Source organism: Caulobacter endophyticus (assembly GCF_003116815.1).
GTDB lineage: Bacteria > Pseudomonadota > Alphaproteobacteria > Caulobacterales > Caulobacteraceae > Caulobacter > Caulobacter endophyticus.
This window is the reverse complement of sequence record NZ_QDKQ01000060.1, coordinates 1-87,831: the sequence shown is the minus strand read 5'-3', so window position 1 is coordinate 87,831 and position 87,831 is coordinate 1. Positions and strand designations below refer to the sequence as shown.

The 87,831-nt window shown below is 69.5% G+C and carries 84 protein-coding genes, 1 pseudogene and 1 riboswitch; of the genes and pseudogenes, 42 read left to right on the top strand and 43 right to left on the bottom strand.

What is annotated here, in order from left to right; all coding sequences use genetic code 11:
• Positions 1-86: pseudogene (locus tag DDF67_RS26420) on the bottom strand (hypothetical protein); the annotation flags it as partial.
• Between DDF67_RS26420 and DDF67_RS18110 the strand changes: the two are divergent.
• Complete coding sequence (locus DDF67_RS18110) at positions 49-1,476, top strand: ammonium transporter (RefSeq protein ID WP_408608623.1); 1,428 nt, start codon at positions 49-51, stop codon at positions 1,474-1,476. The pseudogene DDF67_RS26420 and the gene DDF67_RS18110 overlap by 38 nt on opposite strands.
• Before the next feature lie 99 nt (positions 1,477-1,575).
• Here the strand turns inward: DDF67_RS18110 and DDF67_RS18105 are convergent, their stop codons facing one another.
• From DDF67_RS18105 to DDF67_RS18090, 4 genes are all read right to left on the bottom strand, one after another.
• Positions 1,576-2,223, bottom strand: a complete 648-nt coding sequence (locus tag DDF67_RS18105) for a peptidylprolyl isomerase (RefSeq protein WP_109102238.1) — start codon at positions 2,221-2,223, stop codon at positions 1,576-1,578.
• A 116-nt stretch (positions 2,224-2,339) separates the two neighbouring features.
• Positions 2,340-3,221, bottom strand: coding sequence for a 4-(cytidine 5'-diphospho)-2-C-methyl-D-erythritol kinase (locus DDF67_RS18100; protein WP_109102237.1), 882 nt, complete (start codon positions 3,219-3,221; stop codon positions 2,340-2,342).
• A 35-nt stretch (positions 3,222-3,256) separates the two neighbouring features.
• Positions 3,257-4,996 (bottom strand): tetratricopeptide repeat protein, encoded by a 1,740-nt coding sequence (locus tag DDF67_RS18095; protein ID WP_109102236.1) that lies wholly within the window; start codon positions 4,994-4,996, stop codon positions 3,257-3,259.
• Between the two features lie 181 nt (positions 4,997-5,177).
• A complete protein-coding gene (locus DDF67_RS18090; RefSeq protein ID WP_109102235.1) occupies positions 5,178-6,851 on the bottom strand; it encodes an electron transfer flavoprotein-ubiquinone oxidoreductase in 1,674 nt (557 codons plus the stop codon).
• Between the two features lie 166 nt (positions 6,852-7,017).
• Here DDF67_RS18090 and DDF67_RS18085 point away from each other — a divergent pair, with 166 nt between their 5' ends.
• Both DDF67_RS18085 and DDF67_RS18080 read left to right on the top strand, forming a co-directional pair.
• A complete protein-coding gene (locus tag DDF67_RS18085) occupies positions 7,018-7,839 on the top strand; it encodes a uracil-DNA glycosylase (protein ID WP_109102234.1) in 822 nt (273 codons plus the stop codon).
• 176 nt (positions 7,840-8,015) lie between these two features.
• Positions 8,016-9,470: a lytic transglycosylase domain-containing protein gene (locus tag DDF67_RS18080; RefSeq protein WP_233247693.1), complete on the top strand. Its 1,455-nt coding sequence runs from the start codon at positions 8,016-8,018 to the stop codon at positions 9,468-9,470.
• A gap of 36 nt (positions 9,471-9,506) precedes the next feature.
• Here the strand turns inward: DDF67_RS18080 and DDF67_RS18075 are convergent, their stop codons facing one another.
• Together DDF67_RS18075 and DDF67_RS18070 are read right to left on the bottom strand one after the other, a co-directional pair.
• Positions 9,507-11,273: a chloride channel protein gene (locus tag DDF67_RS18075; protein WP_109102232.1), complete on the bottom strand. Its 1,767-nt coding sequence runs from the start codon at positions 11,271-11,273 to the stop codon at positions 9,507-9,509.
• A gap of 162 nt (positions 11,274-11,435) precedes the next feature.
• A complete protein-coding gene (locus DDF67_RS18070; RefSeq protein WP_109102231.1) occupies positions 11,436-11,915 on the bottom strand; it encodes a glycosyltransferase family protein in 480 nt (159 codons plus the stop codon).
• A gap of 81 nt (positions 11,916-11,996) precedes the next feature.
• On the opposite strand from DDF67_RS18070, the gene DDF67_RS18065 reads away from it, so the two are divergent.
• The 3 genes from DDF67_RS18065 to DDF67_RS18055 all read left to right on the top strand — a co-directional run bounded on the left by DDF67_RS18065 (position 11,997) and on the right by DDF67_RS18055 (position 14,625).
• Positions 11,997-13,100, top strand: coding sequence for a PA0069 family radical SAM protein (locus tag DDF67_RS18065; RefSeq protein WP_109102249.1), 1,104 nt, complete (start codon positions 11,997-11,999; stop codon positions 13,098-13,100).
• Positions 13,101-13,334: 234 nt separating this feature from the next.
• Positions 13,335-13,751, top strand: a complete 417-nt coding sequence (locus DDF67_RS18060) for a GFA family protein (protein ID WP_109102248.1) — start codon at positions 13,335-13,337, stop codon at positions 13,749-13,751.
• 91 nt (positions 13,752-13,842) lie between these two features.
• Entirely contained in the window at positions 13,843-14,625 is a 783-nt protein-coding gene (locus DDF67_RS18055; RefSeq protein ID WP_109102230.1) for a VOC family protein, read from the top strand.
• Positions 14,626-14,744: 119 nt separating this feature from the next.
• Here the strand turns inward: DDF67_RS18055 and DDF67_RS18050 are convergent, their stop codons facing one another.
• Together DDF67_RS18050 and DDF67_RS18045 are read right to left on the bottom strand one after the other, a co-directional pair.
• A complete protein-coding gene (locus DDF67_RS18050; protein ID WP_109102229.1) occupies positions 14,745-15,872 on the bottom strand; it encodes a class I SAM-dependent methyltransferase in 1,128 nt (375 codons plus the stop codon).
• A 7-nt stretch (positions 15,873-15,879) separates the two neighbouring features.
• Entirely contained in the window at positions 15,880-17,109 is a 1,230-nt protein-coding gene (locus DDF67_RS18045) for a class I SAM-dependent RNA methyltransferase (RefSeq protein ID WP_109102228.1), read from the bottom strand.
• Positions 17,110-17,382: 273 nt separating this feature from the next.
• On the opposite strand from DDF67_RS18045, the gene DDF67_RS18040 reads away from it, so the two are divergent.
• On the top strand, positions 17,383-17,994 hold the full coding sequence (locus tag DDF67_RS18040) for a hypothetical protein (protein WP_109102227.1): 612 nt from the start codon (positions 17,383-17,385) through the stop codon (positions 17,992-17,994).
• Positions 17,995-18,072: 78 nt separating this feature from the next.
• Here the strand turns inward: DDF67_RS18040 and DDF67_RS18035 are convergent, their stop codons facing one another.
• Genes DDF67_RS18035 through DDF67_RS18025 form a run of 3 tightly spaced genes read right to left on the bottom strand, consistent with a single transcriptional unit; the run spans position 18,073 to position 21,108 of the window.
• Positions 18,073-19,695 carry a hypothetical protein gene (locus DDF67_RS18035; protein WP_146198053.1) on the bottom strand — a complete coding sequence of 541 codons (1,623 nt, stop codon included), beginning with the start codon at positions 19,693-19,695 and terminating at the stop codon, positions 18,073-18,075.
• A gap of 51 nt (positions 19,696-19,746) precedes the next feature.
• On the bottom strand, positions 19,747-20,439 hold the full coding sequence (locus tag DDF67_RS18030; RefSeq protein WP_199229270.1) for an isochorismatase family protein: 693 nt from the start codon (positions 20,437-20,439) through the stop codon (positions 19,747-19,749).
• Positions 20,440-20,451: 12 nt separating this feature from the next.
• Entirely contained in the window at positions 20,452-21,108 is a 657-nt protein-coding gene (locus DDF67_RS18025) for a hypothetical protein (protein ID WP_109102225.1), read from the bottom strand.
• A gap of 182 nt (positions 21,109-21,290) precedes the next feature.
• Here DDF67_RS18025 and DDF67_RS18020 point away from each other — a divergent pair, with 182 nt between their 5' ends.
• A complete protein-coding gene (locus tag DDF67_RS18020) occupies positions 21,291-21,884 on the top strand; it encodes a CAP domain-containing protein (protein WP_109102224.1) in 594 nt (197 codons plus the stop codon).
• Here the strand turns inward: DDF67_RS18020 and DDF67_RS18015 are convergent.
• On the bottom strand, positions 21,881-23,119 hold the full coding sequence (locus DDF67_RS18015; RefSeq protein ID WP_233247692.1) for a CaiB/BaiF CoA transferase family protein: 1,239 nt from the start codon (positions 23,117-23,119) through the stop codon (positions 21,881-21,883). The two genes, DDF67_RS18020 and DDF67_RS18015, sit on opposite strands and share 4 nt — an antisense overlap.
• A 90-nt stretch (positions 23,120-23,209) precedes the next feature.
• On the opposite strand from DDF67_RS18015, the gene DDF67_RS18010 reads away from it, so the two are divergent.
• From DDF67_RS18010 to DDF67_RS17995, 4 genes are all read left to right on the top strand, one after another.
• On the top strand, positions 23,210-24,496 hold the full coding sequence (locus DDF67_RS18010) for an MFS transporter (protein WP_109102222.1): 1,287 nt from the start codon (positions 23,210-23,212) through the stop codon (positions 24,494-24,496).
• Positions 24,497-24,591: 95 nt separating this feature from the next.
• Positions 24,592-25,818 (top strand): class I SAM-dependent methyltransferase, encoded by a 1,227-nt coding sequence (locus DDF67_RS18005; protein ID WP_109102221.1) that lies wholly within the window; start codon positions 24,592-24,594, stop codon positions 25,816-25,818.
• On the top strand, positions 25,815-26,171 hold the full coding sequence (locus tag DDF67_RS18000) for a hypothetical protein (protein ID WP_109102220.1): 357 nt from the start codon (positions 25,815-25,817) through the stop codon (positions 26,169-26,171). Before DDF67_RS18005 ends, DDF67_RS18000 begins: the two co-directional genes overlap by 4 nt.
• Positions 26,172-26,198: 27 nt before the next feature.
• Positions 26,199-27,074 (top strand): VOC family protein, encoded by an 876-nt coding sequence (locus DDF67_RS17995; protein ID WP_109102219.1) that lies wholly within the window; start codon positions 26,199-26,201, stop codon positions 27,072-27,074.
• A 176-nt stretch (positions 27,075-27,250) separates the two neighbouring features.
• On the opposite strand, the gene DDF67_RS17990 is transcribed toward DDF67_RS17995, so the two are convergent.
• The gene (locus DDF67_RS17990) at positions 27,251-29,092 is read right to left on the bottom strand and encodes an alpha/beta fold hydrolase (protein ID WP_158278071.1); all 1,842 of its coding nucleotides are present in this window, start codon (positions 29,090-29,092) and stop codon (positions 27,251-27,253) included.
• Positions 29,093-29,257: 165 nt separating this feature from the next.
• On the opposite strand from DDF67_RS17990, the gene DDF67_RS17985 reads away from it, so the two are divergent.
• The gene (locus DDF67_RS17985; RefSeq protein WP_109102217.1) at positions 29,258-29,974 is read left to right on the top strand and encodes an SDR family oxidoreductase; all 717 of its coding nucleotides are present in this window, start codon (positions 29,258-29,260) and stop codon (positions 29,972-29,974) included.
• Between the two features lie 72 nt (positions 29,975-30,046).
• On the opposite strand, the gene DDF67_RS17980 is transcribed toward DDF67_RS17985, so the two are convergent.
• From DDF67_RS17980 to DDF67_RS17965, 4 genes are all read right to left on the bottom strand, one after another.
• Positions 30,047-30,433, bottom strand: a complete 387-nt coding sequence (locus DDF67_RS17980) for a response regulator (RefSeq protein WP_109102216.1) — start codon at positions 30,431-30,433, stop codon at positions 30,047-30,049.
• A gap of 92 nt (positions 30,434-30,525) precedes the next feature.
• The gene (locus tag DDF67_RS17975) at positions 30,526-31,152 is read right to left on the bottom strand and encodes a glutathione S-transferase family protein (RefSeq protein ID WP_158278070.1); all 627 of its coding nucleotides are present in this window, start codon (positions 31,150-31,152) and stop codon (positions 30,526-30,528) included.
• Between the two features lie 10 nt (positions 31,153-31,162).
• A complete protein-coding gene (locus DDF67_RS17970) occupies positions 31,163-32,362 on the bottom strand; it encodes an FAD-dependent oxidoreductase (protein WP_109102214.1) in 1,200 nt (399 codons plus the stop codon).
• 71 nt (positions 32,363-32,433) lie between these two features.
• Positions 32,434-32,724, bottom strand: coding sequence for a DUF1330 domain-containing protein (locus tag DDF67_RS17965; RefSeq protein ID WP_058350252.1), 291 nt, complete (start codon positions 32,722-32,724; stop codon positions 32,434-32,436).
• 183 nt (positions 32,725-32,907) lie between these two features.
• Between DDF67_RS17965 and DDF67_RS17960 the strand changes: the two genes are divergently transcribed.
• From DDF67_RS17960 to DDF67_RS17925, 8 genes are all read left to right on the top strand, one after another.
• Positions 32,908-33,654 carry a maleate cis-trans isomerase family protein gene (locus DDF67_RS17960; protein ID WP_109102213.1) on the top strand — a complete coding sequence of 249 codons (747 nt, stop codon included), beginning with the start codon at positions 32,908-32,910 and terminating at the stop codon, positions 33,652-33,654.
• 25 nt (positions 33,655-33,679) lie between these two features.
• A complete protein-coding gene (locus DDF67_RS17955) occupies positions 33,680-34,609 on the top strand; it encodes a polysaccharide deacetylase family protein (protein ID WP_109102212.1) in 930 nt (309 codons plus the stop codon).
• Positions 34,606-35,472, top strand: coding sequence for an isocitrate lyase/PEP mutase family protein (locus DDF67_RS17950; protein ID WP_109102211.1), 867 nt, complete (start codon positions 34,606-34,608; stop codon positions 35,470-35,472). The genes DDF67_RS17955 and DDF67_RS17950 overlap by 4 nt, the downstream gene beginning before the upstream one ends.
• A 42-nt stretch (positions 35,473-35,514) precedes the next feature.
• Positions 35,515-36,684 (top strand): FAD-dependent monooxygenase, encoded by a 1,170-nt coding sequence (locus DDF67_RS17945; RefSeq protein ID WP_109102210.1) that lies wholly within the window; start codon positions 35,515-35,517, stop codon positions 36,682-36,684.
• 30 nt (positions 36,685-36,714) lie between these two features.
• Positions 36,715-36,924: a hypothetical protein gene (locus DDF67_RS26415; RefSeq protein WP_109102209.1), complete on the top strand. Its 210-nt coding sequence runs from the start codon at positions 36,715-36,717 to the stop codon at positions 36,922-36,924.
• 68 nt (positions 36,925-36,992) lie between these two features.
• The gene (locus DDF67_RS17935) at positions 36,993-38,216 is read left to right on the top strand and encodes a class I SAM-dependent methyltransferase (RefSeq protein ID WP_199229269.1); all 1,224 of its coding nucleotides are present in this window, start codon (positions 36,993-36,995) and stop codon (positions 38,214-38,216) included.
• 20 nt (positions 38,217-38,236) lie between these two features.
• The gene (locus DDF67_RS17930; RefSeq protein WP_109102208.1) at positions 38,237-38,608 is read left to right on the top strand and encodes a hypothetical protein; all 372 of its coding nucleotides are present in this window, start codon (positions 38,237-38,239) and stop codon (positions 38,606-38,608) included.
• A gap of 27 nt (positions 38,609-38,635) precedes the next feature.
• Positions 38,636-40,219, top strand: a complete 1,584-nt coding sequence (locus DDF67_RS17925) for an FAD-binding oxidoreductase (RefSeq protein ID WP_109102207.1) — start codon at positions 38,636-38,638, stop codon at positions 40,217-40,219.
• 208 nt (positions 40,220-40,427) lie between these two features.
• On the opposite strand, the gene DDF67_RS17920 is transcribed toward DDF67_RS17925, so the two are convergent.
• From DDF67_RS17920 to DDF67_RS17905, 4 genes are all read right to left on the bottom strand, one after another.
• A complete protein-coding gene (locus DDF67_RS17920; RefSeq protein ID WP_109102206.1) occupies positions 40,428-40,736 on the bottom strand; it encodes a hypothetical protein in 309 nt (102 codons plus the stop codon).
• Positions 40,737-40,760: 24 nt separating this feature from the next.
• Positions 40,761-41,807, bottom strand: a complete 1,047-nt coding sequence (locus DDF67_RS17915; protein ID WP_109102205.1) for a class I SAM-dependent methyltransferase — start codon at positions 41,805-41,807, stop codon at positions 40,761-40,763.
• A gap of 90 nt (positions 41,808-41,897) precedes the next feature.
• Positions 41,898-42,722: an alpha/beta hydrolase gene (locus DDF67_RS17910; RefSeq protein ID WP_146198052.1), complete on the bottom strand. Its 825-nt coding sequence runs from the start codon at positions 42,720-42,722 to the stop codon at positions 41,898-41,900.
• On the bottom strand, positions 42,695-44,209 hold the full coding sequence (locus DDF67_RS17905; RefSeq protein ID WP_109102203.1) for an aldehyde dehydrogenase family protein: 1,515 nt from the start codon (positions 44,207-44,209) through the stop codon (positions 42,695-42,697). The genes DDF67_RS17910 and DDF67_RS17905 overlap by 28 nt, the downstream gene beginning before the upstream one ends.
• Before the next feature lie 183 nt (positions 44,210-44,392).
• Between DDF67_RS17905 and DDF67_RS17900 the strand changes: the two genes are divergently transcribed.
• A complete protein-coding gene (locus tag DDF67_RS17900; protein WP_158278069.1) occupies positions 44,393-45,466 on the top strand; it encodes a serine hydrolase domain-containing protein in 1,074 nt (357 codons plus the stop codon).
• An 816-nt stretch (positions 45,467-46,282) separates the two neighbouring features.
• Here DDF67_RS17900 and DDF67_RS17895 read toward each other — a convergent pair.
• The gene (locus tag DDF67_RS17895) at positions 46,283-47,800 is read right to left on the bottom strand and encodes an aldehyde dehydrogenase family protein (RefSeq protein WP_109102201.1); all 1,518 of its coding nucleotides are present in this window, start codon (positions 47,798-47,800) and stop codon (positions 46,283-46,285) included.
• A 179-nt stretch (positions 47,801-47,979) separates the two neighbouring features.
• On the opposite strand from DDF67_RS17895, the gene DDF67_RS17890 reads away from it, so the two are divergent.
• Positions 47,980-49,230, top strand: coding sequence for an MFS transporter (locus tag DDF67_RS17890; RefSeq protein WP_109102200.1), 1,251 nt, complete (start codon positions 47,980-47,982; stop codon positions 49,228-49,230).
• Between the two features lie 17 nt (positions 49,231-49,247).
• Here DDF67_RS17890 and DDF67_RS17885 read toward each other — a convergent pair whose 3' ends face one another.
• A complete protein-coding gene (locus DDF67_RS17885) occupies positions 49,248-50,042 on the bottom strand; it encodes an IclR family transcriptional regulator domain-containing protein (protein WP_109102199.1) in 795 nt (264 codons plus the stop codon).
• Positions 50,043-50,271: 229 nt separating this feature from the next.
• On the opposite strand from DDF67_RS17885, the gene DDF67_RS17880 reads away from it, so the two are divergent.
• Positions 50,272-51,405: a serine hydrolase domain-containing protein gene (locus DDF67_RS17880; RefSeq protein ID WP_109102198.1), complete on the top strand. Its 1,134-nt coding sequence runs from the start codon at positions 50,272-50,274 to the stop codon at positions 51,403-51,405.
• On the opposite strand, the gene DDF67_RS25585 is transcribed toward DDF67_RS17880, so the two are convergent.
• Positions 51,402-51,554, bottom strand: a complete 153-nt coding sequence (locus tag DDF67_RS25585; protein WP_154112613.1) for a hypothetical protein — start codon at positions 51,552-51,554, stop codon at positions 51,402-51,404. The two genes, DDF67_RS17880 and DDF67_RS25585, sit on opposite strands and share 4 nt — an antisense overlap.
• Positions 51,555-51,692: 138 nt before the next feature.
• On the opposite strand from DDF67_RS25585, the gene arsC reads away from it, so the two are divergent.
• The 3 genes from arsC to DDF67_RS17865 all read left to right on the top strand — a co-directional run bounded on the left by arsC (position 51,693) and on the right by DDF67_RS17865 (position 55,748).
• Positions 51,693-52,076 (top strand): arsenate reductase (glutaredoxin), encoded by a 384-nt coding sequence (arsC, locus tag DDF67_RS17875; protein WP_109102197.1) that lies wholly within the window; start codon positions 51,693-51,695, stop codon positions 52,074-52,076.
• Positions 52,077-52,254: 178 nt separating this feature from the next.
• Positions 52,255-53,295: a substrate-binding domain-containing protein gene (locus DDF67_RS17870; protein ID WP_109102245.1), complete on the top strand. Its 1,041-nt coding sequence runs from the start codon at positions 52,255-52,257 to the stop codon at positions 53,293-53,295.
• 320 nt (positions 53,296-53,615) lie between these two features.
• A complete protein-coding gene (locus tag DDF67_RS17865) occupies positions 53,616-55,748 on the top strand; it encodes a DEAD/DEAH box helicase (protein ID WP_109102244.1) in 2,133 nt (710 codons plus the stop codon).
• A gap of 66 nt (positions 55,749-55,814) precedes the next feature.
• On the opposite strand, the gene DDF67_RS17860 is transcribed toward DDF67_RS17865, so the two are convergent.
• A complete protein-coding gene (locus DDF67_RS17860; RefSeq protein WP_109102196.1) occupies positions 55,815-56,993 on the bottom strand; it encodes a BaiN/RdsA family NAD(P)/FAD-dependent oxidoreductase in 1,179 nt (392 codons plus the stop codon).
• Between the two features lie 67 nt (positions 56,994-57,060).
• Complete coding sequence (locus DDF67_RS17855; RefSeq protein WP_109102195.1) at positions 57,061-58,881, bottom strand: methyl-accepting chemotaxis protein; 1,821 nt, start codon at positions 58,879-58,881, stop codon at positions 57,061-57,063.
• 154 nt (positions 58,882-59,035) lie between these two features.
• On the opposite strand from DDF67_RS17855, the gene DDF67_RS17850 reads away from it, so the two are divergent.
• Positions 59,036-60,358: an Hsp70 family protein gene (locus DDF67_RS17850; RefSeq protein WP_109102194.1), complete on the top strand. Its 1,323-nt coding sequence runs from the start codon at positions 59,036-59,038 to the stop codon at positions 60,356-60,358.
• Positions 60,359-60,588: 230 nt separating this feature from the next.
• Here DDF67_RS17850 and DDF67_RS17845 read toward each other — a convergent pair whose 3' ends face one another.
• From DDF67_RS17845 to DDF67_RS17800, 11 genes are all read right to left on the bottom strand, one after another.
• Positions 60,589-62,034: an efflux transporter outer membrane subunit gene (locus DDF67_RS17845; RefSeq protein WP_233247694.1), complete on the bottom strand. Its 1,446-nt coding sequence runs from the start codon at positions 62,032-62,034 to the stop codon at positions 60,589-60,591.
• Between the two features lie 2 nt (positions 62,035-62,036).
• Positions 62,037-62,963 carry an efflux RND transporter periplasmic adaptor subunit gene (locus DDF67_RS17840; protein ID WP_109102192.1) on the bottom strand — a complete coding sequence of 309 codons (927 nt, stop codon included), beginning with the start codon at positions 62,961-62,963 and terminating at the stop codon, positions 62,037-62,039.
• Positions 62,964-62,970: 7 nt separating this feature from the next.
• Complete coding sequence (locus DDF67_RS17835; RefSeq protein ID WP_109102191.1) at positions 62,971-63,171, bottom strand: DUF1656 domain-containing protein; 201 nt, start codon at positions 63,169-63,171, stop codon at positions 62,971-62,973.
• Positions 63,168-65,177, bottom strand: coding sequence for an FUSC family protein (locus DDF67_RS17830; RefSeq protein WP_109102190.1), 2,010 nt, complete (start codon positions 65,175-65,177; stop codon positions 63,168-63,170). The genes DDF67_RS17835 and DDF67_RS17830 overlap by 4 nt, the downstream gene beginning before the upstream one ends.
• Positions 65,178-65,184: 7 nt before the next feature.
• Positions 65,185-65,553: a MarR family winged helix-turn-helix transcriptional regulator gene (locus DDF67_RS17825; RefSeq protein ID WP_408608624.1), complete on the bottom strand. Its 369-nt coding sequence runs from the start codon at positions 65,551-65,553 to the stop codon at positions 65,185-65,187.
• A gap of 341 nt (positions 65,554-65,894) precedes the next feature.
• Complete coding sequence (gene ppdK, locus DDF67_RS17820) at positions 65,895-68,579, bottom strand: pyruvate, phosphate dikinase (protein WP_109102188.1); 2,685 nt, start codon at positions 68,577-68,579, stop codon at positions 65,895-65,897.
• Between the two features lie 348 nt (positions 68,580-68,927).
• Entirely contained in the window at positions 68,928-69,110 is a 183-nt protein-coding gene (locus DDF67_RS17815; RefSeq protein WP_109102243.1) for a DUF3606 domain-containing protein, read from the bottom strand.
• On the bottom strand, positions 69,110-69,280 hold the full coding sequence (locus DDF67_RS25790; protein WP_199229268.1) for a hypothetical protein: 171 nt from the start codon (positions 69,278-69,280) through the stop codon (positions 69,110-69,112). The genes DDF67_RS17815 and DDF67_RS25790 overlap by 1 nt, the downstream gene beginning before the upstream one ends.
• A gap of 180 nt (positions 69,281-69,460) precedes the next feature.
• A complete protein-coding gene (locus tag DDF67_RS17810) occupies positions 69,461-70,621 on the bottom strand; it encodes a glutathionylspermidine synthase family protein (RefSeq protein ID WP_109102187.1) in 1,161 nt (386 codons plus the stop codon).
• 9 nt (positions 70,622-70,630) lie between these two features.
• Positions 70,631-71,365 carry a PspA/IM30 family protein gene (locus DDF67_RS17805; RefSeq protein WP_109102186.1) on the bottom strand — a complete coding sequence of 245 codons (735 nt, stop codon included), beginning with the start codon at positions 71,363-71,365 and terminating at the stop codon, positions 70,631-70,633.
• Between the two features lie 31 nt (positions 71,366-71,396).
• Positions 71,397-71,837 (bottom strand): YjfI family protein, encoded by a 441-nt coding sequence (locus DDF67_RS17800; RefSeq protein WP_058347287.1) that lies wholly within the window; start codon positions 71,835-71,837, stop codon positions 71,397-71,399.
• A gap of 144 nt (positions 71,838-71,981) precedes the next feature.
• Between DDF67_RS17800 and DDF67_RS17795 the strand changes: the two genes are divergently transcribed.
• Genes DDF67_RS17795 through DDF67_RS25580 form a run of 4 tightly spaced genes read left to right on the top strand, consistent with a single transcriptional unit; the run spans position 71,982 to position 73,912 of the window.
• Positions 71,982-72,620 carry a DUF2491 family protein gene (locus DDF67_RS17795; RefSeq protein ID WP_109102185.1) on the top strand — a complete coding sequence of 213 codons (639 nt, stop codon included), beginning with the start codon at positions 71,982-71,984 and terminating at the stop codon, positions 72,618-72,620.
• A gap of 25 nt (positions 72,621-72,645) precedes the next feature.
• Entirely contained in the window at positions 72,646-73,059 is a 414-nt protein-coding gene (locus DDF67_RS17790; RefSeq protein ID WP_109102184.1) for a DUF350 domain-containing protein, read from the top strand.
• A gap of 8 nt (positions 73,060-73,067) precedes the next feature.
• Positions 73,068-73,712 (top strand): DUF1190 domain-containing protein, encoded by a 645-nt coding sequence (locus DDF67_RS17785; protein WP_109102183.1) that lies wholly within the window; start codon positions 73,068-73,070, stop codon positions 73,710-73,712.
• A gap of 59 nt (positions 73,713-73,771) precedes the next feature.
• Complete coding sequence (locus DDF67_RS25580; protein ID WP_158278068.1) at positions 73,772-73,912, top strand: hypothetical protein; 141 nt, start codon at positions 73,772-73,774, stop codon at positions 73,910-73,912.
• Here DDF67_RS25580 and DDF67_RS17780 read toward each other — a convergent pair.
• Both DDF67_RS17780 and cobU read right to left on the bottom strand, forming a co-directional pair.
• Positions 73,897-74,253 (bottom strand): response regulator, encoded by a 357-nt coding sequence (locus DDF67_RS17780; protein ID WP_109102182.1) that lies wholly within the window; start codon positions 74,251-74,253, stop codon positions 73,897-73,899. The two genes, DDF67_RS25580 and DDF67_RS17780, sit on opposite strands and share 16 nt — an antisense overlap.
• Positions 74,254-74,373: 120 nt before the next feature.
• Positions 74,374-74,889, bottom strand: a complete 516-nt coding sequence (gene cobU, locus DDF67_RS17775; protein WP_109102181.1) for a bifunctional adenosylcobinamide kinase/adenosylcobinamide-phosphate guanylyltransferase — start codon at positions 74,887-74,889, stop codon at positions 74,374-74,376.
• A 40-nt stretch (positions 74,890-74,929) separates the two neighbouring features.
• A riboswitch (cobalamin riboswitch) is annotated at positions 74,930-75,130 on the top strand.
• Positions 75,131-75,240: 110 nt separating this feature from the next.
• Here cobU and DDF67_RS17770 point away from each other — a divergent pair.
• From DDF67_RS17770 to DDF67_RS17725, 10 genes are read left to right on the top strand one after another with little or no spacing between them, the layout of a single operon-like run.
• Positions 75,241-77,151: a TonB-dependent receptor plug domain-containing protein gene (locus DDF67_RS17770; RefSeq protein ID WP_109102180.1), complete on the top strand. Its 1,911-nt coding sequence runs from the start codon at positions 75,241-75,243 to the stop codon at positions 77,149-77,151.
• Positions 77,151-78,137: a threonine-phosphate decarboxylase CobD gene (cobD, locus tag DDF67_RS17765; RefSeq protein ID WP_109102179.1), complete on the top strand. Its 987-nt coding sequence runs from the start codon at positions 77,151-77,153 to the stop codon at positions 78,135-78,137. The genes DDF67_RS17770 and cobD overlap by 1 nt, the downstream gene beginning before the upstream one ends.
• Positions 78,134-78,742 (top strand): cob(I)yrinic acid a,c-diamide adenosyltransferase, encoded by a 609-nt coding sequence (gene cobO / locus DDF67_RS17760; RefSeq protein WP_109102178.1) that lies wholly within the window; start codon positions 78,134-78,136, stop codon positions 78,740-78,742. Before cobD ends, cobO begins: the two co-directional genes overlap by 4 nt.
• Before the next feature lie 47 nt (positions 78,743-78,789).
• A complete protein-coding gene (locus tag DDF67_RS17755) occupies positions 78,790-79,608 on the top strand; it encodes an ABC transporter substrate-binding protein (protein WP_109102242.1) in 819 nt (272 codons plus the stop codon).
• Entirely contained in the window at positions 79,605-80,591 is a 987-nt protein-coding gene (locus DDF67_RS17750) for a FecCD family ABC transporter permease (protein WP_109102177.1), read from the top strand. Before DDF67_RS17755 ends, DDF67_RS17750 begins: the two co-directional genes overlap by 4 nt.
• Positions 80,588-81,385, top strand: coding sequence for an ABC transporter ATP-binding protein (locus DDF67_RS17745; RefSeq protein ID WP_109102176.1), 798 nt, complete (start codon positions 80,588-80,590; stop codon positions 81,383-81,385). Before DDF67_RS17750 ends, DDF67_RS17745 begins: the two co-directional genes overlap by 4 nt.
• A complete protein-coding gene (gene cbiB, locus DDF67_RS17740; RefSeq protein WP_109102241.1) occupies positions 81,378-82,334 on the top strand; it encodes an adenosylcobinamide-phosphate synthase CbiB in 957 nt (318 codons plus the stop codon). Before DDF67_RS17745 ends, cbiB begins: the two co-directional genes overlap by 8 nt.
• Positions 82,331-83,356, top strand: a complete 1,026-nt coding sequence (gene cobT, locus DDF67_RS17735; protein WP_199229267.1) for a nicotinate-nucleotide--dimethylbenzimidazole phosphoribosyltransferase — start codon at positions 82,331-82,333, stop codon at positions 83,354-83,356. Before cbiB ends, cobT begins: the two co-directional genes overlap by 4 nt.
• Positions 83,353-84,111, top strand: a complete 759-nt coding sequence (cobS, locus tag DDF67_RS17730) for an adenosylcobinamide-GDP ribazoletransferase (RefSeq protein WP_233247691.1) — start codon at positions 83,353-83,355, stop codon at positions 84,109-84,111. Before cobT ends, cobS begins: the two co-directional genes overlap by 4 nt.
• Complete coding sequence (locus DDF67_RS17725; RefSeq protein ID WP_109102175.1) at positions 84,108-84,611, top strand: tyrosine phosphatase family protein; 504 nt, start codon at positions 84,108-84,110, stop codon at positions 84,609-84,611. Before cobS ends, DDF67_RS17725 begins: the two co-directional genes overlap by 4 nt.
• Here DDF67_RS17725 and DDF67_RS17720 read toward each other — a convergent pair.
• From DDF67_RS17720 to DDF67_RS17710, 3 genes are all read right to left on the bottom strand, one after another.
• Complete coding sequence (locus tag DDF67_RS17720; RefSeq protein ID WP_109102174.1) at positions 84,605-85,600, bottom strand: Csu type fimbrial protein; 996 nt, start codon at positions 85,598-85,600, stop codon at positions 84,605-84,607. The genes DDF67_RS17725 and DDF67_RS17720 overlap by 7 nt on opposite strands.
• Positions 85,575-87,353: a fimbria/pilus outer membrane usher protein gene (locus DDF67_RS17715; RefSeq protein ID WP_109102173.1), complete on the bottom strand. Its 1,779-nt coding sequence runs from the start codon at positions 87,351-87,353 to the stop codon at positions 85,575-85,577. Before DDF67_RS17715 ends, DDF67_RS17720 begins: the two co-directional genes overlap by 26 nt.
• A gap of 125 nt (positions 87,354-87,478) precedes the next feature.
• Positions 87,479-87,831 (bottom strand): integrase core domain-containing protein (locus tag DDF67_RS17710; RefSeq protein WP_146198051.1); only part of this gene is annotated, 353 nt, incomplete at its 5' end.

The window sequence follows — 87,831 nt, the reverse complement described above, 5'->3', positions numbered from 1 at the left end:
TCCTTGCCGCCGACGCCGTCGAGGACGCGGGCGATCAGGGCCGTGCCATTGACGTCTTCCGGACCGGAGGCCGCGCCCGCGCCTGCCGCCGCGGCTCCGGCCGCTGCTCCCGCCGAAGCCGCCGCTCCCGCCATCGTCGACAAGCAGGACAAGGGCGACAACGCCTGGATGCTGACCTCGACCCTGCTGGTCCTGCTGATGATCCTGCCGGGCCTGGCCCTGTTCTATGGCGGCCTGGTCCGCTCCAAGAACATGCTGTCGGTCATGATGCAGGTCTCGACCGTCGCGCTGATCAGCTTCGTCACCTGGGTGCTGTGGGGCTACAGCCTCGCCTTCACCGACGGCGGCAGCTGGGACAGCTTCGTCGGCGGCCTGGGTCGCCTGTTCCTGAAGGACGTGACCACCTCGACGAACGCCGCGACCTTCTCGACCGGCGTCGTGATCCCGGAACTGACCTTCGTGGCCTTCCAGTCGACCTTCGCCGCCATCACCGCGGCCCTGGTGGTCGGCTCGCTGGTCGAGCGCATGAAGTTCGCCGCCATCGTCGCCTTCGCCTTCCTGTGGCCGCTGCTGTCCTACTATCCGATGGCCCACATGGTCTGGTGGTGGCCGGGCCCTGACGCCATCGCCCTGAACCCGACCGCGCCCGTCAAGGCCGGCCTGATCTGGAGCTTCGGCGCCCTCGACTTCGCCGGCGGCACCGTGGTGCACATCAACGCCGGTATCGCCGCCCTGGTCGGCGCCATCATCCTCGGCAAGCGCCAAGGCTACGGCAAGGAGCCGATGCCCCCGCACTCGCTGACCCTGACCCTCGTGGGCGCCGGCCTACTGTGGGTGGGCTGGTTCGGTTTCAACGCCGGCTCCAACCTCGAATCCAACGCCTACGCCTCGCTGGCCATGGTCAACACCTTCGTGGCCACCGCCGCCGCCGGCCTGTCGTGGATCCTGGTCGAGTGGGTCACCCGCAAGAAGCCGTCGGCCCTGGGCCTGGCTTCGGGCATCGTGGCCGGCCTCGTGGCCATCACCCCGGCCGCCGGCTTCTCGGGCCCGATGGGCGCGGTGATCCTGGGCCTGGTGGTCTCGCCGATCTGCATCGTCTTCTGCTCGACCATCAAGAACGCGCTGAAGTACGACGACAGCCTGGACGCCTTCGGCATCCACGGGATCGGCGGCATCGTCGGCGCCATCGGCACCGGCCTGGTCGTCAACCCCGCCTGGGGCGGCGCCGGCGTCGTCGACTACACCTCGTGCGCCAAGGACGGCGACATCTCGACCTGCGACACGGCCACCTACGACCTGGTCACCCAGGTGATCGCCCAGCTGAAGGGCGTGGGCGTCACGATCATCTGGTCGGCCATCGCTTCGGCCATCGTCTTCTTCATCATCAAGCTGGTGATCGGCCTGCGCGCCTCGCCTGACGCCGAAGAAGAAGGCCTGGACATCTCCGAGCACGGGGAACGCGCCTACCACAGCTGAGCCTTCGGGCTCGGCCGGTAGACGGTCCGAAAAGAAGGGCGCGGAAGCTTCGGCCTCCGCGCCCTTTTCTTTGTACGGTCAGTGCGTGATCCTCGCCCGCTACGGAACCCGCCTTGCCGAGATGATCTTCAGCGGCGGGTCGATGATCTGGCCCTTCATCACCGGGTTGATCGCCTTGCCGGGGGTCGGCAGGGCCAGGATCTTCTGGGCCACGTCCATGCCCTCCACCACCGTGCCGAAAGCCGCAAAGCCCTGGTTGTCGCCGGCCGCCTCGGGATTGGCGTCCAGCCCCGGGGCGTCGCCGATCAGGATGAAGAAGTCCGAGGTCGCCGTGCCCGGCGCATTGCGGGCGATCGAGACCGCGCCCGACACGTGCCTGAGGCCGGTCTTGGTGGTCGGTTCGTGGGCGATCGGCGGCAGCACGCGCTTGGGATCGCCCTGCACCCCGCCCTGGATCAGGCCGTACTCCGGCGCGCCCGGCGCGCGCGAGGCCCGGAAGAACGTCGCGCCATCATAGCGCTTCTGGTCGACATAGCGCAGGAAGTTGGCCGTGGTGATCGGCGCTTCCTTGGTGTGCAGCGCGATGACGATCCTGCCCAGCGGCGTCTCGACGGCGACGCGGACCGGGGGCTTGGGCGCAGGCTGCGGCGGCGCGGCGGGCTGGGCCGCGGGAGCCGCTTCCTGGGCGTGCGCCGAAGTGGCGGCGGCCGCTGCGGCTGCGGCGGCGAGGAACAGGCGACGGTCCATATGATGCTCCTTGGCTCGGTCTGGATGTTGGCCCGAAATCCTTGCCATTCGACAAGAGCGGTTGTTCAGGTCCTGCGTCCTTCGAGGCCCGCCTCGCGGGCGCCTCAGGATAACGCCTAGAACGGCCCGCCCAGGCGGCAGCGACGCACCCACCAGTCGGGCCGCATGGTCTCGACGCGCTCGGCCAGGCCCTCGGCCTCGATGTCGCCGGCGCAAAGCGCGAAACAGGTCGCGCCCGAGCCCGACATTCGCGCCAGCAGCGCCTCGGGCTCGCCCGCCAGCAGCTCCAGCACCTGCCCGATGCGCGGCTCCAGCGCCACGGCCGGCGCCTGCAGGTCGTTGCGGGTGACCGCCGCCAGCCAGGCGCAGACCTCCTCGACGCTCTCGAAGGCCTCGGGCGTCGGCGGCGGCGCCTCGCCGCGCGGATCGACGGCGGCGTCATAGGCGCGATAGACCGCGCCGGTCGGCGACGGAACCAACGGGTTGACCAGCACCGCGTGCAACTGCGGCAGCACGGGAGCCGGCGAAAGCCGCTCTCCCCTGCCCTGCGCCATCACCGGCGCGCCCCACAGACACGGCACGCCGTCGGCGCCCAGCGCCCCGGCCACGGCTTCCAGCTCGGCGTCGGACAGCTCATAGCCCAGCGCCTCGCGCAGCAGCCGCAAGGTCGCGCCCGCGTCACTGGAGCCCCCGCCCAGGCCCGCCGCGATCGGCAGCGCCTTGTCGAGGATCAGCCGCACCGGCGGCGCAGGGCCGCCCATGGCCGCGTGCAGGCCCTTGGCCGCACGGACCACCAAGTTGCCGTCGTCGATGGGAATATCGCCGCCGAAACGGCCGGTGGTCTCGAAGCTCGGCGCGTCGGCCGGCTGGATCGAGACGGTGTCGCCCACATCGGCGAACACCATCAGGCTCGACAGCGGATGATAGCCCTCGGCGTCGGGACCGCCGACATGCAGAAACAGGTTGACCTTGGCCGGGGCGAAGGCGGAACGGCGCATCGAAGGAATACCTGGAAAGCTTGAGCGGCCTAGACCTACAGCGCGTTGGCGCCGTTGGCCACGGCCGGCGCCTTGGCGGGGCCCTTGGAACCCAGGCCGTCCTTCAGCTTGGCCTCGGCGGCGGCCTTCTGCTCGTCGGTCGGCTCGAGGCTCAGCACCCGGCGCCACTGGAACTGGGCCTCGGTCTTGCGGCCCAGGCGCCAGTAGACGTCGCCAAGGTGATCGTTGATGTCCGGGTCGCCAGGCTCGAACTCGATGGCCTGCTCCAGCATCTCGACCGCGGCCTTGTCGTCGCCAAGGCGGTGATAGGCCCAACCTAGCGAGTCGAGCATGGCCCCCGACTGGGGATTGGCCTTCACGGCCTTCTGCACCATGGCCAGGGCTTCGGGCAGGCGCTCGTTGCGGTCGATCCAGGAGTAGCCGAGATAGTTCAGCAGCTCGGGCTCGTTCGGATTGAGGTCCAGCGCCTGCTGCAGGTCGCGCTCGGCGTCGGGCCAGCGACCGGCGCGCTCCAGCGACACGCCTCGCATGTAGAGCAGACGCCAGTCAGGCTTGTCCTTCTCGGCGGCGATCAGCGGGTCGATCACGGCCACGGCGTCGGCCCAACGGTCGTTGGCGCGCAGCAGGTCGGCATAGACGAGCTGCGCCGAGCGGCCGGCCTCGGGCGCCTTGGCGGCGGCTTCGGCCACGGCGATGGCCTCGTCCTTGTCGCCGGCGTTCTGCAGCGTCCAGGCGATCTTGCCCTGGGCCGAGGCGTAGCGGGCCGAGCCGGTCGGTATCTTGGCGTAGGCCGCCCGGGCGCCCTCGACGTCGCCGCCCTGGTCGAGCAGGTCGCCGACCATCAGCAGCGCGTCCTCGCGCTTGGGATCAAGGTGCAGGGCCAGGCGCAGGTAGGCCAGGGCGAACTGGCTCTGGCGCTCGCTGGTGAACACCGCCGCGCAGGCGACCAGGGCGTTGGCCGCGCCCTGGCGGCCGGTGACCAGCGCCGGCGGGCTCTTGCGGGCGACGGCGCGCGCTCGCGCGTCCTGCAGGGCCAGGTCGTTGGGACTCTCGGCCAGGATGGAATCGTAGAGGGCGACGGCCTCGTCGCGACGCTTGCGGCGCTCCAGGAACGCCCCGTAGTCGAGGGCGAACATCGGCCGGACGGCCGCGACCTCCATCAGCGCCTTGTAGTCGGCTTCGGCCTCGGCGGGCTTGCCGGCCCGTTCCAGGATCTCGGCGCGGCCAAGCTGTCCGAAATACTGCACCAGGCGGTCGTTGCGCAGCTCGGGCAGGGTCTGGGCCTTGGCCGCGTCGCCGGCGGCCTGGGCGACCCACGGCGTCAGCAGGGCCACGGCCGGGCGGTGCGGAAAGCCCAGGGCCGGATCGGCCAGCAGGGCTTGGGCGTCCTTGGCCTTGCCGCGCGCCAGGGCGTCGACGGCCACGGTCAGCATGCCCAGGCGGCGCACGCCCTCGGTCCCCCCCTCGGCGCGCGGCGCCAGTTCGGCGGCGCGAGCGACCTCGCCGGCCAGCAGCGAGGCGGTGAAGGCCCGCTCGCCCAGCAGGCCCGGGTCCTCGCCCAGATTGCGGGCCGCCTGGAAGTAGGCGGCGGCCTGTTCGCTGCGTCCATCCTCAAGCGCGGCCTGGCCGGCGAGAAACTGGCCGTAGGCCGAGCGGCCGTTCCACGGCGAAGTGCTCCAGCCTTCCTGCGCCCCGCGCAGCGCGGGTTCGGATGTGGCGCAGGCGGCCAGCACGGCGGTGGAGGCCAGGGACAGGAGGACTCGGAGACGCATCATGCCGCCACCCTCTTAGGTTTCAGGGTTTCGGGCAAGTTCAGATCCTCCCCCCGAAGGGGGAGGTGTCGGCGAAGCCGACGGAGGGGGACGTGACTGCTGAAGAAACACCCTCCCGAAGGCCGAAGGAACTTCCCCCTCCGGCCCTCCGGGCCACCTCCCCCTTCAGGGGGAGGATCTCCGCTTACATGTTCGGATAGTTCGGGCCGCCGCCGCCTTCGGGCGTGGTCCAGACGATGTTCTGCGACGGATCCTTGATGTCGCAGGTTTTGCAGTGGACGCAGTTCTGGGCGTTGATCTGGAACTTCGGATTGGCCCCCTGCTCGTCGTACAGCACCTCGTAGACGCCGGCCGGGCAGTAGAGGCGCGCCGGTTCGCCATACTTGGGCAGGTTGACGTCGATCGGAACGCTCGGGTCCTTCAGCTTCAGGTGCGCCGGCTGGTCTTCCTCGTGGTTGGTGGCCGACAGGAAGACGCTCGACAGCTTGTCGAAGCTGATCACGCCGTCGGGCTTGGGATAGACGATCGGCTTGTAGTCCTTGGCCAGGCCCGTAGAGGCCGCGTCGGTCTTGTCATGCTTCAGCGTGCCGAAGAACGAGAAGCCGCCGAAGAGGTGCGCGCACCACATGTCGAACATGCCGGCCGCGCCGCCGAGCGCGGTGCCCAGCTTGCCTAGCAGCGGCTTGGCGTTGCGGACGACCTTCAGCTCCTTGGCGACCCAGGACGTCTCGAAGGCGGCCTCGTACTCGACCAGCGCGTCGCCCTCGCGGCCGGCGGCGATGGCCTTGAAGGCCTCCTCGGCGGCCAGCATGCCGGTCTTCATGGCATTGTGGCTGCCCTTGATGCGCGGCACGTTCACGAAGCCGGCCGAGCAGCCGATCAGCACGCCGCCGGGGAACGACAGCTTCGGGATCGACTGGTAGCCGCCCTCGGTGATGGCCCGCGCGCCATAGGCGATGCGTTTCCCACCTTCCAGATACGGACGCACAGAGGGGTGCTGCTTGAAGCGCTGGAACTCGTCGAAGGGCGACAGCCAGGGGTTCTTGTAGTTCAGGTGCACCACGTAGCCGATGGACACGTAGTTGTCCCCGAAGTGGTACATGAAGCTGCCGCCGCCCGTCTGGTTGTCCAGCGGCCAGCCGGTGGTGTGCTGGGCCAGGCCCGGCTGGTGCTTGTCGGCCGGGATCTGCCACAGCTCCTTGAGGCCGATGCCGTACTTCTGCGGCGACTTGCCGGCGTCGAGCTCGAACTTGGCGATCAGCTGCTTGGCCAGCGAGCCGCGCACGCCCTCGGCGATGAACACGTACTTGCCGTGCAGCTCCATGCCCGGCTGGTAGTCGGGCTTCTCATGGCCGTCCTTGGCGATGCCGACGACGCCGACAACCACCCCCTTCAGCGAGCCGTCCTCGCGCCAGACCATGTCCGAGGCGGCGAAGCCCGGATAGATCTCGACGCCCAGCTCCTCGGCCTGGGCCGCCAGCCAGCGGGTGACGTTGCCCAGCGAGGCGATGTAGCAGCCGTGGTTGTGCATGAACGGCGGCATGGCGAACATCGGCAGGCCAAGCTCGCCCTGCGGACCCAGCAGCAGGAACTTGTCCTTGGTGACCGGCGTCTCGAGCGGCGCGCCCTTTTCCTTCCAGTCGGGGATCAGCTCGTTCAGCGCCTTGGGATCGATGACCGCGCCCGAAAGAATATGAGCGCCGACCTCCGAGCCCTTCTCGACCAGGGCCACGCTGACTTCGGTTCCGGCCTTTTCGGCCATCTGCTTGAGACGGATGGCCGCCGACAGACCCGCCGGGCCGCCCCCGACGATGACGACGTCGTATTCCATCGACTCGCGTTCGAGGACTTCGCTCATGGCTTCTCCCGCCCCAGGCTCTGCGCGGAGCCTGCCTTCTTCCTGTTTGAGTCGGACTTTATCCGAACGTGACGCCACGGCGGTCAAGGAAAACCCTAGAGTTTTTGTTGCACCGCAGCGCGGACATTCCGGTGACGCAGATCATTATACTCGCTAGAGAAACCCCATGAGCCTCGCCGTCGATCCGCGCGCCGTCGAAAGCCTGCTGGCCTTCTGGGCCGATGCGGGCGTCGAGGCCTGCTACGCCGACGAGCCGATCGACCGCCTGGCCGAGGGCGCGGCCCTGCTTAGGGCCCGCAGCCAGCCCCAGCCGGTGGTGGTCGCAGCTCCCTCTCCCCGTCCCGGCGCGTTCGGCGGCGTCGACATCGGCGCGGCCGCCGCCCAGGCCAGGGAACTGGCCGCCGCCTGCAACGACCTCGAAAGCTTGGCCGCCGCCATCGCCGCCTTCGACGGCTGCCCGCTCAAGACGCAAGGCGCCAAGCAGGCGGTGTTCTCGCGCGGTCCGGGCGATGCGCCGGTGATGGTCATCGGCGAAGGCCCCGGCGCCGAGGAAGACGCGCGCGGCGAGCCTTTCGTGGGCCGCGCCGGCCAGCTTCTGGACCGCATGCTCAAGGCCGCCGGCCTGCAGGAGCGCGCCTTCATCACCAACACCGTCTTCTGGCGCCCGCCGGGCAATCGCACGCCCACGCCCCAGGAACAGGCCGTCTGCGCCCCGTTCGTCGAGCGAGCCATCATGCTCATCAAGCCGAAGCTGATCCTGCTGGTCGGCGGCGCCTCGGCAAAGAGCATGTTGAAGCGCGAGGAAGGCATTCTTTCGCTGCGCGGACGCTGGTTCGAATGGCGCTCGGAGGACGGCGCGATCGAGGTTCCGGCCTTGCCCAGCCTGCATCCGGCGTTCCTGCTGCGCCAGCCGGCGGCCAAGAAGAAGGCCTGGCAGGACCTCTTGATGCTGGCCGAAAGGCTTGATCGACCCGAACGCCCCCATTAAACAAGCCGCTGACCAGTCGGAACGGGGACGCGCGCCGCCTTTTCAAAGGCTTGCGCGGATACGATTTGCAGCTTTTCGCTCGCCCTCTGGCCGTTGTTTCGGCCCTCGCGCTTTGCCTGAACCTCGCTGCGCCCGCAGCAAGGGCCGCGGGGCTTGAACCGCTGTCCGACAGCGACATGCGCTACTATCAGGCCGCCTTCGGAGCCGCCGAGCGCGGCGATTTCGACGCCGCCGAAGCCGCCTTCGCCAATACCCGCAACCGCAGCCTGATCGGCAAGCTGTCGCTGGTGCGCCTGATGCACCCGACGGCCTACACCGCCAGCTACGACGACCTTACCGGCTGGCTGAAGCTCTATGGCGACGAGGCCGGCGCCGATCGCGTCTACGCCCTGGCCATGAAGCGCAAGCCGGCGCGCGTGGCCGCGCCCAAGGCTCCCGAACTGTTCGTCGACGTCGCCCAGGGCGGCCGTTCGGCAGGCCCCGCCGACAAGGGCCGCGCCGCTCGCGAAGCCTATTATTCCGGCGACGTGAAGGGCGCGCTGAAGCTGGCCAAGGCCTCGGGCGAGCGCTGGATCGCGGGCCTGGCCTCGTTCCGCCTCGAATCCTACACCGAGGCCCGCGGCTATTTCGAACAGGTCGCCCACGACCAGAGCCAGGACGACTGGCTGCGCGCCGCCGGCGCCTTCTGGGCCGCCCGCTCGGCCGGCATGGCCGGCGACAACGACGGCGTCCGCGCGCTGCTGGGCCAGGCCGCCCAGGCCCCGCAGACCTTCTACGGCATGATCGCCGCCCGCCAGCTGTCGATGGCGGGCCTCGCCGTCGCCAACGATCCGGACGATCCGATCGCCGCCCTGATCACCCGCGTCTCCTACAGCGGTCCCGACCCTGCCTCGCTGAACAAGCTGCTGGCCGGCGACATCCGCGCCCGCCGCGCCGCCTCGCTGGCGCAGCTTGGCCGCTGGAACGAGGCCGGCGCGGAACTGCGGGCCGGCCTCTCCCTGGCCGCCGACGACAAGGCCCGCGCCGACTGGAGCGCCCTGACCCTGGCGCTCAACGCCCGCGCCCCGTTCAACGCCGGCCGCCCGGTCAAGAAGATCGGCGGCGAGGACTACCCCCTGCCCGAGCTGGAGCCCAAGGGCGGCTTCACGCTCAATAAGGCCCTGGTCTACGCCCTGGTGCGCCAGGAAAGCCGCTTCGACCCGATGGCCGTTTCCGGCGCCGGGGCCGTGGGCCTGATGCAACTGATGCCCGTCGCCGCCGCCCGCGCCGCCGGCGACGACAAGCTGCTGGCCGACAACACCCCGCTGTTCGACCCGGCCTTCAACCTGCGTGTCGGCCAGGACTACTTCACCTGGCTGATGGACCGTGGCCTGCAGAGCCCCGACCTGCTGCGCGCGGTGGCCGCCTACAACGGCGGTCCGGGCACGCTGCTGAAGGTGCAGCAGCAGTTGGGCGCCGACTGCGACAGCCTGCTACTGATCGAAAGCCTGCCGGCGCTCGAGACCCGCAACTACGTCGAGAAGGTCATGGCCTCGTACTGGACCTACCGCCGCCTGCTGGGCGCGGAAACCCGTACGCTGGACGCCGTGGCCAGCGGGGCCAAGGTCATCGACTTCCGGCTGGACCTGTAAGCTAAAACCTCCCCTGCAGGGGGAGGGTCACGAAACCTACCCCGCCTCGCCTGTCAGCTCGCGCCGCGCCTTCTCCAGCTCTTCGGCATAACGCCGCGTGGCGTAGGCCTCGGACAGCACGCCCAGCACGTTGCGCTTGTCGTCGATCACGGCCAGTTCGTCGGTCTCGCTGCGGTCGAAGGCGCGCATGACGTCCTTGATGCTCTGCTCGGGCTTCAGCGCCGCATCCGCATTGATCGCCAGCCCTGCCACCGGCCGCTCTCCGTCGCCCCCCTCGGCATAGGCCTTGGCGGTCGGGATCACGCCCGCATAGAGCCCCGCCCCGTCGACCATGATCACCCGCTTGGTAGAGCCCAGCGGGAACCGGCGTCGGAATTCGGCCAGGGTCGTCTCGGCCGGCACGGTCTGGACGTCCTTGCGCATCATACGCCCCGCGCTCAGCGGCCGCATCCACGAGACGTCGTGGGCGCTGCGGATGGTTTCGCCGCGCAGGTGCAGCCGCCAGGTCGAGAACGAATAGCCGAAGGTCTCGCGCACCATGGCGCTGGCGATCATCGAGGCCACCAGGGCCGCGGCCGCCACGGTGAAGTCGCCGGTCGCCTCCAGGACCAGGAACGACATGGTGAAGGGCCCGCCGACCACGGCCACGCCCAGGGCGGCCATGCCGACCAGGGCCGCCACGGTCGGATCCAGGCTGGGCGCCCACGGGATCAGCAGCGACAGGGCCGAGAACACCTGACCCAGCAGCGCCCCCAGGAACAGCGAGGCGAAGAACAGGCCGCCCCGGAAGCCGAAGCTCAGCGAAATGACCGAGGCCAGGGCCTTCATCGCCAGCAGCAGCAGGAGCAGCTTCAGCGGCAGCTCGGCCGTCAGGTTGATGTGCAGGGCCCCGTGACCGGCCGACAGGGTCTGGGGCGTGATCAGCGCCAGCGCCGCCAGGCCCATGCCGCCGATCGCCGGACGCAGCCAGCGCGGGATCGGCGAGCGCGTCACCAGCCGCTCGGCGTTGGCCACCAGCCGCATCAGGCCGATGCCGACGATCGCGCAGGCCAGGCCTACCAGGGCGTAGAGGCCGTAGTCGGTCCAGGACTGCACGGCCTGGGTGTCGGTCTTCAGCAGGTAGGGGATCGCGCCCATCTTGCTGGCCACCAGCACTGCGGCCAGGGCGGCGGCCACGACAGGCGCCAGGTTGGCGACGGTATAGGCCCCGATGACGATCTCGAAGGCGTAGAAGGCGCCCGTCAGCGGCGCGCCGAAGGCGGCGGCGATGGCCGCCCCGGCCCCGGCCCCGACCAGGGTGCGCATGTCGGCCCGGCGCAGGTTCAGCCGCTGGCCGGCGAACGAGGCCGCTGCTGCTCCGGCCTGAGCGTAGGCGGCCTCAAGCCCGACCGAGGCCCCCACCCCGTTCGACAGCATGGTCTGGCCGCAGATGAAGGCGCTGTCCTTCATCGAAAGCCGCCCGCCGTGCAGGGCGTTGGCCTCCACGGGGTCGACGGCCGGGCGCGGGCGGTACTTCATCCAGGCCCAGGTGACGCCGCCCAGCAGCAGCCCGCCGGCCGGAATGGCCAGCAGCCGCCAGGGCGCGACATGGGTCTGGGCGCTCAGGCGCTCGTTGATGTCGATCTCGAACAGCAGCATCTGCAGGCCGTGGGCGACCTGGGCCTGCACGACCGCGAAGGTCCCGGCGGCGACACCGATCAGCGTCGCCACGGCGATCAGCCACAGCTCGCTCGACCGGATCCGGCGCCGCAGCCAGCCGACCCACTTCACGGATGCGGCGGCGGAGGCATGGGCGAACGACATGGGTTCTCGATAACGCGGGGCGACGGGCGCTTACAACCCCAAGCCCCCTTCAGTCGACTACGCCGACAGCTCCCCCAGGGGGAGAGCATCTTGTTGGCGCAGGCCTCGCCAGATCCTCCTCCTCTTAGGGGAGGTGGCCCGGAGGACCGGAGGGGGCCTGCGCTAGAGCCTTACGTTCCGCGCCTTAAGCCGCGCCGCCAGCGCCTTTTCCGGCGTACTCCCCGCAAACCCGCCCGTCGCCGCATAGTCCAGCCGCCGCGCCAGCAGCCCCAAGGGGGCCGCGTTCAGCCTCGCCAGCCAGCCGCCCGGGGCCAGCAGCAGCGCCGCAGCCCCCGCCCCGCCGGCCAGATGCGCCTCGACCGGCCCGCGCCAGGTTTCCGGCAGGCCGCGCGTCGGATCCAGCGTCAGGATCCAGTCGCCCCGCGCGACCTTCGCCCCGGCGGCCAGCAGCGCCCCGCGATCGCCGGCGGTAATCACGAACCGCGCGCCGCTGTCTTCGATCAGGGCCTCCAGCCCAGGCTCGGAGGCGCCGGCGATCACCACCTCCTTGACGAGCCCGTCGACGGCGGCCGGCACCAGCTGGGCCAGGAGCTGGGCGAGCGCATGCGCGGGCGCGACGGCGGGAAGGATCACCGAGATCATGCCTCGCCTTTGGAGCCTCGTCGCCGCACTCGTCAAGCATCGTTCTTGTTATGTTCTGGATGTGGGCGTAGGATGCCCTGCATGCAGACGCGCCGCTCCTTCACCGACACCGCCTACAAGCAGGGAACCGCCGCCCGCGGCCGCGGCGCGCGCAGCAACGAGACCGGCCGCTACGAAAGCCTGACCTCCGAACCCTTCAACGACGGCTGGACCGAGGACGACAACGCCGCTCGCGTGCTGACCACCAGCGTGCTGGCCATGAAGTCCAAGACGGTCATCGCCCGCAACAAGAGCCCCGACGTCGGTTTCGACCGCTCGATCAACCCCTATCGCGGCTGCGAGCATGGCTGCATCTACTGCTACGCCCGCCCTGCGCACGCCTATCTCGGCCTCTCCCCCGGCCTCGACTTCGAGAGCAAGCTGTTCTTCAAGCCCGAAGCCGGCAAGCTGCTGGATCGCGAACTGTCCAAGCCCTCCTACAAGGCAGGCAGCGTCCACATCGGCGGCGACACCGATCCTTACCAGCCGCAGGAGCGCTCCCTGCGCGTTACGCGCGGCGTGCTGGAGACGCTGAGCCGCTTTCGCCACCCGTTCTCGATCATCACCAAGTCGGCCCTGATCACCCGCGACCTCGACATTCTGGGCGAGATGGGACGGGCGGGCCTGGCGCGCGCGGCCGTGTCGATCACCACGCTGGACCGCAAGCTGGCCCGCAGCATGGAGCCGCGCGCGGCGACGCCCGAGCGGCGTCTCGACGCCGTGCGCCAGCTCTCCGAAGCCGGCGTGCCGACCATCGTCATGTTCGCCCCGGCCATCCCCTCGCTGAACGACCACGAGATGGAGGCGGTGCTGGAGCGCGCCAAGGCGGCCGGGGCGGTCGCCGCCGGCTATGTCGCCATCCGCCTGCCGATGGAGATCCATGGCCTGTTCGAGCAGTGGCTGGCCTCCGACCATCCCGACCGCGCCAAGCGGGTTATGTCGCTGGTGCGCCAGATGCGCGGCGGGGCGGCCTATGACAGCGAGTTCGGCAAGCGCATGACCGGCGAGGGCCCGGTGGCCGAGGTGTTGAACCAGCGCTTCCACGCCGCCCTGAGGCGTTTCGAGCTCGACAGGCCCCTGCCCCGCCTGGACGTCACCCAGTTCCGCGTTCCGCCCAAGACGGGCGATCAGTTGAGCTTGTTCTAGTCGCGTAGCCATGCCCCGTCTCGTCATCCCGGAAAGCCCGCAGGGCTTATCCGGGACCCCGGGATCGCCGCATTGCGTCGGCCGCAGCCGAGGCGGCGGGTTCTAGCGCTGAGCCCAGTCTACTGGGTCCCGGGTCTGCGGCGGGCGCCGCGCCTCCGCCCGGGATGACGACGCTGGGACGGACAGAGCTCTCCCCGCTTGCGCCTGTCACAGGAAGGTCCATCAATGCCGCCCATGACGACGGAACGCCGTTACGCCGGAGGATGCCTGTGCGGCGCCGTGCGCTGGAGCGCCACGGGCGAGCCCCTGTACCAGGGCTATTGCTGCTGCGCCGACTGCCGCAAGGCCTCGGGTTCGGGCTTCGTGCCGTTCATGGGCTTTGCGGCCTCCGCGGTGACCATCACCGGCGAAACCCTGAAGGTCCGCTCGCCGGCCTTCCGGGGCGGCGAAGCCCTGCGCAACGCCTGCCCCGGCTGCGGCGGCCTCGTCTTCGGCGGCGAGGTCGGGGTCGACGACAGTCATACGATCTATGCCGGTTCGCTGGACGACGCCTCGTTGTTCGCCCCCACCATGGCCCTCTTCCTGCGCGACAAGCCCAACTGGGTGGTGCTGCCGGAGGGCCTGGCCGCCTTCGAGACCATGCCCGACTAGAAATCCGCGCGCCGAATGTCGGGCCGCCCCCCTGCCGTTCGTCCTTGCGCACAACACGGCCCGAGCCGGGCCGGAAGAAAGGGAGAGAGCAATGTCGGAAACCAACGGACGGTTCGGCTGGTACGAACTGATGACCACCGACGTGGACGCCGCATGCGCCTTCTACGCCAAGGTCGTGGGCTGGACGCCGACGGATTCCGGCATGCCCGGCCCGACCCCGTACATGATCCTCAATGTCGGCGAGGCCGGGGTCGGCGGCGTCTTCACGCCCGAAGGCGGCTGCCCGGAAGGCGCCCGTCCCGGCTGGATCGGCTACATCTTCGTCGACGACGTCGACGCCTATGTCGGCAAGGTGGTCGAGGCCGGCAGCTCGGTGTTCATGCCCGCCGACGACATTCCGGGCGTTGGCCGCTTCTCGGTCGTCGCCGACCCGTACGGCGCGGTCTTCACCCTGTTCAAGCCGTTCCCCCGCGACGAGATTCCGCCGCAGCCCGCCGACGGCGCGCCCGGCACGTTCGGCTGGCGCGAGCTGATGGCCGGCGACCTGGAGGGGGCGTTTTCCTTCTATTCCAAGCTGTTCGGCTGGGTGAAGACGCAGGCCATCGACATGGGCCCGATGGGAACCTACCAGCTCTTCGCCTACGAGGCCGGCGGCCCCGACATCGGCGGCATGATGACCCGCCTTCCCGACATGCCGGTCTCGTTCTGGAACTACTACGCCCAGGTCGACAGCGCCTCGGCCGCCCGCGACCGCGCCCTCGCGGCCGGCGCCACGACCATGATGGACGTCCACCAGGTGCCCGGCGGCAGCTGGATCTACATGGGCCAGGATCCGCAAGGGGCCGGGTTCGCGGTGGTCAGTCAGGCGCAATAAGATCCTCCCCCTGAAGGGGAAGGTGGCCCGAAGGGCCGGAGGGGGAAGCTTTTGCTGAGTTCAGGGCGCTCCAACGCCGCGATCCCTTCCCCCTCAGTCGCTTCGCGACAGCTCCCCCTTCAGGGGGAGCATTGCTGAGCCTTCTCCAGCAGCAGCGCCTTGGTCAGGAACGCCTTGTCGCGCCCGATCACCCGCAGGCCCACAGCCGCAAACAGCGCCTCCAGGTCCTCCGCGGCATAGCTGCCGTAGAACGGCTCGTGGAAATAGGCCGGAAACGCCTCCAGCATTCGCGCCAGATGCGGCTCGTCGGACGGCTGGACGGAGTCGGCGAACGCCAGCACGCCGCCGGGTTTCAGCACCCGGACCAGCTCGGCCGCGACGATGGGCCGGACGCGCGGCGGCAGTTCGTGGAACAGGTAGACGCAGGTCACGGCGTCCAGGCTGCCGTCGGCCACCGGCAGGCGTTCGGCGTTGGCCTGCACCATGCCCCGCCCCGACCGCGTGCGCGCCTCGATCAGATAGGCCGGCGACAGGTCGACGCCCGCCAGGGCCGCTCGCGGGAAGGTCTCAGCCAAGTCCCGCAGGAAGGCGCCTGAGCCGCAAGCCACGTCGATGGCGGCCAGTGCGCGCTGATCCCTCCCCCGCCAGTGTTTCGCAAGCAGCGACAGGGCCCGTCGGCGCATCGCCCCGGCCGCGCCCGAGAACAGCGCCTCGACCTGGGCGTCGTAGCGACGGGCGCTGTCGGCGGTGAACCAGCCGCCGGTCTGATAGTGGAAGTTCTGCCGATAATAGGCCGGATAGCCCTGGCTTTTCGGATCGTCGCGCACCTCGACGCCGTCGCCCCGGCGACGCCGACCGTCGACTTCCCGGGCGTCGGCCAGGAAGTCCCAGGCCTTGAGGATCGAGGCGGCCGGATGGCTGGGCGCGTCCTCCATCGGCGGATAGAGGCCGGCGGCGACGTCGCCCGCGTCCTTCTCGAAGGCCGAAAGATAGGCGCGGCGCAGGCGGGCCTGCGAAACCGGCGGGGCGTCGGAGGAAAAGCGCGGCGCGGCCTTGCCCTCGGTCGGGCGGGTCATGAACTTGGCCAGGCCCCCAGCGGCGGTCCACCAGGCCGCCTTGGCCGCGGCCTTGCCCCGCTGGGCGGCGGCGTCGAGCGCGAACGCCCCACGACCGCCTCCCCGGTCCGTTCTTGGCCGGTCCGTTCCTGGCCGGTCCGTTCCTAGCCGTTCACCACCGCTGTGGCCCATCCTCGCCTCATCGCGAAAACACCCCGACCAGCTCAATATGCGGCGACCAGAGGAACTGGTCCACCGGCAGCACCTTCTCCAGCTTGAAACCGGCGTCGATCAGCAGGCCGGCGTCGCGGGCGAAGGTGGTCGGGTTGCACGATATTCCGACCACGCGCGAGACCTTCGACTTGGCGATCTCGACGGTCTGCTCCAGCGCCCCGGCCCTCGGCGGATCGAAGACAACAGCGTCCATCTTGTCCAATTCGGTCGACAGCACCGGGCGGCGGGTCAGGTCGCGGGCCTCGGCGACGATCGCCTTCAGCCCCGGGGCCGAACCGACGGCGGCCTTCAGGGCGGCGATGGCCGGCTCGGAGAAGTCGGCGGCGTAGACCGCCGAGTTCTGGGCCAGGCGGAAGCTGAAGGTGCCCACGCCGCTGAAGAGGTCCGCGACCCGGCCGGCGCCGGCAAGGTGGGCCAGGGCGAAGTCGGCCATGGCCTGTTCGGCCGCCGGCACCGCCTGCAGGAACGAGCCGGCCGGCAGCGGCACGATGGCCGGGCCCAGCTTCACCAGCGGCTGGCGGGCCATGTACAGCGTCTCGCCGGCCAGGGTGACGCGGGCGAAGTCGAACTCGCCGGCGGTCATCGCTGCCTGCACCCGGGCGTCGGCCGACAGCCCGCCGCTCTTGCGCTCCACCCCGGTGACGTCGATGTCCAGGCCCGTACCGGTCAGGGTGACGTGCAGGGTCGGGGCCGACTTCGGATGCTCCAGGAACGGCTGGGCCAGGCGCGCCAGGCCCGGCAGGGCCGCGACGATCTTCGGATGGGCGACCGGGCACTCCTCGATCTTCACCAGGTTCCAGGAACGGCGTTCCTTGAAGCCCAGTCGCACCCCGCCCTTGCCGCCGCGCGCGTGCAGCGCCACCCGGCGGCGCGAGGCCGGCGGCGAGGCGAAGGTCGGCAGAATCTCCACCTCGATGCGTTCACGCCTGAGCTGCAAACGCACCTGCTCGCGCTTCCAGTCGAGATAGGGCGCGATGTCCCAATGCTGCAGGGCGCAGCCGCCGCAATGGCCGAAGTGCCTGCACGGCGGCGCGACCCGATCGGGGCTGGCCTCCAGGACATCGACCAGCTCTCCGCGCTGGCCCTCCATGCGGGCGGTGATCCGCTCGCCCGGCAGGGTCAGGGGCACGAAGGCCGGGCCGGCGGCGACGCCGTCACCCTGGCCGCCGACGGCGTCGATTTTCAGTTCACGCATTCAAAAGTCGCCTTCGGGAACCTGCACTGGTTCCGATCCGTTCAAGCCTCGCCGCGAGCGTGGCCCCATTTTCGCCTCGTCAGCGCCCAGTTCGACGCCGAAGAAGCCAGTTCGAGCGCGTCATACCCCATTCAACGCCCTCATGCGTGGATGATCTGGTGCGTGAACGAAGATGAACGGTCCGGTCAACGGCCGTTCAGGTACGGCTTGGCATGGTGCGGACAACGGACGGTCCCCCGATCGTCACGCCCGCTTTCAGGGAGAGTTTTCCAGATGATGATCCGGACCGCCATCAGCGCCCTCGTCGCCGGCGCGGCCCTCGTCGGCGCCGCGGCTCCGACCGTCGCCTCCGCCCAGGGCTATGGCTACGGCTCTGGCGCCTATCAGGGCGGGGCCTACGACCGTAACGGCTATTACTACGATCCCTGCCGTCGCAGCACGACCAACCGCACCACGGGCGGCGGCCTGGCCGGCGCCGGCATCGGCGCGGCCATCGGCGGCAGCGTCGCGGGTCGCGGCGCCAAGACCGAAGGCGCAGTGCTGGGCGGCCTGCTCGGCGCGGTCGTCGGCGGCAACATCGGCCGCAGCTCGGCCGCCTGCGCCCCGGGCGCGGTTCCCCCGCCGCCTCCCCCTCCGCCGCGCGCCTACAACGACTATGACCGCGGCTACGACAACGGCGGCTATGACGACGCCTATTACGATCGTCGCGGCGGAAACGGCTACACCTATGAGTCGGAACGCTCCTACCGCGTGACCGAAGGCCGCGCCGACGCCAACGGCTGCACCCTGGCCGAAAGCCCGATCTACCTGCCCGACGGCCGCACCCAGAAGCGCTTCGTCCGCGTCTGCCCCGACGCCTCGGGCCGCTACCAGGTCGTCGACTAGATCTCTCCGGGCGGATTTCCTTCCCGGAATTCCACACACAAAGGCCGCCAGCTCTCTGAGCCGGCGGCTTTTTCTTGCCTATCGCCCGACCGGTGGCCAGGACACGGGGATCATGACCGCCCGTCCAGCCGTGGGCTCGCCGATCGAGGTCAGTAAGGCCGGAACGAAGTAGAGCGAACGCTGCAGCAGAGCCCCGGCCAGCTTCAGGTTGGGCGCGGCGTCCGGTTTCACGGACGCAGGATCGGTAATCTCCTCGGGCCTGCCGTTCACCCTCGCAATTGCCCGACACTGTTCGAGCAGACGAGTCGCCGCCACCTTGCAGTACATCGTCGCTTCGGCCGGCTCCAAAGAGCCATAGGCCCGCTCCAGATCCTTGATGGCCGGCGTCATGGCCCACCGCATTTGGCTGAGGGGCACCAGCACCGGGTCGATCTGGCCGCCTTGTGGCGTCCAGGCGATGCGCGAGACCACCCGGCGGCCCAAGGTGTCGTCGCCGCTCACGGACTTGGCCGGCCGGTACTCGTCCATCAACGCAAGGTGCGCCGCGGCCAGGGCCTTGTCGGCCCATTCAGCCGCCTTGCAGTCCTGCAGGCGATAACCTTTGCCCACGATGCAGTAGACGAAGGTGTACTCATTGCGCCCTGCCTGCACCGTTCCCGGCGGCAGCGCCTTCGCCAGCGTCTTTTCCGAGGGCGTGCGCGACCAAAGCATCTGCGTCGCCTCGATCGTCTTCTGCCGGCGCGCCACGAAGGTCAGATCCTCATTCGGCGCGGCGGCGTAGGCCAGGAGTTCCGAGGTCGAGGCCAGGGTGCGCTTGGGCTGGACCTCGCCGCAGGCCGTCGAGAGCAGCGCCGCCTGGGCCGGAGTTTCAGGAGCGACCGGTCCGGACTCCACCCCCGCGCCCATGGCAGTGGTCGTTCGCGGCCAGAAGCTGGTCGCCGCAAAGCCGATCTTGCGCGCGGCGCAGTCGGCTCGGAATGCACGGACCAGATAGCCCTGCTGTCCCTCGTCCTGACCTGCGCCCGACAGCCACATCGAACGGCCGGCGACGGCGCCGCCATCGCGCACGAGACCTCCGGTCATCAGGAAGACGCTCAAGCGGCCGCTTTCCCAGACCAGCTGCTGGGGTCCCAACTCGTTCTTGGGCGAAGGCGCATTTTCCCAGGCCGGCGCCCGCGGGATCATCAGGGGCGGAGGCGGCGCATTCGGATCCGGCGGCGGCGCATAGCCCAGTCGCCGAGCAGCGTCGGCCGCCACGGCCTCAAGGTCAGGCAAGGCGCCGGCCGCGCCATGCCCGCAGGCGAAGGCCCTCAGGTCGCCCGGTCCGCGCTGAGCGTAGAAGCGTGGCGTGGACCATGGCTCGGAAGCCCCGCCGAACGCCTCTCCCAGCTTGTAGGAGCCAGCCCATTGTTCGCGGCCGACCCCGGTCTCACAATCGAGACGGACGCGCAAGACGCGAAGCCTGGGCGTTCCCCCCCTGGTCCAGCTGCCAAGGGTTACGACCTCGACCTGGCGCTCGCCGTCCGGCGCGGACGTGGGCGCCGACCAGTAGCTGGCCGTTTCGGAACGCTCGCCCAGGCGCCACCAGACCAGCGGATCACCCGCCTCGGCGCGAGCGCCTTCGACGGCGGTCCATCCCGCCAGGGCCGGCGAGCCCATCAAACCGCCGATCAACACACCCGCCGCCAGAACTCGCAGCATGCCTTCCCCCAAACACTAAGCCGGTGAGGCTTAAGGCCACCGGCGATAGGGTCAAGCCTTGGCTTTCAACCATTCAGCGACTTCCTCAACGTCCACCACGTCCGCGTACTTCAACTGCAAATCCGTCAGGTTGGCGAAGTGGTAGCTCTCGTGCTTGTCGGCCACGCACTGCTCGGGAACGATGGTGCGGTAGCCGCGGGACAGGCTTTCGACCGCGCTGGCGCGCACGCAGCCGCTGGTCGAGCCCCCGGTGAGGATCACGGTGTCGACCTTGTGCCAGACCAGATAGCTCTGCAGCGGGCTCTCGAAGAAGGCGCTGGGCATGCGCTTGTCGAAAACCAGGTCCACGGCCTGATCGATCTCGACGCGCGGATCGAAGGTGTGGCGTTCGCTGTCCTGCTTGATGTTCTGCAGGCTGTCGGGCGTGTCGGTGCGCGTGCCCCAGACGCCGGCGTCGCCGCCGTCGGGCTTGTACATCACCCGCGTCCAGATCACCGGCATGCCGCGCGCCCGAGCCAGGGCCGAGATGCGGTTCACATGGGCGATCTGGTCGGGATCAGTGACGTAGGCGCTCTTGGGGAACAGGTCGGGCCGCGTATAGGCCTGCTGGAAGTCGATATTGACCACCGCCGCCTTGCTCCCGAAGCCGAAGCGGGCCCGTGCCGGATTGGCCTTCACGGCCTCATAGAGCTCTCGCGCGGTCTTGTCTTCGCGCACCATGGTCGGTTCGAAACGCAGGGTCATGGCGGGGCTCCTTCAGGTCGGGGTCCACAGGCCGAGCAGGCCGGCGAGGATCAGCAGGATCCAGAGGCTGACGACGACGGGGCGGCTCCTGGACAGCACGTCGGCGATGATCGCGTCGCCCTCCGGCGTGGGGCCCGTGGTCATCATGGCCACGACGGGCGGCCCCAGCGGCGCCAGCAGCTTGCGGATGAACAGGCCGCAGCCGATGGCCACGGCCAGGATCAGCATCTTCAGGGCCAGGAACAGCGGAGCGGTCGCAAGACCCAGGAGGCTGGCTGCGCCGAACCCTGCCAGGGCGACCAGGACGCCCCAGCGGATGGCGATATCGATGCGGCGCACACCGGCCTTGGGCGGGCTGTGATGGATGTGGATGGCCCACGCCATGACCAGCCAGAACAGGCACAGCGCCCAGACGGCGGCCACGCCCTCCGGCGCGACGTCCCACCACCCCTTAAGCTTGGCCAGGGTCAGGCCCGTGGGCAGGGCCAGGATCAGGCAGGTGCGCGGGGCCATGTCGATGTCCGCCAGCACCTTCAGCGCAAGCCCCCGCTCCTTGACCGTGCGGGCCGGGTCGGCGGCGTAGCGCGAGGTGTAGAAGGCTCCCAGGTCCCCGCCCAGCCAATAGACGAAGACCAGCACGTGCAGCAGCGTGATCAGGGCGAGAAGCATCGCGGAATCCGGCGGTTGTCAGGCCGTCTTGATGCCGCCTGGAAAGGCGCCTTGGCGGATCCTCGCTGGTTTCCTCGCCTCGCGGATAGCAGGTCCCGGGGGTGCGGCGTTCGGGCGCCATGCGAATCCGAGAAAGCGTGCTAAGGCACGCACCGAGGGGCTTTCCGTTCTTGTAGGTTCGTATGCGTTCTTACCGTCGCGCAGGCCTGGCGTTCGCCGGATTGCTGCTGCTCGCCCTTCCTCAAGTCGCCGCCGCCCAGACCCTGGAGGAAGCGGTCCTCGACGAGATCAACTACGTGCGCACCAATCCCCAGGCCTATGCCGAGGAGCTGCGCCGGTCAGACCCGCTCTACGGTGAAGACACCGCAGCCCTGCACGAGGCGGTCGCCGAACTGCAGCGCCAGCGCCCCCTGCCGCCGCTCGGCGCCGACGGCCGCATCGACGACGCCGCCCGCGACCACGCCAGCGCGCAAGGCTCGCGCGGCTCGGTCGGCCACGGCGCGACCGGGAGCCTTGGCCAGCGGCTGCGCAAGTATGGCGTCCATGCCGGCATGTCGGCCGAGAACATTTCCTACGGCTACGAGGATCCGCGTGATGTGGTCCGCCAGCTCGTGGTCGACAGCCGCGTGCCCGGCCGCGGCCACCGCCGCAACATCCTGTCGACCGGCTACAATGCCGCCGGCGTCGCCTGCGGCGGCCACCGCTCGTACGGCTCCATGTGCGTCATCGACTTCGCCGGCGGCATGCCCGAAGGCGTGGCGCGGGCGGCGCGCTAAATCACGCCATCCTCCGCAAGCGCGGCGATCTCGGCTTCGCTCTTGCCCATCGCCGCCAGCACCGCCGCCGTATCCGCCCCCAGCGCCGGAGGCGGGCGCTCCACGATCACCGGGGTCCTGGAGGCGCGGATCGGCGAGGCCACCGTGCGGATCGGGGCGGCGAGATCCCCGCGTACCTGCTCGACCACCAGGCCGCGATGCACCGCCTGCGGCTCCTCGAACACCTGGTCGATCATGTTGATCGGCCCGCACGGCACGCCGACGGCTTCCAGAAGGGCGATCCAGGCCCTGGTCTCCCGGCGCGCCAGGATCGGGGCCATGACCTGCGCCAGCTCGCCCCGCGCCGCCACCCGCAGCGCGTTGGTCGCAAAGCGCGGGTCCTCGGCCAGCTCCGGAGCATCGGCCGCATGGGCGAAGGCGCGGAACTGGCCGTCATTGCCGATCGCCAGCACCATCGCCCCGTCGGCCGTGGCGAACACCTGGTAGGGTGCAAGGTTGGGGTGGGCGTTGCCCAGGCGCCCGGGCGCTTTGCCGGTCGCGAAATAGTTGCTGGCCTGGTTGGCGAGCACGGCCGCCTGCACGTCGAACAGGGCGATGTCCATGTGCTGGCCCTCGCCCGTCGCACGGGCGTGCAGCAGGCCGCACAGGATGGCGTTGGCCGCATAGAGGCCGGTGAACAGGTCGACGACCGCCACCCCAACCTTCATCGGCTCGGCGCCCGGCGCGCCGTCCGGCTGGCCGGTGATCGACATCAGCCCGCCCATGCCCTGGATCATGTAGTCGTAGCCGGCCCGCGCGGCGTAGGGGCCGGTCTGCCCAAACCCCGTGATCGAGCAGTAGACCATCCGCCGATTGATCGCCGCCAGGCTCTCGTAGTCGAGCCCGTACTTGGCCAGCCCGCCGACCTTGAAGTTCTCGACGACCACGTCGGCCTCCGCCGCCATCTGGCGTATCAGCTCGGCCCCGCGTGGGTCGGCCATGTCGATGGTCACCGAGCGCTTGTTGCGGTTGGCGCAGGTGAAATAGGCCGCATCGCCGCGCTCCCCGTCCCTCGTCTCGAAGAACGGGGGCCCCCAGGCCCGGGTGTCGTCGCCGACGCCGGGCCGCTCGACCTTGACCACCTCGGCGCCCATGTCGGCCAGGGCCTGGGTCGCCCACGGACCAGCCAGCACGCGGGAAAGATCGAGCACCTTGACCCCCGAGAGGGCGGCGCCGGGCCTGACGTCTGATCGCAAGGCGACTGCTCCGGATATTCCTGTTGCGGACGACATCCATCGCCCCAGGCTGCCTCGCCTACCGATGTGATCGCGGCGGGGCAAACGGCGATGGCGAAACTATCCGAAAACCAGGCAGGCGAATTCCGCCGCGGCTGGCCGCTGCTGCTCAGCGTCGTGCTGGGCGTGGGCCTGGGGCTCTCGCCCCTGCCCTTCTACAGCATCGGCATGCTGGCCCCGCAGCTGGCCAAGGAGTTCGGCTGGAGCTTCGCCTCGATCATGCTGGGCCTGCCGGTGGCCACGGTGGCCGTCATGATCGCCGGCCCGCTCGTCGGCTGGCTGGGCGACAGGATCGGCGTGCGGCCCGTGGCCATCACCTCGCTGGTTCTGTTCGCCTTCGCCTTCATGGGCTTTGCGCTGACCAACGGCGCCCTGCCGCTGTTCTATCTGAACTGGGCGATCATGGGGGCGGTCGGCGCCGGCACCCTGCCCACCACCTGGACCCGGGCGGTCAACAACGGCTTCGAGAAGAACAAGGGTCTGGCTCTGGGCGTCGCCTTGATGGGCACCGGCGTGTTCGGCTTTCTGATCAAGCCGTTCCTGATGTGGATGATCGAGGCCCACGGCTGGCGTGCGGCCTATCTGGTCACCGGCGCCCTGCCCCTGGCCATCGCCCTGCCCGTGGCGCTGCTGGCCTTCAAGGATCCCGGCGCTCGCCGTGTCCATACCGAGACCGAGCCCCTGCCGGGCCTGACGCTGGCCCAAGCCCTGCGCAATCCGAAGTTCTGGCTGATCGCCAGCGGCTTCCTGCTGTTCTCCTTCGCCATCGCAGGCCCTCTGCCCAACCTCGAGAACCTGCTGAAGCTGAAGGGCTTCAGCAAGGCCGAGATCGTCAGCCTGGCGCCCGTGGTCGGCCTGTCGGTGATCGTCGGACGCGTGGCCGGCGGCTATCTGGTCGACCGCTTCTGGGCGCCGGCCGTGGCGCTGGTGCTGCTGTGCCTGCCGGCGCTGGGCTGCCTGATCCTGCACGGCCAGGCCCCCGGCTTCACCGGCGCCCTCCTTGCCATCGCCCTGGTCGGCATGGCGGCGGGCATGGAGTTCGACCTGCTGGCCTTCCTGATCGCCCGCTATTTCGGGGCGCGGTCCTATTCGACCCTCTATGGCTGCCTCTACCTGTCCTACGCCGCCGGCTCGGGCCTGGGCCCTGTGGCGTTCGGGGCGGATTTCGACGCCACCGGCGGCTACCAGCTCTCGCTGCTGATCGCCACGGGCCTGCTGGTGGTCGGCGGTCTCGTCCTGTTGCCGCTGGGCCGCTACCGCTTCGCCTCCGAGCACGTCGTCGAGGAGCAGCGCATCGAGGCCGCCGCCGGCGAGCGCGCGGCCGTTCCCGGCGCCTGACTTCCCAGATTCCTGACAGGCGGATTTTCGCGCCGTCGCGCGCCCGCCGCCCGCCGGTCGGGCGCAAGCTCCCGCCAAGTCAGTAGGAGTGCGCCATGACCGGTCGCGTCAACGAGGGGCCGATCCAGGCCTATGACGGCCCGCCCGACTATCGCAAGGTCGGCCGCCATGGGGTGTTCCCCGACATGTCGCATGACGAGGTCGAGCGGCTGAACGTCCTGGCCCAGCTCAACCGCCACCTCTCCACCCGCCTCATCCCCGGCGTGAAGCAAGCCTGGGAAACCCGCGCCCTGCCGGCCTTCGAGAAGGCCAACGATCGCGCGCCTGGGGATCGCCACGAGGTCCGCAAGGCCCTGCTGAAGGATCCCGCCTTCCAGACTTGGTCGGCCCTTCGCCGCCTGACCATGGAGCAGCGCCAGCAGGCCGGCCGCTGGACCACCCTGCGTCAGGCCGAGGAGCTGGCCGCCAAGGCCGCCGCACTGAACGCCGGCCACGACCGGCTGGAGCTTGACCCTGACCTGAAGATCCCGCGCTATGTGAGCGCCGTCGACCATCACTGCATGCCCGGCAGCTATCACGTCGAGCGCTTCGAAGGCGACGTGTCGGGCGGCGCCAACTACGACCACGGCGGCTTCGCCACCACCGGGGGGCTGCTCGGCCGCTTCTCCGACGGCGGCGGCCAGGCCGTGGTGCGCTGGGTGCAGCGCCGGCTTCCCGACTTCAAGCCGCGCCGCATCCTCGACATCGGCGCCACGGTCGGCCACAGCGCGCTGCCGATCGCCCAGGCCTTTCCTGACGCCGAGGTCGTCGCCATCGACGTCGGCGGGCCGATGCTGCGCTACGCCGCCGCCCGCGCCGCTTCGCTGGGGGTGGAGAACATCCGCTTCGTCCAGGCCGACGGCGCCGACCTGTCGCGCTTCGAGAACGAGAGCTTCGACTGGGTGCAGACCACGATGTTCCTGCACGAGCTGTCGCTGACCTCGATGAAGGCCATTTTCGCCGAGAGCCGCCGCGTCCTGGCGCCCGGCGGCGTCGTGCTGCACGTCGAGCAACCGCAATACGCGCCGACCATGCCGCTGTTCGAGCAGGCCATGCGCGACTGGGACGCCTTCTACAATAACGAGCCCTTCTGGAGCACGCTGCACGAGATCGACCTGGACGCCCGCATGGTCGAGGCCGGCTTTGCGGCAGGCGAGCTGATCCATGACGGCGTCACCGCCGTGGTCGACCGCGAGGTCTTCCCCGACGCCGCCGACGACGACAGCGAAGACTATGGCCGCAAGGCCGCCTGGCGCGTGATCGGAGCGCGAAAGTCACGATGAGCATCGCAGACGCCCTGGCCGACGCCGGCGCCAAGCCCGCCGGCAAGCGCCCCTATTTCTTCGCCAATCCGGAAGTCGAGCGCGTGCTGGCCATCACCATGGCCGTGGTCCAGGAGCTGGCCGTCGCCCGCGCCCGGCTCGACACGCTGGAGCGCGTGCTGGAATCCCGCGGCAGCCTCGATCGCACCGAGATCGAGCGCTTCGAGCCGTCGGCCGAGGCCGCCGCCGAGCGCGGCCTGTGGCTGCAGGAATACCTTTCCCGCGTGCTGCGCATCGTCCAGCAGGAGGCCGAAGCCGCGACCGCCACGGGCGACGTCGCTTCGGAAGACGTCGCCGTCGAACTGCGCGACTGAAGCCCTTACGATTTCAAGGACATATCGATGAACCTTCTTAGGGCCGCCACCCTGGTGACGCCGAACGTCGGGGCGACCGCGCAACGCTACGCCCAGTGGCTGGACTACGCCGTGGTCGAAGAGGGCGAGGTCCCCGCCGACGTCGCCGCAAGCTGGGGGGCCCCGGCCAGCGCCGGCCGGCCCTACGCCGTACTGCAGCCGGCCAGCGGCGCCGACGTCTTCCTGCGCTTCGTCGAGGGCGATCCGGCCCCCCAATACCTGCCGTTGCGCACCTACGGCTGGGCCGCGATCGAGATCTGCTGCCAGGACGTGATGGCCGTGAACGCCCGCATGCAGGACGCGCCGTTCGAGATCATCGGCCCGCCCAGGCGCATCGACGGCCTGCCGACCATCCATCCGATGCAGGTCAAGGGTCCCGACGGCGAGATCGTCTACCTCACCGAGATCATCTCGCCCGGCAATGGCCTGCCCCATCCCGGCAGCCTGATCGACAAGCTGTTCATCCTCGTCCTGGCCAGCGACGACATGGAGGCCAGCGGCCGCTGGTTCGCCCAGACCCTGGGCCTGGACGTCGGCACGCCGATGACCATCGTCTACCACATGATCAACGACGCCTTCGATCTTCCCAAAGACAGCCGCCACGCCCTGGCGACGGCGACGTTTGAGAAGGACGTCTTCCTAGAGTTCGACCAGTACCCGGAGCAAGCCACGGCGCGCCCCGGCCACCCTGGCGCCCTGCCGCCGGGCGTCGCCATCTGCACCCTCAAGCATCCGGACTTCGACAGCGTGACGGGCGACTGGATCGCGCCCCCCACGGTCCGCGCCGGCGCCGTCTACGGCGGCAAGCGCGCCGGCGTCCTGCGCGCCCCTGGCGGGGCGCTGGTCGAGGTGGTGGAAGCCTGAACATGAGCCCTCTACCCTTGCTGGAGAGGGGGGCCGCGCAGCGGGTCGGGTGAGGGGTTGCACGAACAGAAACGCCGCGACAGCCGATCAGCTGTCGCGGCGTCTTGCTTTTGAGAGACCCCTCATCCGTCGGCCATCGCCGACACCTTCTCCCGCAAGGGGTTGAAGGATCACGATCAGAGCGTCACCACCACCTTGCCGAACGCGCCCTGGTCGGCGCGGGTGTAGGCGCCCTCGATGGCGTCGAGGGCGAAGACGGCGTCGACCACCGGGACGATGCCCTTGGCCGCCACGAAGTCCGACAGCGCCTGGTGGTCGGCGCGCGAGCCCACCGAGATCGCCGTGGCGCGCTGGGCGGCCATGACCATGGCCGAGGCGTCCAGCGTACCGCCAAAGCCATCCAGCGCGCCAATGACGGCCACGTGGCCGCCGACGCCGAGGCTGGCCTGCGACTTGGCCAGGGTGCCGGCGCCGCCCAGTTCCAGGGCGTGCTGCACGCCGCCGCCGGTGGCTTCCTTCACCGCGACATCCCAGTCGGGCGTAGTGCGATAGTTTACCGTCAGGTCGGCGCCCAGCTCCTTGGCGCGGGCCAGCTTGGCGTCGTCGCCGCCGACCACGGCCACCCTGGCGCCAAAAGCCTTGGCGATCTGCAGACCCCACAGCGAGACGCCGCCGGTGCCCAGCGTCACCACCCAGTCGCCGGCCTTCAGGCCGCCGTGCGTCACCAGCGACGACCAGGCCGTCACGCCCGAGCAGGTCAGGGTCGCGCCCTGCACGAAGTCGAGGCTGTCGGGCAGCTTCACCACGCCGCCGGCCGACAGCACCACGTGCTCGGCCAGCACGCCGGGGCCGCCGGCGCCCAGCGACGAGATCACCGCCGGGAAGGTGATGCGCCCTTCCGGCCAGGCCTGGAAGAAGGTCGAGGCCACGCGATCGCCCACCGCCAGGTCTCCGACCCCGTCACCCAGGGCGACGATCTCGCCGGCGGCGTCCGACAGCGGGGTGAAGCCGTCGGCCTCGCCCACCGGATACCAGCCCTTGCGGATCATCACGTCGCGACGATTCAGCGCCACCGCGCGCACGCGCACCAGCACCTCGCCCGGACCCGGCTGCGGGACCGGCACGATGGTGTCGGCCAGTTCGAAGCCCTGCTCGGCGCGGACGAGGGAGAAACGGCGATTGGTCATGGGCGGAGTCCATTGAAGGGGGGTGTTCGGAGGCGTGGTTTCGACGCCGGCCGCGAAAGCCAGCAGGGTTTCGGCGAAGATTTCGGGCTCGAGTTCGGGCGCGGCGACGCCGGTCTTGCCCTGGGTGGTGACCACCACGCCCGGCCGTGCGGTGCGGATGCGGCTGACGAAGCCGGCCAGCGGGTCGTCAACCGCCTGCAGCACGGTGACCGGGCAGGTCACGCCCTTGAAGACGCTGGCGAAGTCCTGGTCGAAGATCGCCCCGAAGGCCTGGTTTCGGCCGTCCGGCGCGCCGATCGCGCCCAGGAACTCGGCCTGCACGAGTTGGGCGTCGAAGCGGGGCATCAACCCCTTCATCGTGCCCCAGGACTGGATCAGGTAGGCGCCGTGAGCATCGATCGGCGCGGCCTGGCCGACCTGGGTTCGGAACATCTCGCGTTCGGCGGCGGTGGCGAACAGCACACCGTTCAGCAGCAGCGAGCGCACGCGGCCCGGCGCGGCCACGGCGATCTCGGCGCCGATGTGGGTGCCCGTGTGGTGGCCGGCCAGGTGGAAACGCTCGACGCCCACGGCGTCCAGCGCCGCCAGCAGCCAGGCCCCGTAGTCCGCCGTCGAAGGCAGGCCCTTGGGACGGAACGACTGGCCAAAGCCGGGCGTATCAAGCGCGATGGCCGCGCGACGGCCGGCCAGGCGGGCCAGAACGCCGTCGAAGCAGGCCGAGCTGACCGGCGTGCGGTGCAGAAGCACGATCGGATCGCCGGGGCCGTCCACCCGGCGCAGGTGCACCTGGCCGGCGGGCGTATCGGCGTAAGCCTTGAGGATGGCGGTCAAGGGCGGCTCCAGCGGACTCTTTTGAGCCTCGGTCCTAGCGCCCGTCCCTCGCCGGCTCCCGGCGGCCGGGCCCGTTATCCGCACAGCGGCGAAGATCGCCGCCGCCACGCCCGCGTCGCGGCGAGCGGTTCAAGTCGCCGCCAGCAACGAACAGGAGAGCACGCCATGACCACGGTCCTGATCACCGGCGCCAATCGCGGCATCGGCCTGGAGCACGTCCGCCAATACGCCGCCGCCGGCGCCGGCGTCATCGCCACCTGCCGCGATCCGGCCGCCGCCGACGACCTGCAGGCCATCGCCGCCGCACATCCCGGCAAGGTCCGCATCGAGGCGCTGTCGGTGAACGACGCGGGCTCCGTCGCCGCCTTCGCCGAGCGTCTTCGAGGCGCAGCGATCGACGTGCTGATCAACAACGCCGGCACCTACGGCCCCATTCCCCTGCCCGAGGGCATGGCCCACCAGACCCTGGACGGGATGGACTACGAGATCTGGGCCGACATTCTGGCCACCAACGTCGTCTCGCCCTTCCGGATCACCGCGGCGCTGATCGACAACGTGAAGGCCGGCGACAAGAAGACCATCGTCATGATGTCGAGCGGCCTGGCCTCGATCGGAACCAACATCTACGGCGGCTCGCACGCCTACCGCTCGTCCAAGGCGGCGCTGAACATGCTGGCCAAGGGCCTGGCGGTGGAACTGAAGGGCGACGGCGTCACCGTCATCGCCATGGCCCCCGGCTGGACCCGCACCGCGCTCGGCGGCCCCGACGCGCCCTACTCCGTCGAGGAAAGCGTCGAAGGCCAGCAGAAGGTCATCGCCGGGCTGAGCCTCGACGATACGGGCAAGTTCCTCGACCTGGCGGGCGCCGAGGTGGCTTGGTAAGTGTTTCTCGCCACGCCTGCCATCATCCGTGAAATCCCCGCGAAGGGATTTCACGGGATGGGGGTAGCTCCCTTACCCCAACCTCAGCGCGGCATAGACCTTCTCCACCACCTGCTGGGGCGAGAACGGTTTCAGCAGGTAGGTCGTCGCCCCCGCGCCCATGGCGCTGGCGATGCGGTCGAGACGCCCGTCGCCCGTCACCATGATCACCGGCGTCTGCCGGTGCTCCTCGCCGGCGCGCAGCATCTTCAGGAGCTCCATGCCGTCCATGTCGGGCATGCGGATGTCGATAAGCCAGATCGCCGGCCGGTCGATGGCGGCAGCGTGCAGCGCGCTGCGGGCGGTCTCGAAGGCCTGGACCAGATAGCCGGACCTGGCGAGCGCGCCCTCCAGGAAGTTCAGCAGAACCGGGTCGTCGTCGACGACGAAGACCCGGCCCTTGATCCAGCTGCGCTCCATCCGGGCCGCCTCGCGTTAACCGTGCGGGCGACTGTCTCACAAGGTTTTCGAGCCCGGTACGGCGCCAAGGTTGCAGGCGAACGACGTTCGCGTCAGCCCGCCGCCATGCCCCGCTGAACGCCCGGCCGCTGGCCGATGAAGGCCTCGTAGCGCGCCAGGTTCGGGTAGGGATCGAGCCCGCCTTCCAGGCGCCTGGCCGAGCTGGCCACCATCGGGAAGAACAGTGCGTCCAGGATCGTGAAGCGCTCGCCCAGCATGTAGACGCGGCTGGCCAGCCGGGCCTCGAACGCCGCCAGCTGCTCGTGGCAGTCGGCCAGCGACCGCTCGATCGCCCACGGGGTCTTTTCCGGGGCCATCACCGTGGCCACGAACTGGTTCGTGAAGGCCCCGGCCAGCTGCGACGACACCGCCGAGGCCCACATCAGGAACTCGGCCCGCTCGCCCGGCCCCTTGGGCAAAAGGTCGCTTGCGGCCTTCTCGGCCAGGTACCAGGCGATGGCCAGGGTCTCGGCCAGCACGATCGGCTCGCCCCCGGGACCATCGGGATCGACGATCGCCGGCGCCTTGCCGAACGGGCTCAGCGCGGCCTTGTAGTCAGGCCGCTTGTGCTCGCCGGCATAGAGGTCGATGGGGGCCAGCCTGTAGGCCAGCCCCGTCTCCTCCAGCACGATCCGCACCTTCTGGCCGTTGGCGGTCGGGATTGTGTGAAACTGGATCACCGCCCCGCCCTCACGCCGTCGCCGCTTCGAGCTCGAGGCTCTTGTACATAGACTGCAGCAGCAGGTACTCGCGCCGCTGCTCCGGATCGGCCAGGATCTGGCGCATCTTGGCCTCGCGCTCGGCATAGGCCTCGGCCGTGCCCGCCTCCATCGCCGCCTTGTTGGCGATCGTCTGGGTCTGGATGAACTTGTGCATCACCGCCCGCCGCTGGCGATCGTAGAGCGGCAGCAGCGCCTGCGCGTCGCCCTTCTCCAGCAGGATCTCGGCCAGCTTCTGCGTCAGGCTCCAGACGTCGTGGATGCCCGAGTTCATGCCGAACCCGCCCAGCGGGTTGTTGAGGTGGGCCGCATCCCCGGCCAGCAGCACGCGACCCACATGGTAGGTCTTGGCCACCCGCTGGTGCACCTTGTAGAGCGTGCGGTGCGCGGTCTTGATCGATGCTCCCTCGCCCAGCAGGCCGCCGAAGACGGCTTCCTTCTTGGCGTCCGACAGCAGCGCCTCGTCGCTCTCCTCGCCATTGGCCGGCACCAGGATGCGCCACAGCGACGGCACCCGCAGCAGCACGCACCACTCCTTGGGATCGGCCACGTAGTTGACGTGGGCCAGGCCCTTGAAGTGATCCTCCAGCGGCCAGTCGGTCGACAGGGTCAGGAACTTCTCCGGATAGGTGAAGCCCTCGAACTCGACGTCCAGCCACTTGCGAACGATCGAATTGGCCCCGTCGGCGCCGATCAGATAGTCGCAACGCACCTGCTCGATGCCGAAGGGCGCCTCGATCGAGGCGGTGACGCCCTGGTCGTCCTGGGTGAAGTGGGCCAGGCGGTGCGAGAACCGCACCTCGCCCTTGGGATGGGCGGCCAGCTTCTCGGTCAGCAGGCGGGCCAGCTTGAACTGCTCGCATTGCAGCCGGTAGGGGTGCTCGCTGATGTCGGCCAGCTCGCTCATGTCGAAGGCCATCACCTCGCCCGTCAGGCGATTGCGATAGTGATAGACCGGCGCGCGAAGGCCCTGGGCCTCCAGCTCGTCCAGCACCCCCAGCGCCTTCATCATGTCGAGCGTCGGCGGATGCATGGTCGAGGCGCGCAGGTCCTCTGGGCAGCGCGGCGCGGCCTCCAGCAGCAGCACCTCGACGCCCAGTTGGGCCAGCCGATAGGCCGCGACCGAGCCCACGGGCCCAGCGCCGGCGACGACGACTTGGAATCGTTCCACGGAACCTCGCTAGTTTTGGATCGGCGTTGCGGGCGCGGTTTCCCCCTCGCGCCCCGGCTCACGCGTCTTGATCAGTCGACGACGATCATGCGGACCACGACGTCGCCCGCGTTCTTCCGCAGGAGCTTGGCGGCCTGGTACTCGTCAGAGTGCAGATAGGCCTTGGCCGCGGCGGCGTCGGGGTAACGGGTGACGATCACGCGCTCGCCTTCGGGGACCTCGCCCTCCAGCACTTCGGTCACCGGACCGCGGACATAGGTCTCGCCGCCGAAACGCTCGGCCAGGCCCGAAATGGCCTTCACGTACTCCATGAAGCGCGGCGGGTCGGTGATGACGGTGGTGGCGATGATGAAGGCGGGCATGGTCTCGTCCCCCGGAGGAATTTCCGTTGTGGTTCAACGACGACCCTAGCGACGCCCGTCCTTCCCGCTCTGACGGCGCCTTTTCCTATCCGCCGGGCGGATATCGGCTCCTGGGGTGCGGCGCGGCCGCTTCGGCTTTGCCATTCCTCGACCATCGAAACGTCGCAGGTCGAAGGAAGCGTCATGCCGGATTCATTGGGACACCGCCTGAAGTACGCGGTGATCGCGCCGTCGACCAACACGAGCGTCCAGCCCGAATACGACGACATGCGCCCACGCGGCGTGACCAACCACTTCCAGCGGATCGCCATACCGGACACCAAGGTCACCGACGACGAGTCGTTCATGGTGATGCTGCAGAACATCCGTGATGCGACCATGGACAGCGTCGATGTCGCCATGACCATGGACCCGGCCTGCGTGGTCATGGGCATGTCGGCCGAGACCTTCTGGGATGGCGCAGACGGCGCCGAGCGCCTGACCCAGCGCATGCTGGAGCGCACCGGGGGGGTGCCGGTCGTGATGGGCTCCACCGCCGTCGACGCGGCGCTGAAGGCCTATGGGGGCATCAAGAAGATCGGGGTCATCACCCCCTACATGCCGGTCGGGGACAACCAGGTGCGCAAGTTCTTCGAGGACCTGGGCTACGAGGTCACCCAGGTGAAGGGCCTGAAGTCCCCCTCCCCGATGCTGATCGCCCACGAGGATCCGCAGACCCTCAAGCGCGCGGCCATCGAGGTCTCCGAAGGCGCCGACGCCGTCGTCCAGTGCGGCACCAACCTGGCCTTCGCCAAGGTCGCCGGCGTCGCCGAGTTCTGGCTGGAAAAGCCGGTCGTGGCCATCAACACCGCCACCTACTGGCATGCTCTCCGGAGCATGGGGATCCAGGACAAGGTGGACGGCTTCGGCTCGCTCCTTCTGGAACACTAGTCGTCAGAGATCAGAGAGTACCGGCATGGAATACGATTACGTTCCGCTCCCGCACCGCAAGCCGCTGATCTGGCCGAACGGCGCACGCGTGGCCCTGGTCATGACCTTCAACCTGGAGACCTGGGACCTCACCAAGCCGACCAAGGAGAAGTACTACGCCGGCGGTCCGGCCGTGCTGCCCGACGTGCTGGCCGGCGATACGCCCGACTTCCCCAACTACACCTGGCGCGAGTACGGCCAGCGCGTGGGCATCTGGCGGCTGTTCGACCTGTTCGACGAGCAGGGCGTCAAGGCCAGCTGCACCACCAACGCTGTGACCTTCGAGCGCCGCAAGGCCATGACCGACGCCTGCCTGGAGCGCGGCTGGGAGCTTCTGGCCCACAACTGGGAACAGGGCGAGCTGCTGACCGACTTCGCCCATGAACCGGCCAAGGAGCGCGACATCGTCCTGCGCTCGCTGGAGCAATACGAGAAGTACGTCGGCAAGCGCGCCAAGGGCTGGCTGTCGTCGTCCCTGCGCGGCACGCTGCAGACCGCCGACATCCTCGCCGAGCACGGCTGCACCTTCTATTGCGACCTGCTCAACGACGACCAGCCCTATCTGCTGCGCACGCCGAACGGCCCGATCGTCTCGACGCCCTATTCGAACGAGATCAACGACTTCACCCTGCTCACCCGTCGCGGCCACACCACCGACGAATACCGCGACGTGATGATCGAGGAGTTGAACGTCCTCTACAAGGAAGGCGCCACCTCGGGCCGGATCATGAACGTGGGCATCCACCCGCACGTCTCGGGCCGGGCCTACCGGATCCGCGCCCTGCGCGAATTCATCCAGCACGCCAAGAACCTGCCGGGCGTGTGGTTCGCCACCCGCGAGGAGATCGCCGACTGGTATCTGGCCAACCACGAGAGCCACATCCCGACCGGCGCCAGCGCCAAGGCCGCGGAGTGAACGGGGCTCGCCTGCGCCAGCGGCTGGCGGCCGGCCCCGACGGCCGCCGCCGGCTGCTGGCCGCGCCCGGCTGCTATGACGGCTTCTCGGCCCTGCTGGTCGAGCAGGCCGGCTTCGAGGCCGCGTTCCTGTCGGGCGCGGCCCTGTCGCTGGCCCGCCTGGGCCGTCCGGACGTCGGCCTCGTCGGCGTCGGCGAGCTGGCCGACGCGGTGCGGGCCATCGCCGACCGCGTCGATATCCCGCTGATCGTCGACATCGACACGGGTTTCGGCAACGCGCTGAACACCCAGCGGACGGTCAAGGTGCTGGAACGGGCCGGCGCGTCGGCCGTGCAGCTGGAAGACCAGACCTTCCCCAAGCGCTGCGGCCATATCCGCGGCAAGGGCGTGATCCCGGTAGCAGAGATGGTCGGCAAGGTTCGCGCCGCCGTCGACGCCCGCTCGCAGACCCTGATCATCGGCCGCACGGATGCGCTCGGCGTCGAGGGGCCGCAAGCCGCCATGGATCGCGCCGAGGCCTATCTGGAGGCCGGCGCCGACATCGTCTTCGTCGAGGGTCCCCGCACGCTCGAAGAGACCAGGGCCGTGGCCGAGCGCTTCGCCGCCCGCGTTCCCCTGGTCCACAACCTGGTCGAGGGCGGGATCACCGCCGTGCGCACGGGCGCAGAACTGCAGGAGCTGGGCTTCGCCATCGCCCTGCACCCGATGCTGCTGCTGCACGGCCTGGCCCGCTACGCGCCCGAGTGGCTGGCCATGCTGCGCAGCGAGGGCACGACCGACGGCCTCGACATTCTCGACCTTCCCCGCCTGAACGCGGTCGCCGGGCTCGACGCCCTGCTGGCCGACGCGGCGACCTACGCCTGATTTTGGCAGCCTGATTTGGCGCCTAAGTTCCGGAGACTACCCATGCGTCCCCAGCACCTGATCGTCGCCGGCGCCGGCATCGGCGGCCTGACCGCCGCCATCGCCCTGGCCCGGGCCGGCCACACCGTCGAGGTGCTGGAACAGGCTCCCGCCCTTGGCGAGATCGGCGCCGGCGTCACCCTGGCCCCCAACGCCATGCGCGTCTATCACCACCTGGGCCTGGCCGAGGCGATCACCACGGCCGGCGTCGAGCCCCAGCGCCAGCGGGTGCAGCACTGGTCCGACGGCCGCGACCTTGTCGCCTTCGAGCGCGGCCAGAAGGTGCGAGACCTCTACGGCGCGCCTTACGTCTACATCCACCGCGCCGACCTGCACGCCATCCTGGTCGAGGCGCTCGAGGCCACCGGCCGGGCCACTGTGCGCCTGTCCAGCCCTTGCGTCGCCGCCGAGCCGACTGCCGACGGCGCGATCGCCGCCCTGGCCGACGGAACTGAGATCAAGGGCGACGCCGTGATCGGCGCCGACGGCGTGAAATCGGGCGTGCGCAAGGGCTTCGACCCGGGCGAGCCGCACTTCACCGGCCACGTCGTCTGGCGCGCCATCGTGCCGGTCGAGAGCGCCCTGCTTGAGGATCTGGCCCACTTCCCCGGCATCCACATCGGCCCGGGCCGCATGGCCGTGCGCTATCCGCTGCGAGGCTCCACCCTGCTCAACCTCGTCTTCTTCGCCCGCCAGGAAGGCTGGGCCGAGGAAGGCTGGACGATCCGCGCGGATCTCGCCGACCTGCGCAAGACCTTCGAGGGCTGGAGCGACGACGTCCAGGCCCTGCTCGACACCATCGACCCGGCCGCCCTCTACAAGTGGGCCGTCTTCGCCCGCCAGCCCCTGAAGACCTGGGTGCGCGGCGGCCGCGTGGCCCTGCTGGGCGACGCCGCCCACGCCATGACCCCGTTCCTGGGCCAGGGCGCCGCCGCCGCCATCGAGGACGCCCTCGTCCTGGCCCGCGCCTTCGAAGCCGCGTCGGACGTTCCCGAAGCCCTGGCCCGCTACGAAGCCGCCCGCAAGGAACGATGCGGCTTCATCCAGGTCGAATCCAACCTCAACGCCGACCGCCTGGAAGGCGACGAAGCCCACCTCTACGGCATGACCGAGATCAAGAACGAAGAGACCCTGGGCCTCTTCGCGTATGACGCGGGGGCTGTGGAGGTTTAAGCCCCCCTCTCCCATAGGGAGAGGGTCGGGGTGAGGGGTTACGGCGCCCGACGGAGCGCCGGCACGTCGTCCGACCTCGTAACCCCTCACCCTCCCGCCGCGTCGCGGCGGGCCCCTCCCTCTCCCTCTGGGAGAGGGGCTTTCTGGCGGACGCCTCTTCCCTGCCCGCCAGCCGCCACCCACCTGCCCAGCGCCCGGGCTGACCGCCTAGCGGAGCATCCGCTGAACGCAATATTTTGACTGATCGGTCCCCTTCAGATTAGCCTCAGTTCGCGCCGCCCTTCCGGGCCGGCTGTTTGGAGGCCGCCATGTCCGCCGAGATGCTCAACACCTTCCAGCAGGTCGATCACCCGATCCTGCCCAAGCCGACCCATGACGAGGGCTCGCGCCAGGAATTCACCAAGAGCTTCAAGCAGTTCATCCAGCAGGGTCTGCTGCCGGGCCTGGGGCCCGTGTTCGGCGTCCGCGCCGCCAAGGCCTTCGAGCGCGAGCATGGCCGCGCGCCCGCCGACCGCCGCGACATCCGCTCGGCCATGGTCAAGGACCTCTATTTCCAGCACTACGCCGCGGCCAACCGCATCGCCCAGGAGCTGCTCTGGGAATCGACCAACGTCACGATCGACCGCGAGTTGCCCGAACTGATCGAGAAGGCCCGCGGCCTGTCGGCGTCGGCCAAGGGCCAGCTCGACCTGCCCGAGGAATTCGAGACCCCGCGCTACGTCACCTCGATCGACATTCACTGCATGCCCGGCGGCTATGCCGGCGCGGTGGCCCCGGACGACATCTCGACGGGCGCCCTCTACGACCGCGGCGTCTATCTCTACGCCATGGGCTACATGGGCCCGTTCAACGACGACATGGGCCGCTCGGTCTGCAACTACGTCAACCGGCGCCTGGACGGCTTCAAGCCCAAGCGGATCCTCGATCTGGGCTGCACGGTCGGCCACTCGACCCTGCCCTACAAGGAGCTGTTCCCCGAGGCTGAAGTCTGGGGCGTCGACGTCGCCGCCCCGCAGGTGCGCTACGCGCATGCTCGCGCCGCGGGCCTGGGCCTCGAAGTGAACTTCGCCCAGATGAACGCCGAGGAGACCCGCTTCGAGGACGGCTCCTTCGATCTGATCGTCAGCCACATCCTGCTGCACGAGACGTCGGGCAAGGCCATGCCGCGCATCTTCAACGAGTGCCACCGCCTGCTGGCGCCCGGCGGCTACATGATCCACGCCGACCTGCCGCCGTTCGACAACATGGACCCGTTCACCCAGTTCATCCTGGACAACGAGACCTGGTACAACAACGAGCCGTTCTGGGGCGCAATGCGCGAGACCGACCAGGTCGCCCTGGCCAAGGCCGCCGGCTTCCCGCCCGAGAGCATCAAGTTCGACACCGCGCCCATGGCCATCATGGAGTTCGTCGCCCAGCAAGCCGCCGGCTACAGCCAGGACGCCAGCGCGGCGGTCTCCGACCGCGAGTTCGCCGCCGGCGAATACGCTCCCGGCGGCGGCTGGGAAGTCCTGATCGCCCGCAAGGCCTGATGAGTTCGAAGGATAATACGATGAACGCCCACGCTCCGCAGGCCGAGCGCCCGCACGTCATCCGCGATGCCAAGGGCAAGCGCCCGCAGTTCTACGAGGCCCCGGGCCTCGACCAGGCCATGTCGATGATCATGGTCCTGGCCAACGAACTGGCCGTGCTGCACGACCGCCTCGACAGCGCCGAACGCGTCCATGCCGCCAAGGGCCTGGACCTGGCCGCCGAGATCGAGGCCCTGCAGCTCGACCAGCCCGCCCTGGAGGCCCGCGAGGCCTGGCGCCAGGACTTCCTGGGCCGCCTCTTCTACCTGGCCCGCAAGGACGCCTCGGAAGCCGCCGCGGCCGACACGGCCGAGCGCTTCCGCGCCACCATCGAAGACATCGCCCAAACCTGATCCTGTGACCTGATCTGAGTAGAGCCTATGCCCGTCAAGACGCGTACCGCCCCGGCCGACGCCGGCCTCCTTGCACGCCTGGAGGCGATCGTCGGCGCCGGCGGCGTCCTGACGGGCGAGGCCGCCCTGCCCTTCGCCACCGACGTCTATCGCCGGCTGGAAACGCCGCTGGCCGTGGTCCGCCCCGCCGATGTCGACCAGTTGCAGGCGGTCGTGCGCGAGGCAGCGGCCGAGGGCGTCGCCATCGTCCCGCGCGGCGGGGGCGCCTCCTATACCGACGGCTACCTGGCGACCCGCGCCGACACGGTGCTGATCGACACGGGCGCGCTTTCCCGCATCGTCGAGATCAACCAGACCGACGCCTATGTCACGGTCGAGGCTGGGGTCACCTGGGCCCAGCTGAAGGACGCGCTCGATCCCTTAGGCCTGCGCACCCCGTTCTTCGGCCCGTTCTCGGGGCTCGCCGCCACCATCGGCGGGTCGATGTCGCAGCACGCCATCAGCCACGGCTCGGGCCTCTACGGCAGCTCGGCGGAGTCGGCCGTGTCGGTCGACGTCGTCATCGCCGACGGGTCCCTGCTGCGGACCGGCTCGGCCGCCCGCGGCGCCTCGCCCTTCGCTCGCTGGTACGGCCCCGATCTTTGCGGACTGTTCCTGGGCGACTGCGGCGCGCTCGGGATCAAGGCGCGGATCACCCTGCCGCTGATCGCCAAGAGGCCCGCCTTCCAATGCGCCTCCTTCGCCTTCGAAGACCTGCCCAGCCTGGCCCGCGCCATGCGCGCGGCGTCGATCGAGAGCCTCGACGACGAGCACTTCGCCATCGACGCCCCCCTGGCCCAGGGCCAGATCGCCCGCCAGGACAACGCCGCCGTCGTGCAGATGGCCCTGACCGTGCTGAAGAGTTCGCCGTCGCTGGTCGCGGGCCTCAGGCAGCTGAGCAAGATGGCCCTGGCCGGCGACCGCGCCCTGCGCAAGGCGCAGTACATGGTCCACTACATCCTCGAGGGCGTCGATGACCGCGAGGCCAAGGCGCGGCTGGACCGCCTGCGCACCCTGATGACGGCCGAGGGGGTCGAGATCCCCAACACCATGCCGACCATCGTGCGCGGCATGCCGTTCGCCCCGCTCTACAACGTGCTTGGCCCCAAGGGCGAGCGCTGGGCCCCGCTGAACGGCATCCTGCCCCACAGCCATGTCGCGGCCTTCCACCAGGCCCTGGAAGCCCTCTACGCCAGCCACGCCGACGAGATGACAGCCCGCGGCGTCTGGCGCGGCGGCATGTTCGAGGTGCTGCGCCCGTCCGGCTTCCTCTACGAGGTCGCCCTCTACTGGCCCGGCGCCCAGACCGCCTACCACGCCGGCGTCCTGCCCGCCGAGCACCTGGCCAGCCTGCCCCAATACGCCGACGATCCCGAAACCACGGCCTTCGTGGGCAAGCTCAAGGCCCAGATCATCGCGCTCTACGCCCAGCACGGCGCCGTGCACTTCCAGCTCGGCAAGCTGTATCCGTACGGCGAAGTGCTGGAGGCCCCTTCGCTGGACCTGGTCCGTGCGATCAAGGCCGCGGTGGACCCGAAGGGCGTGATGAACCCGGGGGCGCTGGGGCTCTGATAAAGACCCTCCCCCTGAAGGGGGAGGTGACCCGGAGGGCCGGAGGGGGAAGTTTCCGCTTACACGGCGGCTCCTCCAACCTCCACAAGACGTTCCCTCTCCGTCGGCTTCGGCGCCACCTCTCCCTTCAGGGAGAGGGATCAAAAAAACGGCGCGGTCGTTTCCGACCGCGCCAGGCTAACACCGCGCAGTTGCGGCGGGGACGAGGCTAGCTCCGGGCTTCCGGAGCCGCGCGCAGCGCGCGCATCAGGTTCTGGACGATGGCGTCGCGCTTGGCGTTCAGCTGGGCCTGCAGTTCCGGACCCGGCTGGAAGGCGTCGATCTCGGCGTTGGCCAGCACGCCGTGGCTTTCCAGCACCGCTTCCAGCACGTGGACGCGGTCGGTCAGCACCCAGATCTCGCGGGTCAGGGACAGGATGGCCTCGCCCAGGTCGTCGATCTGGTCGACGGTCAGCATCCGGCGGTTCACCGGCTCGGAGATCGGGCGCTCGAAGGTCTTCTGGTTCATCGCGTTCATGTCGCTCGCTCGTTGTCGGAAGGATCAGGCGGGCTTGTGAGCGCGCAGCACGTAGTACGAGTGGGTCGGAGCCTGGGTCGCGCCCTCGACGTCGACGAAGCCGATGTCCTTGCAGGTCTGGATCAGGTCCATGCTGGCCGAGGCGCGCCAGTAGGGCTCGCCGCCCCACTTGGCCAGGTAGTCGTAGCGCCAGGACGCCATCTTATCGATTTCCGCATAGCGCGGCACGTCGGCCATGATGATGTCGCCGCCCGGCTTCAGCATCCGGAAGGCCTCTTCCAGCACCGCCTTGATGATCCGCGGCGGCGCCTCGTGGAACAGGATGAAGGTTGTCACGAGATCGAAGCTCTCGTCGGCGAAACCGGAGTTCTCGCCACCCTTGACCATCAGCTTCCAGTTCCAGCCCTTCTCGTTGGCCACGCGACGGGCCTGTTCGAGCATGCGGGCCGACCAGTCGATGCCGGTGATCTGGGCTTCCGGGAAAGTCTCCTGCAGGGCCTGGGTGAAGTGGCCCGAGCCGCAGCCGATATCGAGGATTTCCTTGTAGTCGCGGCGCGGGGCCTGCTGGGCGGCGGCCCGGCGCTGGCCGAAGATGTCGCCGCCGTAGCCGCGCGCCACCAGTTGCTTGTGCACCAGCTCGCCGTGGACATAGCCGGTGTGGTCGATGTGGTCCCAGCCGCCGGTGGTGCGGTGGAACCAGACCTTGCTCCAGTAGCTGGGCGGGGTCTCGCCGTCGCCGTAGTCCAGGGTGGCCGGGCCTTCGTCGAGGGCCTTGAGGTAGGGCTCGATGACCGCGCGACGCTCCTCGAAGGCTTCGTCGCAGTGCGCGCCGTGGGTGCGCGAGGCCCATTCGCCGAACAGCTCGCGGATCTTGAAGATCTTGGAGTCGGCCAGGGTCTCGACGACCAGGGCATGACGTTCATCCATGTCGTCGGGCATCGTCTGGGCGGTGACGCCCTTCATGGCCAGCTCCGCCTCGGAGGCGAAGTGCAGGCCGAAGGTCGCCTTCGATATGCCCGCCTGGAAATCGAGCGACGCGCGCCCGCGTTGGGCCAGGGCCGGAGCGTCCATGAGGCACCTCTAAAACCTTGTTTCGATGAGGGACTTTAACCCCGTCGCGCCTGGCTGAAAGGCGTGTCGGACCCGCTATCCGCAGAACGGTCAGCGGGTGGTGAAGCTGCAATCGCTCGACCGGGCGGCGATGCGGGCGGCCGCCGAAGCGTCGCCGGCGGCATGGGCCAGCACAAGGTCCGCCGAGGCCGCAAGCGCCTGCGCGAAGCCCTCGGCCTGCGCCGGGCCCGGCAGCTCCGGCCGGCAGATCAGCCCGCCGAAATAGTGATCGACGCCCGGCAGCACCAGCGCGTGCCTGCCGCCCGGCGCCGGGGCCTCATAGGCGATCAGGCGCATGCGCCAGTCGTCGACGAAGCCTGGCAGCACGTCGGCGTCGCCGGTCTGCACCAGCAGCGGCGCGGCGGTGCTCGCAAAGCCCTCCGGCCCGATCAGCGGCGGCGTGGCCGGCGGCGGCGACAGGGCGATCACGGCTTTCACGCGCGCATCCAGCGTCGGCGCGCCGGGCGGGGCCAGCACGCCCGCGCCCCCGGCCGCCAGCGCCAGCAGCGCGCCAAACGAGTGACCGGCGGCGGCGAGCCCCCAATCATCTCGGCAAAGCGCCCCCTGCCCGGCCAGCCAGTCCAGCGTCGCGGCCTGGTCCTCCAGCCGCGTGCGCCAGACCGCGCCCTGGTCATAGGCCGAACGCTCGGGGTGGTCGGTGCTGTCCACGTGCAGCGGCGCGGCCGCCAGCAGGCCGGCCGCCGCCCAACCTTCCAGCAGGGCCGAATACTTGTCGGGCGCGGAGAAGGCGCCGTGCGAAAAGGCGATGGCGGCCTTGGGCTGACCAGCGGGCCTCGCCACCGTCAGCAGGACCCGCCGGTCGGCGATGGCGATCTCGACGGTTTCCATCAGACGACCGCGCAGACCGTCTTCCATTCCAGGTAGCCGTCGAGGGCGACCTGGCCGCTGTCGCGCCCCCAGCCCGAGGCCTTCACCCCGCCGATCGGCAGGGCGTTGTCGTACATCGAGTGGCAGTTGATCCACACTGTGCCGGCCTTGATGCGGCGCGACAGGCGGTGGGCGTGCGACAGGCTCTCGGTCCAGAGGCTGGCGGCCAGGCCGAACTCGCTGTCGTTGGCGGCGGCCACCACCTCGTCGATCTCGTCATAGGCCTGCACGACCACCACGGGACCGAACACCTCCTCGCGGACGATAGCCATGTCGGCGGTCACCCGCGCCACCACGGCGGGGGTTACGAAGGTCCCCTCGTCGCCGCCTTGGACGCCGCCGGTCAGCACCTCGGCCCCGGCCGCCGCTGCGCCAGCCACGAAGCCGGCCACGCGGTCGGCCTGCTTGCGCGAGACCAGCGGCCCCATGTGGGTGGCCGGATCCAGGCCATGACCCAGCTGCAGTCCCCTGGCCTGGGCCGCCACCCCCTCGACCACCCGGTCATAGATCGAACGATGGGCGTAGAGCCGCGAGCCGGCCACGCACACCTGGCCGGCGTTGAAGAAGATGGCGTTGGCCGCGCCGGGGATGGCCAGATCCAGGTCGGCGTCCGGCAGGATCACCACCGGCGACTTGCCGCCCAGCTCCAGGCTGACCTTCTTGAGGTTGCCCTTGGCCGCGTCGAGGATCGCCCGGCCCGTCGGGGTCGAGCCGGTGAAGGCCACCTTGTCGACGTCCGGATGCGCGGCCAGGGCCGCGCCGGCCTCGCCGCCCAGGCCCGTGACCAGGTTCAGCACGCCTGCCGGGAAACCGGCCTGCTGCACCAGCTGGGCCAGGCGCACGGCGGTCAGCGAGGTGTCTTCGGCGGGCTTCAGCACCACGGTGCAGCCGGCGGCCAGGGCCGGCGCCAGCTTCATGGCGGTCAGCACCAGCGGCGAGTTCCACGGCACGATGGCTGCGACCACGCCCACCGGCTCGCGCAGGGTCCAGCTGGCCACCTGCTTGCCGGCCGGCTGGTAGTTGATCGAGCTGTCGATCGTGCGGCCTTCGATGGCCGTGGCCAGGCCGGCATAGTAACGGAACTGGTTCACCGCGCCGGGGATCTCGGCCCAACGGCCGACGTAGAGCGGCTTGCCCTGGTCGAGGGTCTCCAGCTCGGCCAGTTCGTCGATATTGGCCTCGATCAGGTCGGCCAAGGCCCACAGCAGGCGCGAACGCTGCATCGGCGTCAGGCTGGGCCACTCGCCGCCCTCGAAGGCCTTGCGGGCGGCGGCCACGGCCGCGTCGACATCGGCCGCTCCGCCCTTGGCGACGTCGGCGAGCACCACGCCGGTGGCCGGATCCTTGGTCTCGAAGGTCTCGCCGCCGGCCGCATCGACCCAGGCGCCGTCGATCAGGAGCTGCTTGCGACGCTGGGCGAGGAAGGCTTTGGCCCCCTCCGTCTGAGGTTCGACCGAACGGACGACGAAGGTCATGGCGCACTCCCCGGGACGCTGGAATTCCAGCCTCGACGCTAGTCCTCGCATCCTCGATTCACAGGGGTCGCGGACGGGCTATCCGCTGTGCGGGCGCCTTTGCGCGCAAGCGTTTGCGAACCGCGCTAGAGCCTAGGTTCACAGCTCGTAACGGATGTTTTTCAGGGGCTTGGGATGACGACGATGAACGGACGAGGCGTGGACGAGATCCATGGCTACGCCCCCCTGCGCCCGGTGGCCGGCGCGGCCGTGCCCGACGCCTCGCCGGTCGTGCCGGGCGGGATCTCGCAAGCCGCCCTCGACGCCGCCCAGGCCTATTCCGACGCCCATGACGGCCTGGCCCTGCTGGTCTTCGCCGGCGGCGCCCTGCGGCACGAGGCCTATGCGCCGCATCTGTCGGCCGACAGCCTGTTCGAGACCTTCTCGATGCACAAGTCGGCGCTGGGCCTGCTCTACGGCGCGGCGATCCGCGACGGCGCCATCGCCTCGATCGACGATCCGGTCGGCCTCTATATCGCTGAGTGGCGCGACGACGCCCGCGGCGCGATCCCGCTGCGCCACCTGCTGGGCATGAGCTCGGGCCTGACGGTGCACAGCCTCGACAAGGGCGACCCCGTCGCCCTGGCCCTGATGCTGGGCGACAGGATCAGCGAGACGGCCCTGTCGGTGCAGGCGCAGCGGCCCTCGGGCGAGATCTTCGACTACTACAACGTCGCCGCCCAGATCGCCGGCCTGGCCCTGTCGCGCGCCGTCGCCGCCAAGGGCCTGGGCGATGCGGCGACCTACCTGTCCAAGGCGCTGTGGAGCCCGATGGGCGGCGCCGACGCCCGTCTGTGGGTCGAGCGCGAGGACGGCGAGCCGCGCTTCTTCGCCGGCCTCCAGGCCCGGGCCCGCGACTGGCTGCAGATGGGCCGGCTGGTCGCGGGCGGCGGCGCGATCGACGGGCGCCAGGTGCTGCCGGCCGACTGGATATCGACGATCACCGCGGCGAACCCGCTCAATCCCGCCTACGGCCTGCTGGTCTGGCGCGCGGCCCCGGTCGAAGACGGCAAACGCCCCTACGGCCCCTCCACCGCCTACGCCGCCCCGCACAGCGCGCCGTTCCTGGCCGACGACCTCGTCTATTTCGACGGCTTCGGCGGCCAGCGCGTCTATGTCTCGCCCTCGCGCGACCTGGTCATCGTCCGCATCGGCCGCCCGCGCCTGGATTTCGACGATGCGGTGTTGCCGAACTTGATCGTCAAAGGGATGATCTAGCCCCCAAAAACCTCCCCCCGTGGGGGAGGCGGCCGAAGGCCGGTGGGGGGACGTTATCAGCTTGCTGTCGGCTGGCCGATTGCCCCCACCGATCGCTCCGCGATCGCCTCCCCCACAGGGGGAGGTTCCTGGTTATGGGGATAGAGCAGCGTGGATCCCCGGCGTTCGGCGGATGAACCCCAACGATCTCAACCCCTTGCAACTTTCTCAGCCGCCTGGATCAGACGCGCTGAATCCCGCTGCATAATCAAAGCTGTCCCGTCACAGGGAGAGGGCGCAAGGATCCGGCCCGAAGCGTGCGACGTGGATGCGATCGAGCGGGGCTGAGGGAGCGGCGTGAGCCGGGCCTGAAGGCTTAAATGAGGATGGGGGACGTAAACCCATCCATCGGGAGGCTGCCGTTCATGGCCTTCCGCCCGTCCAAGGGTTCGCGCCGCCATGCACGCCTGGCCGCCAAGAAACGGGGCGCACTGCATGGGGAAGGGGCACAGGGCGGAAGAGGCCCGCGCGCCCCGGCCTGAGGCGTAACGATCGCGCGGGGCGTCTATGCTTCGTCGAAACGGTACTTAGAACTCACACATCCGGGCGAGGCCCGGACGCCCCGCGCCCTCTCCACAAGCTCAGCGGCAAGCCGCGTGAGGCCGAAGTCGCGTGTCCAAGATCCTCCCCCCGAAGGGGGAGGTGGCCCGGAGGGCCGGAGGGGGAAGTGACTGATGAGGTCAGTGCTCCCTCCACCACAGAAGCCCCTTCCCCCTCAGTCGCTCCGCGACAGCTCCCCCTTCAGGGGGAGCATCTGGGGCGACAGGCCGTCGCCCTCTACCCCACCCCCAGGTTCACGCTCACGGCCTTGGTCTTCAGGTACGCGTCCACGCCCTCGCGGCCGAACTCGCGGCCCCAGCCCGACTGGCGGTTGCCGCCGAACGGGGTCTCCGGGCTCAGGGCGGCGTGGATGTTCACCCCCACCTGGCCGCTGTCGATGGCGCGGGCCATCCGGTGGGCGCGCGACAGGTCCCTGGTCCAGACCGAGCCCGACAGGCCATAGGTCGTGGCGTTGATCGCAGCCAGGAGCGCCTCGTCATCGTCGCCGAAGCTCTGTACGCCCAGCACCGGCCCGAACACCTCCTCGCGAGCCAGGCGCATGCCCGGCGTCACGTCGGCATAGATGGTCGGCGCCACATAGTGCCCTGGCCCCGAAGGAACCTCGCCGGAATAGGCCAGGCGCGCGCCCTCGGCGGCGGCGGCCTCCACATGCTCCAGCACCCTGCCCTTCTGGCGGCCCGAAACCAGCGGGCCGATCATCGTGGTCGGGTCCAGGCCCGGCCCGACCTTCAGATAGGCGGCCGTCTGGGCCAGGCCTTCCAGCACCGGCTCCAGCACCTTCTCGTGCACGAACAGGCGCGTGCCCGCCATGCAGTTCTGGCCTGACAGGAAGAAGCAGGCCATCGCCGCCGACGGGATGGCGTCGGCCAGGTCCGCGTCGGGGAAGATCACGAACGGCGACTTGCCGCCCAGCTCCAGCGACACGCGCTTGAGGTCATGGCTGACCGCGCGGACGATCTCCTTGCCCACCGCCGTCGAGCCCGTGAAGGTGATCTTGTCGACGCCCGGATGCGAGACCAGCGCCGCGCCGATCTCGTGGCCGAGGCCATGGATCAGGTTGAACACGCCGGGCGGGCCGCCGGCCTCCAGCCACAGGCGGGCCACCAGGATCGAGGTCAGCGGCGTCAGCTCGGCGCTCTTCAAAACCAGCGTGCAGCCCGCCGCCAGGGCCGGCGCCAGCTTCAGGATGATCATCGACACCGGCACGTTCCACGGCACGATCGCCCCGACCACGCCCACCGGCTCGCGCACCGTGTAGACCAGAAGATCCAGCGCCTCGCGGCCGTTGGCCCTCGCTGGAATGGTCGAGCCCTCCAGCTTGGTGGCCAGGCCCGCGTAATAGCGCACATAGTCGGCGCAGAAGCCCTTGATGGTCGCGCCCGACAGCGCGACCGGCATGCCGTTCTCCAGCGTCTCGATCTGCGCCAGCGTCTCCGCATCGCGTTCCAGCAGGTCGGCGAAGCGCAGCATGATCCGCGCCCGGTCGGCGCCGGAGGTGCGGCTCCAACCCTTGAAGGCCTTGCGGGCCGCGGCCACGGCCTGGTCGAGATCCTCGGGCGAACTGGCCCGCACCTTGGCGATCACCTGCTCGGTGGCCGGATCCTCGACCTCGATCAGGGTCTGCCCGCGTCCTTCGACGAAGGCCTCGCCGATCAGCTGGCCATGGGCCTCGCCCAGGAAGCCCAGGACCTCCTTCGAGGGGCCGAAGATCGCTGCGTCGCTGGCGTCCGCCATGGGAAACTCCGTCGGAATGAACTGGAAGCTGTTGTGAAGCGGGGGCGGCCCGGCCGCCGCCTTGCCGCGCGCCCTCCCCGCCTGTCGATCAGCCCGCGCGAAACGATGGCGCGCCGCGCGCGGGCCGTCGGATGCTCGACTGGGGACATTGGGGCCAGGCGGCCCGGGGGATGTGACGCGTGAGCGAGGTTCGGGACGAGTTCCGCAGGGGCTGGCGCGTGGTGCTGGCGGCAGGCGTTGGGGTCGGCTGCGGCATCAGCCTGCAGCAGTATGTCGGCTCGCTGTTCGTGAAGGCCCTGCAGGCCGATCTGGGCTGGACGCGCGGCCAGATCGCCCAGGCCCAGGGCGCGGCCCTGGCGGCCCTGTTCGTGGCTCCCGTGCTGGGCTGGCTGATCGACAAGGTCGGGGTGCGGCCCGTGGCGATGGTCTCCATCGGCCTGCTGGCGGCGGTCTACGCGATGCTGGCGGCCATGCCTCCGTCGCTGGGCGCCTTCTACGGCCTCTTCGCCCTGCTGGTCATCCTGGGCAGCGGCACCGGGCCGATCGGCTACACCCGGGCGGTCAACACCTGGTTCGAGAAGGGCCGCGGCCTTTCGCTGGGGCTTACGCTGACCGGCGTGTCGCTGGTCGCGGCGCTGTCGGCGCCGCTGCTGAACTTCGTCATCACCCATCATGGCTGGCGTGGCGGCTATGCGGCGCTGGCGGCGCTGTCGATCTTCGTCGCCCTGCCCACCGTCTTGGTGGCCCTGTGGGAGCGCCCGCGCTGGCTGGCCAAGCGCGGCGCGGCCGCGGGCGAGATCGCCGCCGCCCGACAGGTCGCCCAGGTCGGCCTGACCGCCGGCCAGGCGCTGAAGACCGGCCGCTTCTGGATCCTGGCCCTGGCGATCCTGCTGGCGACGGCGGGCCTGACGGGCGTGATCAGCCAGCTTCAGCCGATCCTCACCGACCAGGGCCTCGACGCCCGGGCCGCCGGCTGGCTGGTGGCGCTGCTGGCCGTTTCGGTCGCCCTGGGCCGGATCGTCGTCGGCTGGGCGGTCGACCGCTTCTGGGCCCCGATCCCGGCCGCCATCGCCCTCGTCCTGCCGGCGCTGGGCGTGGGCCTGCTGGCGACCGGCCACGGCCAGTGGCCGCTGGCGGTGCTGGCCGTGCTGCTGATCGGCGCGGCGCAGGGCGGCGAGGTCGACGTCGCCGCCTTCTTCGTCGCCCGCTATTTCGGCATGCGTTCCTACGGCGCCGTCTACGCCCTGATCGGGGTGGCGATCTCGCTGGGCGTTCCGATCGGCGCCATCGGCTTCGGAGCGCTCTACGACCATGACGGCGGCTATGGCCGCGCCCTGGCGATCGCGGCCGCCGGCTTTGTGGCCAGCGGCACGCTGATCCTCCTCATGGGACGCTATCCGCAATGGGACACACCCAAAGAAACGACCTGAAGCGCCATCCCGCGCCGCTAGGCGGCGCGGGACAGGGGCTCGGACAGGTCGCGACTGATGGCCGCCGCGGCGATCTTCAGCTTGTCGCCGTACTGCTTGAGCGCGTCGGGCATCTTCATCGACGACGAGAAGAACACCAGCACCAGCGCCCCGCAGACGCCCTCGCTGTTGAAGATCGGCGCGCCGATCGACGAGGTCTTGCCCGGGGTGGCGGTGTAGGGGTTGCGCCCCTTGGTGGCCACGCCCGCCTCGATGATGTCGGAGAACATCCCGCCGGACTCGGCATACTGCAGGGTCAGCGGATCCACCTGGCCCTCGCCGCGGCGATAGGCCTCCAGCACGGCCGCCTGCTCGTCGGGACTGGCGAAGGCGAGATACGCCTTGCCCGCTGCGCTCTCCAGGATCGGCAGGGTGTAGCCGGGATAGTAGTTGTTCAGCGTCAGCGACGTCATGGTGTGCGTCGAGTCGCGGATCATCATCTGCTGGCCGACCCGCGTGGCGATCGAGACCGGCCAGGTCACCTTGGCGGTCAGGTCGACGATGTGCGGACGGGCGCAGGCCACCAGGCGATCGCTCTCCTGGAACCCGTGCGACAGCGACTGCACCAGCATCGTCGGGCGATAGCGCTTCCGCGCCGGCTCGCGCTCGATCAGCTTCTCGTGCAGCAGGGTCTGAACGATGCGGCAGGCCGTCGGATAGGGAACGCCCGAGGTTTGGGCGATCTCCATCATCGACAGCGAACCACGCCGGTTGATCGCCTGCAGCACCGAGATGCAGCGGCTGATGGCCCTGATCGGCACACCTTTTTCCATCGAAACGCCTCCTCCAGATTCACGCGAACTCCAGACCGTGGCGGCGGGGGTCTGGCGGAAACCACGTCCCGACTATCCGTTTGCCGGATAGCGCAACGAAGCCCCGCAACGGTCGGAGTCGTCTTTTGTGCGTCGCCTGCTCTTTCGCAGGGCGGATATTTGACCACGCGGTCAACGAAGTGGCAATTCGTGGATTTACGGTCAGGCTCACATAACGTCGGAGCCCGAGATGAGCGCTGAAACTTCCGTAACGTCAGCCGACGAGGCCTTGTATCTTCAGCGCTTTCAGGCCGCCGCCAATGCGCCGCAGGAGACCTATGACACGCTCGAGCCCGTGCCTGGGGCGGCCGGCCGCACGCTGATTCCCGCCGCTTCGCCGGCCACGATCGACGCCGCCGCCCTCGACTCGGCTCAGGCCTATGCCGAGCAAAGCAAAGCAAAGGCCTTCATGGTTTGGCGCGACGGCGTGCTGGAACGCGAGACCTACTTCGCCGGCGCCAGCCGCCCGACCCTGCTGGCGTCAAAGTCGCTGGCCAAGCCGCTGACCGCCGTCGCCATCGGCAGGGCCCTTGAGCTGGGCGTCATCAAGTCGCTGGACCAGTCGCTCGCCGACTTCATCACCGAGTGGAGGGGCACGCCCAAGGCCGAGATCCTGGTCCGCCACACTCTGGACATGCGCACCGGCTTCCTGCCGCAGGGCTTCAGCACCGATCCGGCCGACGTGCTGAACCGGGCCTACCTGCACCCGCGTCACGACGACATCCTGATCAACGACTACCCGCTCGTGAACACCCCGGGCAGTCGCTACGACTACGCCAACGCCACCTCCGAGCTGGTGGCCCTGGTCATCGAGCGCGCCACCGGTCGCCGCTACGCCGAGTTCATCTCCGAAGAAGTGCTAAAGCCCATCGACGCGCCCGGAGGCCAGATCTGGGTCGACCGTCCGGGCGGTCTGGCCCACTCGGGCTGCTGTATCCTGCTGCCGGCCGAGAGCTGGCTGCGCCTGGCCATCCTGCTGATCGACGATGGGGTCCATGCCGGCAAGCGGCTGTTGCCCGCGGGCTATGTCGGAGAGATGCGCACCCCGACGAAGCAGAACCCTCACTACGGACTGGGCGTCTATATCGGCGCGCCCTACGTGGAGCGTCGCGGCTGGGCGGCGCCCGACACGCCCTGGCCCAAGATTCTGCACAGCGAGCCCTACGCCGCCGACGACCTCTATCTCTTCTGCGGAAACTCCAACCAGGTAGTCTACATCGTGCCGTCCAAGCGACTGATCGTGCTGCGCGTCGGCGACAATCCGCCCAAGACGCCCGAATGGGACAACAGCGTGCTGCCCAACCTGATCCTGAAAGGACTTTAGGACCTGCGGCTGGAGGCCACCCGGGCGATGAGCTTTCGCACTTCGCCCTCCTCCACGCCATCGCGGCGCATCAGCAGGCGGACGATGGGCTCGGAGAGCAGTTCGTCGAGCGTGGGCGGCGGGTCGTCCAGACCCCGGTCGTCGCGCATGGGGCGCTCCTCTTCGGGCGGGGCGTCCCAGTCGCATTGATGCGAGTGAATCGCAACTACTATTCTGAAGCGACGAGGGCGACTTGGCCGGTCCGCTCGTCGCCTGCTATCAGCCTCGCATCGTCTCCAGAGGCCGCCATGACCGACTTTCCGATCACCATCTTCCACAATCCCAAGTGCGGCACCTCGCGCAACACCCTGGCGATCATCGAAGCCGCCGGCTACGCGCCCACCGTGGTCGAGTACCTGAAGGCGGGCTGGACACTGAACCAGCTAAGGGATCTGGCCGCCCGAACCGGCCTCGGCGCCCGCGGCCTGTTGCGCGTCAAGGGCACCCCGGCCGAGGAACTGGGCCTGACCGACCCGGCCGCCGCAGATGATGTGATCCTTGCGGCGATGATCGAACACCCGATCCTGGTCGAGCGCCCGATCGTCGTCACGCCCAAGGGAGCGGTGCTGGCGCGCCCGAAGGAAAAGGTGCTGGAGGTCCTGGACCGGCGCCCGCCGGCGGGTGCATCCTGATCCGTGGTCGGACGTTTAGCCGTCACCTGTCGCAAATCTGTCGCCGAACTGTGACAAATAGCCGACCTCGCCGCCGCTAATCTGCGGTCGACGAGGTCGGAGACCGTTCCCTCTTAAGGGTCCGCCCGACACGTCCAAGATTCCAAATGGCCCCAAGCCGACCATCAGGATGTCGTCCATGAAAGCCTTCCTCGGAGCCGCCGCCGCGCTTGGCCTGCTGGCCCTGGCTCCCAGCGCTCACGCCGCCCGTGACTATGTCTGGGCCGCCGGCTCCTCGACCGTCTTCCCGTTCAGCACCCGCGTCGCCGAGAACTTCGCCAAGAAGACCGGCAAGAAGTCGCCCAAGGTCGAGAGCCTCGGCACCGGCGGCGGCATCAAGATGTTCTGCGGCGGCATGGGCGAAGGCTTCCCCGATATCGCCAACGCCTCGCGTCCGATGAAGAAGTCCGAGTTCGAGGCCTGCAAGGCCAAGGGCGTCAAGGACATCATCGAGATCAAGATCGGCTTCGACGGCATCGTCATCGCGATGGACAAGAAGTCGCCCGACTACAACTTCAAGCTCGAACACCTGTATCTCGGCCTCGCCCAGAACGCCCTGCGCGGCGGTCAGTTCGTGAACAACCCGTACAAAACCTGGAAGGACGTGGGCTCGGGCCTGCCGGCCAACCGCATCCTCGTCTACGGCCCGCCGCCCACCTCGGGCACCCGCGACGCCTGGGTCGAGCTGGCCATCGAAGGCGGCGCCAAGAAGTTCCCGACCATCAAGAAGCTGCACGACGCCGACGAGAAGGGCTTCAAGGCCAAGGTCGACCCGATGCGCAAGGATGGCGCCTGGATCGACGCGGGCGAGAACGACAACGCCATCGTCGGCACCCTGACCAAGACGCCCGGCGCGCTGGGCGTGTTCGGCTTCTCGTTCCTCGAAGAGAACGCCAACGTCATCAAGGGCGCGGCCGTCAACGGCGTGAAACCCACCCCGCAGACCATCGCCAACGGCAGCTACCCCGTCTCGCGCTCGCTCTTCATCTACGTGAAGAAGGGCCAGGTCGGCGTGACGCCAGGCCTGAAGGAATTCCTGAACGAGTTCGTCTCCGACGCCGCCACCGGCCGCGGCGGCTATCTGCAGGGCCGCGGCCTGATCCCGCTGCCGCCCACGCAGCACGACGCCGCCAAGGCCACGGCCAGCAAGCTGACCCTGATGGCTCCGCCGAAAGCCTGATCGCCTCGGTCGCCACCTTGAAAGACGCCCCGTCCGGACCTCCGGGCGGGGCGTTTCTCATTGAGGCGCCTGCGGCCAAAGCGCCGCAGTCGGCGCTAATCGTCGGCCGCCCCTTGCCTTTCGCGTCGGTTTGGCGTCTTAACGCGCCCTTGCAAATTTCCTCGCTGGCGCAAACGGCTCGTTTTGGCGGCCGGAGAGGTTTATTTTCATGACAAGTGACCAATCAGACGGGTCCGGGACAACGGGGTCGTAATTTGGTCGTGGCGCAGGCCGCGGGCGTTTTTGTGTGCTCGCCGCCTGCAGAATCGAACTGGACCAAGATGCCCTTCCCCGCCTCCCACCCCGCTCTTGAGCGGGCGCTCGCTGCTCAGGGTTACGCCGAGCCCACCCCCGTACAGGCCGCCGTGCTGGAAGCCGGCGCCGAAGGCCGCGACCTGCTGGTCAGCGCCCAGACCGGCTCGGGCAAGACCGTGGCCTTCGGCCTGGCCGCAGCCCCGACCCTGCTGGGCGAGGCCGAGCGCCTGCCCAAGGCAGGCCTGCCGATGGCCCTGGTCATCGCCCCGACCCGCGAACTGGCCATGCAGGTCAATCGCGAACTGGAATGGCTCTACGCCCAGGCCGGCGCCACGGTCGTCAACTGCGTCGGCGGCATGGACGCCCGCCGCGAGCAGCGCGCCCTGAACTTCGGCGCCCACATCGTCGTCGGCACCCCGGGCCGCCTGCGCGACCACATCGAGCGCGGCCACCTGGATCTCTCCGAGCTGAAGGTCGCCGTCCTCGACGAGGCCGACGAGATGCTCGACATGGGCTTCCGCGAGGACCTCGAGTTCATCCTCGACGCCGCCCCGGCCGACCGGCGCACCCTGCTGTTCTCGGCGACCCTGGCGCGCGACATCATCGCCCTGGCCAAGAACTACCAGAACGACGCCCTGCGCATCGACACCATCGACCGCAACGAGCCGCACCGCGACATCGAGTACCGCGCCGTGCGCGTGGCGCCGAACGAGACCGAGCACGCGGTCGTCAACCTGCTGCGCTATTTCGAAAGCCCCGGCGCCCTGGTGTTCGCCAACACCCGCGAAAGCGTCCGCTCGCTGCACAGCAAGCTGCGCGAACGCGGCTTCGACGTCGTCGGCCTCTCCGGCGAACTGAGCCAGCGCGAACGCGCCGACGCCCTGCAGGCCCTGCGCGACGGGCACGCCCGCGTCTGCGTCGCCACCGACGTCGCCGCCCGCGGCCTAGACCTGCCGGACCTGGGCCTCGTCATCCACGCCGAACTGCCGGTCAACAAGGCCACCCTGCTGCACCGTTCGGGCCGCACCGGCCGGGCCGGCAAGAAGGGCGTCTCGGCGCTCGTCGTGCCCTATACCCGCCGCCGCAAGGCTGAGCAGTTGCTGTTCGCCGCCGGCGTCGAAGGCGTCTGGGGCGGCGCTCCGAGCGCCGACGAGATCCGCGCCAAGGACACCGAGCGCCTGCTCGACGATCCGATCTTCCTGGAAGCCACCAACGAGGAAGATCTGGCCCTGGCCGAAGCCATGCTGGCCAAGCGCACCCCGACCGAGATCGCCGCGGCCCTGATCCGCACCCGTCGCGCCAAGCTGCCGGCCCCGGAAGAAATCTATGACGATCCGCGCCACGGCGCCGATCCGGGTCCGCGCTCGCGTGAGCCGCGCGAGCCCCGCGAGTACGGCGACCGCCCGGAGCGCGAGCCGCGCGTCAGCATGGACGGCTCGGAGTGGTTCCGCATCAGCGTCGGCCGTCGCGGCAACGCCGATCCCAAGTGGCTGATCCCGCTGATCTGCCGCCAGGGCCACATCACCAAGAAAGACATCGGCTCGATCCGGATCTTCGATTACGACACCAAGTTCGAGATCTCGGCCGAGGCGGCTGTGAAGTTCGGCGCGGCGGTGCAGACCACTGTGCGCGAGGACGTCCAGATCACCCCGACCACGGCGCCGGCCCCGCGCGGCGACGGTCCGCGCGCGCCGCGTCCGCCGCGTGACTTCGACGGCGACTCGCGTCCGCCCCGTGGTCCGCGCAACTACGACGACGCACCCCGCGCTCCCCGCGCTCCGCGCCAGGGCGGCTACGACCGCGACGGCGTGAGCGGCGCCAAGCCGTACGGCCGCGGCGACGAGCCGAAGGGCGACTACAAGCCGCGCCCGCCGCGCGACTTCAAGCCGCGCGATCGCGACGAGGCCCCGCGCCCCTACTCGCCGATCGAAAGCGACGGCGCGCCTAAGCGAGCCTACAAGCCGCGCGCCGAAGGCCGCGACAACGCCGACGGTCCGCGCGAGTACAAGCCCCGCGCCCCCAAGGCGTTCGGCGACGCTCCGGCCAAGCCCTACAAGGCCAAGCCCGCCTTCGGCGACAAGCCGGCGTTCAAGGGCCCCAAGCCCTTCAAGGCCAAGGGCGAGTTCGGCGGCAAGCCGAAGCCGTTCAAGAAGAAGTAGTTTTCCGAGGGGGCGAAAGCCCCCTCTTTCGTTTGGCGACGGCGCCGCCGAGCCGACGGGCCGGTTCTAGACCGCCTGCCCTGCGCACCAGCCCGACGCCCAGGCCCACTGGAAGTTATAGCCGCCGAGCCAGCCAGTCACGTCGACAACCTCGCCGATGAAGTGCAGGCCCGGCACGGACTTGGCCATCATCGAGCGGGAATCCAGCTCATCGGTGTCGATCCCGCCCAGCGTCACTTCCGCCGTGCGATAGCCTTCCGAGCCCACCGGCTTGAAGGTCCAGGCGTTGACGACGCCGCCGACACGGGCCAGCACCTTGTCCGAACAGTCGGCGATGTTACCGGCGATGCCCTCGTCCTCGACGATCTTCTGGGCCAGCCGCTTGGGCACGATCTCGCCCAGCACGGTGTGCAGCGCGCGACGGCCATTGGTCGAACGCTCGGCCTTCAGCGCGGCGAAAACGTCGACGCCCGGCGCCATGTCGACCGTGATCTCGCCGCCCTCGCGCCAATAGGACGAGATCTGCAGGATCGACGGGCCCGACAGGCCCCGGTGAGTGAACAGCATGCCTTCGCGGAACTTGGTCTTGCCGCTGGCCACCACGGCGTCGACCGACACGCCCGACAGGGGCGAAAGCCTTTCAAGCGTGCGTGCCTCGAAGGTCAGCGGCACCAGGGCCGGACGCGGCTCGATGATGGCCAGGCCGAACTGCCGCGCGATTTCATAGCCCACGCCCGTCGCGCCCATCTTCGGGATCGACTTGCCGCCGGTGGCGACCACCAGCGAGGCGCAGGCGACCGCGCCGCTCGACAGCTCCACAACGAAACCCTCGCCTTGCCTGTCGACGCCCTGAATCGCCGTTTCCAGGCGCAGCACGACGCCGGCCTCGGCCATCTCGTCCAGCAGCATGGCGATGATCTCCTTGGAGGAGCCGTCGCAGAACAGCTGGCCCAGCGTCTTCTCGTGGAAGGCGATGCCGTGCTTCTTAACCAGATCGATGAAGTTGGCCGGGCGATAGCGGCGCAGGGCCGAGACGCAGAACTTCGGATTGGCCGACAGGAAGTTGGCGGGCGTCGCGCCGACATTGGTGAAGTTGCAGCGGCCGCCGCCGCTGATGCGGATCTTCTCGCCCGCCGCCTTGGCGTGGTCGACGATCAGCACGCTGCGACCGCGTTTGCCGGCCTCGATGGCGCACATCATGCCGGCCGCGCCGGCTCCCAGCACCACGACGTCGAACTGTTCCAAAGGCCGGCCCTTTCAAGTGAGCGCGCCAAGGACGGGTGCGCGGGCCAAATGTCAATGCGACGAAGTCCTACCCCGCCATGCGAAAGCTCCGCGCCTGTCTCGCGCTGGACACCCGAAACCGCTCCGTCATCTCGACCAGGCCGACGATTTCGCTCTTGAGGGCGTGGGCGACGGCGTTGGCCTCCTCGACCATGGCGGCGTTCTGCTGCACGCCCTGGTCCATCTGGTTCACGGCCGAATTGACCTCGTTGAGGCCGGTGGCCTGCTCGCCGGCGGAAGCCGCCAGTTCGCGCACCAGGGCGTCGATCTCGCCGACCTTGCAGACGATGCCTTCCAGGGCCTCGCCGGTCTGGCCGACCAGCTTGACGCCCTCGTCGACCTGGCGGGCCGAGGTCGAGATCAGGGTCTTGATCTCCTTGGCGGCGTCGGCGCTGCGCTGGGCGAGCGCGCGCACCTCCTGGGCGACGACGGCGAAGCCGCGCCCCGCCTCTCCGGCCCGGGCGGCCTCGACCCCGGCGTTGAGAGCCAACAGGTTGGTTTGGAAGGCGATTTCGTCGATGACGCCGATGATCTGGCCGATCTGGCGCGAGGAGCTTTCGATGCCGGTCATGGCCTCGACGGCGCCGCGCACCACTTCGCCGGAGCGCTCGGCGTCGCCCCGGGCCGAGCCGACCACGCGGGCGGCCTCGCCGGCGCCCTGCGAGGCGCGACGGACGGTGGCGGTGATCTCGTCCAGGGCGGCGGCGGTTTCTTCCAGGCTAGCGGCCTGCTGCTCGCTGCGGCGGGCGGTGTGGTCGGCGGCGGCGGCGATCTCGTCCGAGCCCCGGCCGATGCCGTCCACGGCGGCCAGGATCTGACCCATGGCCTCGTCCAGGTGGCCCATGGCGGCATTGAAGTCATCGCGAAGCTGGTGATAGCCATCCGGGAAAGCCTCGGTCACGCGCACGGTCAGGTCGCCACGCGACAGGCGCGACAGGCCGTCGGCGATGGTCTCCATGACGAAGGCCTGCTCGCGGGCGGCGGCCTCGCGGGCCTGCTCGTTGCGGCCGCGCTCCTCGTCGCTGGCGACACGGGAGCGGGCCTGCTCGGCCTGGGCGCTTTTCAGGGCCAGGGCGTTGTCCTTGAAGACCTGCACGGCCTTGGCCATCAACCCGACCTCGTCGCGGCGGCCGGCGCCGGCCACGGCGGTCTCCAGGCGGCCCTCGGCCAGGTCGTTCATGGCCCGCGACAGCACGGCCACGGGTCGCGAGATCTTCACCGCACCTATCCAGAGCGCGAAGGCCACGCCGCCCAGGGCCGCCGCGACGCCGAACAGCAGGGTCAGCAGCACGCCGCGCTGCGCCTCGGCGCGGGCGGCCGTGACCATGGCGTCAGTCTCCTCGTGATAGCCGTCGCCCCAGGCCTTCACATCCTTGGCGAGGCCGTCGATCGCGGGATCCATGACGGCCAGTTGCGCCATGGCACCGGTGTCATCGTTGGACAAGCCTTTGTCCGCCGCGCCGCGCGCCTCGCCGTAGAGAGCGTCGATGCGGGCGCGGAAACTCTCGGCCCTGTCGGCGATCGCCGGGTCGAAGCCGGTCATCTTGTCGAGACTGTCCTTGCCCTCGGCATAGACCTTGTCGAGCTCTCTCGAGGCGGCCTGGGCCTGTTCGGAACCAGCGTCGTAGGTGACGGTGCGGTGGGCGGCGTGACCCATCATGGCAAGGCGCCGGCTGAAGCGTGCCGACTGGACTTCGGCGGGCGCGCGGTGCTCGACGAGGCGGCTGGTGGCGGCGTCCAGGCTCTTCTGCTGCCAGACGCCCAGGCCCGTACAGGCCAGCACGGCCACGCCCAGCACGACGGCCGGCAGGGCGACCTTCGACGCGATCTTGAGATCGTCGAGCTTCATGTTCGTTTCCCCCCGGATGTTTGTCTGGTCCACGCCGGATTCGCGGTAGTCGAACGCAGTTTTTCGGCTGCGACGTAAAAACCCCGTTAAGTCGCTTGACCCCTGCGCTGATGGCTGTAGGACGCACGACCCCCTCCCCGGCCCGAGCTTCCCCATGACGTCCGCCGTCCAGCCGACGATCGGCATCGATTTTGGCACCACCAACACCGTCGTCGCCATCGCCGACGGCCAAGGCCCCGCGCGCCTGGTGCGCTTTCCCGTCGGCGATAAGGACATCTTCGCCTTCCGCTCGGCGCTGAGCTTCCATTCGATGGCCGGCCCGGACGGCCGTCCGACCGAGCGCGTCATCGAGGCCGGCCCCTGGGCGATCGAAGCCTATGTCGAAGACCCGCTCGAGACCCGCTTCGTCCAGTCGTTCAAGACGTTCGCGGCCAGCGCGGCCTTTACCGAGACCAAGATCCTCGACAAGCGCTACCAGTTCGAAGACCTGCTGGCGGCGTTCCTGTTCAAGCTGCGCGACCATGCGCAGGGCCAGATGGCCGACCTGCCGCCGCGCGTGATCGTCGGCCGGCCGGTGACCTTCGCCGGCGGCAACCCCGACGAGGCCCTGGCCCTGAAGCGCTACGAGGCCGCCTTCGAGCGCCTGGGCTTCACCGACATCCGCTACGCCCACGAACCGGTCGGCGCGGCCTTCTTCTTCGCCCGCCAGCTGAAGGAGGACGCCACGGTGCTGGTGGCCGACTTCGGCGGCGGCACCAGCGACTTCTCGATCGTGCGGTTCGAGCGCCAAGGCGGCCAGCTGCGCTCGGTTCCTCTTGCGCGCTCGGGCGTCGGCGTGGCCGGCGACGCCTTCGACTACCGGATCATCGACAATGTGGTGTCGCCGGAACTGGGCAAGGGCAGCCTCTACAAGGCCATGTCCAGCCGCCTGCCGATCCCGCAGCGCTACTACACGGCCTTCGCCCGCTGGGACCAACTGGCCATGCTGCGGGCCTCCAAGGACATGCGCGACATCCGCGCCCTGGAGCGCACGGCGGTCGAACCCGAGAAGATCGCCCGGCTGATCGAGGTGCTCGACGACAATCACGGCTACGCCCTCTACCGTTCGGTTTCGAGCCTGAAGGAGGCGCTGTCAGGCAAGGAAGAGGCGCGGTTCTCGTTCAGGGCGGGCTCGGTGGTGATCGAACGCGACGTCGCCCGGACTGAGTTCGAAAGCTGGATCGCCCCGGAACTGAAGGCCATCGAGACGGCCGTTGACCAAGCGCTGGAGCGCTCGGGCCTGACGGCCGGGGGCGTCGACCGGGTGTTCCTGACCGGGGGCTCCTCCTTCGTGCCGGCGGTGCGTGAGATCTTCCTGCGCCGGTTCGGTGCGGAACGGATCGAGAGCGGCGGCGAGTTCGAGTCGATCGCCTCGGGCCTGGCGCTGATCGGACATGAGAACGACCTCGACCTCTGGAGCGAGCGGGCGCCGGGGTGACCCCCCTCCGGCCCTCCAGGCCACCTCCCCCAGAAAGGGAGGATCTGAACGAGCGCCTTCCTCGCCCATGTGGCGAGGATCCATCGGTCAGCCTGCTGGGACTTTTCAAGTTCAGCCGCCGTCTGAGCGTCGGCCGCCGTGGGCGGCGGCTTCTGGTGGCTTGATCGAGGGGCCGAGCTCGGCATCCGGTTCCCATGGCTTCCCCCTTCACGGAGAGAGCTCGCCCTCTCCTAGCGCTGCGCCTGCACCACCTTCACCGGCGGCGCGGTTTCCCAGCCGCCGCCCAGCGCCAGGAACAGGTTGACCTGGTCGGCCGCCACGGCCGCATCCGACGCCGCCAGAGCCGCCTCCGCACCCGCTAGAGTGCGCTGTGCGTCCAGCCCCTGAAGGTAGGGCGCGCGGCCGGCCTTGTAGAGCGTGGCGGCTTGGCGCTCGGCCTTGACGGCCTCGTCGCGGGCGGCGCGCAGGGCGGCGTTGCGGTCGAGTTCGTGGGCGTAGGCGGTCAGGCTCGTCTCTGTCTCGCGCAGGGCGTTCAGCACCACTCCGTCGAACCTTGCCAGGGCCCCGTCCGCGCCGGCTTCGGCCCCGCGGATGCGGGCGCGCTCGCCCTCGCCCGGCAGGGTCCAGGAGATCAGGCCCGACAGGCTCCAGCGGTTGGCGGCGGGCTGGCCGATGTCAGCCAGCAGGCCCGTCGAGCCCGCGCCCATGCCGAAGCTGACGTTCGGATAGAGCGCGCCGCGCGCCACGCCGATGCGGGCGGTGGCGCCGGCCAGGGTGCGCTCGGCCTGGCGCACGTCGGGACGACGCTTGAGCAGCGCCGCGCCGTCGCCGACCGGCAGGGGCTGGGCGAGCTTCGGCGGTGAGGCGCAGTCCTCCACGGCCTCGGGGAACTCAGCGGGCGGTTTTCCAGTGAGCACGGCCAGCTTGTAGAGCGCGGCCTTGCGGTGGGCCTCGAAGGTGGGGATGGCGGCGCGCTGCAGGTCGACCTGGGCGCGGGCGCGAGTCGCGTCCAGCGCCGTGCCGCGACCGGCGGCGATCAGGCGGCCCGTGACCTCCAGGCTCTTCTGCTGGAGCGCCAGACTATGTTCGGCCACGTGAATCTCATGGCCGGCCGAGCAGGCGTCGACATAGGCGCGGGCGACGTCGGCGGCGACGCTTACGCGGGCCAGATCCAGGGCGGCCTGGCTGGCGTCGGCGTCGGCGTGGGCGGCTTCGGCGGCGCGCTTGAGCCGGCCCACGAGGTCGACCTGGTAGGAGACCTTCACGCCGGCGTCAGCCAGGTTCTCGACCGGCAGGGGCTGGGTCATCAGGTACTGCTCGCCGGACTCGCGGGCGCGCATGGCCGCCCCCGAGGCGCCGACCGAGAAACCACCGGCGTCGTCGGCCTCGCCGGCCACGGCGCGGGCGCGGACCAGGTTGGCGGCGGCCACACGCAGGTCCGTATTGGCGCTCAGAGCTTGTTCGACCAGTCCGTTCAGGGTCTCGTCGTCATAGAGCTTCCACCAGCCGTCTGGGACGGGGTCCTGGCTGACGGCGGCGCTGGCGGCGCCCATGAACGGGGCTTGCGCGGCCGGCTCGTTGATCTTGGCCGCGTCGGGCCGCTTGTAGGTCGGGCCGACGGTCGTGCAGGCGGCGAGCGCCAGCAGCGAGGCGGCCGCCGCCAGGGTGCGGGTCATAGTCACGAGACGGCTCCCTTGCCGACGACCTTGCCCTCGCCCCTCACGCCATCTCCTTGGCCCAGCACCGCGACCGTGGCTGTGCGGCCGGCGATCAGGCGCAGGTCCTTGGGCGTCTCGTCCAGGGCGACGCGGACGGGCACGCGCTGGGCCAGGCGCACCCAGCTGAAGGTCGGATTGACGTTGGGCAACAGGCTGGCGCCGGCGGCGCGGTCACGGTCCTCGATGCCGGCCGCGATCGACTGGATGTGGCCGTGCAGCGGCCTGTCCTCGCCCATCACCGTGATGCTGACCTTCTGGCCGACGTGCAGGCCCTTGAGCTTGGTCTCCTCGAAGTAGCCCTCGACCCGGTAGGAGCGGCTGTCGATCAAGGCCAGCACCGGCTTGCCGGCGGTGACGTAGTCACCGGTGCGCAACGTCAGGTCCGACAGAAAGCCGTCGGTGGGGGCGACCACCAGGGTGCGTTTCAGGTTCAGGGCCGCCAGGTCGCGGGCGGCGAGCGCCTGGGCCAAAGCGGCCTGCCCCTGCTCGACCTTGGCCAGGCTCTGCTCGGTGATTTCGCCAGCGACAAGGTCGCCCAGCACGCGATTGCGGGCCAGCTCGCGACGGGCCTGGGCCAGTTGGGCCTTCTGGGCGGCAACGGCCGCGTCGGCCTGACGCAGGGCAAGCGCGTAACGGTCTCGGTCGACATAGAACAGCGGCTGGCCGGCTTTGACCGTCTGGTCGTTGACCACCTGGACGGCGGTGACCAGACCCGAGACGTCGGGGGCGACCTGGACGATGTCGGCGCGGACGCGGCCGTCACGGGTCCAGGGATCGACCTGGTAGTGGTCCCAGAGGCGCTTGCCCCCGACCACGGCGACGGCGACGACGGCCAGGGTGACCGCGACGCGGCCGGATTGGGGGAGGATAGTTTTCAGCTGGGGCATGTTTTTCTTAACGACGGACAAGGGCCACGGCGGCGGCCCAGAGGATGACGAAGAGCGCGGTGTCGAAGAGCGCCGGATGCCAGACGAAGCGGTAGGCGCCGGCCCAGGACAGCACGCGTCGGAGCACGAAGGCGGCGACGAGGGCCAAGACGGCCGAGACAAGGACGGACGACAGAAAGACGCCGTCGATATTGTATTCGCCGATCATGCGGCGGGCTCCGGATTGAAGGCGGGGGCGTCGGGGAAGAGATTGCGGCGCAGGCCGACGAGGCCGGTGACGCCGCCGGATACGAACTGGGCCTGGCCCAGGCGGCCGAGGGCCTGATCGAGCTTGGCCAGAAGGTCGGCGTGCGGCGGGGCGCGACGGCCGGCCGACAGGGCCGCATAGTGATCGCCTACCCCGCCCAGCACGGCGTCGAGCGACGCGCGGGCCGGACCGGAAAGGTCGCCACGAGCGGTCTGGACGGCCACCAGGTTCATGCCCACCCGCAGGTCGCGCAGCACGTCGACGCCGACGAGGTCGTGGCGCGGGCCGACTGCGGCGAGCTTGGGGCTAAGCAGGCCCAGGCGGTCGACCAGGGCGGCGGCGAAAGCGGCCGGCTCCGGGGCGCGGCCGGCGCGCGCCAGGCGAGCGATGCCCTTCCAGGTGCGCGACAGCAGGCGACGGGCGCCGGCGTCGATGCTCATCGAGCGCATGGCGGCGGTGACGAAGATCGCCGCCCCCAGGCCGACGAACTGGCCGAGATTGATGTTCAGGAAGCTCGCGAAGTCGGCGCTGAAGGTCTCTTGCAGGGCCAGGGCGTTGCAGAAGCCGATCAGGGTGGCTAGGCCCGCCCCCATGGTCTTGGGATTGGGAATGAACAAGCCGATGAACAGCAGCGGCGGGGCCAGGGTCAGGACCAGCAGCGGGAAGCCGTCGATGGCCGGCAGCACGGCGAACATGTAGAGCGCCGACAGCGGCAGCGAGACCAGGGTGAAGATTCCGAAGCTGCGGATCGCCGGCACGGGGTCGTCCATGGCCGCAAAGAAGCAGCAGAACACCGCAGCCATCACCGGCGCCGAGGCGCCGTCGCCCCAGCCCGAGACGATCCAGATGCCGCAGGACAGCAGCACGGCGATTGCGGCCGCCGCGCCCGAAAGAAGCGCCAACGGCAGGTCGCTGTGCATGCGGCGGCGGGCGGCGTTGGCGGTGGCCGCCGTCAGGTTCGGCGACAGTGGGACGTCAGGATTCTTCAGTCGGGTCATCAGCGCATGCCCCTCGCCCAGGGCCTGGACGGTCTCGGCCAGGCGCACCAGCAGGCTCTCGACCAAGAGGGCGTTCCAGTCGCCGCCGCGCCGCGCGGCGGCTTCGGCCTTGAGGTGGTCGATAAGCTCCAGGCCAGGGCCGCGGGTCGCGCCGGCCTCGATCCAGGCGACGGCGGCGTCCAGCGCCGCTCGGGCGGCGGGGTCCTTGACATCCTTCAGCGCCTGCATGCGATCGGCCAGGCCCGACAGCAGGGGGATGAGGATCAGCAGCCGCTCATGCAAAGCCCGCACGACGCCGGTGGTCTCGCGCAGGCGGGTGGTGTCGAACGGCAGGTGCGTGGCAAGCATCTGGATCTCGCTGGCGGCGGCAGCCAGGTGCTGGCGGTCGCGGGCGAAGGCCTCTTCGTCGGCGCCCTTCAGCACGTCCAGCGCCCAGCGGTCGGCCTCGCCCAGCCAGGCGCCCAGGCGAGCGCGGAGGACGGTCCCGACGGGACGCGGGAAGACCAGGCTGTGGACCAGGGTGGCGCAGATGATCCCCAGGCCGATTTCGACGACGCGCCAGACGGCTAGGTCGAAGATCGCGCCGGGCTGGCTGACGGCTGGGAAGCCGATGATGGCGGCCGTGTAGCCGGCCAGCATCAGAACGTAGCTGCGCGGGGTGCGGTCGAGCAGCGAGATGGTCAGGCAGGCGCCGACCCAGAGAGCCAGGGCCAGGCACAGCAGGACGGGCGCATTGACAAGGTTGGGCACCATGGCCACGGCCGCCGCCCCGCCCAGGATGGTGCCGAGCACGCGATACAGCGCCTTGGAGCGCACAGCCCCGGCCAGGGGCTGGCTGACGATATAGGCCGTGGTCATGGCCCAGTACGGACGCGGCAGGCCGACGGCGAAGCCGATCCAGAGGGCGAGCATGGCGGCGACGAAGCTGTTCAGCGAGAACAGCAGCGTCCACCGGTCGAACTTGGGCATGGGATTCTTACATCCCCTGCCCGTTGGCGGCGTCCAGAGCCGCTTCGAAGGCGGCGAAGGTGCGAAGGGTGGCGGCCAGATCCTCATCGCTGACCCCGACCAGAAGGCGCGATCTGACGGCCTGGACGGTGTCTTCGGCGATCACGGCCAGGGCCGCGCCGTCGGTGGTCAGGTGCAGGGTCTTGGCGCGGCCGTCGGCGGGGTCGTCGCGGCGCTCCACTAGGCCCGCAGCGCACAGCTGGTCGAGCACACGGACCAGGGACGGTCCCTCGACGCCCAGTTCCTCGGCCAGCACACCTTGCCGCATGCCCGAGCCGGCGCGGGCGATGTGCAGCACCGGCAGGGCGCGGGCGTCGGAAAGGCCATGCTCGGCCAGGGCGCGATTGACTTCACGGCGGTAGATGCGCGCCAGGCGCAGCACCGCGCCCGTGAAGGTGCGTTCGCTGGGAATGCGGGACGTCATGTAACGATGCTCGAAGAACGATAGGTAGCTTGCTATCTATTTAGATAGCTTCCTATCGATATCGATGCAAGCAGGCGCGCAAAGAAAAACGGCCCCACTCGTGGGAGCGGGGCCGTTCTTGGTATCGCAGGTTGGGGAAGGCCGCCCGATGGTGAGCATCAATCCCGACAGGCCTGAGCAACGCCGCCATGGACCCTCGCCACGAGGGCGAGGGAGGCGGGGTTATCTGGCTCAGACGTAAGGGCGTGAAGCGCCTACTTCCCAGCCAGCGCGGCCTGCGCGGCCGCCAGGCGGGCGATCGGCACGCGGTAGGGCGAGCAGGAGACATAGTCGAGGCCGACCTTCTCGCAGAACGCGATCGAGGCCGGGTCGCCGCCGTGCTCGCCGCAGATACCGAGCTTGACGTCGGGACGGGCCGCCCTGCCCCGCTCGGCCGCGATGCGGATCAGGTCGCCCACGCCGTCCTGGTCGAGACTGACGAAGGGGTCCTTCTCGAAGATGCCCTTGTCGATATAGGCGCCCAGGAACTTGCCGGCGTCGTCGCGGCTGATGCCGAACGTCGTCTGGGTCAGGTCGTTGGTGCCGAAGCTGAAGAACTCGGCGTTGGCGGCCAGATCGCCGGCGCGCAGGGCCGCGCGGGGCAGCTCGACCATCGTGCCTACGGTGTACTTCAGCTCGACGCCCTGCTCGGCCAGCACCGCCTTGGCGACGCGGTCGGTAAGGTCGCGCAGGTACTTCATCTCCTCGCCCTTGGCGACCAGCGGGTGCATGATCTCAGGCACCGGCGCGGCCCTGCCCGACTTGGCGATCTCGCACGCCGCCTCGAGGATGGCCCGGACCTGCATCTCGTAGATCTCGGGATAGGAGACGCCCAGGCGGCAGCCGCGGTGGCCCAGCATGGGGTTGGTCTCGTGCAGTTCCTTGGCGCGGCGCAGCAGCTTGGCGGCGTCCAGGCCCGTGGCCACGGCCACGGCCTGAACGTCTTCTTCCGTATGAGGAAGGAACTCGTGCAGCGGCGGGTCGAGCAGGCGGATGGTGACCGGCAGGCCTTCCATGATCGTGAACAGCTCGACGAAGTCGGCCTTCTGGAAGGGCGCGATCTTGGCCAGCGCCGTGCGGCGGCCGGCTTCGTCGTCGGCCAGGATCATCTCGCGCACCGCGGCGATGCGGGTGTCGTCGAAGAACATATGCTCGGTGCGGCACAGGCCGATGCCTTCGGCGCCGAACTGGCGGGCGGTCTTGGCGTCGAGCGGCGTCTCGGCGTTGGCCCGCACCTTCAGGCGACGGACCTGGTCGGCCCAGCCCATCAGCGTGGCGAAGTCGCCGGTCAGTTCGGGCTCGATCATCTTCGGCGCGCCAGCCAGGATCTCGCCGGTGGAGCCGTCGATGGTGATCACCTCGCCGGCCTTGAACTCGCGGCCCTTGGCCCGGAACAGGCCTTCCTTGGCGAAGATCGACACGTCGCCGGCGCCCGAGACGCAAGGACGACCCATGCCGCGCGCCACGACGGCGGCGTGGCTGGTCATGCCGCCGCGGGCGGTGATGATGCCGCGGGCGGCGTGCATGCCGTGGATGTCCTCGGGCGAGGTCTCTTCGCGCACCAGGATCACGGCCTCGCCGTTGGCGGCGACCTTCTCGGCCTCGTCGCTGTCGAAGACGATCTTGCCGGTGGCCGCGCCGGGCGAGGCCGGCAGGCCGACGGTGACGACGTCGCGATGAGCCGTCGGATCGATGGTCGGGTGCAGCAGTTGGTCCAGCGAGGCCGGCTCGACGCGGCTGACGCCCTCTTCCTTGCTGATCACGCCCTCGGCGGCCATGTCGACCGCGATCTTCAGCGCGGCCTTGGCGGTGCGCTTGCCGTTGCGAGTTTGCAGCATGTAGAGCACGCCCTGCTCCACCGTGAACTCGATGTCCTGCATGTCGCGGTAGTGGCGTTCCAGCGTCTCGACCACCGTCTTGAACTGGCCGAACACCTCCGGCATCGCCTCTTCCATCGACGGCGCGGTGTCGCCCATTTCCTCGCGGGCGGCCTTGGTCAGCGACTGCGGCGTGCGGATGCCGGCGACGACGTCCTCGCCCTGGGCGTTGATCAGGAACTCGCCGTACAGGCGGTTGTCGCCGTTGGACGGATTGCGGGTGAAGGCCACGCCCGTGGCCGAGGTGTCGCCCATGTTGCCGAACACCATCGACTGGATGTTGACGGCGGTGCCCCAGCTTTCGGGGATGTCGTGCATGCGGCGATAGAACTTGGCGCGGTCGTTCATCCAGCTGGCGAACACGGCGCCGACGGCGCCCCACAGCTGTTCCTGGGCGTCCTGCGGGAACGGCTTGCCCAGTTCGTTCTGGACGGCGGCCTTGTAGTCCTTGATGACGCCAGCCCAGTCGTCGGCGGAAAGGCCGGTGTCGACGTGGACGTCCAGGCGATCCTTATGGTCGTCGAGGATCTCCTCGAACATGTGGTGCTCAAGGTCGAGTACGACGTTCGAGTACATCTGGATGAAGCGGCGGTAGCTGTCATAGGCGAAGCGGCGGTCGCCCGAGAGCTTGGCCAGGCCCTCGACGGTCTCGTCGTTGAGGCCCAGGTTCAGGACGGTGTCCATCATGCCCGGCATCGAGGCCCGGGCGCCCGAGCGCACCGAGACCAGCAGCGGGTTGGCCACATCGCCGAAGCGCTTGCCGGTGATGGCCTCGATCTTGGCCAGTCCCGCGGCGACCTGCCCGGCCAGCTCGGCGGGGTATTGCTTGCCGTTGGCGTAATAGTGGACGCAAGCCTCGGTGGTGATCGTAAAGCCGGGCGGAACCGGCAGACCCAGAGACGACATCTCGGCGAGATTGGCGCCCTTGCCTCCGAGGAGGTTCTTCATGGAAGCGTCGCCGTCAGCGCCGCCTCCCCCGAACGAATAGACCCAAAGGGACTTCGTCAGCGTCTCTACCGGCATATTGAGTTCACCCTGCGATAAAGTGAAGAAAGGCCGCGCCCTCTACCGGGGTCGTCTCGCCCTGGAACAGCCCCGCGAAATCTGAATCTCGCAGTGCAATATCCGTGGCCTCCCTAGCATTTTGGCCAAGAACGCGTCCACATGTGCGTTGCGTTCCCGCAGATTTGCCAAGAATTCAGCAAATCATTGCTATGACAACGTTGTCTTGATCGCAGTTTGACAGCACGCGCCATTTCAAAGGCACGAAACGTCGCCACACGGAGAATAGCAGCGCTTTGCGGGGACTGGTCGAAGGCCACCCCAGGACGCTCGAAATGACAATGATCGCACAGCGAACGGAACGACCGCTCAGCGCTTCTTGCCAAGCTCGGCGGCGATGTCCTTGGTCATCCGGCCAACCTTGCGGTGGGCGGTGGTGATCTGGTCGCGGGTCACACCCCAGCGCTTCATCCAGTATTCGACGGCCTGGCGCTCGGAGAGATCGAGGCGATCCTTGTCGATGAAGCCACGCTTGTCCTTGAGACCGGCCATCAGCAGTTCCACGGCTTGGTGGAGCCGGCCGCCTTGCGGTTGGCCTGCTCGCGTTGAAAGCGACCGCCGCGCGGCGGCTTGGGCTTGGCGGCCAACGCCGCCTGCTTGATGCGCAGGGCCCGCTGGATCGGGGTTTCGCCGGGCGGGCCGTCGTCCTGGGAGTCGCTCATGGGCTGGAGCCTAGCACGGGCTTCGCCCTCCCCCCACATCCGTAAAACCCCCGCGAAGGCGGGGGCCTAGGCTTTTTCTGAAACGCGGGGCGCTCTACGATAAAACACCTGGGTCCCCGCTTTCGCGGGGATTTTACGGGAGAGAGAGCAGGCAAGATCGATCCAACGAGATCGATAGCGTCAACCCTCGATGATGTGCGGCACGAAGCGGGCGAGGTTCTTGGTGACTTGGCTGTCGTCCTCGCGAATGCCCATGCCCACGGGCTCGGCCCCGACGATCCAGGCGCCCACCACCGGATGCCTGCCATCGAAGCTGGGCGGCGGGTGGAAGGCCTGGACGATCGCGCCCTCGGCTCCGTAGCCCTGGTCGAGCACCGGCTCGGCGGCCGCGCCGACGATCTCGACATTGGCGCCCTCGCGCGAGAACAGCGGCTTGCGCACATAGTTCGCGCCCAGCGCCGAGGCGGCCGGATCGCTTTCGAAATAGGCCTCAAGCAGGTTGGGGTGACCCTTGTGGCGCTCCCACAGCAGCGGGAGGATCGCCTTATTGGACAGGATCGCCTTCCACGGCGGCTCCAGCCAGCGCACCTTGGCCGTGGCCAGGTTGGCCGCGTAGGGCTCGCGCAGCATGTCCTCCCACGGATAGAGCTTGAACGCCGCCTGCAGCAGATAGCCGTCGGTGTCGACGAACTGGCCCTCCTCGTTGAGGCCGATGGCGTTCATGGCCACGAACTTGGGATCCAGGCCCGCCTGGGCGGCGAGGTCTTCCAGGAACCGCACCGTCTGGCGATCCTCGACCGCCTCGTCGTCGCTGGCGAAATGCACGAAGCCGCCGGTCGGGAACAGCAGCTTGAAGCGATCGCGCATCGCCTCGAACAGGCTGTTGAACTGATCGGTCCCTGGGGGGAGAGCCCCCTGCCCCAGCAGGTCCTCCAGCCACAGCCACTGGAAGGTCGCCGCCTCGAACAGGCTGGTGGGGGTGTCGGCGTTGTATTCGTAGAGCTTGGGCGGGCTTGATCCGTCGTAGCCGAAGTCGAAGCGGCCGTAGAGCGAGGGTTCCTTGGCGCGCCAGGAGGCGGCGACGAAGTCCCAGTGCTCGCGCGGGATGGACAGCTTTTCGAGGATTTCCTCGCTGGCCGCCGCCTCGTCAACGAGGTCGAGACACAGGTCATGAAGCTCGGCGGCGGCCGGCTCCAAATCCTCCTCGATCTCGCGCAGGGTGAAGGCGTACGCCGTCCCCTCGTCCCAATAGGCCTGTCCGCCGGTGTGATGGTAGACGAAGCCAACGGCCTCGGCCTTCTCGCGCCAGTCGGCGCGAGGGGTCAGGGTAAGACGACGCACGCTTGGTCCTTATTCGGGCTTCGAGCCGTCGGCGGCCTTGTCCTCGATCTGCAGCGGGGCGGGCTGCGGCGCGAGGCGCGCCAGAATGTCGTCGGCCGACGACTGGCCTGGAAGGATGCCGGCCACGCGCAGCTTCTCGTCGAGATCCGCGCCGGTACGGCGGTCTTCCAGCTCGCCGGCGGCCTTGATCTTCTCGCCGCGGACCATCTGGCGCTCCTTGATCCGCGCCAGGCTGTCGGCGGCCGAGCCCAGCGAAGCGCCGGCGCCCGCGCCACGGGCGGTGACGGCTTCCTGCGCCTTCTGGACGGACTCGTTGACCTTCACGACCTCGACCTCGCGCTTGAGCGTGTCGATGCGGCGGTCGGTGGCGGCGATGGCCTGGTGCAGCTGGTCCTCGGCCTCGCGCATGGAGCCGATCTGCGGCTCCTTCAGCGAGATCTCGCTCTCGATGTCGGCGATGCGCTGGGCCACCTGGCGGGCCAGGTCCATGTCGCCCTTGGTGACGGCGGCGCGGGCGGAGTTCTCGTACTTGGCCACCTGCTCGCGCAGGCTCTTGACGTCGTTCTCCTGGATGCGGCGACGGGCGACCAGGGTGGCGAGGTTGTCGCGCGCCTTGGCCTGGGCCGCGTCGGCGTCGCGAATCTCCTGGTCGAGAATGCGGATGGCGTTGGCGTCGACGACGGCGGACGTGGCTTCGTGGGCGCCGGCGCGACCCAGGGTGAAAAGCTTGCGCCAGATGGACATCGGAAGGCTCCGGGAAATTCTTAGGTTTGGGTCAGGCGGCGGCGGAGGAGAACGAAGTGCGCAGGTCGGAAGCCACTTCGATGGCGTTCTCGGCCAGGGTGCGCAGTTCGATCAGGATGTCCTCGATCGAGGTGGTGGTCGAGAGCTCGCCGAACAGTTCGTAGTAGTCGCGGCCGCCGACGACGCAGATGCCGAAGTTCGACAGCGGCACCAGCTTCTGGGCCTTGAGCAGGAACTCGTTGAAGGCGTGGCGGTCTTCCTGTTCGTCGACCGGCCACAGCAGGGCCGAAGCCGCGACCTGCTGGTCGCTGACGCTGATGTAGATCTCCAGGTCGCCGTGCCAGTGCATGGTGGCCAGCAGGATTTCGTCGGCGCCTTCCAGGATGCCGACGGTGATCTCGTCGGCGCCGCGTCCGGGCGCTTCGTCCAGGGCCGCCTTCAGCGAGCGGACAGTCCAGGGCGTCTGACTCATCGGGTCGTGATCCTCTTCAACGGGCCATCTTGGCCGTGTTCATACAAGATGGGAGGCCGAACGCCAGCCGTCGAGAGCGAGCGTCGCCCCTTTTACAGCGCAGGCTGGCGCCGTACATGAGGGGCAGTATCGCAGGGACCCGCCATGTTCAGTCGCTTATTCGGCCGCAAGGAACCCGCCCCGGAGTCGGCTCTGCCCGCCATCCGCAACGTGACGCTGGGCCGAACCGTGTGGCTGGACCCGCTGGCGTGGAAGCGGTTCGGAAGCGACACCAAGTTCCCGCTTGACCGCGACACGCTGGAAATCACCGCCCAGGGCCTGGTGGACCTGAAGGACGGCGGCTTCGTGCATCGGTTCTATACCGACGACCACGTGATGTTTCAGGCCGTGTCGGACGACCGCGCCGGCCAGCGCCTGACCGACGTGACGATCTTCGTGCCCTGGGACAGCGCCTATCCAGGCGGCCGCACCGACCGCGACGCCTGGGGCAAGCGCCTGCGCGCCCGCAGCTTCAACGCCGCCGGCCTGCCCGAGTATCAGCGCTTCTGGTTCGGCGACGAAGCCGAAAGCCAGGACCCCGTGACCTTCTGGGAAGAACTGCACGACGACCGCGACGGCGTGCCCGACCGCAAGATCTTTCAGACCTGCATGCTGTTCGCCCGCGACCTGCCCGGCGAGGGCCGCGAACTGCTGCTGGCCATCGAGATGGAGACCGAAGACCGCGAGGTCTCGTTCGAAACCATGATCGGCATGCCGCTCGAAGTGGGCGAATTCCGCGCCTAAGCCACCTTACAGGGGGATATTCTAGATGTTCGACGTCCAAGCCTTCGGCGAGAGCGCCCTGGCCTTCCTGGTGGCCTTCGTCGCCGCCGGCCTGTTCACCGTGGTGTTCAAGGTCATCTACCAGGCGGTGACGCCGTATGACGAAGCCAAGCTGATCCGCGAAGGCAACGTCGCCGCGGCCATCGCCCTGGGCGGCGCGGTGGTCGGCTACGTGCTGCCGCTGGCTTCGGCGCTCAGCCACACCGTCAGCCTGATGGAATTCGCCGCCTGGGCGCTCCTGGCTGGCGTTATCCAGATCGCCGCCTTCACCCTGGTGCGCTTCACCGTGCTCAAGGACCTGATCGAGCGGATTGAGAAGAACGAACTGGCCGCCGGCGTCTATCTTGCGTCGATCTCGCTGGCCGTCGGCCTGCTCAACGCCGCCTGCATGACCTCGTGAGGCCGAGCATGAACGCGATTATTCCCCAGGCCGCCCCCAAACGCCGCAAGCGCTCCGGCGCCGTGGCCCTGACCGGCCTGATGGCCGGCACGGCCTTCACCCTGGTCGCGTGCGACGATCCCGGCTCGGCCACGCAGTGGGGCGACGATCCGCCGGCGGCGGTCTCGGGCCAGAAGGTCGACGCCTCCAGCTTCGCCAGTCTGGACGAGTGCAAGGCCTCGGGCGACTTCACCGCCGACCAGTGCCAGAGCGCCTATGACGAGGCCCAGAAGGCCAGCGCCGAGAACGCCCCGAAGTATTCCGACCGGCAGAGCTGCGAGGAGCGCTACGGCGTCGACCAGTGCGTGCCGCGCAGCCAGGCCAATGGCGGCAGCTTCTTCACCCCGCTGCTGACCGGCTTCATCATCGGCCAGGCGCTCAACAACATGGGCGGCGGCTATCGCGGCGCGCCGATGTATCGCGACCGCGACGGCACGTACTACAGCGGCTCGGGTTATCCGGTGTCGCGCGACTACCTCTCCGGCCGCAGCCGGGTGCGTCGCGACAGCTTCGACGCGCCCTCGCGCTACGAGGCGCCGGCCCGCGTGCAGAGCCGCAGCAGCGTCATCTCGCGCGGCGGCTTCGGCGGCGGTTCGCGCGGCTTCGGCGGCTAGAGGGAACTGAAGTCCGGGCGTCTCGCGTTGGTCTGTCGTAGACCACGCGAGACGACCGCATGACCGACAAGACCATCACCGGCGTTCCCCATCCGCGCTGGTGGCAACGCCATCCCACCCTGGCGTTCTGCGCGGCCTGGGTCGTTGGATTGGGCGTGGTCGCGACGCTGCTGGCGCTGGGCCTTCAGGCCGCGGCCTGAACGTTCCGGTGCTGCATCGCGCGCACCGCATTCAGCAGGCGCGCCGGAGTGATCGGCTTTTCGAGCCACATGTCCGGTTCGACCTTCAGCACGCGCGGATCGCTGGCCGACACCATCAACACCGGCACGTTGCGATCTTCCACCGCACGGATCAGCTCGGCCCCCGTCATGCGCGGCATCGAATTGTCGGTGATCAGCAGGTCGGGCGCGAAGGCGTCGAAGGCGTCCAGCGCCTCACGGCCGTCGCGGCTCCAGAGAACCTCGAAGCCCGCGTCCTCCAGCAGCATCTCGTAGACGCCGCCGAGGAGAATGTCGTCTTCCGCAATAAGGATACGTCGCATGGCCAGCCCCAGCCCTGTCGAATGTGTGAACAGGTCTTAACCATGCTGGGACACCCGGTGTCAGCGTGCGCAATCGTCGCATTTCCCGAAGTTGAGCAACCGGCGGCCGAGTCGCGCGGCTCACTTCATCCGCAGGCTTAGCCCGGCTGCGACCAGGTGCACGGCGTCGGCGGCCGCCGCCAGGGCCTGATGCAGCCGGCCGGCCTCGTCGCGAAACCTGCGGGCCAAGGCGTTGTCGGGCACGACGCCCCAGCCGACCTCGTTGGAGACCAGCCACAGCTCGCCGTCGAAACCGGCGACTGCGTCGATCAGGCGGGCGGCGGCGGACGAAAGGTCGCACTCGGCCAGCAACTGATTGGTCAGCCAGAGGGTGAGGCAGTCGACGACCGCCACGGCCCCCGGCGGCAGGCCGCGCAGGGCCGCAACGAGGTCCATGGGCGCCTCGACCGTCGTCCAGGCCTGCCCCCGGTCGGCCTGGTGACGCGCGATGCGCTCTTCCATCTCGGCGTCGAAGGCCTGGGCGGTGACGATCATCACCGGCGTGACGCCGCGCGATCCGGCGACGATCTCGGCGGCCCCTTGCGCGAAGGCGCTCTTGCCGGAACGGGCCCCGCCCAGGACCAGAGTGACTGACAAGGCGTGGACCTCCAGATTGACGGTGTGCGGCGCACCATATAGTGCAGCTCACGCGATAGGTTCCTCCGAAAGAGGATGAAAAGGGAACTCGGGTGCGAAACCTGGGCTGCCCCCGCAACTGTAAGCGGCGAGTTCGCGCGTCACATGCCACTGGGGCTGTTCTTCGGAAAAGACCTGGGAAGGCGACGCCCAGCGACGATGACCCGCGAGCCAGGAGACCTGCCTGTCGTTGTCGTTTTTCGTCCGGCCGGGGTGCGCCGTACGATCGGGTTCTTCCCCGCATGACGACGCCTGGTCCGGGCGTGTTCCTCGCTGGAGCACGCTCCTTCTTGTCGCGCACGGAGGAACGACATGCGCCTTGTTTCCCTGCTGGCCCTCGCGGCCGCAGTTCCTGCCCTCGCCCTGCCCGCCTACGCCATGGCCGACGACGCCGCGACGGTCGACCAGATCGTGGTCACCGCCGGCCGTGAACCGGAAAAGCTGTCGGAAGTCTCGACCAGCATGACCGTCATCGATGCCGAAGCGTTGAAGAAGTCCCAGGCCGTCGTAGTCTCCGACCTGCTTTCGCGCACCGTGGGCGTCACCGTCACCCGCAACGGCGGCGTTGGCGGCTCGACCCAACTGCGCATCCGCGGCGCCGAGACCGACCAGACCGTGGTGCTGATCGACGGCGTCAAGCTGAACGACCCGTCCTCGACGGGCGGCGGCTACAACTTCGCCACCCTGCTGGCCGGCAACATCAACCGCATCGAAGTGCTGCGCGGCTCGCAGTCGACCCTGTGGGGCAGCCAGGCGATCGGCGGCGTGGTCAACATGATCACCGCCGTGCCGACCGGCCCGCTGGGCGCCACGGTCTCGGCCGAGGCCGGCTCGCGCGACACCGCCTACGGCCACGCCGCCGTCAGCACCGGCGGCGACTGGGGCGGCTTCCGCCTGGCCGGCGCCTACTACACCACCGATGGCGTCTCGGCCTTCGGTAAGTCTTATGGCGGCAAGGAGAAGGACGGCTATCGCAACGCCGCCATCAGCAGCCGCCTGGACCTCAACGTCACCGACTGGGCCGCCGTTGACCTGCGCGCGTCCTACGCCGCCGCCAAGAACGAGTTCGACGGCTTCCCCGCCCCGCTGTTCGCCTTCGCCGACAGCCCTGAATACGGCAAGACCAAGGAGCTGGTCTCCTACGCCGGCGTGCGCCTGAGCGCCTTCGACGGCGCGCTGAAGAACCGCCTCGGCTATGGCTACACCCAGACCGACCGCGACAACTTCGATCCCAGCTCGACCGTGCCGAGGACCTTCGACGCGCGCGGCACCAACAGCCGCTTCGAGTACCAGGGCACCTGGACGATCAGCGAGGCCCTGCGCGCCACCTTCGGCGCCGAGACCGAGCGCTCGTGGTTCCGCACCGCCTCGCCGTCTACCTTCGATCCCAACCCGACGCCCGACCGTCACGCGGCCAGTACCGACAGCCTGTACCTGCAGCTGCAGGCCAAGCCGATCGCGGGCCTGACCCTGACCGGCGGCGTTCGCCAGGAAGACCACTCGGCCTTCGGCGACGCCACCGTCTACCAGGCCGGCGCCACCTACTCGCCGAACGACGGCGTGACGGTGTTCCGCGCCAACTACGGCGAAGGCTTCAAGGCTCCGTCGCTGTACCAACTCTACAGCATCTACGGCGACGACACCCTGAAGCCCGAAGAGTCCGAGAGCGTCGATCTGGGCGTCGAGCACAGCGTGCTGAACGGCCGCGTGCGCGCCGGCGTGACCTGGTTCCATCGCGACATCACCAACCAGATCGACTATGTTTCGAACAACAACCCGCCGAACTACGGCGGCTACGCCAACTTCGCCAAGACCGAGACCAGCGGCGTGGAGCTGGAAGCCACGATCGAGGTGACCTCGGCCCTGCAGGTGAGCGCCAACTACACCAACATGGACGCCATCAACCGGTCGGCCACCAATAACGGCAAGCGCCTCCCGCGCCGCCCGAGCGAGACGGCCAACCTCAACGCCGACTACGACTGGACCAACGGCCTGACCACGGGCGTCTCGGTTCAGTACGTGGGCGAAAGCTACGACAACGTCACCAACGCCCGTCGCCTGAAGAGCTACGCCCTGTTCGACCTGCGCGCAGCCTATCCGGTCAACGAGCAGTTCGAGGTGTTCGGCCGCGTCGAGAACCTCTTCGACAAGGAATACCAGACCATCTACCGCTACGGCTCTGTGGGCCGCGGCTTCTTCGCCGGCGTGCGGGCGAAGTTCTGATGAGCGGCGCGCCGTCGTCCCTCTCCGGACACGGCGGCCGCCTGGCGGCGGCGCGGGCGCGTTTTCCTGACGCGCCCGCGCCGTGGCTCGACCTGTCGACGGGGATCAATCCCCGCCCCTATCCGGTTCCGCCCCAGGCCTTCGAGGACTGGGGCAGCCTGCCAGATCCGGACAATCTGGCCAGGCTCGAAGCGGTCGCAGCCCGGGCCTTCGGCGTCGACGATCCGGCTCGGGTCGTCGCCATGCCCGGCAGCGAAACCGCCATCCGGCTGCTGCCAAAGATCCTGCCGCGCGGGCGCGTGAGCCTGCCGCTGCCCACCTATTCCAGCCATGCCCACGCCTGGCGCCGCGCCGGCTCAGAACTGGTCGCCGATCCGTCCCAGGCCGACGTCTGCGTGGTGGTGAACCCCAACAATCCCGATGGCCGCAGCCTGAAGCCCGAGGCGGTGCTGGCGCTGGGCCAGCGCGGCGCGGTCGTCGACGAAGCCTTCGTCGAGTGCGAACCGTCGCTGTCGGTGGCCCGCTTCGCTGGCGCGCCCGGCCACGAGCGGCTGGTGGTGCTGCGCTCGTTCGGCAAGTTCTACGGTCTGGCCGGCCTTCGGCTGGGCTTTGTCATCGCCCGCCCGGCCCTGGCGCGCCGCCTGCGCGACACGCTTGGCGAATGGCCGCTTTCGGCTCCTGCCCTGGCCACGGGCCTGGCGGCCTATCCCGACACCGCCTGGGCCGACGCCACGCGCGCCAGCCTGACCGACGCCGCCGCGCGACTGGACGCCCTGCTGGCCGGCGCAGGCTACGAGATCATGGGCGGGACTAGCCTGTTCCGGCTGGTCCAAGCCGCCGACGCCATGCAACGCTTCGAGGCCCTGGCGCGCGCCGGGGTCCTCACTCGCCCCTTCGACCACGACGCAGGCCTGCTACGTTTCGGCCTGCCCGGATCCGACGCCCAATGGGCGCGACTGGCCGCCGCCCTGGAGACCGCCCGATGAGCGAAGAGACCGCCAACGCCGAGCACGCCGAAGCCATGCGCGCCCTCAAGGCCGAGCGCGAAGAGCTGATGAAAACCAAGACGCTCGAGAAGGGCCTGCTGCTGGTCCACACGGGCGACGGCAAGGGCAAGTCGTCGGCTGGTTTCGGCATGGTGGCCCGCTCGCTCGGCTGGGGCATGCAGGTGGGCGTGGTGCAGTTCATCAAGGGCAAGTGGAAGACCGGCGAGCGCCTGTTCTTCAGCCGCTTTCCCGACCAGGTGCGCTATCGCGTGATGGGCGAGGGCTTCACCTGGGACACCCAGGACCGCGAGCGCGACATCGCCGCCGCCAGGGCCGCCTGGGAAGAGTCCAAGGCGATGATCGCCGACCCGGCGCTCGACTTCGTGCTGCTGGACGAGATCAACATCGCCCTGCGCTACGACTATCTCGACATCGACGAGGTGGTCGAGGTGCTGAAGGCCCGCCCCAACGACAAGCATGTCTGCCTGACCGGTCGCAACGCCAAGCCACAGCTGCTTGAGATCGCTGATCTGGTCACCGAGATGACCCTGGTCAAGCACCCCTTCGAGCAGGGCTTCAAGGCTCAGCGCGGGGTCGAGTTTTGACGCCGCTCAGCCGTCGCGGGGCGATCGGCGCCGGTCTGAGCGCGAGCTTGGCCGCAGGCCTTACGGCGGGCTCGGCCAGGGCCGCGGCGCGGAAACCGCGCATCGTCTCGCTGAACCCTTGCCTGGACGGCGTGCTGGTCGAGGTGGCCGATCGCGACCAGATCGCGGCGCTGAGCCACTACGCCCGCGATCCGCAACAGTCGAGCATCGCCGAGCGCGCCAAGACCTATCCGATCACCTACGAGAGCGCCGAGGAGGTTATCGCGCTGCGGCCCGACGTCGTGCTGAGCGCCGCCCACTCCTCGCCCGCCACCCGGGCGGCCCTGAAGCGCCTGGGCGTGCGCGCCGAGCTCTTCAAGGTGCCCAACAGCTGGGTCGAGAACCAGGCCGACATTCGCCGCATCGCCGACGCCGCCGGCCACCCCGAACGCGGCGAGGCGCTGATCGCACGCATCGACCGGGCGCTGGCCGCCTCGGCCCCGCCGCGGGGGTCCAAGCCCCTGGAGGCGCTGGTGTTCCAGCCCAACGGCTTCGCGGCAGGCGAAGGCACGCTGGTCGACGAGATGATGAAGCGCGCCGGTTTCGTGAACGTCGCCAGCCGCTATGGCCTGAAGAAGTGGGGCAACGTCTCGCTGGAGAGGCTGCTGGACGATCCGCCGCAGGTACTGCTGGCCGGCCAGGCGCGACCCGACGCCCCGACCTGGGCCGAACGCATGCTCAACCACCCCGCCCTGACTAGCGTGAGCCATCGCATGACCCGGGCGGTCTTTCCCGAACGGCTGCTCTATTGCGGCGGCCCTACCCTGATCGACACCGCCGCTACCCTGGCGGCCGCCCGCCGCCAAGTGCTGAAGGCCCACGCATGAGCCATTCCCGACGTTCCTGGCTGCTGATCGGCGGTCTCCTGCTGGCCATAACCATATTGTTCGGCCTGTCGCTGATGAGCGGCCGGGTCTGGGCGCCTTGGAGCGCCTGGGTCGACCGGGCCGATCCGCGCTGGGCGATCATCTTCGAGCTGCGTCTGCCACGCACCGTGCTGGCGGTGGCCATCGGGGCGGCGCTGGGAATGTCGGGCGCGGCCATGCAGGGCTACACCCGCAACCCGCTGGCCGACCCCGGCGTACTGGGCGTGTCGTCCATGGCCGCCCTGGGCGCGGTGATGAGCCTCTATCTGGGCCTGGCCTTCACCGCGACCTGGCTGCTGCCGGCCTGCGCGATCCTGGGCGCGGGCCTGGGCGTCGTGCTGATGCTGGCCTTGGCCGGCACGACTGGCGGCGCCGTGACCTTCCTGCTGGCCGGTGTGATCCTCAACACCGTGGCCAGCGCCGGCGTGGCCCTGGCCCTGTCGCTGGCCCCCAATCCGTGGGCGGCGCAGGAGATCATCAGCTGGCTGCTCGGCTCGCTGGCCGACCGCAGCGTCGAGGAGGTGCGGCTGGCCGTGCCGCTGATCGCGGTGGGGCTGGCCATACTGCTGACCCTGCGCAAGTCGCTGGACGCTTTGACCCTGGGCGAGACGGGCGCGACGGCCCTGGGCGTCAACCTCTCGGCCGTGCGAGTGATCCTGGCGGTGGGCGTGGGGATCGCCTCGGGCGCCAGCGTGGCGGTGACGGGCCTGATCGGCTTCGTCGGCCTGATCGCCCCGCACCTCGTGCGCCCTCTGGTCGGACACCGGCCGGGCGCCCTGCTCATTCCCTCGGCCCTGGCCGGCTCGGTCCTGGTGCTGGCGGCCGACATCGTCGTGCGGCTGACGCCCTCGGCCGCTGAGATGCGGCTGGGCGTGGCCACCGCCGCCGTCGGCGGGCCGTTTTTCCTGGCTCTCCTGATCTCCATGCGCCGGAGGCTCGCATGACCGCCGCCATTCTCTCCAGCGCCACGCTTAGCGCCGAGAACCTGTCCGTCTCGCTAGGCGGCCGCCCGGTGCTGCATGGCGTCAGCGCGACCTTCAAGGCTGGCGAGGTCACGGCCGTGGTCGGTCCCAACGGCGCGGGCAAGTCGACCCTGCTGGCCTGCCTGGCGGGCTTGCGCAGGCCCGATGCGGGGGGCGTCAGCCTGGAAGGCGCGCCGCTAGCCGCTCTGTCGCACCGCGAGCGGGCGAGGAAGATCGGTTTCCTGCCGCAGACACCGGAAGTGGCCTGGGCCGTTGACGTCGAGACCCTGGTGGGCCTGGGCCGCACGCCGCACAGCGGCATGCGGGGGCTCTCCGAAGCCGACCGGCTCGCCGTGGCCCGCGCGCTCAAGCACACCGACCTGGAAGGCCTCGCCCGCCGCGAGGTGAAGAGCCTGTCGGGCGGCGAGCGCGGCCGGGCCCTGTTCGCCCGGGTGCTGGCCGGCGAGCCGAACTGGCTGTTGGCCGACGAGCCGCTGGCGGGCCTGGATCCCGGCCACCAGTTGGACGCGGTGGACCTGATGCGCGGCTTCGCCGCCCAGCCCGGCCAGGGCGTGGTCATGACCCTGCACGACCTGGCCATCGCCGCCCGGCTGGCCGACCGGGTGCTGGTTCTGGTCGACGGCAAGCTGATCGCCGACGGACCGCCACGCGAGGCCCTGACGCCGGACGTGCTGGCCCACGCCTATGGAGTCACGGCAAGAGTGGTCGAGGGCCAGTCCGGCCCGTTGATCGAACTTGTGGGACGCCATGGCTGAACCGCTGCTGCTCGCGCCTCCGCTGGCCCTCGTGATCGAGGCCCTGGCGGGCTATCCGCAGGGCCTGCACAAGGCAGTGCCGCATCCGGTGACCTGGATCGGCAAGGCGATCGAGGCGATGGAGCGGCGGTGGAACCGGCCCGAGGCGACCGAGGTCCGCCGCAAGGAACTGGGCATCGTCACGGTGGCGATCCTGATCGGGGCGGCGATCCTGATCGGCAGCCTGCTGGAGGCGGCTTTCGACAGCGGCCTTCTGGCGACGCTGGTCGTCGCATTGCTGGCCACTTTGGGCCTGGCCCAGCGCAGCCTGCACCAGCACGTGATGGCGGTGCTCGACCCGCTGGAGGCAGGCGACCTGCCCGCGGCTCGCGCGGCGGTCAGCCTGATCGTCGGGCGCGACGTGGACGACCTGGATCTGCACGGCGTCACCGCGGCGGCGCTGGAGAGCCTGGCCGAAAGCTTCAACGACGGCGTCGTGGCCCCGGCCTCGTGGCTCACCCTGTTCGGCCTGCCCGGCCTCTTCGCCTACAAGGCGGTGAACACCGCCGACAGCCAGATCGGCCACATGGAGCCGCGCTGGCGAGCGTTCGGCTGGGCGGCGGCCAGGACCGACGACGTGATGAACTGGGTTCCCGCGCGGCTGGCGGGCCTGCTGATCTGCCTGGGCGCCGGCTGGCAGGGCTGGGCGGTCATGCGCCGTGACGCCCGCAAGCACGCCTCGCCTAACGCCGGCTGGCCCGAGGCGGCCATGGCCGGCGCCTTGGGCGTGAAGCTGGGCGGTCCGGCCCGCTATGACGGCGAGACGACCGATCGCCCGAGCTTCGGCGATGGCCGCGCGCCCGACCTCACTGACCTGCGCCGAGGCCTTCGCATCTATCGCCGCGCCTGCGCCCTGCTGTGGCTGCTGGTCACCCTGCTGTGCCTGGGCGGCTGGAGACTGACCCAATGACCTTCGCGCCCCCGCCGATCGCCGCCGTCGACCGCACGCTGGAGCCCAAGCTCCGCGCCATGCTGGACGGCAAGGCCAAGCCGCCGGGGTCGCTGGGCAGGATCGAGGACCTGGCCGTACGTCTGGGCCTGATCGCGAACGACCTGGCGCCCCGCGCCGAGCGCGCCGCGCTGCTGGTGTTTGCGGGCGACCATGGCCTGACGCAGGAAGGCGTCTCCAGCTATCCGTCGAGCGTCACCGTGGCGATGGTCGGCCTGTTTCTGTCGGGACGCTCCAGCGTCAACGCCTTCGCCCGGGCGACGGACGTATCTGTTAAGGTGGTTGACGCCGGCGTCGCCGCCGATCTGCCGGCCCATCCCGACCTGATCGACGCCAAGGTGCGCCTGGGGGCCCGCAACGCCGCCCGCGAGCCCGCCCTGACGCGGCAGGAGACACATCTGGCCCTGACGCGCGGCATCGAGATCGCTGGCCGAGCTCTCGACGAAGCCGACGTTCTGGCCATCGGCGAGATGGGCATCGGCAACAGCTCGGCCGCCGCCCTCGTCATGCATCGCCTGGCGCCGGCGCCGCTGGACGCCTGCGTGGGCCAGGGAACCGGGCATGACGCCGAAGGCCTGGCCCGCAAGGCCGCCGCCATCGCTCGCGCCGCCGCCCGCAGCGACGCCGAAGACCCTTTCTCGGTGCTGGCCGAGTTTGGCGGCTGCGAGATCGCGATGATGGCCGGCGCGGTGCTGGGCGCGGCCGCCCGGCGGCGTCCGGTGCTGGTCGACGGCTTCATCGCCACCGCCGCGGCCCTGGCGGCCGTACGCCTGGCGCCCCAAGCCCTGGACTACTGCGTCTTCGCCCATGCCTCTGCCGAGAAGGGCCACGCGGCGATGCTGACGGCCCTGGGCGCCGAACCGCTGCTCGACCTTGGCCTGCGGCTGGGCGAAGGCACCGGCTCGGTGCTGGCCGCGCCGCTTCTGGCGGCGGCGGCCAGCCTCCTGACCGAAGTAGCCGACCTGGCCGACGTGCTGGGATGATCGGTCGCCAGGTCCAGTTGCTGCTCTGCGCGGTGCAGTTCCTGACCCGGCTGCCCACCCCGCCCCTGCGCGGCTTCGAGCCGGACTGGATCACCCGATCGGCGCGTTACTTCCCGCTGGTCGGCCTGCTGATCGGCGGAATCTGCGCGCTGGCCCTGCTGGCGGCCGGACATGTCTGGAGTGGCTGGGTTCCGGCTCTGCTGGCGCTGGGCGCGGGCCTGCTGCTGACGGGCGGCTTCCACGAGGACGGCCTGGCCGACAGCGCCGACGGCCTGGGCGGCGGCTTGAACCGTGAGCGCCGCCTGGAGATCATGAAGGACAGCCGCGTCGGGACCTACGGCGTGCTGGCCCTGCTGGCGGTGCTGGGGACCAAGGCCGCGACCCTGGCCACGCTGACGCCGGCGAGTGCGGCGCTGGCCTTGTTCGTCGCTCACGGGATCGGCCGGGTCGCCGCGGTGGCGGCCATGGCCGCCCTGCCCCACGTCAGCAACCGTTCCGACGCCAAGTACAAGCCCGCCCCCGACGGCGTGAAGCTGGTCGAAGTGCTGATCGCGGCGCTGCTGGGCCTGTGGCCGCTGCTGCTGGCGCCGCCGTTGGGCGCACTTGCGGCCATAGGCCTCGCCGCTGCCCTTGCAGCGGCCATGGCCCTGCTGGCCCGGCGGCTGATAGGCGGCTATGTCGGCGACGTGCTGGGCGCGATCGAGCAACTGGCCGAGCTGGGCGCCTTGCTGGGCCTGGCGGCCGCGCTGGCATGATCCTGGCTGTCTGCCCGCTGAGCCGGCTGGACGCGCATCTGGCGGCGCACGGCCCTTCGCACGTGATCAGCCTGCTGTCGCCGACCGCCCAGGCGCCGGAGCTGGCCGACGTCGAGCGGCTGCATCTGGCCTTCCATGACATCGCCGAGCCGCGCGAGGACCTCGTGCCGCCCGGCGCGGCCATGATCGCCGACCTGCTGGCGTTCGCCGAGGGCTGGAACGGCGCGCGGCCGCTGCTCCTGCATTGCTACGCCGGCGTCAGCCGCTCAACGGCGGCGGCCTTCATCCTGGCCTGCCGACTGGCGCCCCAGCGAGACGAGGCCGATCTGGCGAAAACCCTGCGGACCCTGTCGCCCTCGGGCACGCCCAACCCGCTGATGGTCGCCCTGGCCGACGCGGCGCTAGACCGGAACGGCCGGATGATCGCCGCCGTCGCAGCCATCGGCCGAGGCGCAGACGCCTTTGAGGGCGAGGCCTTCGCCTGGAATCTGGATCAGTAGGTGACCGTGGCGATCACCTGGTCGCCATAGGTCCCCGGCGACGGCGTCGTCTGGGCCGGGACCCGGCCGTAGAGGGTGAGCGGCTGGGCGCCGCCGGTACCGCTGCCGCCGGTCGTCAGCCCTGCTCCCGTCCCCCAGGGCGAAGCCCGCGCCTCGTCCTTGTAGATGCCGTAGGTGACGTACTGACCGGCGGCCTTCATCCGGCGGGCGGTGGCCGAGGTTCCCTGCTGGCCGTTGTCGAGGCCGATAGCGTAGGGCGTGTCCTTGGTGCAGGTCACCGACATGCCCGTCTGGGCGTCCTTGGCGGCGCTGAGCACGCCGACGTTTCCGAAGTTCAGGTTGCCGGTCGAGATCGTGCAGTCGGGGATCAGGGTGGCGCTGAAGGTGAAGGTGGCTGGCACGACCGCATAGCCGATGGTCACCCCGGCGCAGGTGAGCAGGTTCAGGCCCCAGAAGAAGTTCTGGCCCACGAAGCTGGTCGAATAGGCGCCCGGAACGGTCGTCGTGGTCGTCGTCAGCCGCAGATAGACCGTCTGGTTGACGTTGATCGTAGTCCCCGTTCCTGGGCTGGCGGTGATGGTCGGCACGGTTCCGAACACCAGCAGGGCCGAAGACCCCCAAGGCTGGGTGCGGGCCGCGTCCTGGTAGACCTGGAAGGCCACGGTGGCGCCGCCGGGACCGGTCATGTAGCGCTGGCCCGCCCCGTTGCTGCCACCCGAACCCGCGTCGAGATTGGGACACAGCGAATAGCTCAGTAGCGATCCCAGGCCGGTGCAGCTGAAGTTGAGGTTGGCGGTGGCGTCCACCGTGCCGGCCGTCAGCGGGCTGAGGGTCGAGCCCAGGTTCACGCTGGAAACCGAGGCGGTGCAACTGGCGGCCGCCTGGGCCGAGGACGGCGCGCCCAGCCACACGAAAGTGGCGACAAGCAATCCGGCCAGCGCCATCAGGCGCAGGCGCCAAGGACTAACGGCAAACGGCGTCGACCACATGCCGGCCTCCTTCGCTGGCGGCCGCGCCCAGGACCAGGCGCGCGTTGCACTCCGCGCCGTCTTCGAGGACGACACGTAGGTCTCCGTCCTCGGTGACGCCGGTCAGGAAGGTCTGGCCGTCGTAGCCGACGATGGCCCGCTCGGCGACGCCGGCGCGGATAACCTCGGCCCCTGGCGGCACGAAGGCGCCGTCCGGCCGATGAAGGGTCAGCAGCACCGCCGGCGGGCTCTTGCCGACGCCGAAACGGACGATCGCGCCGCCGCCGGCCATCGGCGTGACTGTGCGCTCGGTCTGAGCCGCCTCGAGCTCCAGCGGCAGATCCTGGTTGTCGATCGACAGGCGGTTGACGTCGAAGGCCTCGAGGTTGCGCACCAGGAGGCGGCCGTTGCGGTCGCTGCGGCCGACCTTCTGGTTCCGGTAGAGCACCGGCACGCCCGGCGCCCCGACCTCCACCAGGGCGAACGAGCCCTCCAGGCGATTGGTGGTCGCGCTGACGCCGCCCAGCCAGGCCACAGCGCCCTCGACCTGCACCTGGCCACGCGTGGCCCCGTCGGCATATTGCACCGCGCCCGAAACCCGGGCGTTGCGGCCGCGATACGCGCCCTGCACCTCGGCCGCCTGCCGAGCGCCCTGCTCTATCCGTGCGCGCCAGCCATAGCTGCCGTCAGCCTGGGTCTCGGCGCGACTGGCCTCGACGAAGCCGAAGGTGTCGCCGCCCTGGGCCTGGACGCCGGCAGTCGCCGAGCCGGCCGCGCCCAGCGGAATGGAAATGCCGAAGAAGGCGCCGGCGTCGCGCCGCTCGCCACGGCTGGCATAGCCGGTGACGTAGGCGGTCACCCGATCGGCCAGGGTATGACGCAGCGAACCGCTCCAGACCTGGCGGCGCGGGCCGGCCGCCGGCGTCTGGGCGCTGTAGGAGACGCTGGCCACGGGCGCGTCGCCGCCCCGCATCAGCGGCGCCAGGCGCAGCGGGCTGGAGATCGTCACCTGGTGGATGGCGCGTGGCGGCTCGTCGCCGGCCATCTTCCAGTTGCGATAGAAAGACGGACGCGAGGTCACCGAGGCCAAATCGCGATAGCCCGCGGAGGCCCGCATGCTCATGCCGGAAATATAGAAGCCGGCGAAACGGCTGTCGAAGACCACGGCCGCCAGGGCGCCGCTGCGATCATCAACATGGCTGACCGCCGCCGAGGCCGAGACCACGCCCAGGCCGCCAAACTGCACGGTGGCTCCGCCACCGCCCTGCACCAGGCCCGCGCCGGCCTCGACGTGGCCCTCCAGGGTCAGGGCGTCGAGCACGCCGTAGCGCAGGCTGGCCGAGCCGATCACCGAACCGGCGTAGTCGGCCGACTCCACGCCAAAGCCGCGACGAGCGAAACCGGCCTCGGCGGAGAAGTCGGCCAAGCCCTTGCGCAGCAGCAGAGGCGTGGCGAAAAACGGCGCGTCCACCGCCACCTGGCGTCCGGCGGCGTCGGCCAGGACGAGACGCACGTTGATGTAGCCGTGGGCCGACGGCAGTCCGTCGATCCGGATCGGCCCAGCCCCCACCGGACGGCTGAGGATGCGGCTGTCATTGACATAGAGCTCCAGCGTCGAGGGCGCGGCGGCGGTGGCGGCCAGGCGCGGCGACGGCATGGTGACGATATCCGGACGAGTGGCGAAGTCGCGACGGATCTGGAAGCCGGCCATGCGGATCGGCCGCGTCCAGGCAAAACCGCCGTTGATGTAGTCGCCGCCACGCAGACCCAGCATTCGCCTAGGATCATACCAGGACCAGGTAGTGTCGAGGCGGACGATGCGGGTCTGGTCGCTGACGTGGCTGGCCGAGACGCTGCTGGCCAGGGTTCCGAAGCGGCCGAAGACGCGGCCGTCGAGCGCTAGCTGTCGTTTCCAAGAAGGTTGTTCGCCCGCTGCCAGGGCGTGAGGCCTTTGATGCCGGAGTGTGGACGCACGAGGTTGTAGGCGTCGGTCCAGGGCTTGATGGCCTTGGCCCGGTCGTCGGAGCAGGCGTAAGGCCGGCCATAGGCCCACTCCCTCAGGCTGGTCTGGATGAAGCGCTCGGCCTTGCCGTTGGTCCTGGGCGTGTAGGGCCTGGTGCGCACATGCCGGGCCCCGGCGTCTTGGAGGGCCTTTGCGAAGAGCTTGGAGCGATAGGCCGAGCCGTTGTCGGTCATGACCCGCTGGACGATGACGCCGTGGCGGGCGAGCCAGGCCAGGGCGCGCTCGAGGA

Bases quoted from the DNA above. Each gene is read 5' to 3' on its own strand.
- DDF67_RS18055 (WP_109102230.1), top strand. From the start codon at position 13,843: ATGTCGGAAACCAACGGACGGTTCGGCTGGTACGAACTGATGACCACC.
- DDF67_RS17995 (WP_109102219.1), top strand. From the start codon at position 26,199: ATGAACCTTCTTAGGGCCGCCACCCTGGTGACGCCGAACGTCGGGGCG.
- DDF67_RS18005 (WP_109102221.1), top strand. From the start codon at position 24,592: ATGACCGGTCGCGTCAACGAGGGGCCGATCCAGGCCTATGACGGCCCG.
- DDF67_RS25580 (WP_158278068.1), top strand. From the start codon at position 73,772: ATGACCGACAAGACCATCACCGGCGTTCCCCATCCGCGCTGGTGGCAA.
- DDF67_RS17900 (WP_158278069.1), top strand. From the start codon at position 44,393: ATGAACGGACGAGGCGTGGACGAGATCCATGGCTACGCCCCCCTGCGC.
- DDF67_RS25585 (WP_154112613.1), bottom strand. From the start codon at position 51,554: ATGCGCGACGACCGGGGTCTGGACGACCCGCCGCCCACGCTCGACGAA.
- DDF67_RS17845 (WP_233247694.1), bottom strand. From the start codon at position 62,034: ATGACCCGCACCCTGGCGGCGGCCGCCTCGCTGCTGGCGCTCGCCGCC.
- DDF67_RS17725 (WP_109102175.1), top strand. From the start codon at position 84,108: ATGATCCTGGCTGTCTGCCCGCTGAGCCGGCTGGACGCGCATCTGGCG.
- ppdK (WP_109102188.1), bottom strand. From the start codon at position 68,579: ATGCCGGTAGAGACGCTGACGAAGTCCCTTTGGGTCTATTCGTTCGGG.
- DDF67_RS18085 (WP_109102234.1), top strand. From the start codon at position 7,018: ATGAGCCTCGCCGTCGATCCGCGCGCCGTCGAAAGCCTGCTGGCCTTC.
- DDF67_RS18010 (WP_109102222.1), top strand. From the start codon at position 23,210: ATGGCGAAACTATCCGAAAACCAGGCAGGCGAATTCCGCCGCGGCTGG.
- DDF67_RS17925 (WP_109102207.1), top strand. From the start codon at position 38,636: ATGCCCGTCAAGACGCGTACCGCCCCGGCCGACGCCGGCCTCCTTGCA.
- cobT (WP_199229267.1), top strand. From the start codon at position 82,331: ATGACCTTCGCGCCCCCGCCGATCGCCGCCGTCGACCGCACGCTGGAG.
- DDF67_RS17910 (WP_146198052.1), bottom strand. From the start codon at position 42,722: ATGGAAGACGGTCTGCGCGGTCGTCTGATGGAAACCGTCGAGATCGCC.
- DDF67_RS17840 (WP_109102192.1), bottom strand. From the start codon at position 62,963: ATGCCCCAGCTGAAAACTATCCTCCCCCAATCCGGCCGCGTCGCGGTC.
- DDF67_RS17785 (WP_109102183.1), top strand. From the start codon at position 73,068: ATGAACGCGATTATTCCCCAGGCCGCCCCCAAACGCCGCAAGCGCTCC.
- DDF67_RS17965 (WP_058350252.1), bottom strand. From the start codon at position 32,724: ATGCCCGCCTTCATCATCGCCACCACCGTCATCACCGACCCGCCGCGC.
- DDF67_RS18090 (WP_109102235.1), bottom strand. From the start codon at position 6,851: ATGAGCGAAGTCCTCGAACGCGAGTCGATGGAATACGACGTCGTCATC.
- DDF67_RS17720 (WP_109102174.1), bottom strand. From the start codon at position 85,600: ATGTGGTCGACGCCGTTTGCCGTTAGTCCTTGGCGCCTGCGCCTGATG.
- DDF67_RS17780 (WP_109102182.1), bottom strand. From the start codon at position 74,253: ATGCGACGTATCCTTATTGCGGAAGACGACATTCTCCTCGGCGGCGTC.
- DDF67_RS17750 (WP_109102177.1), top strand. From the start codon at position 79,605: ATGAGCCATTCCCGACGTTCCTGGCTGCTGATCGGCGGTCTCCTGCTG.
- DDF67_RS17800 (WP_058347287.1), bottom strand. From the start codon at position 71,837: ATGAGTCAGACGCCCTGGACTGTCCGCTCGCTGAAGGCGGCCCTGGAC.
- DDF67_RS18045 (WP_109102228.1), bottom strand. From the start codon at position 17,109: ATGCGTGAACTGAAAATCGACGCCGTCGGCGGCCAGGGTGACGGCGTC.
- DDF67_RS18075 (WP_109102232.1), bottom strand. From the start codon at position 11,273: ATGTCGTTCGCCCATGCCTCCGCCGCCGCATCCGTGAAGTGGGTCGGC.
- cobS (WP_233247691.1), top strand. From the start codon at position 83,353: ATGATCGGTCGCCAGGTCCAGTTGCTGCTCTGCGCGGTGCAGTTCCTG.
- DDF67_RS18035 (WP_146198053.1), bottom strand. From the start codon at position 19,695: ATGCTGCGAGTTCTGGCGGCGGGTGTGTTGATCGGCGGTTTGATGGGC.
- DDF67_RS17960 (WP_109102213.1), top strand. From the start codon at position 32,908: ATGCCGGATTCATTGGGACACCGCCTGAAGTACGCGGTGATCGCGCCG.
- DDF67_RS18040 (WP_109102227.1), top strand. From the start codon at position 17,383: ATGATGATCCGGACCGCCATCAGCGCCCTCGTCGCCGGCGCGGCCCTC.
- DDF67_RS18105 (WP_109102238.1), bottom strand. From the start codon at position 2,223: ATGGACCGTCGCCTGTTCCTCGCCGCCGCAGCCGCAGCGGCCGCCGCC.
- DDF67_RS17885 (WP_109102199.1), bottom strand. From the start codon at position 50,042: ATGGAAAAAGGTGTGCCGATCAGGGCCATCAGCCGCTGCATCTCGGTG.
- DDF67_RS18080 (WP_233247693.1), top strand. From the start codon at position 8,016: ATGCGCTACTATCAGGCCGCCTTCGGAGCCGCCGAGCGCGGCGATTTC.
- DDF67_RS18060 (WP_109102248.1), top strand. From the start codon at position 13,335: ATGACGACGGAACGCCGTTACGCCGGAGGATGCCTGTGCGGCGCCGTG.
- DDF67_RS17870 (WP_109102245.1), top strand. From the start codon at position 52,255: ATGAAAGCCTTCCTCGGAGCCGCCGCCGCGCTTGGCCTGCTGGCCCTG.
- DDF67_RS17815 (WP_109102243.1), bottom strand. From the start codon at position 69,110: ATGGCCGGTCTCAAGGACAAGCGTGGCTTCATCGACAAGGATCGCCTC.
- DDF67_RS17835 (WP_109102191.1), bottom strand. From the start codon at position 63,171: ATGATCGGCGAATACAATATCGACGGCGTCTTTCTGTCGTCCGTCCTT.
- DDF67_RS17770 (WP_109102180.1), top strand. From the start codon at position 75,241: ATGCGCCTTGTTTCCCTGCTGGCCCTCGCGGCCGCAGTTCCTGCCCTC.
- DDF67_RS18000 (WP_109102220.1), top strand. From the start codon at position 25,815: ATGAGCATCGCAGACGCCCTGGCCGACGCCGGCGCCAAGCCCGCCGGC.
- DDF67_RS17980 (WP_109102216.1), bottom strand. From the start codon at position 30,433: ATGGAGCGCAGCTGGATCAAGGGCCGGGTCTTCGTCGTCGACGACGAC.
- DDF67_RS17945 (WP_109102210.1), top strand. From the start codon at position 35,515: ATGCGTCCCCAGCACCTGATCGTCGCCGGCGCCGGCATCGGCGGCCTG.
- DDF67_RS17865 (WP_109102244.1), top strand. From the start codon at position 53,616: ATGCCCTTCCCCGCCTCCCACCCCGCTCTTGAGCGGGCGCTCGCTGCT.
- DDF67_RS18025 (WP_109102225.1), bottom strand. From the start codon at position 21,108: ATGCTTCTCGCCCTGATCACGCTGCTGCACGTGCTGGTCTTCGTCTAT.
- cbiB (WP_109102241.1), top strand. From the start codon at position 81,378: ATGGCTGAACCGCTGCTGCTCGCGCCTCCGCTGGCCCTCGTGATCGAG.
- cobO (WP_109102178.1), top strand. From the start codon at position 78,134: ATGAGCGAAGAGACCGCCAACGCCGAGCACGCCGAAGCCATGCGCGCC.
- DDF67_RS25790 (WP_199229268.1), bottom strand. From the start codon at position 69,280: ATGAGCGACTCCCAGGACGACGGCCCGCCCGGCGAAACCCCGATCCAG.
- DDF67_RS17855 (WP_109102195.1), bottom strand. From the start codon at position 58,881: ATGAAGCTCGACGATCTCAAGATCGCGTCGAAGGTCGCCCTGCCGGCC.
- DDF67_RS17795 (WP_109102185.1), top strand. From the start codon at position 71,982: ATGTTCAGTCGCTTATTCGGCCGCAAGGAACCCGCCCCGGAGTCGGCT.
- DDF67_RS17790 (WP_109102184.1), top strand. From the start codon at position 72,646: ATGTTCGACGTCCAAGCCTTCGGCGAGAGCGCCCTGGCCTTCCTGGTG.
- DDF67_RS18020 (WP_109102224.1), top strand. From the start codon at position 21,291: ATGCGTTCTTACCGTCGCGCAGGCCTGGCGTTCGCCGGATTGCTGCTG.
- DDF67_RS18065 (WP_109102249.1), top strand. From the start codon at position 11,997: ATGCAGACGCGCCGCTCCTTCACCGACACCGCCTACAAGCAGGGAACC.
- arsC (WP_109102197.1), top strand. From the start codon at position 51,693: ATGACCGACTTTCCGATCACCATCTTCCACAATCCCAAGTGCGGCACC.
- DDF67_RS17955 (WP_109102212.1), top strand. From the start codon at position 33,680: ATGGAATACGATTACGTTCCGCTCCCGCACCGCAAGCCGCTGATCTGG.
- DDF67_RS17830 (WP_109102190.1), bottom strand. From the start codon at position 65,177: ATGCCCAAGTTCGACCGGTGGACGCTGCTGTTCTCGCTGAACAGCTTC.
- DDF67_RS17880 (WP_109102198.1), top strand. From the start codon at position 50,272: ATGAGCGCTGAAACTTCCGTAACGTCAGCCGACGAGGCCTTGTATCTT.
- DDF67_RS17745 (WP_109102176.1), top strand. From the start codon at position 80,588: ATGACCGCCGCCATTCTCTCCAGCGCCACGCTTAGCGCCGAGAACCTG.
- DDF67_RS17935 (WP_199229269.1), top strand. From the start codon at position 36,993: ATGTCCGCCGAGATGCTCAACACCTTCCAGCAGGTCGATCACCCGATC.
- DDF67_RS18095 (WP_109102236.1), bottom strand. From the start codon at position 4,996: ATGATGCGTCTCCGAGTCCTCCTGTCCCTGGCCTCCACCGCCGTGCTG.
- DDF67_RS17985 (WP_109102217.1), top strand. From the start codon at position 29,258: ATGACCACGGTCCTGATCACCGGCGCCAATCGCGGCATCGGCCTGGAG.
- DDF67_RS18030 (WP_199229270.1), bottom strand. From the start codon at position 20,439: ATGACCCTGCGTTTCGAACCGACCATGGTGCGCGAAGACAAGACCGCG.
- DDF67_RS18100 (WP_109102237.1), bottom strand. From the start codon at position 3,221: ATGCGCCGTTCCGCCTTCGCCCCGGCCAAGGTCAACCTGTTTCTGCAT.
- DDF67_RS17930 (WP_109102208.1), top strand. From the start codon at position 38,237: ATGAACGCCCACGCTCCGCAGGCCGAGCGCCCGCACGTCATCCGCGAT.
- DDF67_RS17715 (WP_109102173.1), bottom strand. From the start codon at position 87,353: ATGCTGGGTCTGCGTGGCGGCGACTACATCAACGGCGGTTTTGCCTGG.
- DDF67_RS17805 (WP_109102186.1), bottom strand. From the start codon at position 71,365: ATGTCCATCTGGCGCAAGCTTTTCACCCTGGGTCGCGCCGGCGCCCAC.
- DDF67_RS18070 (WP_109102231.1), bottom strand. From the start codon at position 11,915: ATGATCTCGGTGATCCTTCCCGCCGTCGCGCCCGCGCATGCGCTCGCC.
- DDF67_RS17895 (WP_109102201.1), bottom strand. From the start codon at position 47,800: ATGGCGGACGCCAGCGACGCAGCGATCTTCGGCCCCTCGAAGGAGGTC.
- DDF67_RS17920 (WP_109102206.1), bottom strand. From the start codon at position 40,736: ATGAACGCGATGAACCAGAAGACCTTCGAGCGCCCGATCTCCGAGCCG.
- cobD (WP_109102179.1), top strand. From the start codon at position 77,151: ATGAGCGGCGCGCCGTCGTCCCTCTCCGGACACGGCGGCCGCCTGGCG.
- DDF67_RS17915 (WP_109102205.1), bottom strand. From the start codon at position 41,807: ATGGACGCTCCGGCCCTGGCCCAACGCGGGCGCGCGTCGCTCGATTTC.
- DDF67_RS18050 (WP_109102229.1), bottom strand. From the start codon at position 15,872: ATGGGCCACAGCGGTGGTGAACGGCTAGGAACGGACCGGCCAGGAACG.
- DDF67_RS17905 (WP_109102203.1), bottom strand. From the start codon at position 44,209: ATGACCTTCGTCGTCCGTTCGGTCGAACCTCAGACGGAGGGGGCCAAA.
- DDF67_RS17850 (WP_109102194.1), top strand. From the start codon at position 59,036: ATGACGTCCGCCGTCCAGCCGACGATCGGCATCGATTTTGGCACCACC.